Here is a 115,343-nt window from a genome sequence, read left to right as displayed (position 1 = left end):
GCAGTGTAAAAGATAAAGATGCAAAGGATACTGCCAAGATTGTAGGGCTTTCCGCGATCAAATACGGAGATCTTTCCAACCAGGCGACCAAGGATTACATCTTTGATGTTGACCGCTTTACATCCTTTGAGGGAAATACAGGTCCGTATATCCTTTATACTATCGTTCGTATTAAGTCGATCCTGAACCGTTATGTGCAGGAAGGAGGAGATTTAAGTGCAGGTAAGATCCTTCCGGCAGTCAATGCCAGTGAGAAGAACCTGATGCTTCAGCTTTCCGGCTTTGCAGCAATGGTTGAGAACGCTTTTGAAGAAAAAGCACCACATAAGATCTGTGCATATATCTATGAGGTATCCAATGCATTTAACAGCTTTTACCATGAGACTAAGATCTTAAGCGAAGAGAATCAGGCACAGAAGGAATCCTTCCTTCAGTTGCTCCAGCTTACAAGAAGAGTACTTGAGACAAGCATCGATCTTCTTGGATTCTCTGCACCGGATCGTATGTAAGGTATAGTTTTGCAGATACAAACACTATAAATAATGACAGACCGCCGGATAAAGAGACATTTTTTGTCTGCTATATTCGGCGGACTTTTTATATAGAAAGTTCTTTGCAAAAGGAACAGGATGTGCTATAATAGAGCTCATCTTAAATGAGGGCAGATCACGAATTTCTGCCTGACTATAAGTTGTCTGATTTTTTTCAAACCGGAATTCACCGGATTATCCCAAATCAATAAGAAATGTAATCATAAATATTGTCTGACAGAAATGAGAGGAAGGTGGTCTGTCTGATCGGAAATGTTCTGAAAGAACGTTATTGTATTGTGGAACAACTTGGACATGGCGGAGGTGGAAGCCTTTATCTGGCAAAAGATATGGAGCTTGGTATCTGTCGTGCAGTGAAAGAGATACCGATCGCAAAGAAAAAAGAAGCCAGACTCATGCAGTATCTGGAATATCCTGCAATACCGAAGATTATCGATTATGTGGAAACAGGGGAGAACTGTTATCTGATCATGGAATATATCAAGGGTCAGTCGCTGGGAGAACTTCTCCGTTCAGGGAAACGGTTTTCTTTACGGGAAATCCTTGCTCTGGGAAAGGAGATTGCCAGAGTATTGGAATATCTTCACAGTCGGAAGCCACCGGTCTGTTACGGGGATCTGAAACCGGATAATCTTATGTTTTCTGAAACCGGGCATCTGTATCTGATAGATCTTGGAAGTGCCATGTTCGATCATGGAAAAATAAAACAGATTTGTGAAGGAACGAAAGGCTATGCGGCGCCGGAGCAGTATCAGGGCTACTTAAGACCGGGAAGTGATATTTATGCTCTGGGGAAGACCCTGGAAAAACTTTGCAGAAAAAAGAAATGGCAGTGGATTTTATATCCGGATTTTTTCTGGTTTCTGTTCCGATGTACCAGAAAACAGGAAAAATACCGATATTCAGATATGTCAGTGGTTCAGAAGAAAATCCAAAAGCTGGAAAACAGATATCGGACGATCACCTGGAGAAAACGATTTTTGGAAGCGGTAGCTGCGGGGATTCTGATAGGAACACTGCTTTTGATAGCAGGAACACTGAAACCGGAAGAGTTTTCTATTGTGATCTCAGAAGTAACAGATTTATATTACGAAGCCAGACAGTATCCGGAAGACTCAAAAGGTCGGAAAAAGTGCTGTATTGAAGCAGAAAAGAAACTGCAGAAGTTAAACAGAAATTATGGAGAAAAGGAGCAGCAGCGTCGTATTGAACTGCTGCTGGCATGTAATGCGGAGCTTTTGGATGAACCGGAAAAAGCAGCTTTGTATTATGAAAATCTTCTTCTGTATGATGCAGAATATCCTGTGGCCTACGGAGAATATGGGATGTTTCTTATTCGGACCGGTCAGAAAGAGGCCAGCAGAAAGTTGTGGGAAGATTATAAAAAGAAAGAAAAAGCAAAATTATTGGATGATAGTGAGAGCAGAAATCTGAAGCTTTGGGAGGAGATCAATGAGAAAAAGAAGAGAAAGTGATCAACAAAAACCAAAAGAAACGGAAATCTCCAGTGAGAGAATCTGTTGTATTGTTTTGTTTCTGGTGGTCTTATGCAGCTGGATGATTCCTTCTAATGCTGTTTATGGATTTGATGTGTCAGGGATGGACAGTTTTGATACCGGCGGATTTGATATGAATGTGGGAGAAGGAACCGGACAGCTGCCGGAAGACTGGGAAGAAAGCTATGCAGGAGAAGGAAGTGATGACAGTAATTGGAACAGAGAAGAAGGAAATACTGAGGAGCATTCCGCTGCCTGGGCAGAATCAGAAAATGATCAGGAGGAGTCTGCACAATGGAATTTAGATTTTCAGACAGATGAGGCACGTTCTCAGGAAGAAAGCCTTATGGAAAATGGAAATATTCCGGAAGAAGCAGATATAGCTGATACGCCTGCGGAAAAACTGACGGAAACGCCGATACCAACAAAACTGCCAATACTGACTGAACAACCGATCCCTATACAGACAGTGGCAGCAAGTCCATCTGTAACGTTGACTCAAAAACCAGTTCGAAAGTCAGCAACAGATGCATCAAAGGGGGAGAAGAAGCAAAATCCGGCATTATCTTACTATCAGACAGAACCAACAGGAACGCCGGATAAGAAAAGAGAAAAAGAGCAAAAACCGGTGATCCGAATGAAAACAGACGGTAACAGGATCCGGATAGAGATCAGTCCGGATATTCCGTTCCAGATCCTTTCATTTCGGATCAATGGAAAAGAATGTGATTTTTACTGGCAAGGAAAAAAGCTTCTGGCGGAATTACCGAAAAAAAGCAGAAATTCCTGGAAAGCAGAACTCCTGGGTTTTGTGAAATCCGGTAAGCTGTACTATGAAAGCATGGACTTACCAGAAAAACAGTGATACAATAGGCATACTTGCTGATTATTTTATACAATAGGAGGAATTTATGTATAAGGCAATCTTTTTTGATCTTGACGGAACACTAACAGAATCCGGAGAGGGGATTACGAAATCCGTACAGTATGCACTGGAGAAGCTTGGAGTTTCAGCACCGGATCTGGAGCCACTGAAAGTTTTTGTGGGTCCGCCGCTTCTGGAACAGTTTATGAAATATGCGGGATTTGATAAAGAGACAGCGCAGAAGGGAATTGAATATTACAGAGAGAGATATTCAGAAAAAGGAATGTATGAGAACACTGTTTATCCGGGCGTGGAAAACACTCTGGCAGAACTGAAACGTCGTGGCTACAGACTGGCTGTGGCGTCTGCGAAACCGACCTTTTATGTGACACAGATCATGGACCATTTTAATCTGAGTCGGTATTTTGAGGTGATTGCCGGGACGGATCTAAATGGACCGAAAGTAACCAAATCCCAGGTGATCGAGGAAGCTCTGGAAAGAATGAGTCTTTCTGATCACCGTGACCAGGTGATCATGGTGGGTGACAGAGAACATGACATTCTTGGAGCCAGACGATGCGGGATCCAGTGTGTGGCTGTATCTTACGGATATGGAAGCAGAGAAGAACTGGAAAAGGCACAGCCTCTTCAGATCGTAGCTTCCGCAGATGAACTTCTGAATTTTTTCGTCTGACCCCTCTGCACAGACAGAATATTTTTCAAATAGTGTGGAGGGAGCTTTATCCGGCAGGAATCCATTATCTTATCGGACAGATCCTCGGAAGTGCCGTGCTTCTCTGGCTGGCAGGGCATGTCGGCAACGTACAGGAAAGGTATTATAGTTATACGCTGGTGATCACCGGACTTACCGGAGTGCTGGTCATGTTTCCGGCAGTATATTTTTATCGAAAGGATCGTATAGGAAGGCTGATCGGCGGTTTGACTTCCGTTGAGGAACAACGGCTATCTATTCCTGAAATGCTGCTTCTTCTTGCAGCTGGAGCCGGATTTGCCCAGTATGCCAATGTGCTGGTGGCGATCCTGCAGAATTGGATCTCATCCAGCTATGGAGAAACGATGACGAAGATTACCTCAGGAAAGAGTTTATTTATGATGATCTTCTGGATGGGGATCATAGCACCTGTTGCAGAAGAAATGATCTTTCGCTGGCTGATCTATCTGCGACTTCGGGATCACTTTTCAGTGCTGGTTTCCGCTGTGATCTCTGCGGCGTTTTTCGGAATTTATCACGGAAATGTCCTGCAGGCTGTGTATGCGTTTGTTCTGGGAGGAATTTTTGCGTGGTTTCTGGAGATGGGCGGTAATAAGTGGACCAGCGTGCTGATGCACATCGGAGCCAATACCTGGATACTTATTTTCAGTGAATACGCCCAGACTCTGGTGGAAAAATCCGGAGCAGGAAACCTTCTGATGATCTATGGTGTTTTTGCGGCAGCGATGGTCGGAGGATATCAGTATTTTGCACGCCGGGGAGAAAAACGTGGCTACCGGGCTGTCTGATCCGATGTGAATCACGAATGTCTGCCTGCTACTGGCTCAGGCAGAGTGATAGATAAATATTTGCTTTACAGAGAATCTGTAGTGGGATCATAGTATAGGGATGCCATTACAGATTTTTTTATAAAAATATGTCGGAATCTTTTTTTGCCGGTAAATTTATACAGATTTTATATTTATTTAAGAGACCATTTCTTGCGTATCTTTGTATCACGTGCTATTATAAGTGTATTAAAAGAATTAATACACTTAATACGCAGATTACAGAGAAAGGAGCATCGTATGTTATTCTTGGACTATCAGGACAGACGTCCCATTTACGAGCAGATCGTAGAGAAATTCCGGATGCTGATCCTGTCAGGAGCTGTGGAGCCATCTTCCAAGATGCCGTCTGTGCGGCAGCTGGCCGTGGAATTATCCATCAACCCCAATACCATCCAGCGGGCATATATGGAACTGGAGCAGCAGGGGCTGATCTGTCCGGTGAAGGGAAAAGGCAGTTTTGTCACAGACAGCAGCAGGATCAGGCAGATCGGTATGGAAGAAACCTTAAGTGAGCTGAAAAAGATCACAGAAAAGGGAATGGCTCTGGGAGTAGGGGAGGAAGAAATGATCGGTGTGATCCGCTTATGCTATAAGGAGGGAAACAATGATTGAGATAAAAAACTGCAGCAAAGCTTTTGGTAAGATACAGGCAGTAAATAAGGTCACCATGGATATCGGGGAACGGGAGGTTTTTGGACTGATCGGTTCCAACGGTGCGGGAAAAAGTACTCTGCTTCGTATCATGGCCGGGATCATCCGTCAGGACAGAGGAGAGGTGCTGATGGATGAAGAATTGGTTTTTGAAAATGAAAGGATCAAAGAGCATTTTTTCTACATCCCGGACGATGCATATATTCCGACAAATTACAATGCTCTGGACATGGCAGAATTTTACCGTTGTATTTATCCGGGATTTCAACAGGCACGTTTTGAGACAATGATGAAGCAGTTTCATCTGGATGGAAAACGAAAAATCAGCACTTTTTCCAAGGGAATGAAGAAACAGCTTCTGGTGATCCTGGGAATCAGTACAGGAACGAAATATCTGTTTTGTGATGAAACCTTTGATGGCCTGGACCCGGTAATGCGCCAGGCAGTAAAAAGTATTTTTGCATCGGAGATCATGAGTCGTGAATTTACGCCGGTGATTGCTTCCCATAATCTCCGTGAGCTGGAAGATATCTGTGATCACATCGGGCTTCTTCATCAGGGAGGAATTCTCCTTTCCAGAGATCTGGAGGATATGAAATTCCACATCCATAAGATCCAGTGTGTACTTGCTGACAAAAAGAAAGAAGAAGAATTAAAGAAAGAGCTGGATGTTTTGAAAACAGAGCATCAGGGCTCCCTGCTGCTTATTACTGCAAGGGGAACAAGAAGAGAGATCATGGAGAAGATACAGGCAAAAAATCCTCTTTTCTGCGAAGTGCTCCCACTGACTCTGGAAGAAATATTTATCAGCGAAACGGAGGTGGCAGGCTATGAAGTCAAAAATTTATTCCAGTGAGTATATGAAATCCTCTTCTAAAGGACAAAGATGGATCCCAGCATTTGCCATGGTCGCATTTCTCCTTGCATTTCCGGTAGCGGAACTTATTTTGATGGGAAAATGGAATGAGCGCAGTTATACTCAGAGTCAGCTTTCCTATCTGTATTCCAGCCTGTGGAGCAGTGACTTTCTCACAATGGGAGCAGCTGTGGCTGCGGTAACCGCATTTTTTGCAGCAGTAAGCGGCTTCTGGTATCTGTATTCCCCGAGAAAAGTGGATTTCTATCACAGCCTTCCGGTAAAGCGAAGTGCACTGTTTCTGCACAGAGTATTGTTGGCTGTTCTTTATTATCTGGTGCCATATGTGATCATGGAATTTGCTGCGGTATGCATCGGGGCAGCCAGAGGATATTACAGCCTTTCCATTATGAAAAAGGCACTGATCCTGTTGGTTCTCCATCTCCTGATGTATCTTCTGGTGTATTTTTCCACAGTGCTGGTGATCGCCTGCACCGGTACCATGTTGATGGGAGCACTTGCATGGGCAGGGCTGTTTACCTACAGTATCGTTCTGGCAGTGATGCTGCAGTTAAGCGGACATTTATTTTTTGATACCTGGTACGAGGGCAATTACGGAATTCTGGCAGCAGTGCGGAATCTGGGATCTCCTCTTATGGCGATCGTAAGCTTTATAGATAGATACAGCAGCGGAAGCTTTGGAAAGCAGTTGTTGATACTGATCCTTACGCTGTTTATCATGGCAGCACTTTCCTGGATGGCATTTTGCAGACGAAGGTCAGAGAATACCGGAAAAGCTCTGGTATATACCTGGATGGAGCCGGTCTTAAGTGCCCTGATCACAATACCATCCGGACTGGGGATCGGTCTGATCTTTTATATGATTCCGGAAGATTCATCCAAAACAGCATGGTGGATCTTCGGAATGATATTGGGAACGATCCTGGTCCATGGAATTCTGGAAGTGATCTACGAAATGGATTTTCGCAGATTTTTCTGCAGAAAAGTGCAACTTATGATCTTTGGAGGTGTTGTGGCAATCTGTGCGCTGACCATGAAAATGGATCTTCTGGGATATGACAGTTATTTTCCGGCTTATGACAATCTTCAGGGAGTTGTGATAAATGTAAGCAATCTTTCATATACAGAGCAGCTTTGCAATGTGGAAAAAAAAGAAGACGGAATCTATAAGATCCGGTATACTGCCACCTCAGACAATAGTTCTGGTCTGGTGGATCAGCCGGTGATGAAAAGTAAAGCATTATATAACAGTCTGGAGGATATCAGGCTTCAGAATGAAAAAGGAAAAAAATCAGGAAAGCGCGTGTATGTGCGCTACATAAATAAACAGGGATTCAGTGTATGCAGAGGTTATAATGTATCCTCTGCACAGGCACAGAATCTTATGGAAGCCCTGTATGATGAGCAGACATGGAAAGAAGACAGATATTCATTTTTCCAGCTGGACAAACAGTATCTGAAAGAGGTCACCGGTACTTTCTGTGACGGAGATATTCAAACATTATTTGAGAAAAATGCAGAGAAGCGTCAGGCGCTGGCAGAGGCGCTGAGAAAGGACATTTTGGAAAACGGCGGTCAGACAGTAAAAGACCAGCCATGCGCAATGCTGATGTTCGATTATGCGGGAATTCCGTCAGAAGGATACATAGATGAATGGGGAATGAATGTACCGGCTGTTCAGGAAGGAGAGAGGGTGTCTACATCTGTTCTGGTGTATCCGGCATATAAGAGAACACTTGCAATTTTGGAAGAAACAGGATATCCTCTTTCCATGGATGAGCTGTCTGTTGAGTATATTAATGTTTATTACTTCAGCTCCGAAGCTGCCGGCGAAGATGATGAGGTTTTTTCCGACATTGAGCCTGTTTCGGATCTTGAAGAAACAGAGAACGGTTATAAAGTCCGTTACGATAAAAAGGAACAGCTGGAAACCCTGAAAAAGTGTATTCGCCCATCACAGCTGGTAAACGGATGGACTATCTGGAATGCAGATGTCACAATGGAAGTGGTTTTGGAAGGACAGGAGAGCACCGACGGGGATTCCGGACTTTATATGATATTTGCCGGTGAGATCCCGGATTTCATCAGAGCAGATGCAAAGGCAGCCCATGTAACAGAATGGGAGGTAAATGATTAATGGAAAAACCAGTCCGGCTGGATAAATTTCTGGCAGATGCCGGCGCAGGTACACGAAGCGAGGTAAAAAAATACATACAGAAGGGTCAGGTGCAGGTTAACGGGAAATCTGTGAAGAAACCGGAACTGAAAGTAGCAAAAGAAGATCAGGTGGTTATGAACGGGCAGGAAATTCATGCTGCACCGGAATATGTATACTATCTTTTTAACAAGCCGGCGGGCTGTGTCAGCGCAACGGAGGACTCCAGAGATAAAACGGTTCTCGACTATATTGAAGAGAAAGACAGAAGAAAGGGTCTTTTTCCGGTGGGACGCTTGGATAAAGATACAGAAGGCTTTCTTCTGATCACAGATGACGGTCCTCTGGCACACGAGCTTCTTTCTCCGAAAAAGCATGTGGATAAGACCTACTATGCAAAAGTATCCGGGAAAGTGACAGAAGAAGATGTCGTGAAGCTGGCAGAAGGCGTGGATATCGGGGAAAAAGATCTCACACGACCGGCAAGGCTGGAGATCCTTTCTACCTGGGAGTCCGGTACAGAATCTGCAGAAGCCGGTAAGAACTGGGAATCTGAGATCCGACTTACCATCCACGAGGGAAAATTCCATCAGGTAAAACGGATGATGGAGGCACTGGGAAAAAAAGTAACTTATTTGAAAAGACTATCCATGGGGCCGCTGGCGCTTCCTTCAGATCTTCCGACAGGAAAATATCGTTCGCTCACCGAAAAAGAGCTGGAGCTTCTGAAGTCTGCCGGAAACCGCTGAAAAACAGAAAAAAATTGGAAAAATCCCCTTTACATAAGGGGATTTTCTATGCTATAATTCAGAAGTTGCAAAAATAAGCACGCACGGCGATTCTATAAGGATGGTGCCCTACGGTGTGAGGATGGGTCCAGAGAGAAGGCGACCTGTGCGGAAGAATTTAACCAAAAAGGAGAAAAGACATGAGCGTTATTTCAATGAAGCAGCTTTTAGAGGCAGGTGTTCATTTCGGACATCAGACAAGAAGATGGAACCCTAAAATGGCTCCGTACATCTACACAGAGAGAAATGGTATCTATATCATCGATCTTCAGCAGTCTGTAGGAATGGTTGACGATGCTTACAATGCAGTAGCAGATATCGTTGCCAACGGTGGACACATCCTTTTCGTAGGAACTAAGAAACAGGCTCAGGATGCTATCCGTACAGAGGCAGAGCGTTGTGGAGAGTTCTTCGTAAATGAGAGATGGCTTGGTGGTATGCTTACAAACTTCAAGACAATCCAGAGCCGTATCGCAAGACTGAAAGAGATCGAGACAATGGAAGCTGACGGAACATTCGACGTACTTCCTAAGAAAGAAGTTATCGAGCTTCGCAAAGAGCTTGTTAAGCTTCAGAAGAACCTTGGCGGAATCAAAGAGATGAAGAGAATCCCGGATGCTATCTTTATCGTAGATCCTAAGAAAGAGAGAATCTGCGTACAGGAGGCTCATACACTTGGAATCCCGCTTATCGGTATCTGCGATACTAACTGTGATCCGGAAGAGCTTGACTATGTGATCCCGGGAAATGACGATGCTATCCGTGCAGTAAAACTCATCGTTTCCAAGATGGCTGACGCTGTTATCGAGGCTAAGCAGGGAACTGCTGAGGCAGATGGCGAGATCGAGGCTGAGTCTGAGGAGTTTGCAGCTACAGAGGAATAATTCGTATAAACAGAATATTTCAGGAGGAAACGAACAATGGCTATTACAGCAGCACAGGTAAAAGAGTTAAGAGAGATGACCGGCGCCGGAATGATGGATTGTAAGAAAGCTCTTACAGCTACAGAAGGCGATATGGATAAAGCAGTTGAGTTCCTGCGTGAGAAGGGTCTTGCTACAGCACAGAAGAAAGCAAGCCGTATCGCAGCAGAGGGTCTTTGCAAAACTCTGGTAACAGAGGATGGAAAGAAAGCAGTCGTTGTTGAGGTTAATGCTGAGACAGACTTCGTTGCAAAGAATGAGAAATTCCAGAGCTATGTTGCAGATGTTGCAGCACAGGCACTTAACACAACAGCAGCTGATATCGATGCTTTCCTTGCTGAGGCATGGGCACTTGATACAACTAAGACTGTAAAAGAGGCTCTTGCAGCTCAGATCGCAGTAATCGGCGAGAACATGAACATCCGTAGATTTGCTCAGGTTGAGGAGCAGAACGGATTCATCGCTTCCTACACTCATATGGGTGGAAAGATCGGCGTTCTTGTAGACGTTGAGACAGATGTTGTTAACGATGCTGTTAAAGAGATGGCTAAGAACGTAGCTATGCAGATCGCAGCTCTGAAACCGCAGTACACAAGCGACAAGGAAGTAAGCGCTGAGTACATTGAGCATGAGAAAGAGATCCTTATGGCTCAGATCCAGAATGATCCGAAGGAGTCCCAGAAACCGGCTAAGGTTATCGAGGGAATGATCACAGGACGTATCAAGAAAGAGCTTAAAGAGATCTGCCTTCTTGACCAGACATACGTAAAAGCAGAGGACGGAAAACAGTCCGTTGCTAAATACGTAGAGCAGGTAGCAAAAGAGAACGGCGCTAAGATCCAGATCAAAGGCTTCGTTCGCTACGAGACAGGCGATGGTCTTGAGAAGAAAGAAGAGAACTTCGCTGAGGAAGTTGCAAAACAGATGGGCAAATAATCTGTTATCTGCATATCTTTAATAAGATCCATAAAACCCTTGAAAATCAGTATTTTCAAGGGTTTTTTTATATTATTCACTTCATATACTGCATTATAAAATATGGATAGATTATAGCAACAAGAAGTTGCTTTTCAGAACATGGATCTATCTTTATGATATGATAATGGAGGTGACGGCTATGTAAACCAAGTAAAATAAAAATTCCGCTTTACAAATTACAGATAAAGTATTAAAATAAACAAGAAGATATCTTCAGGGCAGGGTGAGATTCCCTACCGGCGGTAAAGCCCGCGAGCCGAGAGGTATGATCCGGTGAGATTCCGGGGCCGACAGTACAGTCTGGATGGAAGAAGATGATAGTACAGTTGATTTTTTGTATGAATGAATGTAGTATCAGAGCTCTGAGATGGTGATCCATTTCAGAGCTTTTTATATAGAAAATCAGACATTCATTTATCGATCAGATGTAACCGATCAATTCCACCCTGCAGATATTTCTGCAGGCTTTTTTTGTATCTGGTACATCGTTTTCGAAATAAATATACCACTTACTTGTCTGTGAATACGATTGCACAGGTCTAAAAGTTTCGGCGTACCAGAGCGTGTTTGAAAAATCATTCCTGCAATCTGCACGCCCCACTTTGCGGTATATTTTGCCCGAATTCAGTTGCCGTAGCCCGCTACGGCGCCCTCATCCGGACAAAATCTCCCACAAATTGTGACGCACATCTTGCAGAAAGCCTTTTTCAAACACGCTCTAGACAAAGAACAGGAATAAGAAAGAAGGAATAAAAATGACGGATCAGGAATATATGCTTCGGGCGATCCAGCTGGCAAAAAAAGGAGAAGGCTGGACGAATCCCAATCCGATGGTAGGGGCAGTGATCGTAAAAGACGGAAGGATCATCGGGGAAGGCTATCATAAAAAGTATGGAGAACTTCATGCGGAACGTAATGCAATTGCTTCTCTCACAGAATCAGCAGAAGGTGCGGTGATTTATGTTACGCTGGAGCCTTGCTGTCATCATGGAAAAACACCTCCATGTACGGAAGCGATCATTGAACAGAAGATCAGAAAAGTGGTGATCGGTTCCCGGGATCCGAATCCGAAAGTGGCAGGAAAAGGCGTGCAGATGTTAAGGGAAGCCGGTGTAACAGTAGTTGAAGATTTTATGAGAGAAGAATGTGATCAGCTGAATCCAGTGTTTTTCCATTATATTACTACGAAGACTCCTTATGTGGTGATGAAGTATGCCATGACACTGGATGGGAAGATCGCAACGAAGACAGGAGCATCAAAATGGATTACCGGAGAAGCGGCAAGAAAAGAAGTACAGCATATGCGGCATCAGTACATGGGGATCATGGCAGGTATTGGAACTGTGCTTGCAGATGATCCGATGTTAAACGTCCGGGTAGAAGGCTGGAAAAGTCCTGTCAGGATTGTGTGCGACAGTAAGCTCAGAATCCCGCCGGACAGTCAGATCGTAAAAAGTGCGGAAAAGTACCGGACGATCGTGGCTTATGCAGATCAGAAAAATACAGAAGAAAAAATAAAAATATTACATACCATGGGAGTTGAGACCATTTACTGTCCCGATGAAAAGAATCAGATAGACCTTAAGAAGCTGATGGCAGATCTTGGAAACAGAGGTATTGACAGCATCCTCCTGGAGGGAGGCGGTACGTTAAATGACAGTGCCCTGCGAGCCGGAATTGTAAAGGAAGTACAGGCTTTTGTGGCACCAAAGCTGTTTGGCGGGGTGGCCGGGAAGACACCGGTAGAAGGTATCGGAGTTGAATTCCCGTCTGATGCAGTGGAACTGAAATATACAGATATCTGCCAGATCGGTGAGGATATTCGGATAAGATGTCAGGTGTGTGAGAAAAAACAGGAGGAATCATGTTTACAGGAATCGTAGAGGAGAAAGGAAAAGTCCGTTATATACAGCTGACAGGAGAATCAGGAATCCTGGCAGTGAAAGCCAGGAAGGTCCTGGAAGGGACAAGGATCGGTGACAGCATTGCCGTAAATGGTGTGTGTCTGACAGTCACGTCGATCCAGCCGGATGGATTTACTGCCGATGTGATGGCAGAGACGATCAGAAGAAGCAGTCTTGGCAGCTGTAAAGCCGGAAGCCAGGTAAACCTGGAACGTGCAATGGCTGCAGATGGCAGGTTCGGGGGACACATAGTAAGCGGCCATATTGATGGGACTGGCGTGATACGTTCCATGCTCCGGGAAGAAAATGCCATCTGGGTATCAATTGGGACGTCGCCGCAGATCTTGCATCTGATCGTGGAAAAAGGATCTGTCTGTATTGATGGGATCAGCCTGACAGTTGCAAGGGTTGATGAAGCTGGTTTTCAGGTGTCGGTCATTCCACATACAGGAGAAGAAACCACCCTTTTGGAAAAGATGCCGGGGGATCTGGTTAATCTGGAAAATGATGTGATCGGAAAATATGTAGAAAAACTGCTTGGCATCAGAAAAAATGAAGAAGAGAAAAAAGAATCCGGAATTACGATGAAGTTTCTTGAAGAATTCGGGTTTTAGAACAGGAGGATATACACTATGTCACAAAATTATCAGTACAACACAATTGAAGAGGCACTTAGGGATCTTAAGGAAGGAAAAATAGTTCTGGTCACAGATGATCCGGACAGAGAAAATGAGGGAGACCTGATATGTGCGGCAGAGTTTGCAACCCGGGAAAATATTAATTTCATGGCGACTTATGCAAAGGGGCTTATCTGTACACCGATGAGTGCGGAAATTGCGGCGAGATTGAACTTTCCGCCGATGGTTGCTGAGAACACGGACAATCACAGTACAGCATTTACCGTGGCAGTGGATCACGCAGATACAACCACCGGTATCTCTGCGGCAGAGCGCTCCTATACCATTATGAAGTGCGTGGATGATCAGTCAAAACCGGAGGATTTCAGAAGACCGGGACATGTATTTCCACTTATTTCCAGAAAAGGCGGGGTTCTGGTACGGAATGGCCATACGGAGGCAACAACAGATCTTATGAGACTTGCCGGACTGAAGGAATGCGGCGTGTGCTGTGAAGTTATGAAAGAAGATGGAACTATGATGCGTACATCACAGCTATGGGAAATGGCAAAAGAGCATAACCTTACATTTATTACGATCCGTGATCTGCAGGATTATATAAGAATACATGAAAAGCATGTAAAGGAGGAAGCAGCTGCAAACCTCCCAACGCAGTACGGTGATTTTAAAATGTATGGTTATATCAATGACATTACAGGAGAGCATCATCTGGCACTGGTAAAAGGTGATCTGGGAGATGGTGAAGATGTGCTTTGCCGGGTACATTCGGAGTGCCTGACAGGAGATGCATTCGGATCACTCAGATGTGACTGCGGCCTGCAGCTGCAGACAGCGATGCGCCAGGTAGAGGCGGAAGGCAGAGGGATCATTCTGTATATGAGACAGGAAGGCAGAGGAATCGGGCTGATCAATAAGATCAAAGCCTATGCGCTTCAGGAACAGGGATACGATACCGTGGAGGCTAATGTGAAGTTAGGGTTTGCACCGGATCTCAGAGAGTACTGGGTTGGGGCACAGATACTGTCAGACCTTGGTGTGAAATCATTAAGATTACTGACAAATAATCCGGATAAAGTTTATGGACTTGGTGAATTTGGTCTGAAGATCAATGAGAGAGTACCTCTGGAGATTCCGGTACAAAAGTATGACCGGAAGTATATGAAAACGAAGCAGGAAAAGATGGGTCATATTTTTAAAGAAATAAATTTATAAAAAAACAGCAAATATCAGGAGGAAGAAAAAATGAGACAGATCAATTTAGTAGAAGGAAAAGTAGTAGCACCGGAGGGAATGAAGGTTGGTATCGTGGCAGCGAGATTTAATGAGATCATTGTGAATAAATTATTGGGAGGGGCAGTCGACGGACTGGTAAGACATGGAGTAGAAGAGGAGAATATTACTGCAGCATGGGTGCCGGGAGCATTTGAGATCCCGCTTACAGCACAGAAAATGGCACAGTCAGGAAAATATGATGCAGTTATCTGCGTGGGAGCTGTCATCCGTGGAGATACTTCACATTATGATCTGGTGTGCAATGAATCTGCCAAGGGGATCGCACAGGTTGAACTTGCAACAGGGATCCCGGTCTTATTCGGAGTGATCACGACTGAGAATATCGAGCAGGCTATTGCGCGTGCAGGAAGCAAAGCAGGAAATAAAGGCTATGACTGTGCATTATCTGCGATCGAAATGGTCAATCTGATGAAGCAGCTCTAAAAGACAGGAAAATAAATGATGACAAAAACGATCATATTCGACTATGATGGAACGATCCATCATACCCTTGGAATCTATGAACCGGCATTTCGTGAAACCTATCAGTGGCTGACAGAACAGAAGGCTGCAGAAGAACGGGAGATAGGCTCGGCGGAAATTGCCGGCTGGCTGGGATTTAACAGTAAGGAGATGTGGAATACATTTTTGCCGGAGCTGGATCAGAGCTATAAAGAGCAGGCAAGCAGGATGGTAGGAGAACTGATGGTCAGACAGATCAGGAAGCATAAGGCAGTGTGGTATCCGGGAGCAGAGGAGATGCTTACAGCTTTGAAGAACCGGGGATATCATCTTGTGATCTTAAGTAACTGTAAGGCTTCATATCGTGAGGCGCACTGGAAGGAATTTGGGATGGAACGATGGTTCGATCATTTTTATGACTGTGAATCATATGGATTCCGTCCAAAGACAGAAATTGTGCAGGAAATTATCCGGGAATATACAGGCCCTTATCTGGTGGTCGGAGACAGGAGGCAGGATCTGGAATGTGCCAGAGCCTGCAAAAGCCCATTTATAGGATGTCTGTATGGATATGGTGAGAAAGGGGAGCTGAACGGAGCAGATCATCTTGCAGAGCATATAGAGGAAATACCACAGTTGGTGATACGAGGATGAGTTCAGCTTTATCTGAAAACAGAAGCTGTACACTGACAGAAGGCATAGGACTGACGGGAACGGCATAAATATTATAAAAATCCGAAGGATCCTGAAATATGATTTCCCTCAGTCTATGTATGATCGTAAAAAATGAAGAAGCAGTTCTTGAGAGGATTTTAAAGCCGGTTTCTCAGGTGATGGATGCGATTCTGATCGCAGATACCGGTTCTTCAGACAGAACAAAAGAGATCGCGGAGCAGTATACGTCGCAGGTGTTTGATTTTCCCTGGTGTGACGATTTTTCTGCTCCGCGTAATTTCCTTCTGGAAAAAGTCAGCACCGATTATTGGATGTGGCTGGATGCGGATGATGTCCTGGATGAAGAAAATCTGGAAAGACTGAGGAGTCTTAAAGAAACCCTGGATCCTGGAACAGATGTTGTAATGATGGAATATGCGGCAGGCTTTGACCAGAGTGGGAGAACAACATTTTCTTATTTTCGGGAGCGGATAATGAAAACATCCAGAAATTTCAGATGGAATGGGGCAGTTCATGAAACCGTGATTCCGGAGGGAAATATCATCTATTCAGATGTGGTGATCCAGCATCGGAAATGTGGAAAAAGTGATCCGGACCGTAATCTTCGTATTTATGAAAAAATGCTGGCAGGAGGAGAAACGCTGGAACCCAGACATCAGCTTTATTATGGGAGAGAACTGTATTATCATCAGCGGTATCCGGAGACAGAGGCTGTGCTGGTGGAGTTCCTGAAAAATCCGTCCGGATGGCTGGAAAATAAGATCGATGCCTGTTTTGTACTTGGACAGTGCTACCGGAAAATGGGAGAGAAAAAGTCCGCACTGGAAGCTTTTCTGTACAGTCTGACTATGGATGTGCCGAGGGCGGAAATCTGCTGTGAGGTCGGAAAGATTTTTTTGGAAAGAGAGCTGCCCAGACAGGCTGCCTACTGGTACGGGCAGGCACTTACTGTGCCGTCAGATAAGAAAAAAGGTGGATTTTTTATGGCTGAGTGTCATGGATTTGTGCCATATATGCAGCTTTGCGTTTGTTATGATAAGATGGAATGTCCGGAGCAGGCATTCTTTTTTCATAAGAAAGCGATGGAACAGAAGCCGGAAGATCCGGGAGTATTGTACGACCAGAAATATTTCCGGGAAAAATATGGTCTGACATAAAAGGAAAGAAAAGATATCTTTATTATATTTTCCTGGCAGGGTACAGGCTTGCGGGGATCCTATGCACAGGTAAAAGCTGTTGTCATATACTGTAGGGAAAGTTATTTTCCTATGAGGTGATCGAGGAATGCTGTTCAGGCATCGAAAACGTAAGGAAATGGAAATGCAGCAGGACAGTCATGAGGATTTGTCTTGTATGTCCTGTTATGGAAATCATAGTTCCTGTGGATGTGACAGGTGTGGAACAAGAGGCTGCCCGGGCCCTGTGGGACCTACAGGACCAACCGGTCCAAGAGGCTGTCCGGGAGTTCCGGGTCCTATGGGCCCTCAGGGACCGCAGGGAGAACCGGGAATACAGGGATATACGGGAGCCACCGGTCCGGCAGGTGCAACAGGTCCGGCAGGAGTAATGGGCCCAGCGGGAGCCACTGGTCCGACGGGAGCAACAGGAGCTACCGGTCCGGCGGGAGCTACCGGTCCGGCGGGAGCAACAGGTCCGACGGGAGCAACAGGTCCGACGGGAGCAACAGGAGCTACCGGTCCGGCGGGAGTCATCGGTCCGGCAGGTGCAACAGGTCCGACGGGAGCAACAGGAGCCACCGGTCCAGCGGGAATAGCGGGTGCAACAGGTCCGGCAGGTGCAATCGGAGCCACCGGTCCAACAGGAGCAGCCGGAGCCACCGGCCCAACAGGAGCAGCCGGAGCCACCGGCCCTGCCGGAACAGTAACCCCGGCAGCTGCTGTTGGAAATGCAACAACAGTAGATGATATCGTGGAGGATTTTAATGCACTTCTTGCAAACCTTCGTGATGCAGGACTCTTGGAAAGATAGTGAAATGATAAACACATGTTACTGTGCGGCTGCGTATTTTATGCAGCCGCTGCATATTCTTCATAAAAATATTTCATTGTAGCTTTCCGACGAAAGGTGCTATAATATTTTTATGTAAGTATGAACATGGGGGATGAAATCGTGAAAAAAAACAAGTATGAGATCGATATGTGTAATGGGTCGATCATGGACAAGTTGATTTCGTTTTCACTGCCGCTGATGCTGTCCGGTATCCTGCAGCTGATGTTCAATGCAGTGGATATCGTGGTAGTGGGACGTTTCAGCGGAAGTGAGGCACTGGCGGCAGTAGGCTCCACTACCGCACTGATCAATGTGTTTACCAACCTTTTTATCGGAATTTCTCTTGGTGCCAATGTGCTGGCAGCCAGATTTTATGCTGCCGGTAAGGATGACGAAATGTCAGAAACAGTACATACATCGATCCTGCTGGCTTTGATCAGCGGGATCATCATGGCATTTCTGGGAGTGATCTTTGCCAGAATCTGCCTGGAGCTGATGGATACGCCGGAGGATGTGATCGATCTTTCTACTCTTTATATGCGTATCTATTTTCTGGGAATGCCGTTTTTTATGCTATATAACTATGGCGCAGCAATTCTGCGTGCAGTGGGAGATACCAAGCGACCACTGGTCTTTCTGATCATTTCCGGCTGTGCCAATGCGCTTCTGAATCTGTTTTTTGTGATCGTTTGTCATTTAAGTGTGGCAGGTGTTGGAATCGGAACTGTGATTTCTCAGTTGATCTCCTGTATCCTTGTTCTCCGATGTCTGTGTCAGACAGAGGGAAGCTATCAGCTGCGTTTTTCGAAGCTGTCCATAAAGCCGGAATATCTGAAACAGATATTCCAGGTAGGACTTCCGGCAGGAATCCAGAGTACGGTGATCAATTTTTCCAATGTGCTGCTCCAGTCCTCCGTAAACTCTTTTGGCTCCATTGCAATGGCAGGATATACGGCAGCAAACAATATCTTCGGATTTCTGTATGTGTCTGTAAATTCAGTTACCCAGGCTTGCATGAGCTTTACCAGTCAGAATTATGGTGTGCGAAAACCGAAACGTATGGACCGGGTGCTTGTTGACTGTATGATCCTGTCCTTTGCCGTATCCTTTGCCATGGGCTGTGGTGCATACTTTTTCGGTCCGCAGCTCCTGAAGATCTATACGGAAGACCCTAAGGTTATCCAATGCGGAATGGAGATTCTTGCCTATACCACAGTTACCTATTTCCTCTGCGGCCAGATGGATCTGTTTCCGGGAGCACTGCGCGGAATGGGCCGCTCCGGTGTCCCCATGATCCTGTCGATCATTGGAACCGTCGGGCTCCGGATCGTATGGATATTCGGAATTTTCCCGGCACACAGATCATTGAAGGTACTGTTTATTTCCTACCCGGCATCCTGGATCTTTACGATCGTTATGCAGGTGATCTGTTTTTGGTTTGTAAGACGGAAGGTGCATAGCCAGCTTTCACGAGAAACTGCATAATAAAATTAATACGTAGAATATCAGAGAAAGCGGACATAGTTCCGCTTTTCTGCATTTACGGGGAAAATAAAATAAGCTGGCTCGGCGTTTGCTCCTGGACAGCAGACAATGCTTACAGTCTGGAAATTGAGTTTATAACGTTAATGTTTACCGGTAATGTCCCGCGAGGTGTTTTTTGTGAGCGAAGGTCATAGAAAACCCGAGACATACCGCACGAATTTATGCGATCAGTATAAATTCTGTGCATCGCGAAGGGTGTTACTGAGAATGGAGTGAATAGTAATTTCATAACCTGAGATTATATTAAGTATCAAAAATATACATTTTAATTATACGATGTTTTGTGTTAGAATATAGGACGAATAGGGCAGCAGAGGAATGACTGCCTTGAAATGGATAACGATCAGAAAGGAACTTGTTTTATGGATAAGGGAACAATTTTTAAATTTCATAATGACCTTGATACCGATCAGATCATTGCATCCCAGTATCTGCTTCTGCCGAATCTGGATGAAATGAAGGGCCACACATTTGAATCACTGGATCCAGATTTTTCCAAAAAGGTTAAACCGGGAGATTTTGTAGTTGGGGGAGAGAACTTCGGATGCGGATCCTCCAGAGAGCAGGCACCGGGTGTTCTTAAAGCACTTGGAGTAAAGGCAGTTATTGCGAAATCTTTTGCCCGTATTTTTTTCCGCAATGCCATTAATATCGGACTTCCGGCAATTGTCTGTAAGGATCTCCCGGATGCCGTGAAGACAGGAGATACCATGGAACTTCATATGTCCGAGGGAACTGCTGTTGCCAATGGCAAGACTTATTCCTGCACAAAACTGCCGGAATACATGCAGAATATACTGAATCAGGGCGGCCTTATCGCTTCTCTGAACCGTGAGGAGGAATAAGAGATGGGAATGACGATCGCAGAAAAAATCATCGCGGCAGCGGCTGGAGTGGACAATGTAAAACCCGGAGATATCTATACAGTTTCACTGGATCATCTGATGAGTAATGACGGAACCACACATCTGACTGTTGATATGTACAACAATAAATTAAAAAATCCTCATATTGCAGACACAAAGAAGCTGGTATTTATCGTAGACCATAACGTACCGTCTGACAGCCCGAAAACAGCGGCATCCCAGAAAAAGATGAGAGATTTTGCAAGAGATAATAATATTGATTTCTGGGAGGGAAAGGGTGTCTGCCACCAGATCATGATCGAGAATTATGTCCGTCCGGGACAGCTGATCTTCGGTGCTGACAGCCATACCTGTTCCTACGGAGCACTTGGTGCTTTCGGTACCGGTGTAGGATGCACAGATTTCCTTTACGGAATGGTAACCGGAACCTCCTGGGTCATGGTTCCGGAAACCGTAAAATTTAACCTGACAGGGAAGCTTCCTGAGGGTGTTTACGCAAGAGATCTGATTCTTACCATTATCGGTGAGATCGGGGCAAACGGCTGCAACTATCAGGCAATGGAGTTTACAGGTGAAGGCGCCAGAACATTAAGCATCAGCGACCGTATGGCGCTTTGCAACATGGCTGTCGAGGCTGGTGCGAAGACAGGAATCTTTGAGGCTGATGATAAAGCTCTGGAATATCTGAAAGAGCATGGACGTGAGCCAAAAGCGGTATATCACAGCGATCCGGATGCCGTTTACGCAAGAGAGTATACCTTTGATCTTTCAAAAGTACGTCCGGTTGTAGCGAAACCAGACTTTGTTGACAATGTGGTTCCGGCTGAGGAAACCTGCGGCATCAAGATTAACGAAGCGTTCCTTGGCTCCTGCAATAATGGCCGTATTGAAGACCTCCGTGTAGGCGCAGAGGTGATCAAAGGCAAAAAAGTTGCAGAGGGAGTTCGTTTCCTGGTTGTTCCTGCAAGCCAGACCATCTATCGTCAGGCATTAAAGGAGGGGCTTATCGATATTTTCATGGAAGCAGGAGCTATTGTTATGAACCCGAATTGCAGTGTATGCTGGGGAAGCTGCCAGGGTGTTATCGGCGAGAATGAGGTCCTGATCAGCACAGGAACCCGTAATTTCAAGGGACGTGCAGGACATCCGAGCTCCAAGGTTTACCTGGGATCTGCGGCGACTGTTACTGCATCTGCCGTTGCAGGCGAGATCGCGACTGCTGACAGAGTATAAGAGTTTCAGAAAAGATTTAAACAATATATTCAGAAATTATCAGAGGATAATCCGTTTCGGCGTGGGTTCTTATAACAGGGCAGACAGAAAACATTTGCCTGATGATACGGAACGGAATAAACAGGAGATATACATATGGAAGCATTTACAGGAAAAGTGTGGGTACTTGGTGATGATATTGATACGGATATCATTATCCCGACGGAGTACCTTGCACTGAAAACCATTGATGATATGAAACAGTACGGATTCAGCCCCCTTCGTCCGGAGTTGGCCGGACAGATTCAAAAGGGAGACATTATTGTAGCAGGAAAAAACTTCGGCTGCGGATCCTCCAGAGAGCAGGCACCGGAGATCATCAAGGCACTGGGCGTGCAGTGTGTCATTGCGAAATCTTTTGCCCGGATCTTTTTCCGCAACTCCATTAACAACGGCCTTCTTCTTATTGAGCAGCCGGATCTTCATGACAATGTAAAAGAAGGAGATCAGGTTACAGTAGTAATGAATGAGCATGTAGATCACAATGGAAAACAGTACCCGATCGCTTCTCTTCCGGAGAATCTGATGGATATCATCCAGGCTGGCGGACTGGTAAAGGCCATGCGTAAGCTAAACGGCCTGGACTAAAAAACGGAGAGGAGAGAAATAATGGGCGAGACGATCATTGAAAAAATTATCAGACATAATACAGGCAAGGCAGTAAAGCCTGGCGATATCGTGACGGTCAATGTGGACCGGGTGATGATCCATGATATCTTTATTCCGTTTGTAGCGGAAAAATTTGAGGAGATGGGCTTTCAGAAGCTGTGGGATCCGGACAAGGTTGTTCTGATCTATGACCATCTTGTACCGGCAAGTCAGCAGGATGATACCAGACATTTCCATGTGGGAGATGCTTTTGCAGCTAAATACGGCATGAAAAACGTACACAGAAGTGACGGTATCTGTCATCAGCTTATGACTGAGGCAGGTTATGTTAAACCTGGCAATATTGTATTTGGTACAGATAGCCATACAACGACTTATGGATGTGTCGGTGCGTTTTCTTCTGGTATCGGTTACACAGAGATGGCCAGCATCCTGGGAACAGGAACCATGTGGATCAAGGTTCCGGAAACCATAAAGGTTGTGATCGACGGAGAACTTCCGGAGAATGTCATGTCCAAGGATATCATCCTCCGCCTGATCGGTGACCTTCGTGCAGATGGAGCTACTTACCGTGCCCTGGAATTTTCCGGAAGCACCATTGAAAATATGTCTGTGGCAAGCCGTATGACTATGGCGAATATGGCAATTGAGGCCGGTGCGAAATGTGCACTTTTCACGCCGGATGAGAAGACAGCTGCTTACTGCAACGTAGAGCTTGATGATTATCAGAAGAGTCTTGTGGGAGATGCGGATGCTGTATACATGAAGACCATAACTTATAAGGCAGAGGATTTTGTGCCGGTAATGGCATGTCCGTCTCAGGTGGACAAGATTCGTGATGTCAGTGAGCTTCAGGGCGAGACCATCGACCAGGTATTCATCGGTTCCTGTACCAACGGACGTCTGGAGGATCTTATGGCGGCAGCAGAGGTGCTGAAGGGCAAAAAGGTTGCAGACTTTGTAAAGCTGATCGTGACTCCTGCCAGCCGCAAAATTTACCGTCAGGCTATTGAGCTTGGCATTCTGGATACTCTTGCGGAAGCAGGGGCTATCATTACGCATCCGGGCTGCGGACTTTGCTGCGGAAGAACCGGCGGAATCCTGACAGACGGTGAGAAGGTTGTGGCAACCAACAATCGTAACTTCCTGGGACGTATGGGAACTTCCAAGGTTCAGATCTATCTGGCATCTCCGAAAACAGCAGCAGCCTGTGCCGTTGCAGGCAAGATCGTAATGCCGGAATAAGAAGCAGAAGATCCCGAGAGAAATACTGCTGCCAGAAAAAGATAAAGAAACGTATGAAAAAGACAGATTTTCGCAGAGGCGTCAGTCTGTCTTTTTTTACCGGATCAGAAGGGTCCTGGATAAGTTATTTTTACAGAAAATGGGATTTATTGTATTATAATAACACTATTGTGACGACACAACATATACTACATAAGACTCGAGGGATAAGGGTATGGAGAAAAGATCAATCATCAGTAAAAAGACACTGAAGATCATACTTGGGATCTGCATTGCCGCAGCGATTCTTGCAGTGGCAGGGTTATTTGTCTATACATACTTGGCAGATCACAATACGCTGGGACGGAAGATTTCCATATGGGGAGTGGATGTTTCCGGACTGGATGCAAAGCAGGCAGAAGAAAAGATCACTGCGGAATTTGCAGATCGTCCGGTATCCTTTCAGGAAAACGATCAGGAAGTTTACAGTACTACTTTGAAAGAGCTGGGCTACAGTCTCAATGAAGAAGCCCTTCTGAGTAAGCTTACAGAAATTCAGAAACAGCGGGAAGAGCGCAGGAAGCTTTTTCCAAAGGAAGAAAATATAGAACCGGAATGTCAGATCGAGGAAGATGAGGAGCAGGAAAAGCAGGCTCTTGATCTTTCAAATTTCGGTATGGAAGATAGAAAAGCTTCTGTTGATGCAGCTATTCAGTACGATAAGGAGAAAAAAGAATTCACCCTTGTGAAGCAGGTACAGGGGACGGAGATCGATCCGGATAAGCTGGAGACTACTGTGGATATAAATCTGAACGCAGCATTTGATACGGCTCTTCTTGGAGATATCATTACAGTACCGATCAACAAGCATGTGTATGTAAGTCCGGCTGTCACTGCAACAGAGGATATGAAAAATAAGGTTACAGACCTGAACAGCCAGCTGAAGAAATACCGCAGCAGTACAGTAACTTATACATTCGGAAGTGAAACGGCTGTTCTGGATTCCGATACGATCACATCCTGGCTGAAGGCTGAAGGGGAGACGTTGACTTTGGATGAAGAAGCCATTAAAGCCTACATCAGTGAGCTTGCCAACAAATACAATACCATTTATGTTCCCCGCACCTTTCATACATCTGCGGGAACTGATGTGACCATTGAGGGAAATGAGTACGGCTACCGGATCGATCAGGACGGAGAATATGCTCAGCTTCTGGAAGACCTGAAAAGCGGTACTGCTGTAACGAGAGAGCCTGTTTACAGCAAAAAAGGATATCAGAGAAACGGAACAGACGATCTGGCAGGCAGTTACATAGAGGTCAGTCTGGATGCACAGCATTTGTGGCTGTATAAGGACGGAAGCCTTGTGACGGAAACAGACATTGTCAGCGGTAAGCCGGTGAAGGGACGTGAAACATATCGTGGTGCATGGCCGATCGCCTACAAGGCGAGTCCCTTTAACCTTACCAGCAATGAATATGGTTACGATGTAAAGGTTAATTACTGGATGCCTTTTGTCTACGGGCAGGGACTTCATGATGCGTCCTGGCAGTCATCCTTTGGCGGGAGCCGTTATAAAACCAACGGAAGCCACGGCTGCATCAATTTGCCTAAGGATCAGGCAGCACTGATCTATAACATCATTGATGCAGGTTATCCGATCATTATTTACTGATATGAGCAAAAAAGCTTCGGAGAGATCCGGAGTTTTTTTTATGCCTGAAAATGAAAATTATCATGGAAGCAGGATAGTAAATGATAAGATTTTTCAAAAGTACGTTAAAAAAAACACAAAAAATATCGAAAAAGTCTTGTCGAAACAGAAATAACGTGATATGATGATTCCGGAAATCGAGCTAATACACTTCTTGATTGCGGAGGAAGAGTGTTTTTCTCTTTTATTTGGGTGCAAATTGATAAAAAAACTCAAATAAGTGTTAGTTGGGATTTCATTTTTTTGTTCATATATTGTTAAAAAAAAGACAATATATGAACAAGAATATCTACTATAAACGTCAGATTTTAGACTAAGAAAGGATAATGAAAGGTATGAAGTACAGTTATTATCCGGGTTGCACCCTGAGAACAAAGGCCAGAGATCTGGATGAGTATGCCAGAGCCAGTGCCACAGCCCTTGGGTTTGAGCTTGAGGAAATCGAGGATTGGCAGTGCTGTGGTGGTGTTTATCCGCTTGGCACAGATGAGATCGCCACAAAGCTTTCTTCCGTCCGTGCGCTGAACCAGGCAAAAGAAAAAGGCCAGGATCTGGTGACAATCTGTTCTGCCTGTCATCATGTGATCAAGCGTGTCAATGATGATATGAAAAACGTGGAAGATATCCGGACCAGAGCCAACAATTATATGCAGCTGGAAGCTCCCTATGAAGGAGAGACAACCGTTCTCCATTATCTGGAGGTTCTCCGGGACAGAGTCGGTTTTGATAAACTGAAAGAAAAAGTAGTAAATCCTCTTACCGGAAAGAAGATCGGAGCCTATTACGGATGTCTGCTTCTGAGACCTGGAAAGATCATGGCATTTGATGATCCGGAAAATCCAAGGATCATGGAAGATTTTATCCGTGCCCTTGGCGCTGAGCCTGTGATCTATCCTTACAGAAATGAATGCTGTGGAGGATATATATCCCTGAAAGAAAAAGAAATGTCACAGAATATGTGTGAAAAGATTGAAGAAAGCGCAGCAGGCTTTGGCGCAGATATGCTGATCACTGCCTGTCCGCTCTGCAAATACAATCTGAATAAAAATTCCGGAAATAAAATGCCGGTTTACTATTTTACAGAGCTTCTGGCAGAAGCCCTTGGCGTCAAAGAGGAGGTGGCAAAATGAGAGATAACCATTCTGCTGCGGAAAAAATAAAGGAGATCAGCGGAACCAATCCTCTGAAATGTATGAAGTGTGGCAAATGCTCTGCTACCTGCCCATCCTTTGACGAGATGGATATCAAGCCTCATCAGTTTGTGTCCTACGTGATCAATGAAAATATCGAAGCACTTGTAAATTCAGCATCTTTGTGGAAATGTCTTTCCTGCTTTGCCTGTGTGGAGCGGTGTCCGAGAGACGTAAAACCCGGAAAGATCATTGACGGGGCAAGACAGCTGGTTGTTCGGGAAAAAGGCGGCGACTATCTTTCACCAAATGAAATTCCGGAGCTTCTTGATCCGGAGCTTCCTCAGCAGCTGCTTGTAAGTGCGTTCAGAAGATACAGGAGGTGAGAAAGTGCAGAGAATCGGTGTATTTGTCTGTCATTGCGGAAGTAATATTGCCGCTACGGTAGACGTGAAAAAAGTTGTGGAGATCATTGCAAAAGAGCCTGGAGTTGTCCACGCAGAAGATTATCAGTATATGTGTTCCGAAGCAGGACAGTCCAGGATCCAGGAAGCCATCCGTGAAAAAAATCTCACAGGAGTGGTTGTCTGTTCCTGTTCTCCGCGTATGCATGAGGCAACTTTCCGTAAAGCAGCGGAAAAGGCCGGCCTGAATCCATATATGGTGGAGATCGCAAATATCCGTGAGCATTGTTCCTGGATCCACAAGGATATGCAGGAGGCTACGGAAAAGGCCGTGATCCTTGCAAGAGCAGCAGTAGCAAAAGTCAATTTAAATGCTCCTCTTCAGCCGGGGGAAAGTCGGGTTACAAAGAGAGCCCTGATCATCGGAGGCGGTATCGCCGGAATCCAGACGGCTCTTGATATTGCCGATGCAGGCTATGAAGTTGATATTGTGGAAAAAACACCAAGTATCGGCGGAAGAATGTCACAGCTTGACAAAACCTTCCCTACTCTGGATTGTTCCGCATGTATCCTTACTCCAAAAATGGTGGAGGCTGCAGCTCACGAAAAGATCAATATCTATACATACAGTGAAGTAGAAAAAGTTGCAGGTTTTGTAGGAGATTTTACTGTTGATATCCGCAAAAAAGCGCGAAGTGTCAACATGGACAAATGTACAGGCTGTGGAGTCTGCCAGGAAAAATGTCCTTCCAAAAAGATTCCCAATGAGTTCAACAGAGGGCTGAACAACCGGTCAGCTATTTATACTCCGTTTGCACAGGCGATTCCAAATGTTCCTGTGATCGACAGAGAGCATTGCCTGAAATTTAAGACAGGCAAATGTGGTGTCTGCTCCAAAGTATGTCAGGCGGGAGCCATTGATTACGATCAGCAGGATGAGATCGTAACACAGAAATACGGAGCTATCGTGGTTGCAACCGGATTTGATACCATCAAGCTTGACAAATATGATGAATACGCATACAGCCAGAGCAAGGATGTGATCACATCTCTGGAGCTGGAGCGTATCATGAATGCTGCAGGACCTACAAAAGGACATCTTGAACGCCTTTCCGATGGAAAAGCACCGAAGGAGATCGTATTTATCCAGTGTGTTGGAAGCCGTTGCTCCGATGACCGTGGAAAGCCATACTGTTCCAAGATCTGCTGTATGTACACAGCTAAGCATGCCATGCTGATCCGTGATAAATATCCGGATACCAATGTGACGGTATTTTATATTGATGTCCGTACACCTGGTAAAAACTTCGATGAGTTTTACAGAAGAGCAGTTGAGCAGTATAACGTAAACTACATCAAAGGTCAGGTAGGAAAAGTGATCCCGCAGCCGGATGGAACACTTCTTGTTCAGGGCTCGGATCTTCTTGACAATAAGCAGATCTTCAAGAAAGCAGATATGGTAGTTCTTGCAACAGCCATTGAGCCGAATCCGGATGTACGTAAGATCGCTACCATGCTTACTGCAAGTATTGACACCAACAATTTCCTTACAGAAGCCCATGCAAAGCTTCGTCCTGTAGAATCACCGACAGCAGGAATTTTCCTTTCCGGTGTATGCCAGGGACCAAAGGATATCCCGGAGACAGTTGCCCAGGCAGGAGCTGCGGCTGTAAAGGCTATAGGACTTCTTGCAAAGGACAAGCTGACCACCAATCCATGTACGGCAAAATCCGACGAGCTTCTCTGTAACGGATGCTCTACCTGTGCTAATGTATGTCCTTACGGAGCGATTTCCTATGAGGAGAAACAGGTCAACGATCACGGTATCCGTGAGACAAGAAGAGTTGCGGTTGTCAATACAGCACTTTGCCAGGGCTGCGGTGCCTGCACAGTAGCCTGCCCGTCAGGAGCCATGGACCTTCAGGGCTTCTCCAACAGACAGATTATCGCGGAGGTGGATGCAATATGTCGATAGAAACAAAGGAAGAATTCAGACCAAAGATCGTGGCATTCTGCTGTAACTGGTGCAGTTACGCCGGAGCAGACCTTGCAGGAAGCAGCCGTTTGAGCTATCCGGCGGATGTAAAGATCATCCGTGTTCCATGTTCCTGCCGTGTCAATCCCATGTTCATCCTCCGTGCCTTTGAAAAAGGAGCTGATGGTGTGATCATGTGCGGATGCCATCCGGGAGACTGCCATTACAGTACCGGAAACTATTATGCAAGAAGACGTATGACACTTCTGTTTTCAATGCTGGATTATATTGGGGTGGAAAACGGAAGAACACGTGTGGAATGGGTATCTGCCGCAGAAGGCGTGAAATTTTCACAGACTATGAGTGAGTTTGTTGAGAAGATCCATTCACTTGGTAAAAACGTTAGATTGGAGGATATAAGATGCAGGAGCTGATAAAACGTGCAAAAGAACTGCTTGCAGATGGCACGGTAGTCCGGGTTCTTGGGTGGAAAGCCGGAGATCTTGCCTTTAATCCGGAACCAGCCTATTTTGAAACACCGGAATCTCTGGAGGATTTTGTCTATGATGGATTCTGCGGTGCCAATTTAAGCAAATATATGATCGAAGCTTCCAAGCTGGAAGGAAAAACCATGGTCTGTCTGAAGCCCTGCGATACATATAGCTTTAATCAGCTTTTGAAAGAGCATCGTGTAGATAGAGAAAAAGCCTATATCGTAGGCGTTGGCTGTAAAGGAAAGTTGGATATTGAAAAGATCCGCAAAATGGGGATCAAGGGTATCCGGGGAATTTCCGGAGCAGAGATTACCGGAGATGCAGAGACATTGACTGTGGATACTGTTTACGGAGAAAAAACCTGTGCATACAAAGATGCCATGCTGGAACGCTGCCATGTATGTAAAGGAAAAGAGCATAAAATTTACGATGAACTGATCGGTGAGTCAAAGGAGACAAAGGACGCTGACCGTTTCGCAGAAGTTGAGCGGATCGAGGCAATGAGTCCGGAAGAAAAATTTGCATTTTGGCAGAGCGAGCTGAGTAAATGTATCCGCTGTAATGCCTGCCGTAATGTATGTCCGGCCTGCAGCTGCCGCAAATGCGTTTTTGACAGCAACAAATTCGACAGCGCCCAGAAGGCAAATGTGGATTCCTTTGAGGAAAAGATGTTCCATGTGATTCGTGCCTTCCATGTAGCCGGAAGATGTACGGACTGTGGCGAGTGCAGCAGAGTCTGCCCGCAGGGAATTCCCCTTCATCTGTTTAACCGTAAGTTTATCAAGGATATTGATGCGTTTTACGGTGAGTATCAGGCAGGCGAGGATGCGGAGTCAAAGGGTCCGCTTACCAGCTTTACCTTTGAGGATGTAGAGCCAGGGATCGTGGCAGAAAGGGGATAATGTATGTATAAGATCGCAGCAGAAAATCTGCCGGCATTATTCCGGAAAATTGCCGCAGACCAGGAATTATATTTACCGGTAAAGGTAAGTGAACAGGTGAACTTCAAGGCATGGAGTGAGGATGCAGAAGTTTCCCTTGAAACACTGAAAACCGTGAAATCACCGAAGGATGCTTTCTTTCCGCAGAGTGAAAATCTCTATACCTGTAAAAAAGACGGAAAAAATATCAGCATTGAGCCTCAGGCACTGAAAGACCAGAATTTTGTTGTATTCGGAATGAGAGCCTGTGATGTACAGGGTGTGAAGGTTCTCGACAAGGTATTCCTTGGGGATCCGGTGGATACTTTTTACCAGGCAAGAAGAGAACATGGAACTATCGTAGCTCTTGCCTGTCATGAACCGGAGGAAAGCTGCTTCTGTAAAGTATTTGGCATTGATGCCGCAGATCCGGAAGCAGATGTTGCAGCCTGGATCATCGAGGGAGAGCTTTTCTGGAAGCCTCTCACAGAAAAGGGAAATGCTCTGACAGAAACTGTGAAAGAGCTTTTGACAGATTCTGATGAGACAAGGGTAGAAGAGGAAAAGAAGGCGATCAGTGATATTATCGAGCTTCTTCCATATACACATCTTTCACTGGAAGGATGGGCACAGGAGGAATACATGGATCGTTTCAATTCTCCTGTATGGGAGAAGCTGTACAAGCCTTGTCTTGCCTGCGGAACCTGTACCTTCGTATGTCCGACCTGTCAGTGCTATGATATCAAGGATTACGACACAGGACACGGTGTTCACCGTTACCGCTGCTGGGATTCCTGCATGTATTCTGATTTTACCATGATGGCTCACGGAAACAACCGTACCAGCCAGATGCAGAGATTCCGTCAGAGATTTATGCATAAGCTTGTTTATTATCCGTTAAATAATGACGGCATGTTCTCCTGTGTTGGCTGCGGCCGCTGCGTGGAGAAATGTCCGGAATCTTTAAATATCGTAAAAGTCATCAAGGCCTTTGAAAAACAGGGAGGTGAAAAGAATGAGTGAATGTACCTGTCATAAAAATTATACACTGGATACGTTGATCCCCAAGGTTGGCGTGATCACAGATATCCGTCAGGAGACACCGGATGTAAAAACTTTCCGTGTGGAAGCTCCGGAGGGTGGAAAGCTTTTCGAGCATATGCCAGGACAGTGTGCCATGGTCTGTGCACCAGGCGTCAGTGAAGGTATGTTTTCCATTACTTCTTCTCCGACTGTAAAAGATTATCAGGAATTCAGTATCAAAAAATGCGGATCCCTTACCGATTATCTTCATAGCCTTCAGGTTGGAGATGAGATCGCAGTCCGCGGACCATACGGAAATCATTTTCCGGTGGAAGATAAATTAAAGGGAAAAAATCTCCTGTTTATCGCAGGTGGAATCGGTCTGGCACCTCTTCGTTCCGTGATCAATTATGTGCTGGATAACCGTGAGGATTACGGAACAGTAGATATTCTCTATGGTTCCCGTTCTGCAGATGATCTGGTGCAGCTTAAGGAAATCCAGGAAGTATGGATGAAAACAGAAGGTGTAAATGTATATCTTACCATTGACCGCGAGCAGGAAGGCTGGGACGGTCATGTGGGATTTGTTCCGAATTATCTGAAGGAGATTGGCTTTGATACCAATAAGACCGCTCTGGTCTGCGGCCCGCCGATCATGATCAAATTCGTTCTGGCAGGACTGGAAGAGCTGGGCTTCTCCAGAGATCAGGTATATACCACACTGGAACTTCGTATGAAATGCGGTGTCGGAAAATGCGGCCGCTGCAACATCGGAGACAAATACGTCTGCAAAGACGGCCCGGTATTTAGATGTGATGAGGTTGATGAATTACCTAATGAGTATTGATAAGCAATGAGCAGTGCACAGACGTTGATAAAAACAGATGCGTCATGCTTGCATGTAAGCAGCTGTTTTTATCGGCGGCTGTATAGGGCGAATGCCCTCGAGCGAGATGAAGCGAAGCAGAATCGAGCCTGGCACTGCGGGGTACAGTACACAGCCATGGGAACCATCTCGCTAAGCTGCCAATTTTAGGAGCGTTGCGACGGGCACGTGTGAGATGGCTGTTCCACATGGCGTACGATTTGGATAAAAGAAAGGACACCAACATGGAAAATAATATGGTAAACGTATATTTTTTCGGTAAAAAATACAGCGTTCCCGGTGATCTGACCATTATGACAGCTATGGAATATGCCGGTTATACATTAAAAAGAGGATGCGGCTGCAGACACGGGTTCTGCGGCGCCTGCGCGACCATCTACAGGATCAAGGGACAGAATGAACTGAAAACCTGTCTCGCCTGTCAGACACAGGTGCAGGAGGGAATGTATGTGGCAAGCATCCCGTTCTTCCCTACAGACAAGAGACTTTATAATATAGAAGACCTTAAGCCGAACCAGCAGGTAATGATGGAACTCTATCCGGAGATCTACAGCTGCATCGGATGCAACGCCTGCACAAAGGCCTGCACACAGGACTTAAATGTCATGCAGTATATTGCATATGCACAGAGAGGCGAGCTTGAGAAATGTGCAGAAGAATCCTTTGACTGTGTAAGCTGCGGCTGCTGTTCCGTAAGATGTCCGGCAGGAATTTCCCATCCGATGGTAGGCCTTCTGGCAAGACGTCTCACCGGTAAATATATCGCACCGAAAAGTGAACATCTGGAGAAACGTGTGGAAGAGATCCACGAGGGCAAATTTGATGATATGATCGAGAAGATCATGCAGAAGCCGATCACAGAGATGCAGGAACTTTACAACAGCAGAGAAATTGAGAAGTAGGAGGGCGTAAAACATGTATGCACCATATCCAGAAAATATGATGGAATCCATCAAAAAGGTAGAGGCTACAAGAGCGGAGCGTATGGCAACAGAGCCAAGACGTCTGAGTGCAGATGAGAAAGATGCTCTTCTCAAAAAATTCCATCCGGATTATAACCCGGATGCATTTGCAGAGATCAAGGTAGGACCGAACAAGGGACAGAAAGCACCACTGGAACTGACAAAAATGCTCCATTCAGAAAGCCGTCTGCTCAACGAAAAAATCGATCTTACAAAAATCGATTATGATGTAGATGTACTCATCATCGGTGGTGGCGGAGCAGGATCTTCCTGTGCCATCGAGGCTCATAACGCAGGTGCCAACGTTATGATCGTCACAAAGCTCCGTATCGGTGATGCCAACACCATGATGGCAGAAGGTGGGATCCAGGCAGCAGATAAAGAAAATGATTCCCCGGTACAGCATTATCTGGACTGCTTTGGAGGCGGACATTTTGCCGCAAAACCGGAGCTTGTAAAAAGACTGGTAATGGAAGCCCCGGATGCGATCAAATGGCTCAACGACCTTGGTGTTGAGTTTGATAAAGCAGAAGACGGAACCATGGTCACTACACATGGCGGCGGTACCTCCAGAAAGAGAATGCATGCTGCAAAGGATTATTCCGGATCAGAGATCATGCGTACTATCCGTGATGAGGTCTTAAACCTTAAGATCCCGGTAGTGGAATTTACCTCCGCCGTAGAGCTTCTGAAGGATGAAAAAGGACAGGTTTCCGGTGCAGTCCTTCTTAACATGGAAACCGGAGACTATTCCGTTGCAAGAGCAAAAACAGTTGTAATTGCAACCGGTGGTGCAGGAAGAATGCATTACCAGGGATTCCCGACATCCAACCACTACGGAGCAACTGCTGACGGACTTGTACTTGGATACAGAGCAGGCGCTTCTCTTCTTTATCAGGATTCTATCCAGTATCATCCAACAGGTGCGATCTATCCGTCACAGATCCTTGGTGCCCTGGTAACAGAGAAGGTTCGTTCCGTTGGTGCACAGCTTGTAAACGCAAACGGAGAAGCTTATATTCATCCGCTGGAAACCCGTGACGTAAATGCTTCCGGTGTTATCCGAGAGTGTGAGGAAGGCCGTGGCGTTGAAGTTCCAGGCGGACGAAAGGGTGTATGGCTGGATACTCCGATGATCGAGATCCTGGGAGGTGAGGGAACTATCGAAAAGAGGATCCCTGCCATGTTCCGTATGTATATGAACTACGGCATTGATATGAGAAAAGTCCCGATCGTGATCTATCCGACCCTTCATTATCAGAACGGTGGTCTTGAGATCAACGGAGACGGATTTACAAAAGAAATCCCGAACCTTCTGGTTGCAGGAGAGGCAGCAGGAGGAATCCACGGAAGAAACAGACTGATGGGCAACTCTCTTCTTGATGTAATTGTATTCGGACGAAATGCAGGTAAAAAAGCAGCTGCCAAATGCAAAGAGGTAGAGCTTGGCACCATGAACCTGGATCATATCAAAAAATATGAAGAGGAATTGAAAAACGCAGGAATCGACACAGGAGAAGTATCTCCTATGCTTTTGCCTGAATATGCTCGTCACGAACGCTGAAAATGTGCTATTATAGTAGAAAACATATGAGATAAGCGAAAGGGGTCTATTATGAGAGAAATCGAAGTAAGCAGACTTACAGATGTCATCGAAAAACTCTGTATCGAAGCCAATGAACATCTCCCGGAAGATGTGAAGGATGCTATCAAAACCTGCCGCGCCTGCGAGGACGGCGAGATCGCAAAAGGTGTCCTTGATAACATTATCGAGAATTTTGATATTGCGGACAGTGAGAATGTTCCGATCTGTCAGGATACCGGAATGGCATGCGTATTCCTTGAAATTGGCCAGGATGTCCACTTTACAGGCGGAGATTTAAATGATGCCGTCAATGAAGGTGTACGCCGCGGATACGACAAAGGTTACCTGAGAAAATCTGTTGTCAAGGATCCGGTACGCCGTGGAAACACAGGTGACAATACACCGGCTATGATCTATACAGAGATCGTTCCCGGAGATCAGGTGAAAGTAACAGTAGGACCAAAAGGCTTCGGAAGCGAGAACATGAGCCAGATCCGTATGTTCAAACCATCTGCAGGCCTTCAGGGAATCAAGGATTTCATTCTTGAAGTTGTAGAAACGGCAGGGCCGAACCCATGTCCGCCTATGGTAGTTGGTGTTGGTATCGGAGGAACTTTTGACAAATGTGCACTTCTTGCAAAGAAAGCGCTGATGCGTCCTCTGAATACAGAGAACCCGGATCCTTACTATGCAGATCTTGAGAAAGAAATGTTGGAGAAGATCAACAAGCTTGGCATCGGTCCCCAGGGCTTTGGCGGAAAGACAACAGCCATCGGTCTGAACATTGAGACTATGCCTACTCATATCGCAGGTATGCCATGTGCAGTTAACATCAACTGCCATGTGACACGTCATAAAACGGAGGTGCTTTAATATGGAAAGAAGAAAGATCACACTGCCTCTGACAAGAGAGCTGGCAAGAACTCTCCATGCAGGCGACCAGGTTTTACTGACAGGAACCATTTATACATCCCGTGACGCAGGTCATAAGAGAATGTGCGAGGCCCTTGCAAAAGGAGAAAAGATTCCTTTTGACCCTACAGACGCTACCATTTACTATGTAGGTCCGACTCCTGCAAAACCAGGCGAAGTCATCGGTTCCGCAGGCCCTACGACCAGCGGCCGCATGGATGCCTATGCACCGACCATGATGTCCGTAGGCGCCAGAGGAATGATCGGAAAAGGTGCCCGCCTTCCGGAAGTCGTGGATGCAATGAAAAAATATGACGGCGTATATTTCGGAGCCATCGGCGGTGCAGGAGCACTTCTTGCAAAATGCATCAAAAAAGCAGAGCTTATTGCTTATGAAGACCTCGGAGCAGAAGCACTCCGCAAGCTTTATGTGGAAGACATGCCGCTTGTAGTCATCATTGACAGTGAGGGAAATAACCTCTACGAAGAAGGACGCGCAGAGTACCTGAAAGATCACGCAGAATAATCTTTTGCTCTGCAATATGATATTGTGATATATTTCAAAAAGGAATAAAAAGGATAAAAGTCCGACAGTAAATGCTGAAGATCCGTGCAGAAGCATTTATTGTTGGGCTTTTTTAATTTTAACATTTTGATTTTAATTTGATCAATCTTGATAAAATGATTAAATTGAAGTTGACAATGATAAAATTGATTTATATACTTGAAGTAAATAAAATCGAAAAAAGAGTGACAAAGAAGGTGATGGAAAATATATGAGACGGTTTGATTATCAGGAAAAGTGGAAAAATTTGTTGACTCCTGAAATTGTATCTTATCTGACACAGATACATGAATTTAAAGGAGAACAAACTCTTTTTATTGAGGCCAAAGCAGATACTCTTACACAATTAGTTGAAATCGCTAAAATTCAAAGTACGGAAAGTTCCAACAAAATAGAAGGTATTTATACATCAGACATCAGATTGAGGGAATTGGTAAAAGACAAAACAAGGCCAAGGACAAGAAATGAACAGGAAATTGCCGGATACAGAGATGTATTGAATACAATTCATGAAAGCCATGACCATATCCCGCCAAAGTCTGCGATTATTTTACAGCTTCACAGAGATTTGTATAAATTTGAAAGCTACAATATTGGAGGGAAATATAAAACTGCAGATAATGTCATTGAGGAAGAAGATTCTCAGGGAATAAAAAAAATACGGTTTAAACCAGTACCGGCATGGGAAACACCGGAAGCAATAGAAGAACTGTGCAGAGCATTTGAAGAGGCAATGGCAACAGGAAAAATAGATCCACTTCTTTTGATTCCAATGTTTATTCTGGATTTCCTATGCATACATCCGTTTAATGACGGCAATGGAAGAATGAGCCGTTTACTTACACTGTTACTTTTGTACAGATCCGGCTATATTGTGGGAAAATATATCAGTATCGAGAGAATGATAGAAAATTCAAAGGAATTATACTATGAATGTTTAAGGGAAAGTTCTGAAAACTGGTATGAGAATAAGAATGATTATATACCATTTGTAAAATATATGCTTGGCGTTATCGTAGGAGCATACAGAGAGTTTTCTTCAAGAATAAAATTGCTGATGACACAGAATATATCAAAACCGGAACGAATAGAAGAGATTATAAAAAATACTCTGGGAACAATTACAAAAAAGGAAATCGCAGAAAAATGTCCGGATATCAGTGTGGTAACGATACAGAGAACACTGGCAGAATTACTGACAGCAGAAAAAATTTTAAAAATCGGCGGCGGCAGGTATACGAAATATACCTGGAATAATGAACGATAGATGGGAGATAAAAAATGATCACTGGTGAATTAAAAAATAAAATAGATGGTTTATGGGATATATTTGCGGCAGGAGGACTTGTCAATCCACTGGAAGTAATCGAGCAGATTACATACCTGATGTTTATTCATGATCTGGATGATTCCGATAATATGCGTGCAAGAGAAAGTGCAATGCTTGGCTTGCCATTTCAGAGTATTTTTGTCGGAGAAGTAAAAATAGGTGAGAGAACAATTGACGGAAGTCAGCTGAAATGGTCCGTATTCCATGATTTTCCGGCAGACAGAATGTATATGATCATGCAGGAATGGGTATTTCCGTTTATAAAAAATCTTCATAATGATAAAAACAGTGCATATTCCAAGTATATGGACGATGCGATATTTAAGCTTCCGACACCACTCCTTTTATCCAAAGTGGTGGATTCTCTGGATGAAATTTACAAACTTATGAATGAAATCCAGACAGCAGATGTCAGAGGAGATGTATATGAATATCTTCTTTCAAAAATAGCTCAGTCCGGACGGAATGGACAGTTCCGTACACCAAGACATATTATCCGGATGATGGTTGAGATGATGGAGCCGTCCAGTGATGAGATTATCTGTGATCCGGCATGTGGAACCTCGGGTTTTCTGGTTGCAGCAGGAGAATATCTGAAAGAAAAAAGAAAAGAAGAAATTTTTTATGATAAGCAGAAAAAAGATCATTACATGAATCATATGTTCCATGGGTACGATATGGACCGTACCATGCTTCGTATTGGAGCCATGAATATGATGACTCACGGAATAGAAAATCCTTATATTGAGTATCGGGACAGCTTATCTGATCAGAATGCAGATAAAGATCAGTATTCCCTTGTGCTGGCAAATCCTCCTTTTAAAGGAAGCCTGGATGCAGAATCTGTTTCCGGAGATCTTCTTAAAGTTTGCAAGACAAAGAAAACAGAACTTTTATTTCTTGCTTTGTTCCTGAGGATTATGAAAATTGGAGGAAGATGCGCTTGTATTGTACCAGATGGTGTACTTTTCGGATCATCACGGGCACATAAATCCATTCGAAAAGAAATCGTTGAGAATCAAAGACTGGAAGCTGTAATATCCATGCCTTCCGGTGTATTTAAACCCTATGCAGGAGTATCCACAGCAATCCTCATTTTCACAAAAACAGAACACGGCGGAACTGATCAGGTATGGTTCTACGATATGAAAGCAGACGGATTCAGTCTGGACGATAAACGTACTCCTGTTACAGAAAATGATATTCCGGATATTATAGAACGTTTCAAAAACCTTGATAAAGAAGCAGAACGGAAACGAACAGACCAGTCATTTATGGTACCGAAAAAAGATATTGTGGAAAATGATTATGATCTCAGTATCAATAAATACAAAGAAATTGAATACACTCCGGTGGAATATCCGCCAACATCAGAAATCATGGCCAATATTCGGGAGCTGGAGCTGGAGATCGGAAAAGAAATGGATGAGTTGGAGCGGTTGTTGGGATTATAGAAGAAAGGATGGCAGATTCGAAAATTCGGGTTTGTAGGGATGTGCATATGGATATGATATATATAGAAGATTGCTGTGAAATACTTGATTCAATGAGAGTGCCAATTACAGCATCTGATAGAGAAGAGGGGGAATATCCTTATTATGGCGCAAATGGCATTCAAGACCATGTTGCAAATTATATTTTTGATGATGATTTAGTGTTGCTGGCTGAGGATGGAGGAAATTTTGGTTCAAGGGAAAGGCCTATTGCTTATAGAGTTTCTGGGAAATGTTGGGTAAATAATCATGCCCATGTTTTAAAGCCCAAAAAAGGATTAGATGTAGATTACTTGTGTTATTCGCTTATGTTCTATAAGATTGACGGGATGGTTAATGGTGCAACAAGAAAGAAACTTACTCAAGCAGCTATGAGAAAAATGAAAATTCCGATGAGAAGTATAAATGAGCAGTTACATATTGTTGCTGAGTTGAATCACATTCTTAAGATAAAGGAGCAACAACAGTATGAATTAACCTTATTCAATAAACTTATTAAAGCCCGATTTGTCGAGTTGTTTGGTGATCCGGTTATGAATGAAAAAGGGTGGATAACGAAATCTTTATTAGATATGGGGCGGTGTAAGAATGGAATGAATTTTCATTATGACGATGAGGGCGTTGAAATTAATTGTTTAGGTGTGGGAGATTTTAAAGAGCTTTCTATAATTGACAATACAGATGAACTTCCGACAGTTTCATTAAAAGAAATGCCTTCAGAAGAATATCTGTTAAAAGATGATGATATAGTTTTTGTTCGTTCTAATGGTAACAAAGCCCTGGTTGGACGTAGTATAGCGGTGTATCCGGGAAATGTTCCAACAACTTTTAGTGGATTCTGTATTAGATATAGAAAATATGACAATGAGATTATTGTTCCGTATTTGTTAAGGGCACTAAAGGTAGATTCAATGAGGATGAAAGTGACTGGTAGAGGAGCAAATATTCAGAATTTGAATCAACAGATACTGGGCACGCTTGTCATTCCTGTTCCGCCAATTGAACTTCAAAATCAATTTGCAGATTTTGTCAAACAAGTCGACAAATCAAAAGTTAAAGTGCAAAAAGCACTGGATGAAACACAAAAGTTATTCGATAGTCTGATGCAACAATACTTTGGCTAGAAAGGGGAGAAGCTGAATGGCGATAATGACGGTGTACCATGGTGGATATCAGGCTGTAGAGAAACCGGAAATCAGAAAAGGTCGTAATACAAAAGATTTTGGAACTGGTTTTTACTGTACGATTATAAAAGAACAGGCTCAAAGATGGGCCAGGAGATATGATACGAAGGTTGTATCTGTCTATGATGTGCGTTTAAAATCGAATCTGAAAATAAAAGAATTCAAAGATATGACAGAAGAATGGTTGGATTTTATAATTGCATGTCGGAGTGGAAAAGACCATGAATATGATATTGTAATCGGTGCAATGGCAGACGATCAGATTTATAATTTTGTTTCTGATTACATGGACGATACGATTACCAGAGAACAGTTCTGGGTTCTGGCAAAGTTCAAGTATCCAACTCATCAGATAGCATTTTGTTCCAAAGAATCATTGAAATGCCTGAAGTATAGAGATTGTGAGGTGCTATAAATGGCAGGAGAAGGACGTGAAAGCAAAAAAGATAATGATTTATTTTACACATGCAGCCTGATTGATTACATTGCACGGAAAACAAAGAATACACGGGCAGATGTTGTAAATAAGCTTGGAAGGCAGAGGATTGATAAAATTTATGACCTCGCAGATGTCTACCATTGTGATAACATTGACAGAGTCAGTGATGATTTTATCGAAGAAGCAGGAATACAAGAGGGAAAATTTGACAATGTGGGTGATTGTAAATACAGCATTCCATCACATTGGGATATTGGAAAGGTATATAAGCGGCTGATAAAAATGGTTGCTGCAGATGAGGGTATTGGAATTATAGAAGCTTTAATAAAAGTATACAATTCTTTTATCAGTGCAAAGATTGATGACTACAACAGCAGTGTATATTACGAAAATCCGTCATATATATTTGAATCGTATCGGGAAAACAGAATGCTATAAACGAAATAGTTGAAAGACATAGGTATATTTTGAAAGGATAATCTCATGAAAAAAGAATTGGTAATATTTGAGACGATAGATAAAGAGATATCATTATCTGTAGAGATTCTTGAAAATACGGTATGGCTTACACAGAATCAAATGGCAGAATTATTTAAAACGACAAAGCAGAATATTAGTTTGCATGCTAATAATTGTTTTAAAGAGGGTGAACTTGATAAAAAATCAGTTGTCAAGGAATCCTTGACAACTGCGGCAGATGGAAAAAATTACAAAACAAAGCTCTATAATTTGGATGTGATAATTTCGGTTGGATATAGGGTAAAATCTAAAAGAGGTGTTGAATTCCGGCAGTGGGCTAATGAAATCCTTAAACAATATATACTAAAAGGTTATGTAGTAAACAAAAAACGCCTACAAGCTCTTGAAAAAACAGTTGATATTCAGACAAAAATGTTGGCGAATGCATTGGATGTAGAAGAGTCCGATATACTTAAAGCAGTAAATGAATATACGGATGCATTGCTTCTTTTAGATCAATATGATCATCAAACTTTAAAGAAGCCTTCGGGAAAAATGCCAACATATCGCATTACATATGATGAGTGTGTTACGATGGTTAATAATATGAGAGATTCGTTTAATACAGATGTTTTTGGAGTAGAAAAAGAAGCTGGTAAGGTTAAAGGGATAATTGCAGCTATATACCAGAGCGCATTTGGATATGATGCATATCCTTCATTGGAAGAAAAAGCAGCATATCTGTTGTACTTTATGATTAAAGACCATCCATATGCAGATGGTTGTAAACGAATAGCAGCTTCGTTATTTTTGGAATTTCTTGATAGAAATAATGTATTATTTGTTAATGGAGAAAAGAAGATCAGCGATGGTGCATTAGTAGCAATTACTTTAATGATTGCTGAATCAAGACCTGAAGAGAAGGATGTGATGGTTACACTTGTGATGAATTTATTGAAATAATTGTTTTAGATAGATATAAAAAATGAAGGGGAAACAAAAGGAATGATATAAAGGGGGCTGATTTGTGGATACGAAAATATACACAGATGAACAGAAATTATCAATTATGTATGAAGGGGATAAAGCTAGAGATGCTACAGACAAGATTAGAGGATTTTTATTTCAAGATTTTGTTACAATTATGTGTCTCCTTCAAAAAAATGTAAAATATGTTTGTTCAGAATACATTGAGGATGTGGATGTGTTTTTCGAGGACAATACATTTGAATTTATTCAAGTGAAGTATTATCCCAAAACAAGGCCAAATATGAAAGAAATTTTAACGGATCTTTATTATCAATATCTTAGACTTGAGATGCTTCAAAGTACTTTAAAGGTAAGTCCGAAACTTTATATTCATGGAAAATCAAAAGTTAAGAAACTAGAGATTACGGATATGAAAACTTATATCGGACTTGAAAATAATCTTCATAAATCAGCGAGTTACCTAAATGTTGCAGAATCAGTTAAATTGTTAAGAACAGATATTTATTCAACAAATAAGAAGTCTGAACAAAAAGAAAAGCTTTTTGGAAAGATGGCTTCAGAAAAATCTCTGGAAGGTTTTGTCTCAAAGTTTAATATTGTTCAACAAGAGGATATTAATTGTTATAAGCAGAAATTGATGGAAAAATTAGCTGAAGAATATAAAAATCCAGATGAGTATGAGGACGAGGAAAAATGGCAATTAATTTTGCTTGGACTTGCAATTTCGTACATACAACGACGCTATGTGTTAGAAAATCCGAATTTTGAACAGCTACGAGTGGACAAAAAAGAATTTGATCAGTATATGAAAGAGTCGGCTACTCTGAATACAGAACAAACGATTGCAAATTATTTACAGGGGCTTGTTTGCGAAAAATATGGAGAAATCATAAATAACAATGAAATGTCAGTTTTGCAGATGCGTATGTTGGATTTGATATATCAGAATACCTTGCAATGGATAGGTGAAATTGGCAAAACTATAGAGGGACAATATCAGTTGCTAAATACATTAAGTACGCGTGAAGCAAGTAAAATTTCAGGATATAGAAAAAAATCTATAAATAGTAGATTAAGGAATATAGCAGAGTGTAATTTGACGTTTTTAAAATTTTTAAGTTATTTCTGGAAGATTATGCTGAATATTTGTCAGGAAAAAGTACACAACGAAAATGATATTTCTACTTATAAGGAGTTATTTGACCCATTATGTTACATAGATTCTTCAGTGAAACACTATATTTGTCTGAATTTTCCTGAAGATAAATATGTAGATCGGTGTGTGATTCTTCCTCCAGCGGCAGGAGAATTTAAAAGTACAAAGCGAAATATTGTAAATCGTATGGTAAATGTATCACCAAGGCCTGAAAAATGGTTTTTTCAAAATAGTAATATTATGCAGGGAAAAAATTATTACGACTATAGCACAGCAGACGTAAGTGAGAATCCTACGATAGCTGATTTGGGTGAAGATAGCTTTTATATTGAATGTATGGAGTGCATTGGGATTGATGAAGATGAATGGGGTAAAAAGGAAGAGTGTGGTAAATGTATTTTTTTGGAAAACTGTATTAAAGAGGAAAGATAGTTATGATTTTACAGGAAGAGTTTAGGAAAAACGGCTATACAGATATTCTTAAGGGAGATGTAGCTTCTGAATATGGAATTAATCTGGAAGATATTTTTGATTTAGATGAGAAACCGGAAGAGTTATTAGGTATTTTTATTAGTGAACAGAAAGATGATTTGTTTTTTCTTCTGGATGGAGATTCGATGGAAATTAATTCATTATGTGATGGTTGGGATAATCGAATTCGTGTGTTTGCAATTATTAATAAAAAAGCAAGTGTAATTCAGAAGCTGAGGTATAATATTGTACAGTTGATTGTTTATTCTGGAGATACACCTGATAAAAACAGAGAAGGAAATTTATCAATATCAAGAAAAATTATTATTAAAGGCGATATGACAGATAGGAATCAAATTATAATTGGTGATGATGAGGTGATTGAATTACCATTTCATATGATTTCGTCAGCTTCATTTGCACCGGATGAAAAAAAGATGGAGCGATTAGAACAATTACTTCCGGAGAATGAGAAACTTTTGACATTAATGAAAAGAAAGAATATAAAAGTACAAAAAAAAGAAAGAGAAGGAATATGGAACAAGTCTTTTGAAGTACAAGATTATGAGCTGATTAAGGAGTGGCTGAAAAATGATAATACACAAGATTAAAATGATAAATTTTAGATGTTTTCAAAATAAAACAATTGATTTTGAGAATAAATCGGTTGTGCTTCTTTCAGCTGCAAATGGAATTGGAAAAACAACAACTATTGATGCAATTGAATGGTGTTTGACAGGTAACATTGGAAGACTAAAAACTACTTTTGATACCAGAAGTACTAATGAAGCTGATCGTAGGATGAATACAGATGGCATTTTGAAGAATAGAAATGCTAAATCAAAGGAAAATATTATAGTATCTCTTTGGTTATATGATGGAGAAAAAGAAAGAATTCTTTGTAGAAGGCAGAAAAAGGATGAATTAAATTCAGAATTTTCTAAAGTTACGCTTGATGAAAATGAGGAAATGGCGAAAATATTTATACGTGAATATGTGGGAAATAGTTTTTATAATTTTCATTTTTGTGATGTCCAAAAGTCATTCAATGTACAAAATAAAAAGAGAAAGGAACTGAAAGACTTTTTTGGTGAATTTATTACAAATTATGATGAACAGAAACAAATTGCAGAGAATTTGGATATTTTTGCTGAGGATGTAGAACGTTATATTGAAGATAAAACAAAACAGAAAGTGTCACAAGACTTAATTAAGAATCAAGAAGAGGAGTTCGCGAAAACTTGTGAAGAAGCAAAAAAGATTCCATATCCTGCGACGATATTTTATCCGAATGAAAAAATAGAAATTGTTGAATTGAATAAAGCTGAATTGACGGAACAAAAAAAAGAGGTGGAAAATTGTGGATATTTGATAGTAGAAGAAAGACTGTTTAAACTTATAAAAAATGAGGCTTTAAAGAATCAGCAAAGAGTTATCAAAGAAATTGTTTCTTACTGGGAGACGAAGAGTGTGTCTATTCAACGTGCGGTAAAAGCGGGGCTATGGAAGAGTATAGAGACGATTACAAATTTAGAAGAAAAACTTAAAAAATTGAAGACTTTGTCTCTTTCTAAAGACTCGATTCTTCAGGACGGAGAATATATACTTGCATTAGAAAGTGCTGGTTTTACGAAGGTTGATTTTGACGCGGATAAACAGAAAATTAATGAAAAACAGAAAAAAGTGAAAGCTCTTTCTGATGAGATTGATTTACTTTCTAAGAATAATAAGATGTTAAAATTGTTATCTTCTCTTTTAGCGAATAAACAAGTGGTAATAGAGCATAGAAATAATATTTTTAAGGAAAAAGGTTCTGTTCGATGTCCTATTTGTGGTTCTGAGTTATTTGCGACTATGGATGAGGAGATGATTCTTAAGGAAGCGGATACTTATATTGAAGAAAATGGAAAAACTGTAAGTATAAAAGAAGCAGATAAGATTACGTTACAGAATGAAATTGAAATTCTTTATCAGAATGTCATTAATCGGGCAAAACTTGTAGTGGAGAATGAGGAGAAAACATTAGAACTTAAAAGTAGTAATCTGAAAATTCTGAAAGATGAAATTCAGCCATATTTTTCTGAAGTCAAAGAATTGCAAAAAACTCGAAAAGAGATCAACGCAGAAAATTTGACTGCTGAAATGGCGAAAGAATTATTGGCTGGTGTAGAAGAGCAACTTTTAGGGGAATGTAAAGAGCAGGAAATTAAAGAGGGATATCAACAGATTTTAACAGTTCTAGGTTATAAATTTGAAAATGAGACGGTGCAGCAGACATATGAAAAGGTGAAAAATATTATAAAAAAATCATATGTAGTTTCAAGTTTTTCTTACGATATATTTGTGTCAAAACTTAATGCCATAGATAGTATTCTTGCAAATAAAACATTATCTGATCTGAGGAAGAAAATAGAAGAAAATACAGAGAAAAACAAGATTCTTGATACAGAGATAGAAGAGCTTCAGGAACTAAAAGATATTGCATCTCAAAGAGCGAAAGATATCCGAGATGCTGTGGAGAAACTTTCGCAAGATGAATACAAAAGGGTAGGACCTGCTCTTGGTAAATTTTATAATAAGTTAGCGAGATTTAATTCTAATGAGGGAATTAATATTATTCCGGAAAAAGAAGGAATTTCGTTAGTTGATAATAACGGTAAAAATATCGTTAATATTTTGAGTAATGGTCAAATTAGTGTATTCATGTTGGCCCATTTTTTTGCTAGTATCAATGTAAGAAATGATCGCGAAAAGATGAAAATATATTTTATTGATGATTTAACTGCATGTATGGACGATGTAAATATGTTAGCATTTATGGATTTGCTTAAATATCAAATGTCATCGAAAGCGACTATGGAACAGTTGTTTTTTGCTACCTGCGATAATCGTATTAGCAATTTGTTGAAATATAAATTAGATGGACGAGGCATTGAATTTTGTGAACTTTTAGAATCGGATTTTGAGTAATGGTAAGTAAAAGAGGGAGGTTTTACAATGGTAACAAACTTTGATTACTTAAAAAATGAATCAAAATTCTCTGCATTTGCGAATGTTGCCATCTCTGCAGAGAAAATTATATTAGCAGATCCGGATGCGAGTATTCTTAACAGCCGGCGGGCTATGGAATTTGCTGTGAAATGGTTGTATTCTGTGGAAAACAGTTTGCAGATTCCGTACCAGGATAATCTTCATACTCTGATGAATATAGAAGAATTCAGACAGTTAGTGGGACCGGATCTTTGGAAACGGATGGATTATATCCGCAGATGTGGAAACAGTGTGGCACATAGCAATAAAAAACCTGGCAGAGATGCAGCGATGCTCTGCCTTGAAAATCTGTCAATTTTTTTAGATTACGTTGCATATTGTTATGGAGAACAGTATCAGGAGCATCCATTTGACAAGTCGATTATTGATGACAGAATTGAGAAGGCAAAGGCATCCAGGGAAACAGCCAGAACAACAAAGGAAACACTTCTGAAAGAACAGGAAAAAACTGCCCAGCAGGAACTGGATCTACAAAAACTAATGGCAGAAAATACTTTCCTCAGGGAAGAACTGTCCGCACGTCATGAGAAACAGCAGCAGACATATGTTCCGAAACCTCTGGATCTGTCTGAATATGAAACCAGAAAACTTTACATAGATTCTATGCTCATTGATGCAGGATGGACACAGGGAAAAGACTGGTTAAATGAGATGACCGTGACAGGAATGCCGAATAAATCAGGAATTGGACGTATTGATTATGTTCTCTATGATGATACAGGGAAACCTCTGGCAATTATTGAAGCAAAACGTACCTGTAAAGACGTTGCCGAGGGCAGGCAGCAGGCGAAACTTTACGCAGATCTGCTGGAAAAGAAATATGAACGACGCCCGGTAATTTTCCTTACCAATGGTTTTGAAACCCGGATCATAGACGGACAATATCCGGAAAGAAAATGTTCGGTTATTTATTCCAAACGGGATCTGGAGAAATGGTTTAATCTTTTGAATATGCGGACAAGCCTGCAGGATATTTCTGTAGATAAAAAAATTGCAGGACGCTATTATCAGGAAGCCGCGATAAAAGCAGTATGCCAGAGTTTTGATGAAAAGAATCGGAGAAAAGCACTGCTGGTTATGGCCACAGGTTCCGGAAAAACCAGAACAGTAATGGCTTTGTGCAAGGTACTGGTTGATGCGGGCTGGGTAAAGAATATCCTTTTTCTGGCGGACAGAAATTCACTGGTAACACAGGCGAAAAGAAGTTTTGTAAACTGGATGCAGGATTTTTCCTGTACAAATCTGGTTGAAGAAAAGAATAATTATATGTCGCGATGTGTTTTCTCCACATATCAGACCATGATAAACTGTATTGATACGATAAATGACAAAGAAGGAAAAGTTTTTACCAGTGGTCATTTTGATCTGATCATTTGTGATGAAGCGCACAGATCCATTTATAATAAATATAAAGATATTTTTACATATTTTGATGCACTGCTTGTAGGACTTACCGCAACACCGAAAGATGAGATTGACAAAAATACATATGAAGTATTTGAACTGGCAAACGGAGATCCCACTTATGGATATGATCTGGCGCAGGCGGTTAAGGATGGATATCTGGTTGATTATCTTTCGGTGGAATCCAGGGTGAAATTTATTGATCAGGGAATTGTATATGATGAACTTTCAGAAGCAGATAAAGAAATCTATGAAAATACTTTTGAAGACGAAAATGGAAAGCTTCCGGAAGCGATAAATTCGGCTGCATTGAATACCTGGATTTTTAACGAAGATACAATTAAAAAAGTTCTTCATGTCCTGATGAGAGATGGAATTAAAATTGAATATGGACAGAAGATTGGAAAAACAATTATTTTTGCGAAAAATCATGATCATGCGGAAAAAATCCTTGAGATTTTTAATAAGGAATATCCGCATTTAAAGAATTATGCCATGGTGATCGATAACAGAATGAAATATGCACAGAGTGCAATTGATGAGTTTTCAGATCCGAAAAAACTACCGCAGATCGCAATTTCTGTAGATATGTTAGATACTGGAATTGATGTACCTGAAGTTCTTAATCTTGTATTCTTTAAGAAAGTCATGAGTAAAGCAAAATTCTGGCAGATGATCGGACGAGGAACAAGACTATGCCCGGGATTGCTGGATGGGGAAGATAAGAAAAAGTTTTACATTTTTGATTTCTGTGGGAATTTTGAGTTTTTCCGAATGAATAAGGGAAAAGCAAGCGCAAATCTGATGGCGTTGCAAAGTGCGGTTTTTAATCTTCAGTTTGAGATTTCGTACAAGCTTCAGGATATTAAATATCAGACAGATAAATTAACTGCGTACAGGACTGCACTTGTAAAGCACATGACTGAAAAAGTAAAAGAGCTCCCAAGAGATAGTTTTACAGTTCGCCAACATTTGAAATATGTAGAATTATATTCAGAAGAGTCGAACTATCAGATGCTTACTTATGAAGATACTTTACTTGTACGGGAAGAAGTTGCACCCTTGATTTTGCCTGAAAGTGATGAAGTAACAGCAGTACGTTTTGATGCACTTATGTATGGGATAGAACTTGCATCTCTGGCTGGAAAGAAATATACAAGTGCACGAAAAGATCTTTTAAAAAAGGTTTCCGGAATTGCCGGAGTGGCAAATATACCGGAGATTCAGGCACAAACAGAGCTGATCGATCAGATTTTGCATACAGATTATATGGAAAATGCAGGAATCAATGAATTTGAAAATATCAGGGAAAATCTTAGAGATCTTATGAAGTATATTCCGGATAAGAGCAGGAATAAATATATGACCAATTTTACAGACGAAATTCTTTCAACGGAATGGAAAGAAGCAGAATTGGAAAACGATGATCTGAAAAACTATAAGGCGCGGGTAGAATATTATGTCCGGCAGCATCAGGATGACCATGTGATATCAAAGTTGAAAAAGAATCAGCCACTTACAGAAAAAGATGTAGATGAACTGGAAAAAATTCTCTGGAGCGAGCTTGGTACAAAAGAGGATTATGAAGCAGAATTTGGCAGAAAGCCATTGGGAGAATTTATCAGAGAAATGGTAGGTCTTGATATGAATGCAGCCAAGGAAGCTTTTTCAAAGTATCTTGAGGATGTAAGTCTGGACAGCAGGCAGATTTATTTTGTAAATCAGATCATTGAGTATATTGTTCATAATGGGATGATGAAGGATCTTTCTGTTTTATTGGAATCTCCGTTTACAGATCGTGGGAGCATTTCAGAAATCTTTACAGATATGAGTGTTTGGCTTGGAATAAAAAAAGTCATTGATACGATCAACGGAAATGCAGCAGCATAAACTCCACCTCTGTAAAGTAGAAAAATTTTACCCGGATTTACAATAAATTTAACCATAAATCCGGTTGACAAAACCCGGCCGGGAACGTTATAATGGCCGGGTTGATAGAATATTTTAAGAAAAAAGGCAGGTGAACAGAATGGACAGTTGTGATTCTCATGGGCGAAGTTGTAGCTCTCAGAGTGAAAGATGGAAAGAACAGAGAAGGATGAGACTGTTCCATTCTGTTTTAAGTATACAGAATATCTGTGAGAATAGTATATCTGTATATCGGAAGGATATGTATGACAGGGCGGAACAGCGTCATCAGGACCTGTACGGTATTATTCCATTGTAATTGCAGCAGGATTATAATAGATATTTTTTTCATTCTTCTCATTCTGAGAATCTTACAGTAAAGCGATCATGTATAAATTCATTTCGCTTTATACTCAAATCCCAAGGAAACACAATCAAAAATCAGACAGCACATAGACATGCTTTAACATGTCTGTTTTTGGTGTGCGTATTTTGTGCGATACTATGTGAGGAGGATGAGAAAATGACAAAAAGAAATCAGGATTTTTCAAAAGATATTCTGAGTCTGATCCGAAGCAGTGTTTCTCCGGCAGTTTTAAGTGAAAGGCTGCAGGATTTCCACGAAAACGATCTGGCGGAAGTATTGAGAGAATTAAGCACTGCGGAGCGCAGCAGACTATACCGTATCCTGGAAAGCAGTATGCTGGCAGATGTTTTTGAGTATCTGGAGGAAGAAGAAACTGTAAAATACCTAGAAGAGATGGATGTAAAAAAAGCGGCAGCCATTCTTTCCAAAATGGAAACCGATGCCCTGGCAGATGTTTTAAAGCAGATCGATAAAGAAAAACGCAAGCTTCTGATCCAGCTTCTGGATGAACAGGTGCGGAAAGATATCGAAATGATCCGCTCCTTTGATGAGGATGAGATCGGAAGCAGAATGACAACGAACTGCATTGTGATCCGTGAAAACCTGACCGTAAAGCAGGCCATGAGTGAGCTGGTTTCTCAGGCGGCAGATAATGATAATATTTCTACGATTTTTGCAGTGACGGACAGAGGGGAGTTTTATGGAGCCCTGGATCTGAAGGATCTGATCACAGCAAGACAGGACCACCCTATGGAAGAGCTGATCGTAACTTCCTATCCATATGTGTATGGTACTGAGCAGATCGATGACTGTATGGAACGACTGAAGGATTATTCCGAAGATTCCATTCCTGTATTGGACGATGACAATCGTTTCCTTGGAGTGATCACATCCGCAGGGATCATCGATCTGGTAGATGATGAGATGGGAGAGGATTATGCAAAGCTGGCCGGTCTGACTGCAGAGGAAGATCTGAAAGAACCTCTTTTTGAAAGCATGAAAAAAAGAATGCCCTGGCTGATCGTTCTTCTGGGCCTTGGTATGCTGGTATCTTCTGTTGTGGGAATGTTTGAAAAAGTAGTTACCTGTCTGCCGATCATCATGTGCTTCCAGTCTCTGATCCTGGATATGGCAGGAAATGTTGGAACCCAGTCCCTGGCTGTAACCATCCGTGTACTGATGGATGAGACGCTGACGGGAAGACAGAAAGCAGAGCTTGTGCTGAAGGAAATGCGGATCGGTCTCTGCAACGGTGGTCTGCTCGGTATTCTGTCTTTTGTACTGATCGGATTGTATATTTTCTTATTCAAAGGAAAAACACTCGTATTTGCCTATGCGGTATCCGGCTGTATCGGATTATCCCTGCTGGTGGCCATGCTGGTATCCAGTGCAGTGGGAACCTGCATACCGCTGTTTTTCAAAAAGGTTGGTGTGGACCCGGCAGTAGCCTCAGGTCCTCTGATCACTACGGTAAATGACCTTGTAGCCGTGATAACATACTATGGAATGAGCTGGATATTCCTGATTGAGATGTTCCACCTGGCTGGCTGAGAGTAAAATGCAGCTATGCTCATAAAAAGAGACAGATATCAGAAATCTGTCGAATAACAGAAAAGTTACCAATATAAAAAAATTCCGGATCGAAAGATTCGGGATTTTTCTTTACATACGAACAGAAAGCTACTATAATAAAAGATACACTTTGCCCGTTTAAAACGTTGCAGAAATAAATACAAATAACGGGCAGAAAAAGAGAACAAAACGATCACATGGGGTGATTGGGGAAAGGAAACAGTAACATGATAGTAACAATGATCGAAAAGGTCTATTCATTTCTGTGGGGAGATCTGATAAGGATCCCGCTTCCGGGAGGAAGTACGCTGGGAATCTCACTTCTGATCCTGCTTCTGATTCCGACTGGTATTTATTTTACCATCCGGACAAAGCTTCTGCCGATCCGTCTTTTTCCGGATATGGTGCGAGCCCTGTCAGAAAAGAAAAGTGACAAAAAAAATCTTTCAGCATTTCAGACGCTGATCGTATCTACAGCTACCCGTGTGGGAATGGGAAACCTGGTCGGTGTGGTAGCTGCAATCTCAGCAGGAGGTGCAGGAGCGGTATTCTGGATGTGGATCACGGCGCTGATCGGTTCCTCCACTGCTTTTATCGAAGCGACCCTGGCACAGCTCTATAAAGAAAAGGATCCTCTTTATGGTGGCTACAGGGGCGGTCCTGCCTACTATATCCACCGCTATTGGGAAGAAAAACAGGGCAGAAAACGAAAAAAGGTTCTGCTTTCCGTTCTGTTTGCCATTTCCGGCCTGATCTGCTGGTGTGGGATCAGTCAGGTTATCAGCAATTCCGTCACGGCGTCTTTCAAAAATGCTTTTGATATTCCGCCGCTGTATACTACCATCGTGCTGGTAGTGATCGCAGCTGTGATCGTGCTTCGGAAGAATGCAACGGTTAAAGTTCTGGATATTCTGGTGCCGGTGATGGCAGTGCTTTATTTTGTGATCACACTGTTTATTATATTTACAAATCTCGGAAGTATGCCAGGAGTATTTAAACGGATTTTTGAAGAAGCTTTCGGATTTCGTCAGGCTGCTGCCGGCGGATTTGGCGTCGTGCTGATGAACGGAGTAAAAAGAGGTCTTTTTTCCAATGAAGCGGGAAGCGGCTCCGCTCCCTGTGCAGCAGCGGCAGCAGAATGTGACAGTCCGGTAAAAGCCGGATTTGTCCAGGCCCTGGGTGTATTTGTGGATACGATCGTGATCTGTAGCTGTACAGCCATGATCATGCTTCTGGTACCGGAGGATCTGGTACAGGGACTTTCCGGAATGGAACTTCTTCAGACTGCCATGCATTATCATATGGGACAGTTTGGAGTGATCTTTATTGCTGCAACACTGTTTATGTTCAGCTTTTCCACATTCCTGGGAATCCTGTTTTATGCAAGAGGCAATGTGTCCTATCTTTTTGGGGATAACTGGGGTTCACAGACAGGATATAAGGTGCTGGCACTGGTGATGCTGTTTATCGGTGGGATCGCAGCTTACACATTTGTATGGGATCTGGGAGATGTAGGAATTGGCCTGATGACGATCTTTAATATTTTCATGCTGTATCCTCTTGGGGAAAAAGCACTGAAAGAGCTGAAAATCTATGAATCGGAAAAGAAGAAAAAATAAAACGGTTTACAGACCTTGAGAGCATATGATAATATCAGGGTAAAGCGCTAAAAGAATAAAGAGTTCTGACAGCCGGAAGGAGTCAGACTCTGTGCAATATCAACGGTAAGTTGGATCAAGAGGAGGATATGAAAGATGTATATTACATGTCTGGACGTAGAAGGTGTACTGGTACCGGAAATCTGGATCGCATTTGCAGAGGCAAGCGGAATCCCAGAGCTTAAGAGAACAACCCGTGATGAGCCGGATTATGATAAGCTGATGAACTGGAGACTTGGAATTTTGAAGGAGCATGGTCTGGGACTGAAAGAGATCCAGGAGACTATTGCAAAGATCGATCCCCTTCCGGGAGCAAAAGAATTTCTGGATGAGCTGAGATCTTTTTCCCAGGTGATACTGATCAGTGATACCTTTACACAGTTTGCAACTCCACTGATGGAGAAGCTTGGACGACCGACACTTTTCTGTAATTCCCTGGAAGTAGCAGAGAATGGAGAGATCACAGGCTTTAAGATGCGCTGTGAGAAATCCAAGCTGACAACTGTGAAGGCACTGCAGTCCATGGGATTTGAGACTATCGCAAGCGGGGATTCCTACAATGATCTCGGAATGATCCAGGCAAGCAAAGCAGGCTTCCTTTTCCGCAGTACAGAGCAGATCCGTGCAGATCATCCGGAAATTCCTGCTTACGAAGAATACGATGAACTTCTTGCAGCGATCAGAGAAGCGATGAAATGAAGAGGGGAAAACTGGAATGATCAACGAAAGAATTATGATCGAAGAGAAAACAAAGGATTATAATGAGGCATGGATAGAAACTTATTTCTGGCAGGAATCGGAAGAACTCTATCCGGGACAGAAGCGTCCGGTCATAGTGATCTGTCCGGGCGGAGCTTATTGCATGACTTCAGACAGAGAAGCAGAAGCCATTGCTGTCCGGTTTATGGGAATGGGCTATCACGCAGTGGTACTTCGTTACAGTGTGGCACCTGCCAGATATCCGGTGGCTCTCCGTCAGCTGGCAAAAACAGTAGCTCTTCTCAGAGAGAACAGCGATAAGTGGCATATTGAAAAGAATAAGATCATTGTATCCGGCTTTTCGGCAGGAGGCCATCTGGCAGCTTCTCTGGGAGTGTTCTGGAATACTGAGGAGCTTGCCGGGATCACGGGAATGGAAAACGAGCGGATCCGTCCCAATGGCATGATCCTGAATTATCCGGTGATCACTTCAGGGAAAGCTGGCCATGAAGAAAGCTTTCGAAATCTTCTGGGAGATCGTTATGAGGAGCTGAAAGATCAGATGTCTCTGGAATTTCAGGTTACGGAAGATACACCCAGAACCTTTATCTGGCATACCTTTGAGGATCAGACGGTGCTGCTGGATAATACACTTCTCTTTGTTCAGGCACTCTATAAAAAGGGCATTCCAGTGGAGTATCACGTTTTTCCGCAGGGTCCCCATGGAATCGGCTTGGCAAATGAGCTGACTGCCAACGAAAACGGCAGAGGGATCGCAAGAGCCTGTGAACCATGGAGTGAGCTTGCAGGAAAATGGCTGAACCGTGAATTCCCATGGTGGAATGGAGCAAAGATTGAAAGATAATACGAGACTGCTATGTCGGATAAAATATCCTTTTTACCGGGAAACCGGTAGAGAGGGTATTTTTTATAATTGTGATGACTGCTGTATTTGTCGGCTGTTTTGTCTGGCCTGTCTGATGAAAAAAGCTTTGCTATAGATCAGTATTCACATTTCAGAAAGAAAGGAATTTTGATAATTATGGATAAAAATCAGATTTTTATTACCAATGGCACGGAATATAAAAGAATGACAAAGGAGCTTCTGGAAAAAGCGGATCTTCAGTCCCATATCGGGGACAGAAAGAAAAAGATCGGAATCAAGCCGAATCTGGTTTCTCCTTCAGAGGCTTCCTGGGGTGCAACGACTCATCCGGAAGTGGTTGCAGGAATTATCGAGTATCTGAAGGAGCATGGCTTCCGGGATATGGTGATGCTGGAGGGATCCTGGGTAGGAGATAAGACAAGGGAGGCCTTTGAGACCTGTGGCTTTGACAGACTTGAGGAAGAGTATCAGGTGCCGTTCTGGGATATGCAGAAGGATAAAGGTGTTTCTGTGGACTGTGGCGGCATGGAGCTGAATGTCTGTGAGCGGGTAAAGGAGCTTGATTTTCTGATCAATGTGCCGGTTCTGAAAGGCCATTGTCAGACAAAGATCACTTGTGCCCTTAAGAATATGAAGGGGTTGATCCCAAATAAGGAAAAGAGACGTTTTCATTCTCTGGGGCTTCATAAACCCATTGCTCATCTGAATATGGGGATACAGCAGGACTTTATTGTTGTGGATAATATCTGCGGGGATCTGGATTTTGAAGATGGCGGAAATCCTGTCGTGATGAACCGTGTAATGGCTGCCTGTGATCCGGTTCTCGTGGACGCGTATGTGTGTCAGATGATGCATTATGAGGTAGCTGAGGTTCCCTATGTGAAGCTGGCAGGTGAGCTTGGGGTGGGCTGCTCAGATATTTCAAAGGCAGATGTCAGATTTCTGGAGGATGGTGCGGATCAGAGGATGCCGGTATCCAGAAAGGTTGTGGAACTTGCGGATGCCGTGGAGGAAGTGGAATCCTGCAGTGCCTGCTACGGGTATCTGATCCCGGCATTGGAGATGCTGAAGGAAGAGGGGCTTTTTGAGAAGCTGGATGAAAAAATCTGCATCGGGCAGGGGTATCGTGGTAAGACGGGCGTGCTTGGTGTGGGACACTGTACCTGTAAGTTTCAGAATTATGTGGAAGGGTGTCCGCCGCTGGAGAGGGATATATATGAGTTTTTGAAAGGGTATATTGGCGAACGGACGCCGGGGAAGTGACAGTCCTCCGGCTGACGTTTCAGCCGGAGAGGTGGAAGCGGACGCATGGTGTCCTGTCCTTACGTTTTGATGAGTTGAGCGTCCGCAGTTGGAGGTGTGGGAAGAATACGTCTTCTTGTTGAAAGGTGTTATGCCGATGAGATCGGCGCAGCCTGTCGTTTTAAACAAACGCAGAATCCATCACCCTGTCAACAACGTAACATAACCAAAACGTACGGTTCATAGCGGGGCCAGAGGGAAGGGGTGCAGGGGAGGGAAAACGGCCTTTCGCAACTACGAGTGCTTCCCCTCCCCTGCGGTTTCACTTACGCTTCCAAAGCGTAAAAACATTTTTCAGAAAAAAATTTCAGAAAAAAAGAATCCTAAAGACATCTCTTTACAATCTCAACAATCTGCTCCATAGAAAACCGGCTGCTGTCAATACAGAGATCATACTGTGTCATATCCAGCCATTTGCTGTCTGTAAAGTATTCATAGTAAGCTTTTCTCTCTTTATCCATTTTTTTGACCAGCTTCCGTGCGCTGGCTTCTTCTCTGCCGGTACGGCGTATCACATTCTGGACTCTTTCCTCAAAAGGAGCATGGATAAAAATTTTAAGTGATTTATCCTTCAGGATATTGGTCGCACAGCGGCCGACAATTACGCAGTCCTCTCTCTGCGGAAGGGAAAGAATGATCTTTCTCTGAAGATCATAGAGAACATCATTCATTGGTACAAAGGAGAAATTATCTGTAAACTGCAGCTCGCTGTCAACAGGAAATACCCACTGACTGGCCTTTTTCTCGTCTACCTTTGCCAGGGTGTCGAAGGGGATATTGTTTTTCTTGGCAGCCATGTCGATCAGTTCTTTATCATAAAAACCGATGTCCAGGTTTTCAGCCAGAGTCTTGCCGATAAGGCGTCCATTGCTTCCAAACATACGATTGATGGTGATAATACGTTTTGCCATAAAGATACCTCCTTTATCTCGGACCGGAAGCAGGAATATCTGATTTCCGGTAGTTTTTCTTACTTCTTTTATAACATATTTCGGTAAAAAATGCTAGAAAATAATGTATAATACTTAAAATAACATTTAATATATACAAAAATGACGGTAACAGACAGAAAATATGATTAATTATCCGTATTTACATATGAAAAATATCATACCTTTTTCACCGTGTTTTCACAGAAGAGAGATCGGTATCCGAAAGGCGATCGGCGCAGGAAGCCTATTGATGCGCTTCGGTATTCCGGTTGATAAGATATTATAAAAATGTGATTTGTGAGAAGGATTTTTCCTGGCTGAACAAATCGCGTTTTTTTATCTGGAAATCCGCACATTGATAAGGTATAATTTATAGCAGTTAAAGGCATGTCCCTTCCGGATGGACAGAACTGATGACCGGGACACTGCCGAGAAAGGGATGACAGTAAATTTGAACATCGTGGAGAAATGTGTTTCATGCCTGAATATAAAAGAATCTTATGATCTGGCCAGGCGCATGGAACAGGAAAAAACAAATCCGGTTCTGGGATACCGTACAGCAGGCTCCCTGGCAGAGCGAAAAACCGGAGATATGCTTTTGGAAGAAATGAAAAAAGCCGGTCTCACACAGGTAGAAAAAGATAAGATCCGTGTGGATGCATGGGAATTTAAGAAAGCGGTGATGCGCTGCCATGACAGAGAGGGAACCTGCCGGGAGATCCAGCTTGGTGCATATCAGACAGATTTTAAGACCAATGGCTTTCAGAAGTTTGATCTTGTATATCTTGGAAAGGGTACAGCCGACGAATATAAGAATATCGATGTGAAAGGAAAGCTGGTTCTTATTGAGATCAATCAGAGAGAAGAATGGTGGATCAACTACCCGGTGTATCAGGCACACCTGAAGGGTGCAGCGGCTTTGATCGCCGTACAGAGCAGGGGATATGCACAGATCGATGATACGGCTCTGAATGCACAGGATATAGCAGGACCTTCCTGTGCGCCTGCATTTTCCATGTCACGGGCAGATTTTCTTATGATCCGCCGGTTAATGGAAGAGAAAAATGAGAATGGGAATCGTGTTCCGGAGCTTTCCGTGGAATTTGATGCGGACACAGAGGTGATCAAAGACCAGTATACCTACAATATCGTTGGCAAAATCCCGGGAACTGATTCGGATTCCATGATCCTGTTAAGCGCTCACTATGATTCCTATTTTGAGGGATTTCAGGACGATAATGCGGCAGTGGCCATGATCATTGGAATTGCCAGGGCGCTGATCCGTGGTGGCTACAAACCTCGCCATACTATTGTGGTATGTGCTCTTGCAGCAGAAGAATGGGGGATTTCCGACACAAAATATGACTGGTCCACAGGTGCTTACCGCCAGGTGTTTGAGGCAAGACCGGAGTGGCAGGGTCGCGTGATCGCAGATTTGAATTTTGAGCTTCCGGCTCATGCACACAGTACCAGAGATGCAGTACGGTGTACCTATGAGTATGCGGATTTTGTGCGCAGCTTCGTGGATACTGTGCAGATGCCGGAGGGGATTTATCCGGAGGGCATGACCACGTTGTATCCCATTGAAACCTGGTCTGATGATTTTACCATGGCTATTTCCGGGATCCCGTCCATGGTCAATGATTTCAGCGGTGGCCCGTTTATGGAAAATTATTATCATTCTCAGTACGATAACCAGGATGTTTATGAGGAAGAGGTATACAGATTCCATCATGAATTTTATCTGAAACTTCTTCTGGCTATTGATAGCCTTGCTCTGCCGCCAATGGATTTCGGGCGGGTACTGGACCAAAGTATTAAGACCCTGGATCTGGATCTGTGTATGCAGACCGGCGTCGACAGTACACTCCTTCTGAAAAAAACAGAAGAGGCAAAAAAAGCGGCTGCCATCCTTGCAGAGCAGGTACGGCGCTTCAACAGCCTTCCGGAAGAAAAACGTGACTGGAAAAAAGCCGATGTCATTACCGAAAAGCTTCTCGGTGTATTCCGAAAATCTCAGGATTATCTGGTACGTCTGGACTGGGATGATAATGTGATCTTTCCGCAGCAGGCAGTGCAGAACAATCTTTATGCACTGAAGAAAGCTATGGGATATCTGGAAAAGGGAGAGATCGTACCTGCGCTGGAGGCTTTTTACAGTATTGACAACAACTGTTATGCCTTTCAGTTTGAGAGGGAAGTCTTTTATCATTTTACAGAATATATCCTGAAGCAGTCCCCGGATCGCCTGATGTGGGGAAAGGGCAGGATCATCCACCATGAGAACCTTTATGATCTTGTGGAAAGGCTGAAGGAAAAGAAGCCGGGTGACAGCCTGGAAGCGGAAAAGCAGACCCTGAGGGAAGCCTGGGAAAGACAGAAGCATTATTATGCGGATGATATTGAATATCTGATCCGTGCAATGGAAAAACTCAGGAATCTGATCTGTGAGGTCAGTGATATGTTTGAAAAAAGAACAGAATAAAACCACACCTGGAGGAAAGAATGGAAAGCCAGAATTTATACCGAGTGAAAGAAGAAGATCTGGACAAGCTGATCCGGATATTGACTGTATGTTTTTCGGAGGATCCTCTGTATCATGCACTGATCCCGGACAGGGATACCAGAGAACGGCTGATGCCGGAGCTTTTTACCTGTGATCTTACGGAGTTTTTTGAGACCTGCGAGATTTATGCAGACAGCAGTGAGCTGAACAGTATCTTGGTAGTATCCGACGGAACGGAGCATGAAGCAGCCTTACATAATCTGATGGTGGATTTTTTTGCCCTTCTGAAAACAGATGGCTATCTGATCAAAGAGGATCCAAGTCTTGCGACCCTGTGGAAATTCATCCAGGGAAAAGACTATCTGAATTCCAGCTGGACTTCCCAGCTTCATACAGCAGAAAGGCTTCATGTGATCTATCTGGCAGTGGCGCCGAAGATGCAGCATCACGGTCTTGCTGAAAAGCTGATGGATGAGGTGATCGATTATGCGGACAGGCATAAGCTGATGATCTCTCTGGAAACCCATAATCCGGCAAATGTTTCCATGTATGAGAAATTCGGATTTAAATTATATGGCATTGTACAGAAAAAAGGATTTGATCTGAAGCAGTACTGCATGATCAAACAGGCATAGGAGGAATTAGGATGCAACGAAAATGGTGGCATGACAAGGTGGTATATCAGATATACCCCAAGAGCTTTTATGATTCTAACGGAGACGGGATCGGAGACATCCCGGGAATCATCAGCAAGCTTGATTATCTGAAGGAACTGGGAGCAGATATCCTCTGGCTTTCCCCGATCTATAAATCTCCGCTTGCAGACCAGGGATATGACATCGCAGATTATTATTCTATTGATCCTAGGTTTGGGACCATGGAGGATATGGATCGTCTGATCGCAGAAGCAAAAAAAAGAGAAATGTACATCCTTATGGATCTGGTGGTGAATCACTGCTCCGATGAGCATGAGTGGTTTCAGGAGGCCATTAAGGATCCGGACGGAAAGTATGGAAATTTCTTTTATATCCGGGACAAAAAGGATGACAAGGCTCCCTGCAACTGGAGAAGCTATTTCGGTGGCCCGGTATGGGAAGAGCTTCCGGGACATCCGGATAAACAGTATCTCCATGTATTCCACAAGAAGCAGCCGGATCTCAACTGGGAGAATCCTGAAGTAAGAGAGGAAGTCTACAAAAACATCCGCTGGTGGATGGAAAAGGGGCTTGGAGGATTCCGTATTGATGCCATTATCAATATCAAGAAGAAGCTTCCATTTTCTGATTATCCTGCCGATCGTGCAGACGGGCTCTGCAGCATCGAGAGGATGCTGGAGGAGGCAGAGGGGATTGGAGAATTCCTGGGAGAGATGGCTGAGAAGTGCTTTCATCCCTATGACGCTTTTACTGTAGGAGAGGTATTCAATGAAAAGGAAGATGAGATCAAAGATTTTATCGGAGAAAACGGATACTTTTCATCCATGTTTGATTTTGAGGAAACCTGTTACGGAAAGAGCGAGGATGGCTGGTATGCATCCAAACCGTACCTGACTCCGGAAGAGTACAAGAAGTGTATTTTCCATACTCAGAAAAGGATCGGGGATACTGGTATGATCTCCAACATTATTGAGAATCATGATGAGCCAAGAGGTGTCTGTCACTATATTTCTCCGGAAGACCGCTGTCCGGATTCAAGGAAGCTCCTGGCAGGTGTTTATTTCCTGCTGAAGGGAATTCCGTTTATTTATCAGGGGCAGGAGATCGGTATGGAAAATATGGAGTTTACTTCTATGGACCAGATCGATGACATCAGTACCATCGATGAATACCAGGTAGCGCTCCGTGCCGGATGCAGTGAAAAAGAAGCGCTTGATGCTGCTTCCGCATTTTCCAGAGACAATGCCAGAACTCCGGTACAGTGGAGCGCAGAGAAAAATGCGGGATTTTCAAAAGGAGAGCCGTGGCTTGGGGTTAATCCGAATTATAAGGAGATCAATATAGAGTCCCAATTAACGGACAGTGACTCCCTCCTTTCTTTCTACAAAAAGCTGACTGCACTGAGAAAAGCTCCGGAATATAAAGAAACGCTTGTATATGGAACATTCGCTCCATATCAGGAAGAACAGAAGAATCTGATCGCATATACAAGAAACGGTGAGAAAAATCTTCTGATCCTGGGAAATATGCAGGCACAGTCACAGAAGGTATCTTTGCCGGGAGAAGTGAAAAAGGTGCTTCTGAATAATCAGAAAGCTGTGGAGATCACAGAAAAAGAGATTGTTTTGAAACCGTATCAGTTTATCGTTCTGGAGACAGCTGACTAATGCGGCGTCAGAACAGCAGAGAAAAAACAATAGCTATTTAGCTGACAGTCTGTTAAAATAAATGTTCGGCTGAAAAAACAGCCGTAAAGAAAGAGAATGAGAATTCAGAAGGGAATAAAGTATGCTGAAGATAAAGAATTACGTAAAGGCAGAAAGCCTTGAACAGGCATATGAACTGAACCAGAAAAGAACAGCCTGTGTGCTGGGCGGTATGGTCTGGCTGAAAATGGGAAACCGGAACATCATGACAGCCATTGACCTGTCAGGTCTTGGGCTGGATATTATTACAGAAACAGAAGAAGCATTTGTGATCGGCTGCATGACACCACTTCATGCGCTGGAAACTCATAAAGAGTTGAATGCCTATACAAACGGTGCTGTCCGTGAAAGTGTACGGCACATTGTGGGTGTGCAGTTTCGAAATTGTGCCACAGTGGGCGGAAGTATTTTCGGAAGATTCGGATTTTCCGATGTACTGACCATGTTTCTGGCACTGGATACCTGGGTGGAGCTGTATAATGGCGGAACCATTCCGCTGGCACAGTTTGCATCCATGGAAAAGGATAACGATATCCTGGTAAATATCATTGTAAAAAAACAGCCGCTGAACAGTGTGTACTTAAGCCAGCGGAACAATTCCACAGATTTTCCTGTGCTCACCTGTGCGGCCGCTCTTATTGACGGAAAAGCAAGAACTGTCATTGGAGCCAGACCCGGAAAAGCAATGATCCTGGAAGATGAAGAGGGAATCTTAAAAGATTTTGTACAGATGAATGTACAGCAGAAAAAGGATGCAGCAGCTTCTTTTGCTGCATATGCAGCGGAACATGTTTCTACAGACAAGAACATGCGTGCTTCAAAAGAATACAGGAGTCTTCTTGTGAAAGTCCTCACCAGAAGAGCCTGGGAAGAGATCGGAGGGAGAGCAGAATGAATATCACTTTCTGGCTGAATGGTGTAAAACGGCAGGCAGAGGTACGTCCGGATGAACTGCTTCTGGATTTTCTGCGGAAAAACAGCTGTTACAGCGTAAAACGTGGCTGTGAGACTGCAAACTGTGGTCTCTGTACTGTGCTGATGGATGAACGTCCGGTACTGTCCTGCTCCATGCTGGCTGCCCGCGCAGACGGGAAACGGATCGTGACTCTGGAGGGAATGCAGGAGGAAGCAAAGGAATTCGGAGCTTTTATGGCAAATGAGGGAGCAGAGCAGTGCGGTTTCTGCAATCCGGGATTTATCATGAATGTATTTGCCATGTTAAAGGAACTGGAAGATCCTACGGAAGAGGATATCCTGGAGTATCTTTCCGGAAATCTGTGCCGTTGCTCGGGATTTGTGGGACAGACCAGAAGTATCCTGAAATTTCTTGACTATAAAAAAGGACAGGAGGAAGGAAAATGAAATACGTAAACAAGCCGGTGCCAAAAACAGATGCAATGTCGCTGGTAACCGGAAAACCGGTCTATACCGATGATCTTGCACCTTCTGACTGCCTGATCGTCAAGATCTTAAGAAGTCCTCATGCAAATGCCTGGGTGGAAGAGATCAAGACAGATGCGGCAAAGAAGATCGAGGGGATTGCCTGTGTTCTGACCTATGAGGATGTTTCTCACAAAAGATTTACTCTGGCCGGACAGACAGCGCCTGAGATCAGTCCATGGGATCGTTATATCATAGATAAGCATGTGCGTTTTGTAGGTGATCCGGTTGCCATCGTAGCTGGTGAGACAGAAGAGGCAGTAGATAAAGCCCTGAAACGCATTAAGGTAAAATATCGTGTGGAGGAAGCAGTTCTGGATATCCACACAGCCAAGGATAATCCCATTCTGGTGCACCCGGAGGATGACTGGTATATGCCGATCCCGGCCGGCGGAGATAATAAGCGTAATCTCTGTTCCTCCAATGTAGAAGAAGTGGGTGATGTGGATGCCATGCTGGAGAAATGTGCGTATACAGTAGACCAGGTTTACCACACAAAGGCAAATCAGCAGACCATGATGGAGACCTTCCGCACCTACTGTTATATGGACCATTTTCAGAGACTGACGGTGGTTTCTTCCACCCAGATCCCGTTTCATATCCGAAGGATCGTAGGAAACGCGCTGAACATTCCGTCTTCCAAAGTTCGTGTGATCAAGCCGCGTATCGGCGGGGGCTTTGGTGCAAAACAGTCTTCTGTCAGTGAGGTTTTCCCGGCATTGGTAACATGGGTTACCGGGCGTCCGTCCAAGATCGTTTTTTCCAGAAAGGAATCCATGATCGCGTCTTCTCCGCGTCATGAGATGGAAGTCCATATCCGCATGGGTGCAGACGAAAACGGTATTGTAAAGGCAATCGATCTTTATACTCTTTCCAACACCGGTGCCTATGGAGAGCATGGGCCTACAACCGTAGGACTTTCAGGCCATAAATCCATTGCGCTGTATCGTCATACGGAAGCCTACCGTTTTGCTTATGATGTTGTTTACACCAATATGCAGGCAGCTGGCGCTTATCGTGGCTATGGGGCCACACAGGGTATTTTTGCTGTGGAGTCCGCAGCAGATGAGCTGGCTCATAAGATGGGGATGGATCCGGTAAAATTCCGTGAGCTGAACATGCCTATGGAGGGAGAGGCACTTCCGGGATATCCGGATGTACCGATCAACGGCAGCTGTACCATGGATAAATGTCTTGCCCGTGCAAAGGAAATGATCGGATGGGACGAGAAATATCCGTTCCGTGATATGGGTAACGGCAAAGTACGGGGTGTCGGCATCGCTATGGCCATGCAGGGCTCATCTATTGCAGGGATCGATGTCGGCGGAGCAGACATTAAATTAAATGAGGATGGTTCCTATACCCTAGCACTTGGATGTTCTGATATGGGAACCGGCTGTGATACCATTCTTGCTCAGATGGCAGCAGACTGTCTGGATACAGATATGAAAAATATCGTGGTATTCAGTGTGGATACAGATATTTCTCCCTATGATTCCGGTTCTTATGCATCTTCCACAACCTACGCTACCGGAAATGCCGTGATCCAGGCCTGCGGAGAACTCAGAAAGAGAATCCATGCTTTTGGCGCACAGATGCTTGGAGTATCAGCTGAGGATTCTGATTTTGACGGAGAAAAAGTACGCACAGAAGACGGAAAAGAGGTAACGCTGCAGCAGATCGCAGGAAAAGCGACCTGTGGAGTCTGCAGTGAGCTTCAGGTTGTAAAAGAATATTCTTCTCCGATCTCTCCGCCACCGTTTATGGTAGGTGCCGCTGAAGTGGAGGTCGATAAAGAGACCGGACAGATCGATGTCATTGATTATGTGGGCGTGATCGACTGTGGAACCCCGATCAATCCAAATCTTGCCAGAGTGCAGGCAGAAGGCGGTATTGGTCAGGGAATCGGAATGGTTCTGTATGAGGATGTGCAGTATACAGATAAGGGAAAGATCCGTAATAATTCTTTTATGCAGTATAAGATCCCCAATCGTATGGATATTCCGAAGGTGCGGATCGAGTTTGAGAGCAGCTACGAGAAGACAGGTCCTTTCGGTGCAAAATCCATTGGTGAGCTTGTGATCGATACACCATGTCCGGCTATTGCCAATGCAGTTTATAATGCAACAGGTGTACGTGTCCGAGAACTTCCGATCACTCCGGAGAAGGTTGCAATGGGAATCCTTGCCAGAGAAACCGGAGAGAAGGTGTGAAATGCAGGAGCTGATACTGGCAATTGCCGGACTGATCCTGGAGCTGCTGGTATTTTTCTGTGCAGGAAGTCTGCTGACACGGATACTGAAAATTAAGGCGGAAATAACCATGGAACTGGTCCTGGGATATCTTCTGTATTTTGCGGTTTTTGAGATACTTGCAGTTCCTATGACACTGAAATGGGTAAAACTGAGTGCCTTTTCGTATCTGTGGATGGCGATCATGGCAGCTTGTGTACTGGCTGCATGTCTGTTCGCGCATAAACTTTGGAAGGGACAGCTGGACCGGATAGGAGAAACATTTCGGAAACATTCACTGCTGCTGCTTTTGGTAGCTGCGGCAGTGATCCTGCAGTGTTTTCTGGTGGCTGCATATCAGGACGTTACTGCAGATGCAACACATTATATTGGTGCAGTAAGCACTTCTGTGTATACAGACACTCTTGCCCGATACAGTCCGCTTACCGGTGTGATCCAGAGAAATTTTAATCTCCGCTATGATCTTTCTGCATATCCGATGAACAATGCGGTGTGGTGTGTCCTTCTGGGCATCCACCCGATCGTTCAGTCCAAGGTCGTGATGTCTGTGATCAACATGCTGATGATCAATCTTCTGATCTACCAGATCGGAAAAAGCTTTTTTCGTGGAGATGAAAAAAAAGCAGACCTGATGGTTCTTTTTGTGTGCCTGATGCAATTGTTTTCTTTTTCTATCTATACAACAGGAACCTTTGCGTTTATGCGGGTTTATGAAGGGAAGGCCCTGCTGGCAAATATTTCCATTCCGACAGCGCTTCTGGTAAGTACACGTCTCTGGCTCAACAAAGATGGAAGAAATAAAGAAAGCTGGGTGCTGCTTTTCATTGCGGCCGTCAGTGCGCTGACGTTTTCAGGATCCTCCCTTATTTATCCGGCAGTAGTCAGTACGGCGATCCTTCCGGTGATGGTGCTGAAGAAAAAGCTTTCCTACGCAATTCCCTATGCGCTTTGTATGCTGCCGGGATTTTTGTATGCCCTGGTTTATTTTTCGGCAAAGCTTGGATGGATCGCATTTCCGGCATCATAGGAAACTGGGAAGATACCATGGATAGGAGAAGAAAATGGCGGGAGTAACAATTGAAGAACTGGGATTGCGTTTTGTGCAGATCTGTATGGAGAATTACTGGAGCGGCTGTCTGCTGCCTGTATTTTTTCTGGCAGGTGTACTCTGGGATATTTTTTATCGCAGGAGAAAAGAATCCAGAGTGTTCCTGTATTATCTGGTCTTTCTGGCACTTACGGTATATAATCCGGTTCTTGTAAAATATGTGATACCAAAGGTGCATTTTGAAAGTGAATATTATCGTTTTATCTGGATCCTTCCGGTGATCCCGGGTGCTGCCTATTATGTTGTACGGATCGTGGAAGCGGTAAGGTTTCGATGGCTGAAAGTTGTAACAGCGCTGATCCTTGCGGCAGTGATCGTCACTACGGGGACACCTGTGCCCGGCATTGCAAAAGATTATGTGATGGCGGAAAATATCTATAAAGTCCCGAATGAGCTGCGTTCAGTATGCGATGTGATCCATCAGGACTGCGATAAAGAACAACCCAAGGTTGTTTTTGACAATGAGCTGAATCTGGTGGCAAGACAGTATGATCCTTCACTGATCCTTGTTCTGGATCGTAATTTTACCCTGTATCGTGCAGGAAGTACTGTGGTAGGAAACTACGAAAACAGCAAGGCCTACCAGATCCAGAAAGTGATCATGGATGTGATAAGTTATCAGATGGATGTAGGAATCGATAAGTTCCGGCAGGTATTGAAAAGAACGGAAACCGATTATCTCGTTCTTCCGGTAAATCTTACAAATCATGACTATATCCGTCAGGCAGGATGTACCCCTGTTGCGCAGACAGAAAAATATGTGGTATACAGGTTTGAAGGGTGAATGTGTTCACCCTTCTGGCCTGGGAAAATGACTAAAGTGCGTAAAATGATACTGAGAACGGAGTGAACAGCAACCATAAAATGTGTGATGAATATGTACTGTTTAAAAAAATCTTTACAATTTCATGGATTTGTGTTAAAATCATAAACAGTGTAAACCTACTTTGATAATTTCATACCTGAATTTAGAAGTTATGTTTTTCATTATGCACCTGTAGCTCAGTGGATAGAGCAGTGGTTTCCGGTACCATGTGCGGGGGTTCGATTCCCTTCAGGTGTGTTACCCGGAACAGTGGGAATTGTTCCGGCGTGTTGTTATGATAAGGAGGACAAGAACTTGGATGATTTCAGAGAATGGTTATCAGATAACCTTCGCTATTTTATGTTAGGCGGAGCCATTCTGGTGATCGTGCTTGTTCTGATCTTTGGCGTCCGCGCCTGTGTTGGAGGTAAGAAGGGGAATTCCAATGAAGATCAGACAACAGCCCAAAGTAACCAGGAAAATGATCCTTCTTCTCCGGCAAATGATGGGGAGACAGACGAGAAGAAAGACGCCAGTCCCGCGGCAGATACGGATGCGGAGACAACCATGGAAAAAGCCAGCACGGAAGTAACCGAGCTGATTCAGAGCTATTATAAAGCTTTTGGGGAAAAAGACATTGCAACACTTAAGACGATCGAGGACGGATTTACGCCGGCTGACGAGTCGCAGGTTAATTCAAGGGATTATATTGATGGGTATGAGGTACAGAATGTTTACGCTAAGAAGGGACTGACGGACGATTCGTATGTCGTTTATGTAGTCTTTAATTATATCTGTACTGGAATTGAGACTCCGGTTCCGGCACTGAGCCAGTTTTATGTGGAGACGGGCAGTGACGGCAATCTGAAGATCAAAGGTGGTGCTGATGACGATGCAGATATCAGTGCCTATGTGAAAAAACTGGAATCTGAGAAGGATGTGCAGGAGCTTATCACAAAGGTGAAGGCAGACTATGAAGCTGCGCAGGAGAGTGATTCCTCTCTGGCAGAATTCCTTCAGGGCCTTGGTGAAGATGCCAGTGCTTCCGCAGATGCAGGGACAATGCTTACAGTTACAGAGGACTGTAATGTTCGTGCTTCCGCAGATTCAGAGGGTGAGGTTATCGGTGGTTTTTCTGCAGGAACGGAAGTTGAAAAGAAGGGGCAGGAAGGCGACTGGATACAGGTTGATTATGATGGACAGACCGGTTATGTCTATAGTGGTCTGTTAGAATAATAAGGGTTAACAAAAATGCAGGTTCCGGAAGAACCTGCATTTTTGTTGTTCTGATATAACGAAAGATCATTTTCTGAGCGAACCGTCTGCTGCCAATATGTATTTTTTTCCATTTACGGTGATGGTTCCGGTCTGCATGATTCCGTCTTCGTCCAGATAATAACGTTTTTTACCCAGGGTGATCCAGCCGGTCTGCATGATCCCATCCTTGTTGAAATAATATCGATGAGCATCTGTGTCGGTAAGCCATCCGGTATAGGCGGTTCCGTCAACCATAAATTTCCAGTTGGTGCCATCTGGTGTCCAGACTCCGTTTTCCGCCTCCGGCGAAACCTTTTCTGTTTCGGGAATCTCTGTGGGAACAGGAGACGGTGTGGCGGAAGGCGAGGGAGCGCCGGAAGATATAGATGCATCTGTATGGTGATCGCGATCTGAACCTGGTTCAATAGCCGAAATATCGCTTGTATTTACGGAAATTACGGAAGTACTGCTGTTTTCAAAAGGACCGGCCGATGACTGGGTAAAGAGAATACCGCAGATCAGACACAGGAAAACAGTGACAAAGATCAGCAGCCGTTTTATGCGTGGAGTACGTTCTGACATGTTTTTCCTCCTGATATTTAAGTACATTTCTGTTTATCATACAATAATGAGCAGGAAAATACAAGAAAAATAACCGGTTGCGAACACCTGAGAAAAAATATATAATAGAACAATGGACGAAAAAATCAGAATCAATAAATATTTAAGCGATATAGGAGTCTGCTCAAGAAGAGAGGCAGACCGACTGACAGAAGCGGGGAGAGTTACTGCCAATGGAGAACTGGTTTCCACAGGAATGAAGATCCTCCCGGATGCGGAGATCTGTATTGACGGAAAGCCTGTAAAAAAACAGGAAAAAAAGATCCTGCTTCTTTTTCATAAGCCAAAAGGGATTGTCTGTAGCACCAGACAACAGCGGAATGAGATGACAGTAACAGAATATCTGGATTATCCGGTGCGGGTTTATCCCATAGGACGGCTGGATAAAGATTCCGAAGGCCTGCTTCTCCTTACCAATGAAGGAGATCTGGTGAACCGCATCATGAAGGCGGGAAACTATCATGAAAAGGAATATCAGGTAACCGTGAATAAACCGGTGACAGAAGAATTTATCCGTGGCATGAGTGGCGGGGTGCCGATTCTTGATACGGTCACACGTCCCTGCAAGGTTACAAAAACAGGTAAGAACAGTTTTTGTATCATCCTTACCCAGGGGCTGAACCGCCAGATCCGTCGTATGTGTGAATATTTCGGATATAAAGTCGTAACACTGAAACGTGTTCGGATCATGAATCTGCACCTTGATGGCCTGGAAGAGGGGAAATATCGTGAGATCCGGCCGGAAGAACGAAAAGAACTGGAGGAGATGCTTTCCTCCGAAAAATCAGAAAAAAGGACGGGAGGAAGCCATGAACGAATCATCCATAAAAAAAATGAAAGAGCTGGGAGAAAAGCTCCGGGAAGCGTCCAGGGCCTATTATCAGGAAGACAGGGAGATCATGTCCAACGTGGAGTACGACGCCCTGTACGACACTCTGAGCGCACTGGAGAAAGAAACAGGGATCGTTCTGGCAGACAGTCCAACCGTTAATGTAGGATATGAGGCAGTGGAACAGCTCCCCAAGGAGGAACATGAGAGTCCGATGCTGTCCCTGGACAAGACTAAAGAGAGAGAAGCCTTGAGAGAGTTTATGGGGGAACATCCTACACTTTTATCCTGGAAGCTGGATGGCTTGACGATCGTGCTTACCTATGAAAACGGAGAGCTTATAAAGGCAGTTACCAGGGGAAATGGTATTGTGGGAGAGGTTATTACCAATAATGCCAGAGTATTTAAGAACATACCCCTGAAAATTTCTTTTAAAGGGAGACTGGTCCTTCGCGGAGAAGCCATCATTACCTATTCGGATTTTGAAAAGATCAACGAAACCATCGGAGATGCAGATGCCAAATACAAAAATCCCAGAAATCTCTGCAGTGGTTCTGTCCGTCAGCTGAATAATGAAATTACAGCGAAGAGAAACGTACGGTTTTATGCTTTTTCTTTAGTGAGCGCGGAAGGTGTGGATTTCCGAAATTCCAGGGAGGTGCAGTTCCGGTGGCTGAATAAACAGGGCTTTGAGGTTGTGGAATATCGAAAAGTCACAGCAGAAACTCTGGATGAAGCGATGGATTACTTTGCGGAAGCAGTTACGACCAATGATTTTCCGTCAGATGGGCTTGTGGCATTGTATGATGATATTGCTTACGGAGAATCGCTGGGAACTACGGCCAAGTTTCCAAGGAACGCCATGGCATTTAAATGGGCCGATGAGATGCGTGATACGAGACTTCTGGAGATTGAGTGGAGCCCGTCCAGGACCGGACTGATCAATCCGGTAGCAATTTTTGAGCCGGTGGAACTGGAAGGCACCACAGTGAGCAGAGCCAGTGTGCATAACATCAGTATCATGAAGGAACTGAAACTGGGGATCGGAGATACCATTCGTGTATACAAAGCAAATATGATCATTCCTCAGATCGCGGAAAATCTGACCGGAAGCGGTAATGCACCGATCCCGCATAACTGCCCGGCCTGCGGACAGGAAACGATAGTGAAGAAAGAAAACGATGTGGAATGTCTTTTCTGCGTCAATCCGGGGTGCCCGGCCAAGAAGATCAAGTCCTTTGGGCTTTTTACAAGCAGGGATGCCATGAATATCGACGGACTTTCCGAGGCAACACTGGAGAAATTTATTGCCAGGGGATTTATCCATGACTTTGGCGATATTTTTGAGATCAGCCGGTATAAAGATGAGATTGTGGAAATGGAAGGCTTTGGGCAGAAATCCTATGATAATCTTATGGAAAGTCTGGAACGGGCGAAAGAGACCACACTTCCAAGGGTGATCTACAGTCTTGGGATCGCAAATATCGGTCTGGCTAATGCAAAAGTGATCTGCCGCCATTTTGACAATGATCTGGACAGGATACGTCATGCCAGTCTGGAAGAGGTCAGTGATATTGATACCATCGGGCCGGTCATTGCCGGAAATCTGGTAGCTTATTTTAAGGATGAGGATAACAATCGCCGCCTGGATCATCTGATGAGCTTTCTTCATATTCAGGAGGACAGTCCCAAACAGGAACAGATCTTTGAAGGAATGAATTTTGTGATCACAGGAAGTCTGGTGCACTTTGGAAATCGAAGTGAGGCCAAAGAGCTGATCGAATCCCTGGGAGGCAAGGTTACCGGTTCAGTTACCAAAAAGACCAATTATCTGATCAATAACGATATCCAGTCCAATTCATCCAAAAACAAAAAGGCAAGAGAACTGGGAATTCCGATCCTTTCAGAAGAAGATTTTCGGAAACTTGCCGGAGTGCAGTAAAGGCCGTACAGACTGGAGATACTTTTTATCTGAAGAAAAAAGCCGAGCGGCTCCTTTGTAAGAGACGCTTCATATATAAGGAGGGCAAACAATGCCGATCAAAACACAGGGGGATCTTCCGGTAAAGGAGATCCTCGAGAGAGAAAATATATTTGTAATGGACGAAAAACGTGCCATGCACCAGGATATCCGTCCGATCCAGATTCTGATCCTGAATCTGATGCCGCTGAAAGAAGAAACAGAGCTGCAGCTTCTGCGTTCCCTTTCCAATACACCGCTGCAGGTGGATGTAACATTTATGGCTGTGGAGAGCCATGAAGCGAAGAATACATCACTCAGCCATCTGAACAAGTTTTATGAAACGTTCACTGATATAAAGAAACGTAAATTTGATGGAATGATCATTACAGGAGCACCGGTGGAGCAGATGCCTTTTGAGGAAGTGGATTACTGGAATGAGCTGACTGAGATCATGGATTGGACTGAGAAGCATGTGACTTCCACAATCTTTCTCTGCTGGGCAGCGCAGGCCAGTCTCTATCATTTTTATGGTCTGGAGAAAAAACCTCTGGATAAGAAAATGTTCGGACTTTTCCAGCACAGGGTACTGAACCGTAAGATCCCGCTGGTCCGGGGCTTTGATGATGTATTTCTTGCGCCGCATTCCAGGCACACAGAAGTTCCCATTGCAGATATCCATGCATGCAAAGATCTTACGGTCCTGGCGGAAAGCGAAGAGGCTGGTCTGTTCCTTGCAATGGCAGAGGGAGGCCGTAAAATCTTTGTTATGGGACATCCGGAATACGACCGCGTGACTTTGGATGGCGAATATAAGAGAGATCTTGCCAAGGGCTTGCCTATTGAAATCCCGAAGAACTATTACAAAGATGACGATCCAAACAACAAACCACTCCTTACCTGGAGAGCCCATGCCAACAATCTGTATACGAACTGGCTGAATTATTACGTATACCAGAGTACTCCGTATGACCTGTACGGGACACCGGATTTTAGGGAACTGTAAGGAATATGAAATAAGTATTGGCATAAGCCCATAAATCGTAGATAAAGCTATGATTTATGGGTTTATTTTAGATTGTCGCTCACGAATATCTTCCCTGAAAAATTTTCCTACAAAATGTAGGAATAAATGCAATGTTTATGGTATGAAATGCGGCTGGCTTTTTGCATTTATTTTGATACAATTATTACATAAAAGACATGGAACTGAAATAAGAATTTTTGGTTACTGTTCATTGGTAATATTCCGCGAGGTGATTTTTGTGAGCAAAGGTCACAGAAAACCCGGGAAATACCGCGTGAATTTATGAGATTAGCATAAATTTTGTATATCGCGAAGCGTGTTGCTGAGAACGGAGAGAACAGTAACAGTTCTTGATGCAGGCCAGAATATGTTAACGGGAGGATAAATAATATGATAATCATAGGTGAAAAGATCAATGGATCCATCCCCTCTGTGGCGGAGGCGATCGCAAACAGAGATGCAGAATTCATCAAGCAGCGGGCACTTGCTCAGGCAAACTCAGGAGCAAGCTATATCGATTGCTGCGCATCTGTTCCGGAAGCAGAAGAAGTAGAAACCTTGAAATGGATGATCGACTGTATTCAGGAAGTGACAGATCTTCCGATTTCCGTAGACAGTCCCAGCGCAGATGTTCTTACAGAAGCTTACAAATTCTGCAGAAAACCGGGTATTTTTAACTCTGTATCCGGTGAGGGAGATAAGATCGATAAGATTTTTCCTCTTATGGCACAGCCTGAAAATAAAGGGTGGCAGGTTATCGCACTTCTAAGCGATGATACAGGTATCCCCAAAAGTGCGGAAGACAGGCTGAAGGTATTTGACAAGATCATGGCAAAAGCAAAAGAGTACGGAATTTCACCGGATCGTATCCATATTGATCCATTGGTTGAGATGCTCTGTACATCTGAAGATGGTATTGCGATGAACGTGGAAGTAATTTCAAGTGTCCGTAAACAGTATCCGATGATCCACATCACAGCGGCGATCAGCAACATTTCCTTCAATCTGCCGGTACGTAAGCTTATCAATTTCGGATTTGTGGTACTTGCAATGAATGCTGGCCTTGACAGCGCGATCATGGATCCTACAAACAGAGATATGCTTGGACTTGTATATGCAACAGAGGCATTGCTTGGTCTGGATGATTACTGTATGGAATACATCGGAGCATACAGAGAAGGTCTGATCGGACCTGTAAAAAAATAAATAAAACGCATATGCGGAATGCGGATAAAAAATAAAAAGCGGAGGTGTTTGATTATGTCAAAAATCACAGAAGTAGCAGAATTGGTAGAAAAAGGAAAAGCAAAACTTGTAGGTGCAGCTGTACAGTCAGCTCTTGATGAAGGCTGTGAGGCAACAGAGATTCTTAACAGCATGATCGATGCAATGGCTGTTGTAGGTGAAAGATTTAAAAACGGAGAAATCTTTGTTCCGGAAATGCTGGTAGCAGCCCGTGCAATGAAAAAGGGTGTTGAGGTTCTGAAACCGCATCTTGCATCCGGCGCTACAGGAAGTATGGGAAAACTTATCATCGCTACTGTAGCAGGAGATCTTCATGATATCGGGAAGAATCTTGTTGCGATGATGATCGAAAGTGCCGGCTTTGAAGTTATTGATCTCGGTGTTGATGTACCTGCATCGAAGGTTATTGAATGTTACAAAGAAAATCCGGATGTTAAGGTAATTGCACTTTCAGCGCTGCTCACAACTACAATGCCGGCTCTGAAGGATACAGTTGCAGCACTTAATGCGGAAGATTTCAGAAGCAATGTTAAGATTATGGTTGGAGGAGCACCGATCACGAAGGAATTTGCAGATGAGATCGGCGCAGATGGATATTCAGAAGATGCAGCAAGCGCAGCAGTTCTTGCAAAAGCTTTGGCAGCATAAGGGAAAATAAAACGGGCCGCTCTGTATTGTCTGTGCATGGCATAGACGGCAGAGCGGCTTTTGCTTTACAGTGACCATCGGAGGGATAAAAATGTACCGAATAAAATTTATCAGGGAGGAAAAGGAGATTCTGGTGGAACCGGGTACCAGGATCCTTGAGGCGGAAAGAAAAGCAAAGCTGGTTCCTGATGCACCTTGCGGAGGCCGGGGAAAGTGCGGGAAATGTCGTGTTAAAATAGAGGATCACATGGTGCTTGCATGTCAGACGGAAATCCACAGTGACCTTGAAGTAGATACATTGTCCGGATGCCAGGAAGAGGAAATCCTTACAGAAGGAATGCAGAGACCGGTTGCGTTCAGGCCTGATCTGAAACAGAAAAAAGTGATTCTTGAGAAACCGGAGACAGGAGACAACCGCTCTGAATGGGAGCGGCTGACAGAACAGCTGGATGTGGAAAAACCTGTTCTGCCTGATACTGAAATTGCATCGAAGCTTTACGGCTGCAGAAAAGAAGCAGAAGAATGGTATGTGATCTGTGCAGGAAATGAGCTCCTGGATATCAGCAGAGAAGAGAAAAAAATCTGTTTTGCGGCTTTTGATATAGGTACAACGACGGTGGTCGGCTATCTTATGGATGCGTTGACCGGGAAGCAGCTGGCTCTCAAGAGCAGAATGAACCCACAGACTCAGTATGGCGCAGATGTGATCATGCGGGCGGATCATGCTCTGGAGCATGGCGTAGAGCTGCTGACCGGCTGCATACGGAATGCGGTTGATGAAATGCTCCAGGAACTGGCAGAGGAAGCAGGAAGAAGCACATCAGATATCTGTCAGGTATCTGTGGTAGGAAATACCTGCATGCATCATCTTTTTCTTGGGATTTCTCCGGCATCGCTGGTCCATGCACCGTATAATCCGGCGATCAGTCAGGGGCTTACACTGAATGCAAAGCAATATGGGCTCCATATCCACAGAAAGGGGCAGCTGCTTATGCTGCCTGATATAGCCGGGTATGTAGGGGCAGATACCTGTGGCTGCATTTTGACGCTCAGACAGGATCACCAGAACGAGATCAGCCTTATGATCGATATTGGAACGAACGGGGAGATGGTCCTTGGAAATAAAACGAGATTAGCCTGCTGTTCAACAGCTGCCGGTCCGGCATTTGAAGGTGCAAAGATCGAGTGCGGGATGCGCGGAGGAGCAGGAGCAGTAGATCATGTAGTATACAAAGATGGAAAATGGGAATACACGACTATAGGAAATAAGGCTCCGGCAGGCTTATGCGGTTCAGGTCTGATCGATCTTGTGGCACAGCTGTACCTGGCTGGCTTTATTGATGAAAGTGGTCATCTGGAAAGCGGCCAGGAAAAGGCGGGAGTGTTTGTGCTGGTACCTCCGGAAAAGTCGGGAAATGACAGGGGCGTTTATCTGACACAGAAGGATATCGGAGAGGTGCAGCTGGCAAAAGCGGCTATCGCAGCGGGAATCTTTCTTCTTATGAAAAGACTGGAGATCACGGAAAAGGATATTAAACAGGTCTATCTTGCCGGTGCATTCGGCAATTACATGAATCCGGAAAGTGCGGCGGCGATCGGGATGTTCCCGGCTGAGCTGCTGCCCAAGATACAGCCGGTGGGAAATGCAGCCGGAGAAGGTGCCAGGATCGCGCTTCTGAATGAAGAGGAAAGAAAAGAAATGGATCGGATTGTCAAAAATATGGATTTTGTGGAGCTGGCAGCCTCGCCGGAGTTCCAGGACTGTTTTGTGGATGGCTTATGCTTTCCGTAATGCGAGGAGAATGGATATGCTTAATATAAAAGAACTGGAAGAAATGGGAAAAAAGGCAGGATTTTCTCATGTAGCGCTTCTGAAGAGCGATTCGATCGAGCTTATGCCGGAGGTAAGGGAAATGTGCAAAAATAATATCTGCCATATGTATGCAAAACGCTGGAGCTGTCCTCCCGGATGCGGAGATCTTGAAGTATGCAGAAAAAAGATAGAAAAGTACAGGGAAGGCATTATTGTCCAGACAGTGGGGAAACTGGAGGATCCTCTGGACGGAGAGACGATGATGGAGACAGAAGCGGTTCATAAACAGAATTTTTATGAATTTGAAAAAGTGCTCAGAGAAAGATGGCCGGGTATGCTCCCCATAGGGGCCGGGTGCTGTACAAAATGTAAAACGTGTACATATCCGGATGCTCCATGCCGTTTCCCCGAACAGGCATTTTCTTCGATGGAAGCCTATGGAATGCTGGTAACACAGGTATGCCAGGCAAATGGTCTGGAATACTATTATGGTCCCTGTACGATCGCCTATACCAGCTGCTATCTTCTTGAATAGAACAGGAGTGAAAAAATGAATGACAGAGAACGGGAGGCATATCTGAGCAGGATCGGATATGAGGGTGAATTGAGAACAGATAAAAAATGTCTGGAAAAGATAATGGAACTTCATCTTTGCAGTATTCCCTTTGAAAATCTGGAAGTTTTTGACGAGGGAAGGATTCCTTCTCTGAGGTCGGAAGATATTTATGAGAAGATCATTGCCAGAAAACGAGGCGGATATTGCTTTGAGCTGAATAAATTGTTTTATGAGTTTCTGAAAGCTTTGGATTTCCGTGTGATCCCTGTGGCGGTAAGGATATTGTGGAACCGGGAAGAGCTTCCGCCGGTCCTGCACCGGGCAACCCTTGTTATTTTTGAGGAAGGAAGCTATTACTGTGATGTAGGATACGGAGGTCCCGGACCCAAGAAGCCGGTTCTTATGAAGGATGGTATCCACAGAGAAAAAAACGGATGGTACCGTGTTAACATGAAACCGGGAAATACAAACGGAGAGATTCTTGTTGAACGAAAGAAAGAAGAAAAATATCTGCCAATACTCAGATTTTCACAGATTCCTGCAGTAGAAGCAGATTTTGAACTGCTGAATTTCTATTGTGCAAAATCTCCGGATGTATTGTTTACCAGAAAAAGAGTGGTGAGCATCTGCAGGCCGGAAGGAAGTGTTGCGCTGACCGGGGATGTTCTTACGATCCAGAAGGAAGATGGATCCATTGAAACGAAAATAAGCGATTCGGAAGAAACCATCAGGCTATGGATGGAACATTATTTCGGATTGGAGTTTTTACAGATATAAACAGAAAAAAGGACCAGGTTGTCAGGTGACAGTCTGGTCCTTTTCCTGCAGAAGAAAGCAGAGCTGCAGAAGAAGCCGGTCTTTCGGATTATCCAGATCAACCTTTGTGAGCTTCTGGATGCGCTCCAGACGGTAGGTCAGGGAACTTCTATGTATAAAAAGCTCACGGGCTGTCTGAAGAGAATTGCGTTCATGCTCCAGATAGACCTTGAGTGTGTGATACAGTTCAGTATTGTTTTTTCGGTCATAATTCTGCAGTGCATCCAGCCGTGAAGAGACCAGAAGCTCGGGACTGATCTGATGGCTGATCTGGGAAAGCATATATTCCAGAAGATAAGCATCAAAATGATAGCACCAGGCCATGCTCTGACTTTTTTTGCCCAGGCGCAAGGCGGAAACAGCCTGAATATATCCCTGAGGGATCAGGAGAAAATCACGAAATTCAGAGCTTACTCCCATTTTAAAAAGCCCTTCGCGCAGGATGATCGCAAGTGAACTGATAACATCGGAAGATACAGAGTGCTTAAAGGACAGATTAACGATCACAACGATTCCCTGCTGATAGGTAAAAGCCAGACCTTCCGGGATCTGGGCTTCAATGTGTCCCAGTGTGGCGATGGAAGAGTGCATACGGTCATCCTGCTGCTGGGTTTCCAGACGAAGTACAAGATACCGGTCATGGCGATTCCAGTTCAGATACTGGATCTGATCGGTAACTGCCTGTAGTTCTGTGAGCTTTCCGGAAAGATACTCCGTGAAAAACTGCCGGGAGTCATTTCCCATTGAAATTTGGAACAGATTATGCCGACGGATGCACAGCTCGATAAAGGAGCCAAGATATTCAAGAGCAGAAAAATGTCCGGGCTGTATCTCCGTCTGGAGCTCATCCACACAAAGCCGGCCCTGATAATTGCCGCTGACCCAGAGATTCATGTAGAGGATACGGTAACCGCGGAGCTCTTCGGAATAAATATTGGCGCCGTGGGTGATAAGTGTGCGCTGGTATTCGGCGTCAAGCTTGAAATCCTGAATCAGGCTTAAAGGTGCGATGAGTCTTCCTGTACGCTGGTCATGGACCCATTCGGACATACCGGTTACGTGCCGGGGAGAAGAAAGGATATAGAAGTTGGTGTCGTGGGCAAAAACCGGATTATGAAATATATCCAGACTGGCTTCCAGCATTTCATTCAACGGATCGATACTTCCAAGTGCAAGCTGGAGTTTACTGTCCCAGTCAGAATATCTGTCAAAGGTCTGCTGTATCTGGTTGAAGATCTCAGAAAAAGAAAGGGTTCCCTTAATGTGAAGGATCCTGCAGCTTTCGGAAAAGCAGGAAAGATCACCGGAGCCCACCACTACAAATGCGATGTTCTGGTATCGCAGAAAGCTTTCGGAAAGAGAATTGCCGAAGACAAGATAAAGGTAGCATGGCTTCAGCAGGGCTCCTGCCTGATATATGCGAAGACCATCCAGCGTCAGGGGGTCTTCACGGCAGAGGATGGAAACATCCTCTTTTTTCTCCGCAAAATCGTCAGCAATGATCTGGAGATTAAGATGGAAGCCGGTATGCGGGCTATTCACGAAATGCTCTCTTTTATTCAAAATATTTCCTCCAATTCATAAAAGCCTTGTATTTATAGGAAATTATAACATATTAGACGGAAAATAAAAAGAAAACGGAGAGAAAATTATTTGTGCATATTTACAATAATAACTGTACAAAAAGTATGAAGTATTGGAGAAAGAATGAAGAAGTGTGCGGATTTACGAACAGGAAAAAAACAACTATACTATAACCATCAAAGGTAACGTGAAGTTGTGGAAATGGCCGGCCCCACAAAAAACAGCGAAGGGGGAAAGAAAATGAGTAAAAATGAAATACCGAAACAAGATCCGAAACAGAAAAAGGGTCTTACAAATGCCCTGAAATATTTCTTTGGTGTTGGTGATGCCGGATTTGTTCTTATGAGTAACATCGAGACATTTTACTTTATGACATTTCTGACGGATCTGGCAGGCTTTGCAGCTGGTGTAGCTGGTGTGATCAATTCCGTATTTACCATTGTTGATGCCTGTCTGTCCTGGCTTTACGGAGGAATCATCAATGGCACAAAAGCAAAGAAATGGGGGCGTTATCGTTCCTGGCTGATCATGGTTCCGTGGATGGTGCCGTTTCTGTATGCATTCATGTTCATACGTGTCAGCGATAATGAATGGGTTTCGGCAGTGGTGATCATTGTCGCATCCATCGCATCTCATGTGGCATGGAATTTCAGCTATGTTGCCAACGCAACCCTGATCAGTGTTGTTGGTAAAACACCGGAAGACAAAGCAACGCTTGCATCCTCCAGGGCAACCTGGAATAACATAGGCGGTCTGTTGTTTTCCTATATGGGTCTTCCGTTTGCAACACTTCTTGCCGGATATGTCGGTGAGAAAAATAAATTTGCAGCAGCAGCTTTCTGCCTGGGTATTCTGATGGTCGTAACCTATTTTGCCCATTTCAAGATGACGGAAGGCTATGAAGAGATTGAAACGGAAACAGCAGGAAAGAAAAATGACAAAACAAAGATCACGATCAGAGAGATGTTTGCTTCCCTGTTTCAGAATCCGCCTCTTATGGTCCTGATGCTGGCAGACCTTGCAAAATGGTGTGTGAAATTTGTAACAGCAGCATCTGCTATTTACTATTTCAGGGATGCAATGGGAAATCCGGGACTGATGACCACTTATCTTCTCTGGGTTGCTATCGGTGCCATCATCGGTGCTTTTTCCATGAGATACATTGCAAAAGCAATATCATCCCGTACAACTATGATCATCGCTTATGCAGGAATGGCAGTATCACTGTTCCTTGTATACATTTTCTACGGAAATGCAATGACAGTGATCGCTCTTATGACACTTGCCCAGTTCTTTTATGGCATGGCTTTTGCAGCTTCACCTGCACTTTATGCGGACACTGTAGTGTATGCAACATGGAAGAGCGGAAAAGATGCATCCGGATGGATCATGGGATTACAGAATCTTCCGCTGAAGATTGCCGTGTTCTTAAGAGGAACGATTCTCAGCGCCTGTCTTGTGGCGGTAGGCTGGAAATCCGGAGTTGTTCTTGAGGGGACGGCTCGTCAGGGAATGACGATTTCCTTTGCGCTTGTTCCGGCTATTTTCTGTCTGGCAGGTCTTCTGCTTCTGGTGTTTGGATTTAAGATCACAAAGGAAAAGGTTCTTCAGTATCAGGCTGAGATTGATGCAAGATCATAAAGATAAGTGATCGGGTATTTTGAAAGATCACAGGATAATAAAGGAGGAAGCATTATGTTGAAAGCATCGGAGATTTTACTTGAAACGATAAAAAAGGACGGCAGGCCGGAACGACTTCTGAGACAGTATGAGGGTGCGACCTTTTACCCGCCGAACCCGGCAAATAATTATGTGCGTGGAAACCGTCACCGTGGTATGGAGCCTATGAAGGATCTTTTCGGAACTGAGATCCTCTGGCCCCAGGAACAGCTGGCTGCAATGCCACATGTAACAGAGGACAACAAAGTCATTGATGATATCACAGAATGGAAAGAGCAGCTGGTGATCCCTGATATTGTCGGTCAGTGCTCGGATCCGGCTTTATGGGAACCATTTAAACAGAAGGCACAGGAGATAAAGGATTCAGGAAGCCTTTTCATGGCATTTATGCCTACAGGTGTTTTTGAGAGGCTTCACTTCCTGATGGGATTTGAGGATATGCTGGTGAACTTCCTTCTTGAGCCGGAGGATATGATGGATCTCTGCAATGCCATTGGGGAGTACCGTTTTCAGCTTACAAAGCTGATCGTTGATAATCTCCACCCGGATATCATCCTTTCCCACGATGACTGGGGTTCCAAGCAGTCCCTGTTCATCAGTCCGGACACATGGAGAGAATTTATCAAACCACAGTATGAAAGATCCTATAAATATATGAAAGACCATGGAGTGATCATCATGCATCACGCAGATTCCTTCATGGAACCGATCATAGAGGATATGGTTGATCTTGGGATTGACATCTGGCAGGGAACACTTCCGCAGAATGATATTCCGAAGCTCCAGAAACAGCTGAACGGAAGAATGACACTTATGGGTGGAATCGATGCTTCTATTGTAGACCGTGTGGATTCCACAGAAGAAGAGATCCGCAAGGAGGTCAGAAGAGCATGTGAGGAGTATGCACCACACGGACATTTCATCCCATGTATTACCTATGGAGGTCCCGGTTGTCTGTTCCCTCATGTAGATTCAATTATTGATGACGAGATTGAAAAATATAATAAGGAGCATTCCTGTAATTCATTAAAAGCGCCAATTGAATAAAAAAGAACCTCAAGGTATGATTGAGTTGCATCTTGGCGGATGTAAACAAAACAATCAAGCACTGGAGGTTCCAAATGAATTATACACAGAATGAAAAGATTGAGCAAGTAACAGATTCAACAATGGTTGTCGGAGTTGATATCGGAAGCCAGATACATTATGCAAGAGCTTTTGATAACAGAGGACGCGAACTTACAAAACGTATTTTTTCTTTTCATAACAATCTGGAAGGGTTCAATTCTTTCAACCTTTGGGCAGAGACACTTAAGACTGAGAATAAAAAGACTGCAGTTCTGATAAGAGACCTGGTATACAGCCGTGACAGGATCATAAAGCAGCACAACATATCTGCAAACAGGATCCAGAGATGGCTTGCAATACATTTCCCGGAATATCTGGGATTATACACACGATTTGATGCAATAAGCGGCCTGGCAGTGCTTGAAAAAGCACCATTGCCAAAAGATATGATCGCGCTTGGAGTAAATGGGATCCGAAAGATCTGGCATGATAAAAAGATGCGTGGCAGAGGAGTTACTGAAGATAGGGCAAAGACCCTGGTTGAAGCTGCGCACAACAGTGTTGGACTTGACGGAGAGATTGGAACAAAAAGTGAATTATATATGCTGCTTGGTTTCCAGCACGGTTTATCTTTACGGAGAACCGAAGACAAGTACCGTCTGGGCATCTATTGATCTGAAGCAGCGGCAGCTTTTGGATATGGATTAAAATTCACATAATCTTTATTTGATTATTTGAAAAAACAGTGCTATAGTAAAGTTGGTTCCGGAAAACGGATGATTTATGGATACCAGAAGAGGACCGGGCGGAACCAATTACTGTTGACCGGTCAGAATCTGGATCAGGAAAGAAGGAAGAGGGAAAAAATTGCGTAAAAAATCACATATACTGTTAGGCAGATACCTGGCTGACCAGATGTCTGAGGTGTACAGTCTTCAGCAGCACAGAAAAGCGTTTTGCCTGGGCAATATCATGCCTGATCTGAAACCATCATTTCTCACCACCAGACATGAGTTTTTCGGGACATTTGATCATCTCCAGAATAAGATGAGGGCGCTTGTCGAGAAGAACCCGGAGGAAGAGAATGCCAGAGTATACTGGAGAAGATTCGGTGAGGTCATGCATTATATGGCTGATTATTTTACTTTTCCTCATAACAAAACATACGAAGGAAATCTTGCAGCACATAATTCTTATGAAGCTGAGCTGAAGAACCGCCTGAGAGAGTGTATCCTCAGCGGCGCAGCAGACAGCCAGCTGGAAGAAGCAAAGCAGTTTGAAAGCTTTGAGGAACTTGTGGAATATATCCGTGAGCGTCATGCATATTATCTGGAAAGCCCGCGGTGCATTGCCGATGACATTCGTTTTATCCTTCGGGTGTGCTATCAGGTTGTACAGGGGATTTTTCAGCTCTGTGTCAGAAAACAGTTTCATATGGGCGGACAACCGGCAGTGACTGTCTGACAGTATACAAAAAGCCGCAGTGTGTGAGAACGCTGTGGCTTTTTTATGTTATGGTAAACCAAAAAGAATCTTACAAAAATATGAATAAAAAGTGAAAAAAAGATGAATTGGAAGAGATATCCTACCAGAACGGTTGATTTCACAATTTTCGTATGCTAAAATAAATTGAATTAAACTTTAAGTTATCAAATGGTTTAAGGCAGACCTTTATTATAGGGGAAGTAAAGGGATGTTCAAGGAAAGAAGGGAGCATCTTAATAAATATGAAGAACAAGTACCTGAATAAGTTTTTTTGCATCACGATGTTATCAGCTATGGTACTGGCAGTTCCAACCGGAGTAAAAGCCGCCGAGGAAGCAGATAATATTGTTGCTGAGGAAGGTGTTTCGGGAGACGGGAGTGAGGTAAGTGAATCGGAAGTTCTGGCAGATCCGGTGCCGACAGCTGCGCCGGAGCCGGAAATAACTGCTGCACCTGAACCGGAACCAACTACAGCACCGGGACCAACGGATACACCGGCGCCTGCGCCGACGGAAACACCGGAGCCAACCGCAACACCTGCACCGACGGAAACACCGGAGCCAACCGCGACACCTGCACCAACGGCGACACCGGAACCGACAGCGACACCTGCACCAACGACAACGCCGGAACCAACCGCAACACCCGCACCGACGGAAACACCGGCTAGGGATGATTCTGCAAAGGTACAGGCGGTGATCCGGAAGATCAAAGCACTGGCAGGCAGAACGATCACAGCAGCAGATAAAGCTGAGATAGAGAGCGCACGTGCAGCTTATGAGGCGCTGTCTAATAAAGAAAAGGCCAAAGTTACGAATTATAAGATTCTGACGGAGGCAGAAGCCAAGCTTGCAGCTGTCGACAAGAACGACAGTGATAACAAAAATACAGAGATCACAGATGGAAATAACGCAACAGCAACACAGATCGGAGATCCTGTTTATGTGACAAATATGGTTTCCAATCTTCATGCAGGCAAGGATTTTTATCTGGATAGTCTTAAGAACAATTATCATCTGTCCTTCTCCGATGATTTTGCTTCTGTAATGGAAGAGATTGAAAGAGAATATAAAGAGAAGAACAAGCTTACCGATACGGAGAATACACTTCTGGTAAGAAACTGGCAGGATATCCTTGCTGTTTATATTTATGAAAAGAGCAAAGCAGGAGTAACGTCATTTACATTGGATGCATCCTGTAAGGATGATCTGGCAAGGATCTTTGCGGAGATGAACCCGATCGTCAGGGACAAACAGGATATTACCAAGATATCCTACGGAAATCGCAAGATCAACTACTACATCAAGAAGAACAATATTGCGAAGGAAGACAGAAGCGTCCTTAAGAAATATGTGGAAACAGACTGTAAGCTTCTCTGTGCGGTAGTTACCGCATCCAAAGGCTTTGTCCGTGAAAGTGTGGGAGACGATGTTTCTGAGGATCGTGTAGATGTTATCACTGCAGCGTATTCACTGGTTGGTAAGGTTGGGTATTTCTGGGGCGGTAAATCTACGGTGATCGGAGAAGACCCAAGCTGGGGTTCCGTTGAGAAGGTATCTGCAGACGGCAGCAGAAGCTCCGGTACGCTCCGTGCATATGGTCTGGACTGTAGCGGTTTTGTTACCTGGGCGGTGATCAATGGATATAAGAATCAGGGAATGCAGGCAGCAGTTGGAGACGGAACCTCTGACCAGTGGGAGAAGGCCGGTGTTGTCAGCGAAGCAGATGCACAGCCAGGAGATCTGGTATTCCAGAGAGGACCGGAAGCAGGAAGCAACAACCACGTTGGTATCCTGTGCGGAAAGACGGATTCCGGCGACTGGATCGCAGTACATTGTTCTTCCAGCAAGAATGGTGTAACGGTTGGTGAGGCATACAGTGCAAGCTTCCGTTATATCAGAAAACCATCCTTCTATCAGGATACAACAGCGGAGGAAACAGTTGATAAGACCACAGCTATAGAGAATGATGTTCTGACAGAGGAGAGTGCAGAAAAGCTCCTTACGGATGTGGTTAGATCCGATGCACTGAAGGATGCACTGGCATCCAGTGATACTGTTTCCAGTAACCTTCTTGCAGATTTTAAGAATACGGCTCTGCAGGAGGACGAGGAAGAAGATGAAGTTGAGACGCTGACTCTGGATCAGGAGACCATGGACGATGCAGTGGATACATTTGATGATGATGTAGAAACACTGGAAATGGAAAACTAAGGGACAGCGATTGAAGATAAGGGCAGTCTCCCACGGGAGGCTGCCCTTTCTTACAATCGCTGCTTCAGACAGAGGACATGATATTATGAAAAAAAGAAATTTCTGCCCCATGGCAGCCGCAGTACTTGCAGCCGCAGTGATCCTTCAGCCCTTTAGCGCTTCGGCAGGGGCACTGGATCAGATCCGATCCATAGCAAAGAGCGTTATTTCAGGGGAGCCAAAGGAAGTAGAGGAACTGCGTCAGATGGAGGTTGCCCAGAGCGAAGAAGGACATCAGGAATATTATTTCAAACAGCTTACGGAAGAAGAGCAGAGAGTATATCGGGAGCTGCTGAAAGGAATCCGTGCCCGGGAAAAGGAGTTTTATCTGACAATCTCCGATGATGACAGTATTGACAGAAGCTATCATGCAGTATTGAAAGACCACCCGGAGATATTCTGGGTCCACAATCGTGAAAAAATCTACAAAACTACGTATTCAGACAGTGATTACTGCGTTTTTACTCCGGGTTATACTTATACAGACAGCGAGATCGATGAGATACAAACGGCAATGGAGCAGAGCTTTCAGGAGGTCAGAGCCCTGATTCCGGAGGATGCCGGTGACTACGAGAAGATACGCATTGTTTATACGTATGTTATTGACCATACCCAGTATCAGACCGGGGAGGATGATCAGAGCATAGCAGGTGTTTTCTGGAAAAAATCCGCAGTCTGTGCCGGATATGCAGGAGCTGTCCAGTATCTTCTGGAAAGGCTGGATATTCCCTGTATTTATGTGGACGGAAGCACAAAAGGAAGTACAGAGGGTCATGCATGGGATATTGTAAAAATTGGCCAGGAGTATTATTATGTAGATGCTACCAATGGGGATCAGCCGGATTTTCTAAATGGAGATGCCGCGCAGCTGGAAGAACATAAGACGATCATTTACGATTATCTCTGCCCTTTCCCGGAAGAATACGAAAAAACCTATACACCATCGGAAGAACTGACAGTTCCGGCATGTACTGCGAGGGATCTGGATTTTTATGTGCTGAACCAGGGGTACTTTGAAGATTACAGCTGGCAGGATATATATGATTATTGTAAGATGAGACTGGATAATGGTGCGGCTGTTGTGCGTTTCAAGTTTGGCGGTCAGGAAGCTTTTTCCGAAGCCTGTCAGGAACTGCTGGATGATGGCGTGGTACAGAATGTGGCACAGTATTATATGAAACTTCACGGACTTGGTCAGGTGGAGTATCATTATGGAGTGATGGATAATTTTTATACCATATATTTTATTTTCTGAAATATCTTTGGGAAGATTTCCGGAGGTTTTGGAAAGAGAGGAGTAAATTATGAATATGGATATGTTGTCAAGAGGATTTGACATACTGCAGAGAGCAGGAGGTATGGAACAGATCAGCCAGCTGATGGTGATCGTATACGGAGTGCTCTGTGTTTTCGGGCTTTTGAACTGTATCCTGGGATATCGTATCCTCCGGTTCTGGATGATGATCTTTGGATTTATCATTGGAGCAGGTGCCGGCTTTGGTGTGACCTATATGTCCGGTGTTCAGGATAAAATGGTGATCGTAGGTGCCATGGCGGGACTTGGAATCGTACTGGCTGTTGTTTCGTTTCTGATCTACAGGGCAGGAATCTTTGTACTGGGATTTGGTATCGGAATAACATTGAGTATTTATCTGATTCATCCGACCAGTTCCTTTTCCTTTTTCCTGTGCATCCTTATCGGCGTGGGACTGGGAGTACTTGCCATGCGTTATGCAAAAGGCGTGATCATTGTCGGAACCAGTATACTGGGTGGCGTTCTGGCAGGATTATCCATTGCAAAGATCGCAGGGCTGGCGCAGTTTCCATATGGCGTCGGTATGGCAGCGGGAATTGTGATCCTTGGTATGCTGATCCAGTTCGCTATCAACAAAGACCGATACGATGAGGAAGATGACGATGACGAAGAAGAGGATGACGACGATGGAGCTCTGCCGGAGGAGATCAGGAAGCCGGCAGGAAGGGACCGTAGAGGAAACGGCCGTGAATACACCTCTGACCGTAGCAGGGACGATCGCAGATATATATCCGAAAACCGGGCAAACGATGACCGGGAAAGCCGGGGTGAAAGACGTTCCCGCAGACCATCTGACAGAGAAGAACGCAACTCTGACAGAAGAGAAAGAAATTATGCAGACAGCAGGAAAAAATCCGGAAGCGAAAGAAACAGCAAGAGTAGTTCCGCTGAAAGAAGAAGCACTTCCGGAACCTCCGGCAGAAACAGAACCACCGGCAGAAATTATGCTTCGGATGACAGAAGAGGCAGCAGATACAGCCAGAGCAGCAGCACCAGGGAACGAAGGAATGCAGGAACGGGAAGCAGATCCCGCTATGCAGATCCGGAGGATCATGAAGAATATGATCGCTTTGATGAGCCGGAAAACAGGGACAGCTATGAAGATTTTGAAAAACTGCAGCAGAAAAGACGCCGGATGGATATTGAAAATATGGCGGATTTTGATGAGCAGGAAGAATATGGAAATTACAGGAATGACCCGGATCTGATGAATGATGAGGATCTGGATGAGCTTGATGAGTGGAAAGACAACTGAGAAAAATCCGAGGAGTGACAGAAATGGGAAAAGAAGCCAAAACAAACGCGATGAGAATGCTGGATCGAAAAAAAGTAAAATATGAAGCGATCACATATGACTGTGGAGAGTTCATAGATGGGATCCACTGTGCAGACATCACAGGAGCCCCTCATGATCAATCCTTTAAGACCCTGGTCATGGAAGGGAAAAGAGGCGGCTACTATGTGTTTGTAGTTCCGATCGAAAAAGAGGTGGACCGTAAGGCAGCAGCAAAGTCTGTAGGTGAAAAAACAGTAGATATGATCCATGTAAAGGATCTTACAAAGATCACGGGCTATATCCGCGGAGGCTGCAGCCCTCTTGGAATGAAAAAAAATTATCCGGTGGTGTTTGACCAGTCTGCCGAAAACTTTGATGAGATCTATGTAAGCGGTGGAAGAGTGGGCCTTACCCTGAAGGTACCGCTTAAAGATCTTCTGGATGTAACACAGGGCAAGCTTGCTCCGATCACCATGGAGTAAGCGTATATAAAACAGACAAAAAAACTCCCCTGACTGCCTGTAAAGGCGGAAGCAGGGGAGTTTTTTTGTTACAGAAGCATGGGATTTAGTTATCCTGTGCGTCCTCTTCGTTAACCTGGAATACGTGACGCTTCTTGGCCATTTCGTCACTGGCAAGATACTCGTCGTAAGTGGTGATCTTGTCTACCAGCTTGCCGTTAGGAAGGATCTCCATGATACGGTTTGCAGTTGTCTGTACAAACTGGTGATCGTGTGAGGTGAAAAGGATCACTCCAGGGAACTTGATCAGTCCGTTGTTCAGTGCTGTAATAGACTCCATATCCAGATGGTTGGTCGGCTCATCCAGGATCAGGATATTGGCACCTGAGATCATCATCTTGGAAAGAAGACAGCGGACCTTCTCACCACCGGAAAGAACACGGACACGTTTTACACCATCCTCACCAGGGAAAAGCATACGGCCAAGGAATCCACGGACGTAGGTTGCGTCCTTGATCTCGGAGTACTGTGTCAGCCAGTCGGTGATAGTAAGGTCGTTATCGAATTCCTGTGTGTTATCCTTTGGGAAATATGCCTGGGAAGTGGTAACACCCCATTTGTAATTTCCTTCATCCGGCTCCATTTCACCTGTAAGGATCTTGAAGAAGGTTGTGATGGCCTGCTCGTTGGCACCCACAAAGGCAACCTTATCTTCACGACCCAGAGTGAAGGAAATGTTGTCCAGAACCTTTACTCCATCAATGGTTTTAGACAGATTTTCCACCATGAGGACTTCGTTTCCGATCTCACGGTTCGGGCGGAAGTCGATGTATGGATATTTACGGCTGGAAGGACGCATGTCATCCAGCTGGATCTTTTCCAGGGCACGCTTTCTGGAAGTCGCCTGCTTGGATTTGGAAGCATTGGCGCTGAAACGGGAGATGAACTCCTGGAGCTCTTTGATCTTCTCCTCTTTCTTTTTGTTGGCCTCTTTCATCTGCTTGATCAGAAGCTGGCTGGATTCAAACCAGAAGTCGTAGTTTCCGGCATAAAGCTGGATCTTGCCATAATCGATATCAGCAGTATGTGTGCAGACCTTGTTCAGGAAATAACGGTCATGGGATACTACGATAACCGTATTGTCAAAATTGATCAGGAACTCCTCCAGCCATTCGATAGCAGGAAGATCCAGGTGGTTGGTCGGCTCATCAAGAAGAAGGATATCAGGATTTCCAAAAAGAGCCTGTGCAAGAAGAACCTTGACCTTCATACTACCGGTAAGGTCTGCCATCTGTGTATAGTGGAACTCGGTGTCGACGCCGAGACCGTTGAGAAGAGTAGCAGCATCGGACTCTGCTTCCCATCCGTTCATCTCTGCAAACTCACCCTCAAGCTCGCTGGCACGGATGCCATCCTCGTCTGTGAAATCTTCCTTTGCGTAAATGGCTTCTTTCTCTTTCATGATCTGATAGAGTCTTTCATTACCCATGATGACAGTATCCAGAACCGGATAAGCATCATATTTGAAATGATCCTGCTGCAGGAAAGAAAGTCTCTGACCGGGGGTGATCACAATGTCACCCTTGGTAGGCTCGAGCTGACCGGAAAGGATTTTGAGGAATGTAGATTTTCCTGCGCCGTTGGCGCCGATCAATCCATAACAGTTACCCTCTGTAAATTTGATGTTAACGTCTTCAAACAGCGCTTTTTTTCCAACGCGCAGTGTGATGTTATTTGCTGAAATCATATCATACCTCTTTTTTCATTAAATAAATATCGTTTCAATTACATACGAAAGCATTACAATCGTTTCCTATTGTACCGTAAACTGAAAAATTTGCAAGCTGTATTTTCCTTTTTTCGGCTAAATAAAGGAAAAACAGGGGATTACTTTGGATCACAGGAAAATAATAACCTTTTATTATATAAAAAAATGGGTTATACTGTCGTATGTGGTAATGAAGCATTCCGGGGATATGGATATCCGGCTCTCTGGTACGTCAGAAACACCCGGGAACGTGGCAGATCGGATGGAATGCGGAAACTATCATAAATCAGCAGCTTAGTTGAACAGAAGAGAGGTTAAAAATGTTTATCACCAGAGAAAGCGATTATGCGATGCGGGTTATCCGCGCATTGATGTGGGAGCCGCGTTTGAGCGTCAGCGAGATCTGTGAGAGGGAATCGATCACAGCACCCTTTGCATACAAGATACTGAAGAAGCTTCAGAATGCAGGGCTCGTGGAAGGATACCGCGGAGTTCATGGCGGTTACGCGCTGAAGAGAGATCCGGAAGAACTGTCATTATATGAGATATACAGTGCGATCGATCCGGATATGTCCATCATTGAGTGCCTGAACGGCACATATCAGTGTCCAAGGAACGGACAGGACGGAGTTCCCTGCCATGCACATGATGAGCTTAAGGAGATCCAGGATCAGCTGTGGACAATGCTCCGGCGGAAATCCATGAAGGATCTTTTCGGAAAAGAGGAGAAGTGATTCCCGGATGTGAGTTGGGATAAGCGTATGAGATGATAAGGAGAGCGGTTTGGAGAGAAAAATTTCCGAACAGCTCTTTTTTATTTGTGAAAAAGATAACGGCGTTTGTACAAGATATTGTACAAAAAACAATGAAAGAAAATGGACATAACTGGGAATCTATGATATAATAACCAATGGAATTTTAGGCCTTCATAAGCCTAAATAATATATTTTTTAACAAACCTTTAAGGAGGAAAAAACAATGGCAAGAAAGATGAAAACCATGGATGGTAACCATGCAGCCGCTCATGCATCATACGCTTTTTCTGATGTAGCTGCTATTTACCCGATTACCCCTTCATCTGTAATGGCTGAGGCTACAGATGAGTGGGCAACTCAGGGAAGAAAGAACATCTTTGGACAGGAAGTACAGGTTACAGAGATGCAGTCTGAGGCAGGTGCAGCAGGTGCCGTTCACGGTTCTCTGGCAGCAGGTGCCCTGACTACAACCTATACAGCTTCCCAGGGTCTTCTGCTTATGATCCCGAACCTTTACAAGATCGCTGGTGAGCAGCTTCCGGGAGTTATCAATGTATCTGCCCGTGCACTTGCTTCTCACGCACTTTGTATCTTCGGAGATCATTCCGACGTTATGGCCTGTCGTCAGACCGGATGCGCAATGCTTTGTGAGTCTTCTGTACAGGAGGTTATGGACCTTACACCGGTTGCTCATCTTGCAGCGATCAAAGGAAAAGTTCCATTCATCAACTTCTTCGACGGATTCCGTACATCTCATGAGATCCAGAAGATCGAGACATGGGACTATGAAGATCTGAAAGATATGGCAGATATGGACGCAATCGCAGAGTTCCGTAACCGTGCTCTGAACCCGAACCATCCATGTCAGAGAGGTTCCGCTCAGAACCCGGATATCTTCTTCCAGGCAAGAGAGGCATGTAATCCATATTATGACGCTCTTCCGGCAGTTGTTCAGGAGTACATGGACAAAGTTAACGAGAAGATCGGAACAGACTACAAACTGTTCAACTACTACGGAGCTGCTGACGCTGAGCACATCATCGTAGCTATGGGTTCCGTAAACGATACCATCGAGGAGACCATCGATTACCTTATGGCAGCTGGCAAGAAAGTCGGTGTTGTTAAAGTTCGTCTTTACAGACCATTCTGTGCACAGGCTCTTATCGATGCAATCCCGGATACAGTTAAGCAGATCTCTGTTCTTGACAGAACAAAAGAGCCAGGAGCTCTTGGCGAGCCTCTGTATCTTGATGTTGTTGCAGCTCTTCGCGACAGCAAGTTCAGCGATGTTAAGATCTTTACAGGACGTTACGGACTTGGTTCCAAAGATACAACACCTGCACAGATCGTAGCAGTATATGAGAACACTGAGAAAGAGAAATTCACAATCGGTATCGTTGATGATGTTACAAACCTTTCTCTTGAGACAGGCGCACCACTTGTTACAACACCAGAGGGAACAACAAACTGCAAGTTCTGGGGACTTGGAGCTGATGGTACTGTAGGTGCTAACAAGAACTCCATCAAGATCATCGGTGACAATACAGACATGTACGCTCAGGCTTACTTCGATTATGACTCCAAGAAGTCCGGCGGTGTTACAATGTCTCACCTTCGTTTCGGTAAGAAACCGATCAAATCCACATACCTGATCCACAAAGCAAACTTTGTTGCATGTCATAATCCGTCCTATGTTAACAAATATAACATGGTACAGGAGCTTGTTGACGGAGGTACATTCCTTCTGAACTGTGCTTGGGATATGGAAGGACTTGAGAAACATCTTCCGGGACAGGTTAAAGCTTTCATCGCTAACCACAATATCAAATTCTACACCATCGACGGTGTTAAGATCGGTATTGAGACCGGCATGGGACCAACACGTATCAACACAATCCTTCAGTCCGCATTCTTCAAGCTTACAGGAATCATTCCTGAGGAGCAGGCTATCGAGCTTATGAAGGCTGCTGCTAAGGCTACTTACGGACGTAAGGGTGATGACGTTGTTAAGAAGAACTGGGCAGCTATCGATGCCGGTGCTAAACAGGTCGTAGAGGTTCAGGTTCCGGAGAGCTGGAAGAACGCTGAGGACGAGGGACTCTTCATGTCTCACGCATCCCACGGTGCTCAGGAAGCTCAGGACTTCGTAAACAACATCCAGTGCAAGATCAACGCTCAGGAAGGTAACAGCCTCCCGGTATCTGCATTCAAGGATTATGTAGATGGTACAACACCATCCGGAACAGCTGCATATGAGAAACGTGGTATCGCAGTTAACGTTCCTGTATGGGTTCCGGACAACTGTATCCAGTGTAACCGCTGTGCATATGTCTGCCCGCATGCTGCAATCCGTCCGGTTGCTATGACAGCAGATGAGACAGCTAACGCTCCAGAGGGTATCAAGACACTTCCGCTTACAGGAATGAAAGACTATACATTCACAATGACTGTATCTGCTCTTGACTGTACAGGATGTGGTTCCTGTGCAAATGTCTGCCCAGGAAAGAAAGGCAACAAAGCTCTTGAGATGGCTCCGCTTGAAGCTAACACAGAAGAGCAGAAATTCTTCGATTACGGTGTAACACTTCCACAGAAGGAAGACGTTATCGCTAAATATAAAGAGACAACTGTAAAAGGCAGCCAGTTCAAACAGCCGCTCCTTGAGTTCTCCGGCGCTTGTGCAGGTTGTGGTGAGACACCATACGCTAAGCTGATCACACAGCTCTTTGGTGACAGAATGTACATTGCAAATGCTACAGGATGTTCCTCTATCTGGGGTAACTCTTCACCATCTACACCATACACAACAAACGCTAAGGGACAGGGACCTGCATGGTCAAACTCTCTGTTCGAGGATAACGCAGAGTTCGGTTATGGTATGCTTCTTGCACAGCGTGCGATCCGTGGCGGTCTGAAAGAGAAGATCGAAGACCTTGTAGCTAACGGAACAAACGAGGATGTTAAGGCAGCTGGTCAGGAATGGCTGGATACTTACGCTGTAGGCGCAACAAACGGTGCAGCTACAGAGAAACTCGTTGCAGCTCTTGAGGCTTGCGGATGTGACAAGGCTAACGAGATCCTTGCACAGAAAGACTTCCTCTCCAAGAAATCCCAGTGGATCTTCGGTGGTGACGGATGGGCTTACGATATCGGATTCGGTGGTGTTGACCATGTTCTCGCAAGCGGACGTGACATCAACGTTATGGTATTCGATACAGAGGTTTACTCCAACACAGGCGGACAGTCTTCCAAATCTACACCGACAGGTGCGATCGCTCAGTTCGCAGCAGGCGGAAAAGAGACTAAGAAGAAAGATATGGCATCTATCGCAATGAGCTATGGCTATGTATATGTAGCACAGATCTCCATGGGTGCTGACTTCAACCAGACTGTAAAAGCAATCGCAGAGGCAGAAGCATATCCGGGACCATCCCTGATCATTGCTTATGCTCCATGTATCAACCATGGTATCAAGAAAGGTATGAGCAAAGCTCAGACAGAGGAAGAGCTGGCAGTTAAGTGCGGATACTGGCACAACTTCAGATTCAACCCGGCTGCTGAGAACAAGTTCAGCCTTGATTCCAAGACACCGGATATGGAGAACTATATGGACTTCCTGAACGGTGAGGTTCGTTACAATTCTCTGCAGCGTCAGAATCCTGAGAAAGCTGCAAGACTGTTTGCTAAGAACGAGTCTGAGGCTCAGGCTAGATATGAGTATCTGCAGAAACTTATCACTCTTTACGGAGCAGATAAGAAAGAAGACTAATTATTGATCAATAGTTGCTGTTTATACAGTGTGCTTGCTGATTAAGCATTAGGTGACAGGCCTGCGGTGTTTAGCGCACCGCAGGCCTTTTTCATATACAGGAGAGACATACATGAAAAGAGTTTTTTCGAAGGAGAAATCCCGGAAAGAAAAAAAAGCAGATTTTTATATTCTGTATACGATTGTTTTTGCAGCGATCTCGCTGTTTATTTACAGTTGTTTTTATTTCAATGGAAAATCCCTGATCTGGAGTCATGACGGTGTTCCGCAGCACATCAATGCACTTGCCTATTATGGAAAATATCTGCGGAATGTTCTGCAGACGCTGGTGACGGAGCATAATCTTTCTCTTCCTATGTGGGATATGCATATCGGATACGGTTCCGATATCCTTACGACACTTCATTATTATGTGATCGGCGATCCGCTGACCTTACTGTCCGTTTTTGTACCGGAAAAGGATACAGAGATTTTATATGAGCTCCTGATCTTTCTCCGTATTTATCTGTCGGGCATCACATTCAGTATTTACTGTTTTTACCGCAAAAATCCCAAACAGGCCACATTCCTTGGAAGCCTTGTTTATATTTTTGCAGGGTGGACCATTTATGCGTCCATGAAGCATCCATATTTTTCCAATCCCATGATCTATCTGCCGCTGGTCCTTATGGGAATTGAAAAGATTTACAAAAAAGAAAAGCCACACCTTTTTATCTGTGCGACGGCTGTAGCGGCAATGTCTAATTTTTATTTCTTTTATATGATCAGTATCTTTATGGTGCTGTATGCAGCTTTCCGGTATTTTGGAATATTCCGCAGGCGTTCAGTAAAAGATGTATTTCAGTGGTTCCTGAAATTTGCAGGCTTTTATCTGGTTGCACTTATGATCGCTGCACTGATCTTTTTACCTGTGGTCATGACTCTGTTTGGAACAGAGCGCTTTCAGGCGCAGAATTATGTGCCGCTGTTATATGACCGCATTTACTACGAAAAATATCTCGGCTGCCTGATCGGCGAAAATATGATCCAGTGGGGCGTTGCTGGATATTCCGCAGTCGCAATGGCAGGCGTGTTTGTGATCTTTTCCAAAAAGAAAAAATATACGGGACTGAAGCTGGGCTTTGTGCTTCTGAACCTGTTTTTGCTGATCCCCTTTGCAGGTCATGTACTGAACGGATTTTCATACGTGTCCAATCGATGGATCTGGGCATATGGAATGCTGATCGCATATATCCTGGTACAGGCATATCCTGAACTGTTTACTCTGGGTATCAGGGAAAAACGACGGATATTTGTGATGCTGCTGATATATGGCGGGTTGGCACTGTTTTCGGAATCTGCCCGCACGGAACGCAATATTATGGCACTGATGATGCTGGTCCTGGCTGTGTTTACAGTGGTTTCCTACGGAAACGTATTTACACAGGGAAAATATCTCTGTGGAATGATCGTCGCAGTGCTTGTGACCAGCATCTTTCTGAATGTTTCATATCAGTATTCTTACGAAAAAGATTACCTGTCAGAATTTGAGGAAAAGAATCAGGCGCTGGAAAAGCTTCAGGCCGGACCGGACAAAGCAATCCGGTCAATGGATGATTCAGCGGTTGCCAGATATGACCAGTACAAAACGGGCTCTTACGTAAACACTGCCATGTATATGGGAACCAATAGTACCTCCTATTATTTCAGTGTGGCCAATGGAAATATCAGCCGTTTCTTTGATGAGATGTATCTGAATACCCCCTGGGATTATCATTACAGCAGCCTGGACGGACGGAGTATCCTGGATCGTCTTGCCTCCGTGAAATATTTTGCCATCAAAAAAAGCGGATATGGGTATCTGCCATACGGCTATGACAGTGAAGCAGCAGTCACAAAAAAATACAGGATCTACGAAGACGAGGATTCCCTTCCCCTTGGTTATACCTATGATTCCTGGATTCCCAGAGAAAAGTATGAAAAGCTTTCCGTGACCGAAAAGCAGCAGGCACTCCTGCAGGGGGCAGTTCTTGAGGACAGCAGTCTTTCTGAGGCAGATCTGACCTTTGATGATAAGAAAGCAGATTTTACACTGGAAGCAGGAAAAGGCTGTAAGATTAAAGACGGAAAGATCATTGTGACCAAAGAAGGAGCAACCGTACAGATCGGATATCAGGGAGAACCGGAGGCAGAGGTTTATCTTGTGGCAAAAAATCTGGATTTTAATGCCTATTCTCCACGTACAGTGGTCAGTGATAAAAAATGGGATTCCATGACAGAATATGAGAAGAATACAGTACGTTATGAAGATAATAACTGGCGCTACTGGAAAGAAAGCAAGGAATCAGCAGTGGATGTTTCGCTGGGATCCGTGGACAAGACTATCCGGATCTTTACAGATAAATACAACGGCTACAGCGGAAGACATAATTTTCTTCTGAATATGGGATATAAAAACTATTCTGCAGGAACTATGACACTGACATTCTCCATGCCGGGAGAATATACCTTTGATGATCTGTATGTGGTATGTCAGCCTATGTCTTCTGTCGAAGAACAGACAGAGGAGCTTGGAAAAGAAGCTCTTCAGAATATCAAAATGGAGACAAATTGCATTCATGGAGATATCACAACCACTTCCGATAAGATCCTGGTATTTTCCATTCCCTACAGCGCAGGCTTTACCGCCTATGTAGATGGAGAAAAAACAGAACTTGTGAAGGCAAACAGTATGTATATGGGACTGGAATTAAAAAAAGGCAGGCATACGGTCACGCTCAGATACTGTACACCGTATATTGTGCCCGGAATGATACTGACGGTGATCGGCCTTATCCTGTTTGCCGGGATCGTAATATCTTACCGGCACCGGGGAAAACAAAAAGAAAGGGGAAAACAGGAGAAATGAGCCGCTTATCGGTAGTTTTGCCTGCCTGTAACGAGGAACCGATGCTGGAGAAAACCTGCCGGACTCTCAGAGAGCTCCTGGGGCAGGCCGGGATCCTTTATGAACTGGTCCTGGTAGATGACGGTTCCTCTGACGGAACCTGGGCAGCGATAGAAAAAGTATCCGGAGAAGATAAAAATGTGACAGGTGTGCATTTTTCCAGAAATTTCGGGAAAGAAGCAGCAATTATGGCCGGCCTTGCACAGGCATGCGGAGATGCGGTGGCTGTGATGGACTGTGACCTGCAGCATCCGCCGGAGATCCTCCTGGAAATGTACCGGCTCTGGAAGCAGGGCTACGAGGTTGTGGAGGGTATCAAGAAAAAACGTGGAAAAGAAACTCTTTTTCACAGAAAAAGTGCCGGATTTTTCTATCGGATCATGTCCCGTGCCACCGGCTTTGATATGGAAAATGCTTCCGATTTCAAGCTGCTGGACAGGAAAGCGGTGGAGAGTGTTCTCGCCATGCCTGAACGGAGCATGTTTTTCCGGGCGGCATCGTCCTGGATAGGCTTCAAAAGCATCTCCGTACCTTTTGAGGTGCAGGAGCGTGAGGCAGGAGAATCCAAATGGTCTGCAGGAACGCTGATCAGCTATGCGTTTCGGAATATCGTGGCATTTACAACACTTCCGCTGCAGTTTGTAACAGCCGGTGCTGTGGGCTGCTTTGGGTGTTCCCTGCTCCTTCTGGTCTATTCTCTGATCCGGTATTTTTCCGGGCATGCGGTGGAAGGCTATACCACACTTCTGATCGTGATGCTCTTTATCGGAAGTGCCGTGATGATGAGCCTCGGGATCATCGGATATTATATCGCCAGGATCTATGAGGAAGTAAAACGCCGTCCAAGATATATCGTGTCAAAGATCATACGAGGAGGAGATACCAATGAAAAAGTGGATCCTTAAATTCTATGAAAATGATGTGATCCGTTATATTTTCTGGGGTGGTTGTACGACTCTTGTAAATCTGTTAAGCTTTTATATCATGAGGGCAGTGAAAATCCCGCTGATGAGTGCCAACATCATATCGATCATCCTGGCGATCCTGTTTGCCTATGTTGTGAATTCCAGATTTGTATTTCATGACCGCTGTGAAACATGGAGGGATCATATACAGCCCTTTCTGAAATTTATAAGTGCCCGTCTGGTGACCATGGTCATTGAGGTAGGCGGTGTATGGCTTCTGGCGGAGATCCTGGGATTGCAGGATATGTTTGCAAAATTCTGCACACAATTTATCGTGCTGGCGTTGAATTATATTTTTAGTAAATTTATTATTTTTACCACAGGTAAAAGGATTGGAGGTAGCAAATGATGACTTTGGATGAGGCAGTGAAGAAAGTCCGCCCTCTGGATGAAAAGGCTATGGAGGGGGCGAGAAAGAGATGGGACAGTATTGCAAAGCCACTGCATTCTCTGGGAGAACTGGAGAATATGCTGACACAGATCGCCGGCATCACAGGTACGCCGGAGATACGTGTGGAGAAAAAAGCGGTGGTTGTCATGTGCGCGGATAACGGAGTTGTAGAAGAGGGCGTGACCCAGACCGGACAGGAAGTGACGGCTGTCGTGGCTGAGAATTTTCTGGAAGGGACTACTACCTGCTGTGTGATGTGCCGTCAGTGTGGAGCAGAGCTTTTTCCTGTAGATGTGGGAATGGTCACAGATACAAAGGTCCGTACAGATCTTAAGGTTGCCTATGGGACCAGAAATATGACCAGGGAGCCGGCAATGACAAGAGATCAGGCGATTCGTGGCATCGAAGCCGGAATTGCCATGGCAGAGGAGCTGAAGGATAAAGGATATCAGGTCCTTGCAACCGGTGAAATGGGCATTGGAAATACCACCACCAGCAGTGCAGTAGCAGCTGTGCTTCTCGGAAAACCGGTGGAAGATATGACCGGACGTGGTGCCGGATTAACCAGTGAAGGGCTTGTCCGGAAGATCAATGCGATCAAAAAGGCGATTGCGCTGAATAATCCGGATCGTTCAGATGCCATTGATGTCCTGGCAAAGGTAGGCGGACTGGATATTGCAGGAATGGCAGGAGTATTCATTGGAGGAGCAGCACTTGGAATGCCGGTTGTCATGGACGGATTTATTTCCTGCGTATCTGCACTGATCGCAATAAAGATCTGCCCGCAGGTAAGTGATCATATCATTGCGTCTCATGTATCCAAAGAGCCTGCAGCACATCTGATCCTGAAGGAGCTTGGCAAGGAAGCGATCATCCACGCAGGCATGTGCCTGGGCGAGGGAACCGGAGCTGTGGCACTGTTTCCTATGATGGATCTGTCCTGTGCAGTATATAATTCCATGAGTACCTTTGGTGATATCAATGTAGAACAGTACGAGGAGCTGAAATAATATGCTGGTTGTTGTAACAGGAGGCAGCGGAAGCGGAAAATCTGCTTTTGCGGAAGAAACCATACTTTCCCTTGGCGAAGCCAGAAGGATCTATATTGCTACCATGCAGGCTTTTGACGAAGAAAGCCACAGGCGTATCCGCAGACACCGGCACATGCGTGCAGGAAAAGGCTTCGAGACAATAGAAAGATATACAGAACTTGATGAGCTGCTCATCCCGAAGGACTGTGTGGTTCTTCTGGAGTGCATGTCCAATCTGGTTGCAAATGAGATGTTCCGGGAAGACGGCTTCCACCCGGAGGTGGCAGAAAAGATCACAGAAGGAGTGAAAAATCTTCTTTCCCAGGCAAAGCATGTGGTGATCGTCACCAACGAGATCTTTTCAGACGGGATCCTCTACGAGAAAGAATCAGAACAGTACAAAAAAGAGCTGGGACAGATCAACCAGAAACTGGCAAAGATGGCGGAAGAGGTTGTGGAAGTCGTGTACGGGATCCCTGTATGGCATAAAGGAGGAAAGGAAGCATGAAAAGCTTGTGGAACAGTTTTAAGGCAGCCTTTGCCATGTTTTCAAAGATCCCCATGCCCATGGTGGACTGGAAGAAGGAAAACATAAAATATATGATGTGCTTTTTTCCTTTTGTGGGGACTGTCATCGGTATTCTGACATGGCTTGCAGGAGGAATCCTCGGAATGCATGCAGCTCTGGAACCATTTTTTCTCGCTGTGATCCTTACTGTGATCCCGGTATTTATTACCGGCGGCATTCATGTAGACGGGCTTCTGGACACATCGGATGCATTAAGCTCCTGGCAGGAACGCACAAGGAGGCTGGAGATTCTGAAGGATTCCCATGCAGGTGCATTTGCCATTATCACAGCCTGCGTATATTTTATCCTCTGGCTGGGAGCATGGGATCAGCTCCTTGGAAATTATAATGGGATCTGTATCATGAGCCTGGGCTTTATGATGTCCAGATGTCTTTCCGGGATCGGTGTGATCACATTTCCCAAGGCAAGGACAGACGGGACTGTGGCAGAATTTTCCAGAAATGCGTCGGAGATCGCAGTGCGAAATGTTCTTATCACGATGTTTGTGATCCTTGCAGCGCTGATGATATGGGTGGATCCGATCCTGGGTGTTCTGGCAGCTGTCAGCGCGCTTCTGGTATTCTGGTGGTATCACCATATGGCTTTGAAATATTTTGGAGGGACCACAGGCGATCTTTCCGGATTTTTCCTCTGCATCTGCGAGGTCGTGATGGCACTGGTGCTTGCTTTTTGTGGCGCATTTCACTTGTAATAAAGATTTGGATGAGGTAAAAAAGATATGGAAATGATAATCGGAGGTGCATATCAGGGAAAAGCTGCCTATGCAAAAGCGCAGTTCCCGGATGTGGACTGGAAATTCGGAGGAGAGATCACAGAAGAGGAACTTCTGAAGGCAGAGGGCGTTCTGGGATTTCAGGAATACATAAGAAAAGCTCTGAAAGCAGGAGAAGATCTCACCGGCCTGGCAGAAAAGCTGGCACAGCAGGATACGGATGTGATCCTTGTCAGTGAGGAGGTAGGCTACGGGATCGTTCCGGCGGATGCTTTTGAGCGGCAGTACCGTGAAGCTGTTGGCCGGGTGTGCACTGCACTGGCTGCAAAAAGTAGAAGGGTCACAAGAGTGGTATGCGGGATCGGGACGGTGCTGAAGGATGATTAGATTATATCTGATAAGACATGGACAGACACCCGGAAATAAGCTTCAGCGTTATATCGGAACAACGGATGAACCACTGAGCACGGAAGGAAAGGAATTTCTGGAAAAGCTGACCTATCCCATGCCGGAGGCCCTTTACGTAAGTCCGCTCTGCCGTTGTGTGGAAACTGCGGGGATTCTTTTTCCGGGAAAAAGCTTTCATATTATCGAAGAGCTTTCCGAGTGTGATTTTGGAGAGTTTGAGAATAAAAATTATAAAGAGCTTTCCGGAAATCAGGATTATCAGAGGTGGATCGACAGCAATGGAACGCTTCCTTTTCCGGGAGGAGAAAGTCGAGAAGCTTTTAAGCACCGAAGCCTTACAGGATTTCAGAAGGCCGTCACACAGTGTATCCGTAACAACATAAAGACAGCGGCTCTTGTGATACATGGCGGTACGATCATGAACATTATGGAAGAATATGCGGACAGACCCAGGGCTTTTTATGAATGGCATGTAAAAAACGGCGGTGGTTATCTGGCAGAGCTGGAGCCTGCGCTGTGGCAGAAGGGACGGAGAGAACTCTGTGTCCGTGAAGCATATATGGAGGGTTAAGTTATGAATGAACAGAAGATCAGCTGGAAACGTAGTGACTTGAAATGGCGTGGAAAACAGGCATTCAAAAAAAATTACTGGTCAGCAGTGCTGGTAAGTCTGGTGCTGGCTATTGTGATGGCAACCGGCGGAAGCGGTGCGGCCACAGGCAGTGCCGGAAATGTGGCAAGTCCGGATTACGGTGTTACAACGTATCGTTTGGGTACGGATATCAATGGCGTTACTTCTTATGTCAGCCATGTATTTCGCTCCCCACTGGCAGTGCTTTTTGCGCTTCTGAGTGCCAGTGCCGTGGTAGCTGTGGCTCTGATCGGAATCCTTTTCCATTTTTTTGTGGGAAATGTTCTGGAGGTAGGCGGAAGAGATTTTTACATTGAGAATCTTTATTCTGTACCCGGGCCCGGAAAGCTCCTCAGTGTATTTCGTTCAGGGAATTACGGTAATATCGTAAAAACCATGTTTTTACGGGACCTGTATCTTGTATTGTGGACGCTGCTTTTTATTATTCCCGGAGTGGTAAAATCCTACGAATATAAGATGATACCTTATCTTCTTGCGGAATATCCGGATATGAGCACAAAGGAAGTATTTGCAAAAAGCCGTGAGATGATGGACGGACAGAAGATGGATACCTTTATCCTGGATATTTCCTTTATTCCCTGGTCTGTCCTTTCGGCGATCACGGCAGGGATCGTGGGACTCTTTTATGTATCCCCGTATAAGGATGCAACCTATGCGGAACTTTATGATACTCTTGCGGCAGGAATGCCGGGAAACGGACAGCAGGTGTATGAAGATGAAAACAGCGGTATTTACTGATAAAATGATTCTTGTGCGCGGTGGCGGAGATCTGGCCACCGGAGTGATCCACAAGCTTCATCAGAGTGGTTATCAGATCCTGATCCTGGAATGTGACCGTCCAAGTGCCATCCGCCGTCATGTGGCTTTCTGTGAAGCCGTTTATGACGGAACTGCAGAGGTAGAAGGCGTTGTATGCAGGAGGGTCACGGAGGACGATATCCGGACCCAGTGCAGGAAATGCTGGGCACAGGGAGAGATCCCCCTTCTGACAGATACCGATGGAAAATATATCCGCGAACTGGAGCCGGAGGCAGTGATCGATGCCATCCTTGCAAAAAAGAATCTTGGGACCAGCAGGGACATGGCTCCACTGACTGTGGGACTTGGCCCGGGCTTTACCGCAGGGGAGGATGTGGATTATGTGATCGAGACCATGCGTGGACATAACCTGGGAAGGATCATAAAAAAAGGCAGTGCTCTGCCGAATACCGGAGTGCCGGGACTGATCGCGGGGATAGGGAAGGAACGTGTGATCCATTCACCGGCAGCCGGTAACATGAAAAACATCTGTCAGATCGCAGATCTTGTTGAAAAAGACCAGGTGATCGCCATGGTAGGTGATACGCCGGTGAAGGCTGCTATTTCCGGCGTGATCCGTGGGCTGATCCGGGACGGTTATCCTGTTTTTGCGGGAATGAAGATCGCGGACATTGACCCAAGGGCAGAACAGAAGAAAAACTGTTTTACGATCTCAGACAAGGCAAGGTGTATCGCAGGGGGAGTACTGGAGGTGCTGCTTTCCTGCGGAGTGCTTCCGGGAAAAGAGAAAGCCGTAAAGAATGAGGAACTGTGACCGATACAGAGCTTTTTTCCTCGGAAGAAGTACGAGAATAAATGGAGTGTGTCATGAAGAAAAATGAAAAAGCGCTTACTGTGGCATTCACAGGAGGAGGCGGAAAGACCAGTCTGATCCTTGGACTGGCAGAAAAATTTTCCGGACAGGGAAAACGGGTGATCGTGACCACAACCACACATATGGCATGGGAACCGGAACATCCCTTTGCAGAAGCAGAGGATGTTTCGGGATCATGCCGGCTTATAGAACAATACGGATACGTTATCGCGGCACATCATAAGGCCGGACAGCCCAAGATTTCCGGCCCTGAAAAGGAGATCCTGGAAAAGCTGCCCGGCTTTTGTGATCTTCTTCTTGTGGAAGCTGACGGATCCAGGCGCCGGCCGCTTAAAGTACCGGCTGTTCATGAGCCGGTGATCCCTTCTTTTGCAGATATTGTAGTAGGAGTGATCGGTCTTGACTGCATCGGCAAAAAGATCTGTGATACGTCACACCGTCCGGATGATGTGGCGGGATTTCTGGGAAAGCGTACAGATGAGCCTGTGACATGGATGGATGTGTGGAAGATCATCCGGTCTGAAGCCGGATTGCAAAAAGGCGTGGACGGGCGAAGATTTCTCGCGTATCTGAACAAGGCAGATACTCTGGAGGATCCCAGTATGGCGGAGAAGCTTATGGCGCAAGGTCAGGAGGCTGGGATCATGGTGATCTGCGGCAGCCTGCAGAGAAGTGTAAACAGCTGGAATCGAAAAGAAGAGGAGCGGTGATATGAAACTGGGACTGATCATGCTGGCAGCAGGAAACAGCCGGCGGTTTGGAAGCAATAAGCTGCTGTATAGTATAGACGGAATGCCGATGTACAGACATATTCTTCTGGAACTGAAAAAAGTGAAGGAGGCACTGGAGGCACAGGGACATAAATGTGAGATCACAGTTGTCACACAGTATGAGGAGATTGCACAGGAAGCAGAGAAGCTTGGCGAACGGTTTCTTTACAATCTGCATCCGGATGAGGGGATATCTTCCTCACTGAAGATCGGGCTGCGGGTCAACCGGGAGATGGATGCGTGTCTGTTTACGGTGGCAGATCAGCCGTGGTTACGCTGGGAGACGGTTTTTGGACTGGTGGATGTGTTTTTGAGAGATGGGAAGGGAATCGCCTGTGTGGAGCATGATGGGAAGACCGGGAATCCCTGTGTTTTTTCGAAGAAGTATTATGAGGAACTGATGAAGCTTTCCGGTGATGTCGGAGGGAAGAGAGTGGTTGTGGCACATCGGGAGGATGTGGCTGTGATGAAGGTGGAAGATGGAAGGGAGATGGTGGATGTGGATTTTTCGGACGGACGCCGGTGAGGTACCGTCTGGTTTGTGCTGGGGCTTCGTCGGGGGCTGGCTTCTAAGACGCCGGAAATCTGCTAAAACCGTTTGAAAAAAGCCAGAACTCGCGGCTGTGCCGCTCAAACAGCTGGCTTTTTCCAAACAACGCAGATTCCCGCCGCCTAAGAAGCGCACCCCTCCTGCAGAGCCAGCACAAACCAGACGGTACCTCGCCGGCTGACGTGCGAAGGAGTGGAAGGCTAGAGTGGAGGCGTAAGGTTGAAGAATATAGCGAAAAGAGCTGTTGACGTGTGGCATAGAGGGTGAACTGGAGTGAAATCACCGTGTCTGAGACAATTTTCACTCGTATAAAAGCCAGCAGGGAACCGCCCTGGCGTGGCGGGATGCTCTGCAGGAGTCCTGCTGATTCTTAGGTGGTGTGGTTTCTGCGTTATTCCAAAAAGTTCTGCTGTCTGAGCGTCTGGACGCGAGTTCAGAACTTTTTGGAATGGTTTTAGCAGAAGCCGCAGCACCTTAGAAGCCAGCGGACGACGAAGCCCTTCCCGCCACGCCAGGGCGGTTCCCTGCGTACGTTCGTTAAATATTAAATATACAAATAGATATATCCTACATAAAATGATTCTTAGCCGCTTCTTCCTCAGCCAGACGAACCGTCTCACCGGAAGGATTGGAGATCACTGCCGAAGCTACGATCTCACAAGGCGGGTTCCCCTTTACACTGTCAACCGCAGCCGTAACAGCAGAAACATCACCAGTCAGAAAAACAGTGGCATGACCACCACACTTCGTCTGCCAGGTAAGAAAAGAAACATCAGAAGTCTTCAGCATCTGGTCGATCACCAGGATCGCATTACTGCTGCCAACAACCTCAACTAAACCAAAAGCACCATAATTCATAAATCCGTCGCCCCCCTTATTTATTGATCGTCATCTTCAGTGCAATCTCAGTATCCTCAGAAGGAGAAGCGATCACAGTATGAGAAACAACCTTACCAAGAGGTTTGGCTGCCTCCAGCGCAACCTCCATAGCTGCATTAACGTCAGAAACAGAACCACGCATCTTGACACAGGCGCCACTCTTCAGACGGTTACGCTCAACACTTTGGATCCTGACATTGGCTGCTTTGGAAGCAGCATCAAGAGCAACAAAACAGGCAACCAGGTTATCCAGCTCAAAAACACCTACAGCCATGCCCTTATAATTATTATCCATAAAAATACCTCCATGCGGAACAGATTCCCGGTAATGTGGTTTTTTGACCGGTTTTACGTGGAATCATTACCGTTTTTATGGTTTTATTATAACTTTTTTAGACAAAAATAGCAAGGAATAAATACACGGATAATCAGATAGTTACTGTTCACGTTACTGGTCACTCTGTTCTCAGCAACACGCTTCTTGAATTTACTTTGCATATCAGATATAGTATTATTTACAATAGTAAAAAAGCAGGAAGGTGTAAAGAAATGCAGACACATCAGACAGACTTTTCAACAGGAAATGTCTATCGTAACATTATGGAGGTAGCTGTGCCGATGATCATTGCACAGGTCCTGAACCTCCTTTACAACATTGTAGACCGGATCTATATCGGAAGGATCCCCGATATCGGAGCCACCGCACTGACAGGAGTGGGACTATGTTTTCCCATTATCAGTCTGATCACTGCATTTACCTATCTTTTTGGAAATGGAGGAGCACCGCTTTGCTCCATGGAACGAGGAAGAGGAAACCAGGAAGAAGCAGAAATGCTCATGGGAAACACCTTTGTGATGCTGATCGGCACAGGAGTGATCCTGACAGCCATCGGCCTTATCTTTTACAGGCCGATCCTCTATGCGTTTGGTGCCAGTGATGTAACCTTTTCCTATGCGGCAGATTACATAAGGATCTATTTTCTGGGAACCCTGTTTGTGATGATCACGCTGGGAATGAACCCGTTTATAAACAGCCAGGGCTTTGGAAACACCGGAATGCTTACGATATTGATTGGTGCAGTACTGAACATCCTTCTGGATCCCCTGTTTATCTTTGGAATGCACATGGGAGTCCGTGGAGCAGCTTTGGCGACCATTATATCCCAGCTCAGCTCTGCCATCTGGGTCTTGCGCTTTCTCACAGGAAAAAAGGCGATCCTGAACCTGAAAAAAAGTGCCATGAAGATTTCCTGGAAAAGAGTGGGCAGTATCGTAAGCCTTGGTATGTCCGGATTTTTTATGGCATTTACAAACAGTCTTGTGCAGGTGGTATGTAATGCCACACTCCAGACCTGGGGCGGTGATATCTATGTTGGAATCATGACAGTTTTAAATTCTGTCCGTGATATTTTCACTATGCCGGTCCATGGGCTTACCACAGGGGCTTCTCCGGTTATGAGCTTTAATTACGGAGAAAAAGCTTACGACAGAGTCAAAAAAGCAATTAAATTTATTACAGCTGTCTGTGTGATCTATACCCTGGCTGGCTGGGGGATCCTGAAGCTGCTTCCGGAATTTTTTATCCGGATCTTTAACAGCGATTCCGGGCTTCTGGAAAAGGGAGTTCCCGCCCTTCATATTTACTTTTTCGGCTTCTGCTTTATGGCATTGCAGTTTACCGGGCAAAGCGTGTTCGTGGCACTGGGAAAGGCAAAAAAGGCCACCTTTTTTTCTCTGTTCCGAAAGGTAGTGATCGTAGTACCGCTGACGCTCCTGCTGCCTCATGTGAATGGCCTGGGAACAGACGGCGTGTTCTGGGCGGAACCGGTTTCCAACCTTGTAGGCGGCTGTGCATGCTTTTTTACCATGCTGGCGACAGTACTGCCGGAGCTGAACAAATCTAAGTCATAAAACAGGATGGAGCCGGCGCCTGTGAGATACAGGTCTTCCATGGGAAAGATTCCATATGAACAGTGACCTCAAACGGGCCGGATAAAGGTTTGCGGGAAATTTTGATATGTGTTAGAATGGACGGGATGATTTTTCTGCAAACTAACACGGCAAAGATATCTGACGCAGGATTTCACACTCTGCTGAGCTGTATTAAGATGCATTATTTTGAGGATTGCTATAAGCAGAAATATTAAGAAAGGCCGGCGTATGGCCGGACAGGAATGAGAGGAAAACACAATGGCTTTATTTCAGGCATTTCGGGCAGTAAGACCTGCTTCGGAAAAAGCAGAAAGGGTGGCTGCACTTCCCTATGACGTAGTCAGCAGAGAGGAAGCGAGAGAGATCGGGGAAAAAAATCCGGAATCTTTTTTACATATAGACCGTGCAGAGATGGATCTGGATCCGGAAACCGATCTTTATGATCCGATGGTTTATCAGAAGGCAAGGGAAAATCTGGATCGTTTCCAGAAAGAAGGGATCCTGATCCAGGATGAGAAACCGAACTATTATCTGTATGAACTGATTCGTAAGGGAAAATCCCAGACAGGAATCGTAGGTGTCAGCTCCATTGATGATTATATGAATGGTGTGATCAAAAAGCATGAGCTTACAAGAGAGGATAAAGAGCAGGACCGCATCCGTCATGTGGATGTCTGTGATGCCAACACAGGCCCTATTTTTCTGGCGTGCAGATATCCGGCAGAGCTTCTTACTCTTATGGAAGAATGGAAAGATACACATGTTCCGGTGTATGATTTTACTTCCGATGACGAGATCACACATCGTGTATGGATCGTAGATGAGGAAGAAACGATTCGGACCATAGACAGCCTTTTTGGCGGGATCTCATCTATCTATATTGCGGATGGCCACCACAGAGCAGCCTCCGCAGTAAAGGTGGGACAGAAGAAAAGAGCGGAGCATCCGGATTACACCGGAAAAGAAGAATTTAACTTTTTCCTGTCAGTGGTATTTCCGTATGACCAGCTGACTATTCTTCCGTATCACAGGATCGTAAAGGACATCAAAGGCATGGAACCCAAAGCCTTTATCGGAAGTATGAAGTTTAATTTTGAGCTGATGGCAATGCCGGGCTTTCCATGTAAACCGGTGGAGAAACACTGTTTTGGGCTGTATGTAGACGGAGAATGGTTCCATCTGAAGGCATATCCGGATATCTATGCGGCAAAAGACAGCGTAGGTCAGCTGGATGTGTCTATTCTTCAGGATAAGGTCCTGGGTCCGGTTCTGGGGATCAGTGATCCGCGTACCGATGAGAGGATCCGCTTTATGGGAGGAAATCACCGGCTTAAGGATCTGGCAGCAGCTGCAGATGAGACAGGAGGAGCTGCCTTTGCCATGTATCCTACATCTATGGAGGAGCTGATGACGATCGCAGACGAGGGTAAGCTTATGCCGCCAAAGAGCACCTGGTTTGAGCCGAAGCTCCGCAGTGGTCTTTTTATCCATAAGCTTTCAGACTGATGCCGGAGACTTTATAGAATTTTAATAAAATTGTCAGGGAAATCTTAGGAAATTAATACAGATCGCTCACATTTGTCAGGTAATATATAATATAGTTGAGCAAATGAGAAAGAGGGGGTTTCATGACAAACGAACAGTATTACGATTGCATCCGGCCATACCAGAATGCATGCCAGATCATGCGCGCCAAGCTTGAAGTGCTCAACGGAAGTCTGTATCAGAAGTCTTCCGTATCTCCGATCCACAATATCCAGGAACGGATCAAATCCAAGAGGAGCATCGAAAAGAAGCTGGAGAAGCTGGGGCATTCGGACAGTGTGCAGAACGCCAAGGATCATCTCCGGGATATCGCCGGGATCCGTGTGATCTGCTACTTTATTGATGATATATATAATCTTGTAAATGCGCTGAAACGGCAGAGTGAGCTGATCTTTATCAGAGAGAAGGATTACATACAGAATCCAAAGCCCAACGGATACCGCAGCTTTCATGTGATCATCGCAGTTCCGGTATACTATCTGGATACCATGGAGTATTTTCCGGTGGAGATCCAGCTGAGGACGATGACCATGGATCTCTGGGCAAGCATGGAGCACCGTGTCTGCTACAAGAAGCTTCCGGAACACAGGGATGAGCTGGCGGAGGCCTTCCGTCAGTATGCAGATATCCTCGGAAAGATAGAGGAGCAGTTTGAAGCCTACAATGAAACAGGAATGCTGGAGGAGATCGCATCGGCCCAGATTGCTGAGAATCCGTCGGAGGGATAAAATGGAGATTGAAGAGGAATTTATATCCGGTTTCTGCCGTACCATGAACGGGGGCGAAACCGTCTGCTGTGAGTATACACGGCAGGAGAACGGCAGCAGGAAGCTGACCTTTATGGACTGCGCGCATGAGAGATGTGTAAATACAGGCGCCTGTGAGATCTTCAAACAGGCTCATGAACTGGAGCAGAAATAAAAGATCAAAGAAAACAGCGAAAATGCAATAATGATATAAATTAATAATGATAAAAAACAATTATAAAAAAATCACAGAAAACAGGAGAAATACGTATGAAGCACACAGTAGATGCGATGGGAAAGCAGTGTCCGATCCCGGTGGTGATGACCAAGAAGATCCTTGACAAGGCAGAGCAGGGAGACGAGATCTTAATCCTGGTAGACAACGAAACGGCAGTAAACAACTTAAGCAGACTTGCCGGAAGTGCCGGATGCAGCTTCGTATCCAGAAAAACAGAAGGTGGTTACGAGATCAATATGACAGTAAAATCTGATCCTGCTGCAAGAAGCCAGGCAGAGCCTGAGATCGTCTGCACACCGGCTGTTCCTGAGGGAGATTATACCGTTGCCATCACTTCTGATAAGATGGGCGACGGAGATCCGGAGCTTGGTGGGATCCTGATCAAGGGATTTGTGTATGCGCTGACACAGCTGGAGACACCGCCGTCAGTTATGCTGTTTTATAATGGCGGAGCCAGACTTACTGCACAGGATTCACCATGTATCGAAGACCTTAAGACCTTACAGGAGCAGGGAACAGAGATCCTGACCTGCGGAACCTGCGTGAACTTCTATGGACTGAAGGAACCGGCAGTGGGAACCGTAACAAATATGTATACCATAGCGGAAAAGCTCACAAAAGCAGGAAAAGTGATCCGCCCGTAAACATAGAAACATATAGAAACAACAAAAGTATATAGAAACTTACAGAAGCAGACAGAAACAAATAGAAATACACAGAAATGCCGCAGAGCCATTTTGAAGCCTGCGGCATTTCTGACATCCAGTTGGTATCTGGTTGATATCCACTTAATGTCTTCTATGTGAAAAAATTTTAATGAAAAACTGTACATCCTACGCAGATAACATGATAATTTTATGAAAAGCGAAAGGAAATCATTATGAAAATCGAATACACAAAAGTGGGAGACTATTATTTACCGAATCTTTAAAAAGATAATGATATGGCAGTAGCAAGATATATACTTGCGGTAAATAGAAGATATAAACGTGACGGAGAACAGGAAGCAGATTTTATCTCCTGTGTCACATTTGGAAAGAGTGCGGAATTTGTATAGAAATAGATTGCACCACGAGATTTATATGTCTGATGCAAAAAAGGTTGCTCCAGATAAATGGAAAACTGTAATTAGACATCCGATTAAGAAAGCGTAAAATCGGGATTTACTTCTACTTAGACATACAAACTGTTGACAGTAAAACTCCTATATAGTATTATTTGATAAAATACTATATAGGAGTTTTTGCATGAAAATGAATGGCGGATTTCTTGTTACCAAAATAAAACAACTTGGAGATCGAATCTTTGAGAAGATTCTCAGCGAAAAGAATATTGATGCGTTTAACGGAGCTCAGGGGCGTATTCTTTATGTACTGTGGCAGGAAGATGGAATCTCAATCAGGTCACTCTCGATTAAATGTGGATTAGCGATAACTTCTCTTACTACGATGCTGGAAAGAATGGAAAATCAAGGGCTGATAAGACGTGTTCAGTCTGAAACGGACAAAAGGAAAACACTCCTGTTTCTGACTGAAAAAGCACATGCCTTAAAGGACAAATACGATTCTGTATCTGATAAAATGGGCAGTATTTACTACAAAGGTTTTTCGGAGGAAGAAATTACCCAGTTTGAGGAATGCCTCGACCGTATCAGAAAGAATCTTGAGGAGTGGCAGAAATCATGAGTATTTGTATCAAAGATCAGATTCAAAACATGAATATCGTCATCGGATGTACAGTGGGGTGTGCATATTGCTATGCCCGCAATAATGTGAAACGCTGGCATATGATTGATGACTTTGCTGACCCTGAATTCTTTCCGGGTAAGCTCAAGATGATGGAAAAGAAACGTCCGCAGAACTTTCTTCTTACCGGCATGAGCGATCTTTCCGGCTGGAAGTCAGAATGGAGAGACGAGGTATTTGAAAAAATCCGTGAAAATCCACAGCATCAGTTCCTGTTCCTTACAAAGCGACCAGATCTGCTGGATTTTGATACAGATTTGGAAAACGCATGGTTTGGTGCTACGGTGACGAGAAAAGCAGAACTGTGGCGTATCGACGCACTACGGGAAAATGTCAGAGCAAAACACTATCATGTTACCTTTGAGCCGCTATTCGACAATCCAGGTTCAGTTGATCTTTCCGGGATCAACTGGATCGTTGTCGGTACCATGACTGGAGTTCAGAGCAGGAAGGTTCATACGGAGCCGGAGTGGGCATGGTCTCTGACAGATCAGGCGCATATGCTTGACATTCCGGTATTTATGAAGGAAGATCTTGTCCCTATCATAGGGAATGAAAATATGATTCAGGAAATGCCGGATGAATTCAATAAAGTGTTGGAGGTACAGAGATCATGGCAGAAGTAATAAATGGAATCCTCATTAATGAGGCGGAAACAAAGAACATCATGACCAAGTCCAGTCTGCCTGTAGGCGGTTACTCGGTCAATCCATATGTAGGCTGTACACACGCCTGCAAGTATTGCTATGCTTCTTTTATGAAACGCTTTACCGGACACAAGGAGGAATGGGGCACTTTCCTTGATGTGAAGCATTGGCCGGAAATTAAGAATCCGAAGAAATATGCCGGACAGCGGGTGGTCATCGGTTCTGTGACAGATGGCTACAATCCACAGGAGGAGCAATTCGGGAATACCAGAAAACTTCTGGAGCAGCTGATCGGCAGTGACGCAGATATTCTGATCTGCACAAAGTCGGATCTTGTGGTACGAGATATTGATCTGCTGAAGAAGCTTGGACGAGTAACCGTTTCATGGTCGATCAACACACTAGATGAAAATTTCAAGAACGATATGGACTCTGCTTCTAGCATTGAGCGCCGTATCGCTGCTATGAAGCAGGTATATGAAGCAGGTATCCGTACAGTCTGTTTCGTATCTCCGGTATTCCCCGGTATCACGGATTTTGAAGCAATCTTTGAGCGGGTAAAGGATCAGTGCGATCTGTTCTGGCTCGAAAATCTCAATCTTCGAGGCGGTTTCAAAAAGACAATTATGGATTATATCGCCGGAAAATATCCTGATCTTGTACCACTTTACGACGAGATCTATAACAAGCATAACCGCAGCTACTTTGAAGCACTTGAAGTAAAAGCTGAGGAAATGGCTAAGAAGTATGATTGCCCATTTGTGGATAATGAAATGCCTTATGGCAGAGTCCCGCAGGGACATCCGGTGATCGTAGATTATTTCTATCATGAGGAAATCCGAGGGACAGAGAATACAGGAAAAAGAAATCGTTAATCTAAACAAAAATTAAACTGATGATGGTGGAGAGATTTATTTATCGCCATTTGAAATCGAGAAGTTCTTGTTTGAAAAATAGAGAAATTGTAAAACTGAAGAAAAAAGAAATGCACAGTTCTTAGCTTATCGGGAACTGTGCATTTTTGTAAATAAATACTTTTAATTAGCCGATTACGGCGTCCTCTGCTGTAAAATGTTCCAGAGAATTTTCTTTTACCTGAATGCAGATATAAGTAATTCCGGAAATATCGG

102 protein-coding genes, 1 tRNA gene, 6 pseudogenes and 1 riboswitch (1 of these 110 running past the window's edge) are annotated in these 115,343 nt (G+C 44.4%); of the genes and pseudogenes, 101 read left to right on the top strand and 8 right to left on the bottom strand.

The genetic code is table 11. The features are described 5' to 3' along the window. The 11 genes from argS to tsf all read left to right on the top strand — a co-directional run. Positions 1-509, top strand: partial view of an arginine--tRNA ligase gene (argS, locus tag MUB50_RS11620; protein ID WP_118623711.1) — the 3' end only. Its footprint begins 1,258 nt before the window's first position; the window shows 509 of its 1,767 coding nt (coding positions 1,259-1,767); its start codon lies beyond the left edge, outside the window; it ends in the stop codon at positions 507-509. 251 nt (positions 510-760) lie between these two features. Then, positions 761-2,026 carry a serine/threonine protein kinase gene (locus tag MUB50_RS11615; RefSeq protein ID WP_244802542.1) on the top strand — a complete coding sequence of 422 codons (1,266 nt, stop codon included), beginning with the start codon at positions 761-763 and terminating at the stop codon, positions 2,024-2,026. After that, positions 2,004-2,912 (top strand): hypothetical protein, encoded by a 909-nt coding sequence (locus tag MUB50_RS11610; protein ID WP_118623715.1) that lies wholly within the window; start codon positions 2,004-2,006, stop codon positions 2,910-2,912. Before MUB50_RS11615 ends, MUB50_RS11610 begins: the two co-directional genes overlap by 23 nt. A gap of 46 nt (positions 2,913-2,958) precedes the next feature. Next, complete coding sequence (locus MUB50_RS11605) at positions 2,959-3,606, top strand: HAD family hydrolase (RefSeq protein ID WP_118063528.1); 648 nt, start codon at positions 2,959-2,961, stop codon at positions 3,604-3,606. Positions 3,607-3,638: 32 nt separating this feature from the next. Then, entirely contained in the window at positions 3,639-4,433 is a 795-nt protein-coding gene (locus tag MUB50_RS11600) for a CPBP family intramembrane glutamic endopeptidase (protein WP_244791154.1), read from the top strand. Between the two features lie 279 nt (positions 4,434-4,712). After that, a complete protein-coding gene (locus MUB50_RS11595) occupies positions 4,713-5,087 on the top strand; it encodes a GntR family transcriptional regulator (protein ID WP_015524662.1) in 375 nt (124 codons plus the stop codon). Continuing rightward, positions 5,080-5,982: an ABC transporter ATP-binding protein gene (locus tag MUB50_RS11590; protein ID WP_118623717.1), complete on the top strand. Its 903-nt coding sequence runs from the start codon at positions 5,080-5,082 to the stop codon at positions 5,980-5,982. Before MUB50_RS11595 ends, MUB50_RS11590 begins: the two co-directional genes overlap by 8 nt. Next, the gene (locus MUB50_RS11585) at positions 5,957-8,140 is read left to right on the top strand and encodes a DUF6449 domain-containing protein (protein WP_118623719.1); all 2,184 of its coding nucleotides are present in this window, start codon (positions 5,957-5,959) and stop codon (positions 8,138-8,140) included. The genes MUB50_RS11590 and MUB50_RS11585 overlap by 26 nt, the downstream gene beginning before the upstream one ends. Next, positions 8,140-8,907: a pseudouridine synthase gene (locus MUB50_RS11580; RefSeq protein WP_118623721.1), complete on the top strand. Its 768-nt coding sequence runs from the start codon at positions 8,140-8,142 to the stop codon at positions 8,905-8,907. The genes MUB50_RS11585 and MUB50_RS11580 overlap by 1 nt, the downstream gene beginning before the upstream one ends. A 179-nt stretch (positions 8,908-9,086) precedes the next feature. Continuing rightward, the gene (gene rpsB, locus MUB50_RS11575; RefSeq protein WP_044960678.1) at positions 9,087-9,830 is read left to right on the top strand and encodes a 30S ribosomal protein S2; all 744 of its coding nucleotides are present in this window, start codon (positions 9,087-9,089) and stop codon (positions 9,828-9,830) included. 36 nt (positions 9,831-9,866) lie between these two features. Then, the gene (gene tsf / locus MUB50_RS11570) at positions 9,867-10,805 is read left to right on the top strand and encodes a translation elongation factor Ts (RefSeq protein WP_118623723.1); all 939 of its coding nucleotides are present in this window, start codon (positions 9,867-9,869) and stop codon (positions 10,803-10,805) included. 247 nt (positions 10,806-11,052) lie between these two features. Continuing rightward, positions 11,053-11,167: riboswitch (FMN riboswitch) on the top strand. 115 nt (positions 11,168-11,282) lie between these two features. On the opposite strand, the pseudogene MUB50_RS17225 reads toward tsf, so the two are convergent. Continuing rightward, positions 11,283-11,525 (bottom strand): annotated as a pseudogene (locus MUB50_RS17225) (DUF6783 domain-containing protein). On the opposite strand from MUB50_RS17225, the pseudogene MUB50_RS17220 reads away from it, so the two are divergent. The 40 genes and pseudogenes from MUB50_RS17220 to MUB50_RS11375 all read left to right on the top strand — a co-directional run. Beyond that, positions 11,475-11,600: pseudogene (locus MUB50_RS17220) on the top strand (DUF6783 domain-containing protein); the annotation flags it as partial. The pseudogenes MUB50_RS17225 and MUB50_RS17220 overlap by 51 nt on opposite strands. A gap of 2 nt (positions 11,601-11,602) precedes the next feature. Next, on the top strand, positions 11,603-12,730 hold the full coding sequence (ribD, locus tag MUB50_RS11565) for a bifunctional diaminohydroxyphosphoribosylaminopyrimidine deaminase/5-amino-6-(5-phosphoribosylamino)uracil reductase RibD (RefSeq protein WP_118515665.1): 1,128 nt from the start codon (positions 11,603-11,605) through the stop codon (positions 12,728-12,730). Further along, positions 12,712-13,365, top strand: a complete 654-nt coding sequence (gene ribE, locus MUB50_RS11560; RefSeq protein WP_118623725.1) for a riboflavin synthase — start codon at positions 12,712-12,714, stop codon at positions 13,363-13,365. Before ribD ends, ribE begins: the two co-directional genes overlap by 19 nt. 18 nt (positions 13,366-13,383) lie before the next feature. Next, positions 13,384-14,601 carry a bifunctional 3,4-dihydroxy-2-butanone-4-phosphate synthase/GTP cyclohydrolase II gene (locus tag MUB50_RS11555; protein WP_118515669.1) on the top strand — a complete coding sequence of 406 codons (1,218 nt, stop codon included), beginning with the start codon at positions 13,384-13,386 and terminating at the stop codon, positions 14,599-14,601. 30 nt (positions 14,602-14,631) lie between these two features. Continuing rightward, positions 14,632-15,105 (top strand): 6,7-dimethyl-8-ribityllumazine synthase, encoded by a 474-nt coding sequence (gene ribH / locus MUB50_RS11550; protein ID WP_006427673.1) that lies wholly within the window; start codon positions 14,632-14,634, stop codon positions 15,103-15,105. A gap of 15 nt (positions 15,106-15,120) precedes the next feature. Then, the gene (locus MUB50_RS11545) at positions 15,121-15,777 is read left to right on the top strand and encodes an HAD family hydrolase (protein WP_118623727.1); all 657 of its coding nucleotides are present in this window, start codon (positions 15,121-15,123) and stop codon (positions 15,775-15,777) included. Between the two features lie 98 nt (positions 15,778-15,875). Beyond that, on the top strand, positions 15,876-16,955 hold the full coding sequence (locus tag MUB50_RS11540) for a tetratricopeptide repeat-containing glycosyltransferase family 2 protein (protein ID WP_118623729.1): 1,080 nt from the start codon (positions 15,876-15,878) through the stop codon (positions 16,953-16,955). Between the two features lie 127 nt (positions 16,956-17,082). Next, positions 17,083-17,787 carry a collagen-like protein gene (locus MUB50_RS16975; RefSeq protein WP_207664983.1) on the top strand — a complete coding sequence of 235 codons (705 nt, stop codon included), beginning with the start codon at positions 17,083-17,085 and terminating at the stop codon, positions 17,785-17,787. Positions 17,788-17,913: 126 nt separating this feature from the next. Beyond that, on the top strand, positions 17,914-19,293 hold the full coding sequence (locus MUB50_RS11530; RefSeq protein ID WP_334297932.1) for an MATE family efflux transporter: 1,380 nt from the start codon (positions 17,914-17,916) through the stop codon (positions 19,291-19,293). A 422-nt stretch (positions 19,294-19,715) separates the two neighbouring features. Continuing rightward, entirely contained in the window at positions 19,716-20,198 is a 483-nt protein-coding gene (locus MUB50_RS11525) for a LeuD/DmdB family oxidoreductase small subunit (RefSeq protein ID WP_118515706.1), read from the top strand. A 3-nt stretch (positions 20,199-20,201) separates the two neighbouring features. Beyond that, positions 20,202-21,452 (top strand): 3-isopropylmalate dehydratase large subunit, encoded by a 1,251-nt coding sequence (locus MUB50_RS11520; protein ID WP_118623733.1) that lies wholly within the window; start codon positions 20,202-20,204, stop codon positions 21,450-21,452. A 135-nt stretch (positions 21,453-21,587) separates the two neighbouring features. Continuing rightward, on the top strand, positions 21,588-22,079 hold the full coding sequence (locus tag MUB50_RS11515; RefSeq protein ID WP_118515681.1) for a LeuD/DmdB family oxidoreductase small subunit: 492 nt from the start codon (positions 21,588-21,590) through the stop codon (positions 22,077-22,079). A 21-nt stretch (positions 22,080-22,100) separates the two neighbouring features. Next, the gene (locus tag MUB50_RS11510) at positions 22,101-23,345 is read left to right on the top strand and encodes a 3-isopropylmalate dehydratase large subunit (RefSeq protein WP_118515683.1); all 1,245 of its coding nucleotides are present in this window, start codon (positions 22,101-22,103) and stop codon (positions 23,343-23,345) included. A 214-nt stretch (positions 23,346-23,559) separates the two neighbouring features. Then, positions 23,560-24,999, top strand: coding sequence for a L,D-transpeptidase family protein (locus MUB50_RS11505; RefSeq protein WP_118623735.1), 1,440 nt, complete (start codon positions 23,560-23,562; stop codon positions 24,997-24,999). 374 nt (positions 25,000-25,373) lie between these two features. Further along, the gene (locus tag MUB50_RS11500) at positions 25,374-26,168 is read left to right on the top strand and encodes a CoB--CoM heterodisulfide reductase iron-sulfur subunit B family protein (protein ID WP_118623982.1); all 795 of its coding nucleotides are present in this window, start codon (positions 25,374-25,376) and stop codon (positions 26,166-26,168) included. Beyond that, positions 26,165-26,554, top strand: coding sequence for a 4Fe-4S dicluster domain-containing protein (locus MUB50_RS11495; RefSeq protein ID WP_015524685.1), 390 nt, complete (start codon positions 26,165-26,167; stop codon positions 26,552-26,554). Before MUB50_RS11500 ends, MUB50_RS11495 begins: the two co-directional genes overlap by 4 nt. A 4-nt stretch (positions 26,555-26,558) precedes the next feature. Further along, complete coding sequence (locus MUB50_RS11490; RefSeq protein ID WP_118623737.1) at positions 26,559-28,547, top strand: CoB--CoM heterodisulfide reductase iron-sulfur subunit A family protein; 1,989 nt, start codon at positions 26,559-26,561, stop codon at positions 28,545-28,547. Further along, positions 28,538-28,981 (top strand): hydrogenase iron-sulfur subunit, encoded by a 444-nt coding sequence (locus tag MUB50_RS11485; protein WP_118623739.1) that lies wholly within the window; start codon positions 28,538-28,540, stop codon positions 28,979-28,981. Before MUB50_RS11490 ends, MUB50_RS11485 begins: the two co-directional genes overlap by 10 nt. Next, on the top strand, positions 28,969-29,943 hold the full coding sequence (locus tag MUB50_RS11480) for a 4Fe-4S dicluster domain-containing protein (protein ID WP_015524687.1): 975 nt from the start codon (positions 28,969-28,971) through the stop codon (positions 29,941-29,943). The genes MUB50_RS11485 and MUB50_RS11480 overlap by 13 nt, the downstream gene beginning before the upstream one ends. Before the next feature lie 3 nt (positions 29,944-29,946). Beyond that, positions 29,947-30,984 carry a 4Fe-4S dicluster domain-containing protein gene (locus tag MUB50_RS11475; protein WP_118623741.1) on the top strand — a complete coding sequence of 346 codons (1,038 nt, stop codon included), beginning with the start codon at positions 29,947-29,949 and terminating at the stop codon, positions 30,982-30,984. Continuing rightward, entirely contained in the window at positions 30,977-31,831 is an 855-nt protein-coding gene (locus tag MUB50_RS11470) for an FAD/NAD(P)-binding protein (protein ID WP_015524689.1), read from the top strand. Before MUB50_RS11475 ends, MUB50_RS11470 begins: the two co-directional genes overlap by 8 nt. Positions 31,832-32,058: 227 nt before the next feature. Then, positions 32,059-32,772 carry a 2Fe-2S iron-sulfur cluster-binding protein gene (locus MUB50_RS11465; protein ID WP_330383239.1) on the top strand — a complete coding sequence of 238 codons (714 nt, stop codon included), beginning with the start codon at positions 32,059-32,061 and terminating at the stop codon, positions 32,770-32,772. 13 nt (positions 32,773-32,785) lie between these two features. Then, a complete protein-coding gene (locus MUB50_RS11460; protein ID WP_118515692.1) occupies positions 32,786-34,396 on the top strand; it encodes an FAD-dependent oxidoreductase in 1,611 nt (536 codons plus the stop codon). A 51-nt stretch (positions 34,397-34,447) separates the two neighbouring features. Next, positions 34,448-35,290: a fumarate hydratase gene (locus MUB50_RS11455; RefSeq protein WP_173775343.1), complete on the top strand. Its 843-nt coding sequence runs from the start codon at positions 34,448-34,450 to the stop codon at positions 35,288-35,290. A 1-nt stretch (position 35,291) separates the two neighbouring features. Beyond that, positions 35,292-35,855 carry a Fe-S-containing hydro-lyase gene (locus MUB50_RS11450; protein ID WP_022426051.1) on the top strand — a complete coding sequence of 188 codons (564 nt, stop codon included), beginning with the start codon at positions 35,292-35,294 and terminating at the stop codon, positions 35,853-35,855. Between the two features lie 250 nt (positions 35,856-36,105). Then, the gene (locus MUB50_RS11445; RefSeq protein WP_244791152.1) at positions 36,106-37,161 is read left to right on the top strand and encodes a Fic family protein; all 1,056 of its coding nucleotides are present in this window, start codon (positions 36,106-36,108) and stop codon (positions 37,159-37,161) included. A gap of 14 nt (positions 37,162-37,175) precedes the next feature. Next, positions 37,176-38,678, top strand: coding sequence for a class I SAM-dependent DNA methyltransferase (locus MUB50_RS11440; RefSeq protein WP_244791150.1), 1,503 nt, complete (start codon positions 37,176-37,178; stop codon positions 38,676-38,678). Positions 38,679-38,686: 8 nt separating this feature from the next. After that, positions 38,687-39,841 carry a restriction endonuclease subunit S gene (locus MUB50_RS11435; RefSeq protein WP_244791148.1) on the top strand — a complete coding sequence of 385 codons (1,155 nt, stop codon included), beginning with the start codon at positions 38,687-38,689 and terminating at the stop codon, positions 39,839-39,841. Between the two features lie 16 nt (positions 39,842-39,857). Then, positions 39,858-40,316 carry a DUF3990 domain-containing protein gene (locus tag MUB50_RS11430; protein WP_244791146.1) on the top strand — a complete coding sequence of 153 codons (459 nt, stop codon included), beginning with the start codon at positions 39,858-39,860 and terminating at the stop codon, positions 40,314-40,316. Beyond that, positions 40,317-40,778 carry a hypothetical protein gene (locus MUB50_RS11425; protein WP_244791144.1) on the top strand — a complete coding sequence of 154 codons (462 nt, stop codon included), beginning with the start codon at positions 40,317-40,319 and terminating at the stop codon, positions 40,776-40,778. A gap of 45 nt (positions 40,779-40,823) precedes the next feature. Then, entirely contained in the window at positions 40,824-41,762 is a 939-nt protein-coding gene (rhuM, locus tag MUB50_RS11420) for a RhuM family protein (protein WP_244791142.1), read from the top strand. A gap of 64 nt (positions 41,763-41,826) precedes the next feature. Then, positions 41,827-43,377 (top strand): hypothetical protein, encoded by a 1,551-nt coding sequence (locus MUB50_RS11415; protein WP_244791140.1) that lies wholly within the window; start codon positions 41,827-41,829, stop codon positions 43,375-43,377. Between the two features lie 2 nt (positions 43,378-43,379). Then, entirely contained in the window at positions 43,380-44,027 is a 648-nt protein-coding gene (locus tag MUB50_RS11410) for a hypothetical protein (RefSeq protein WP_114002630.1), read from the top strand. After that, positions 44,008-46,386: an AAA family ATPase gene (locus MUB50_RS11405; protein WP_118368377.1), complete on the top strand. Its 2,379-nt coding sequence runs from the start codon at positions 44,008-44,010 to the stop codon at positions 46,384-46,386. Before MUB50_RS11410 ends, MUB50_RS11405 begins: the two co-directional genes overlap by 20 nt. Before the next feature lie 27 nt (positions 46,387-46,413). After that, the gene (locus MUB50_RS11400) at positions 46,414-49,761 is read left to right on the top strand and encodes a DEAD/DEAH box helicase family protein (protein ID WP_244791138.1); all 3,348 of its coding nucleotides are present in this window, start codon (positions 46,414-46,416) and stop codon (positions 49,759-49,761) included. A gap of 541 nt (positions 49,762-50,302) precedes the next feature. Further along, positions 50,303-51,697: a magnesium transporter gene (mgtE, locus tag MUB50_RS11395; RefSeq protein WP_138277395.1), complete on the top strand. Its 1,395-nt coding sequence runs from the start codon at positions 50,303-50,305 to the stop codon at positions 51,695-51,697. A 248-nt stretch (positions 51,698-51,945) separates the two neighbouring features. After that, the gene (locus MUB50_RS11390) at positions 51,946-53,337 is read left to right on the top strand and encodes an alanine/glycine:cation symporter family protein (RefSeq protein WP_138277396.1); all 1,392 of its coding nucleotides are present in this window, start codon (positions 51,946-51,948) and stop codon (positions 53,335-53,337) included. Between the two features lie 135 nt (positions 53,338-53,472). Beyond that, positions 53,473-54,075, top strand: a complete 603-nt coding sequence (gene thrH / locus MUB50_RS11385) for a bifunctional phosphoserine phosphatase/homoserine phosphotransferase ThrH (RefSeq protein ID WP_015524708.1) — start codon at positions 53,473-53,475, stop codon at positions 54,073-54,075. Positions 54,076-54,091: 16 nt separating this feature from the next. Next, positions 54,092-54,940, top strand: a complete 849-nt coding sequence (locus MUB50_RS11380; protein ID WP_118515870.1) for an alpha/beta hydrolase — start codon at positions 54,092-54,094, stop codon at positions 54,938-54,940. Positions 54,941-55,117: 177 nt separating this feature from the next. Next, on the top strand, positions 55,118-56,224 hold the full coding sequence (locus MUB50_RS11375) for a DUF362 domain-containing protein (protein WP_118623764.1): 1,107 nt from the start codon (positions 55,118-55,120) through the stop codon (positions 56,222-56,224). 362 nt (positions 56,225-56,586) lie between these two features. Here MUB50_RS11375 and MUB50_RS11370 read toward each other — a convergent pair whose 3' ends face one another. Beyond that, positions 56,587-57,174 (bottom strand): cytidylate kinase-like family protein, encoded by a 588-nt coding sequence (locus MUB50_RS11370; RefSeq protein ID WP_173754268.1) that lies wholly within the window; start codon positions 57,172-57,174, stop codon positions 56,587-56,589. 460 nt (positions 57,175-57,634) lie between these two features. Between MUB50_RS11370 and MUB50_RS11365 the strand changes: the two genes are divergently transcribed. The 10 genes from MUB50_RS11365 (at position 57,635) to MUB50_RS11320 (ending at position 68,904) form a co-directional block, all read left to right on the top strand. After that, entirely contained in the window at positions 57,635-59,680 is a 2,046-nt protein-coding gene (locus MUB50_RS11365) for a M28 family peptidase (protein WP_244791136.1), read from the top strand. Between the two features lie 20 nt (positions 59,681-59,700). Further along, positions 59,701-60,336, top strand: a complete 636-nt coding sequence (locus tag MUB50_RS11360; RefSeq protein WP_244791134.1) for a GNAT family N-acetyltransferase — start codon at positions 59,701-59,703, stop codon at positions 60,334-60,336. 11 nt (positions 60,337-60,347) lie between these two features. Continuing rightward, positions 60,348-62,024: an alpha-glucosidase gene (locus MUB50_RS11355; protein ID WP_244791132.1), complete on the top strand. Its 1,677-nt coding sequence runs from the start codon at positions 60,348-60,350 to the stop codon at positions 62,022-62,024. 121 nt (positions 62,025-62,145) lie between these two features. Continuing rightward, the gene (locus MUB50_RS11350) at positions 62,146-62,958 is read left to right on the top strand and encodes an FAD binding domain-containing protein (RefSeq protein WP_244791130.1); all 813 of its coding nucleotides are present in this window, start codon (positions 62,146-62,148) and stop codon (positions 62,956-62,958) included. Further along, positions 62,955-63,425 (top strand): (2Fe-2S)-binding protein, encoded by a 471-nt coding sequence (locus MUB50_RS11345; protein WP_015524717.1) that lies wholly within the window; start codon positions 62,955-62,957, stop codon positions 63,423-63,425. The genes MUB50_RS11350 and MUB50_RS11345 overlap by 4 nt, the downstream gene beginning before the upstream one ends. After that, the gene (locus MUB50_RS11340) at positions 63,422-65,716 is read left to right on the top strand and encodes a xanthine dehydrogenase family protein molybdopterin-binding subunit (RefSeq protein WP_244791128.1); all 2,295 of its coding nucleotides are present in this window, start codon (positions 63,422-63,424) and stop codon (positions 65,714-65,716) included. The genes MUB50_RS11345 and MUB50_RS11340 overlap by 4 nt, the downstream gene beginning before the upstream one ends. 1 nt (position 65,717) lies before the next feature. After that, complete coding sequence (locus MUB50_RS11335) at positions 65,718-66,782, top strand: DUF6077 domain-containing protein (RefSeq protein ID WP_244791126.1); 1,065 nt, start codon at positions 65,718-65,720, stop codon at positions 66,780-66,782. Between the two features lie 34 nt (positions 66,783-66,816). Then, the gene (locus tag MUB50_RS11330; protein ID WP_244791123.1) at positions 66,817-67,647 is read left to right on the top strand and encodes a hypothetical protein; all 831 of its coding nucleotides are present in this window, start codon (positions 66,817-66,819) and stop codon (positions 67,645-67,647) included. 207 nt (positions 67,648-67,854) lie between these two features. Beyond that, positions 67,855-67,926 (top strand) — tRNA-Arg (locus tag MUB50_RS11325). 57 nt (positions 67,927-67,983) lie between these two features. Next, the gene (locus tag MUB50_RS11320) at positions 67,984-68,904 is read left to right on the top strand and encodes an SH3 domain-containing protein (protein ID WP_227752215.1); all 921 of its coding nucleotides are present in this window, start codon (positions 67,984-67,986) and stop codon (positions 68,902-68,904) included. A gap of 66 nt (positions 68,905-68,970) precedes the next feature. On the opposite strand, the gene MUB50_RS11315 is transcribed toward MUB50_RS11320, so the two are convergent. Further along, the gene (locus tag MUB50_RS11315) at positions 68,971-69,507 is read right to left on the bottom strand and encodes an N-acetylmuramoyl-L-alanine amidase family protein (protein WP_244791121.1); all 537 of its coding nucleotides are present in this window, start codon (positions 69,505-69,507) and stop codon (positions 68,971-68,973) included. Between the two features lie 112 nt (positions 69,508-69,619). Between MUB50_RS11315 and MUB50_RS11310 the strand changes: the two are divergent. The 8 genes and pseudogenes from MUB50_RS11310 to MUB50_RS11275 form a co-directional block, all read left to right on the top strand. Continuing rightward, positions 69,620-70,270, top strand: a pseudogene (locus MUB50_RS11310) (pseudouridine synthase); the annotation flags it as partial. A gap of 85 nt (positions 70,271-70,355) precedes the next feature. Then, positions 70,356-72,317: an NAD-dependent DNA ligase LigA gene (ligA, locus tag MUB50_RS11305; protein WP_118623776.1), complete on the top strand. Its 1,962-nt coding sequence runs from the start codon at positions 70,356-70,358 to the stop codon at positions 72,315-72,317. Between the two features lie 91 nt (positions 72,318-72,408). Next, on the top strand, positions 72,409-73,341 hold the full coding sequence (metA, locus tag MUB50_RS11300; RefSeq protein WP_118515882.1) for a homoserine O-acetyltransferase MetA: 933 nt from the start codon (positions 72,409-72,411) through the stop codon (positions 73,339-73,341). Between the two features lie 411 nt (positions 73,342-73,752). After that, positions 73,753-74,568: a methyltetrahydrofolate cobalamin methyltransferase gene (locus MUB50_RS11295; protein ID WP_021650848.1), complete on the top strand. Its 816-nt coding sequence runs from the start codon at positions 73,753-73,755 to the stop codon at positions 74,566-74,568. A gap of 54 nt (positions 74,569-74,622) precedes the next feature. Next, positions 74,623-75,255 carry a corrinoid protein gene (locus MUB50_RS11290; protein ID WP_015524728.1) on the top strand — a complete coding sequence of 211 codons (633 nt, stop codon included), beginning with the start codon at positions 74,623-74,625 and terminating at the stop codon, positions 75,253-75,255. A 91-nt stretch (positions 75,256-75,346) separates the two neighbouring features. After that, positions 75,347-77,047 (top strand): ASKHA domain-containing protein, encoded by a 1,701-nt coding sequence (locus MUB50_RS11285; protein WP_244791119.1) that lies wholly within the window; start codon positions 75,347-75,349, stop codon positions 77,045-77,047. A gap of 16 nt (positions 77,048-77,063) precedes the next feature. After that, positions 77,064-77,603: a DUF2284 domain-containing protein gene (locus MUB50_RS11280; RefSeq protein WP_118623778.1), complete on the top strand. Its 540-nt coding sequence runs from the start codon at positions 77,064-77,066 to the stop codon at positions 77,601-77,603. A 15-nt stretch (positions 77,604-77,618) separates the two neighbouring features. Continuing rightward, positions 77,619-78,401: an arylamine N-acetyltransferase family protein gene (locus MUB50_RS11275; RefSeq protein ID WP_118623780.1), complete on the top strand. Its 783-nt coding sequence runs from the start codon at positions 77,619-77,621 to the stop codon at positions 78,399-78,401. Between the two features lie 21 nt (positions 78,402-78,422). On the opposite strand, the gene MUB50_RS11270 is transcribed toward MUB50_RS11275, so the two are convergent. Further along, on the bottom strand, positions 78,423-80,003 hold the full coding sequence (locus MUB50_RS11270) for a PucR family transcriptional regulator (RefSeq protein WP_118623782.1): 1,581 nt from the start codon (positions 80,001-80,003) through the stop codon (positions 78,423-78,425). A gap of 261 nt (positions 80,004-80,264) precedes the next feature. Here MUB50_RS11270 and MUB50_RS11265 point away from each other — a divergent pair, with 261 nt between their 5' ends. From MUB50_RS11265 to ybaK, 8 genes are all read left to right on the top strand, one after another. Further along, positions 80,265-81,665: an MFS transporter gene (locus MUB50_RS11265; protein ID WP_118623784.1), complete on the top strand. Its 1,401-nt coding sequence runs from the start codon at positions 80,265-80,267 to the stop codon at positions 81,663-81,665. A 54-nt stretch (positions 81,666-81,719) separates the two neighbouring features. After that, a complete protein-coding gene (locus MUB50_RS11260; protein WP_110102183.1) occupies positions 81,720-82,751 on the top strand; it encodes a uroporphyrinogen decarboxylase family protein in 1,032 nt (343 codons plus the stop codon). A 74-nt stretch (positions 82,752-82,825) separates the two neighbouring features. After that, the gene (locus MUB50_RS11255) at positions 82,826-83,446 is read left to right on the top strand and encodes a hypothetical protein (RefSeq protein WP_244791117.1); all 621 of its coding nucleotides are present in this window, start codon (positions 82,826-82,828) and stop codon (positions 83,444-83,446) included. 193 nt (positions 83,447-83,639) lie between these two features. Beyond that, complete coding sequence (locus tag MUB50_RS11250) at positions 83,640-84,236, top strand: zinc dependent phospholipase C family protein (RefSeq protein ID WP_118515887.1); 597 nt, start codon at positions 83,640-83,642, stop codon at positions 84,234-84,236. A 263-nt stretch (positions 84,237-84,499) separates the two neighbouring features. Next, positions 84,500-86,470, top strand: a complete 1,971-nt coding sequence (locus MUB50_RS11245) for an NlpC/P60 family protein (RefSeq protein ID WP_118623786.1) — start codon at positions 84,500-84,502, stop codon at positions 86,468-86,470. A gap of 85 nt (positions 86,471-86,555) precedes the next feature. Beyond that, positions 86,556-87,764, top strand: coding sequence for a transglutaminase domain-containing protein (locus MUB50_RS11240; protein WP_244791115.1), 1,209 nt, complete (start codon positions 86,556-86,558; stop codon positions 87,762-87,764). A gap of 49 nt (positions 87,765-87,813) precedes the next feature. Then, on the top strand, positions 87,814-89,079 hold the full coding sequence (locus MUB50_RS11235) for a DUF4203 domain-containing protein (protein WP_118623788.1): 1,266 nt from the start codon (positions 87,814-87,816) through the stop codon (positions 89,077-89,079). A gap of 23 nt (positions 89,080-89,102) precedes the next feature. Then, on the top strand, positions 89,103-89,582 hold the full coding sequence (gene ybaK / locus MUB50_RS11230) for a Cys-tRNA(Pro) deacylase (protein ID WP_118623790.1): 480 nt from the start codon (positions 89,103-89,105) through the stop codon (positions 89,580-89,582). Between the two features lie 85 nt (positions 89,583-89,667). Here the strand turns inward: ybaK and MUB50_RS11225 are convergent, their stop codons facing one another. Continuing rightward, positions 89,668-91,308 carry an ABC-F family ATP-binding cassette domain-containing protein gene (locus MUB50_RS11225; RefSeq protein WP_021650411.1) on the bottom strand — a complete coding sequence of 547 codons (1,641 nt, stop codon included), beginning with the start codon at positions 91,306-91,308 and terminating at the stop codon, positions 89,668-89,670. A gap of 341 nt (positions 91,309-91,649) precedes the next feature. On the opposite strand from MUB50_RS11225, the gene MUB50_RS11220 reads away from it, so the two are divergent. The 14 genes from MUB50_RS11220 (at position 91,650) to MUB50_RS11155 (ending at position 106,457) form a co-directional block, all read left to right on the top strand. Then, positions 91,650-92,063, top strand: a complete 414-nt coding sequence (locus tag MUB50_RS11220; protein WP_110102187.1) for an RrF2 family transcriptional regulator — start codon at positions 91,650-91,652, stop codon at positions 92,061-92,063. Positions 92,064-92,307: 244 nt separating this feature from the next. Next, positions 92,308-95,853 carry a pyruvate:ferredoxin (flavodoxin) oxidoreductase gene (gene nifJ / locus MUB50_RS11215; RefSeq protein WP_059085599.1) on the top strand — a complete coding sequence of 1,182 codons (3,546 nt, stop codon included), beginning with the start codon at positions 92,308-92,310 and terminating at the stop codon, positions 95,851-95,853. A 112-nt stretch (positions 95,854-95,965) separates the two neighbouring features. Further along, complete coding sequence (locus tag MUB50_RS11210; protein WP_118623792.1) at positions 95,966-98,740, top strand: YfhO family protein; 2,775 nt, start codon at positions 95,966-95,968, stop codon at positions 98,738-98,740. Then, a complete protein-coding gene (locus MUB50_RS11205) occupies positions 98,737-99,684 on the top strand; it encodes a glycosyltransferase (RefSeq protein WP_118623794.1) in 948 nt (315 codons plus the stop codon). Before MUB50_RS11210 ends, MUB50_RS11205 begins: the two co-directional genes overlap by 4 nt. After that, positions 99,665-100,093 carry a GtrA family protein gene (locus tag MUB50_RS11200; RefSeq protein WP_118515893.1) on the top strand — a complete coding sequence of 143 codons (429 nt, stop codon included), beginning with the start codon at positions 99,665-99,667 and terminating at the stop codon, positions 100,091-100,093. Before MUB50_RS11205 ends, MUB50_RS11200 begins: the two co-directional genes overlap by 20 nt. Beyond that, positions 100,093-101,145, top strand: coding sequence for a nicotinate-nucleotide--dimethylbenzimidazole phosphoribosyltransferase (gene cobT, locus MUB50_RS11195; protein WP_118515914.1), 1,053 nt, complete (start codon positions 100,093-100,095; stop codon positions 101,143-101,145). The genes MUB50_RS11200 and cobT overlap by 1 nt, the downstream gene beginning before the upstream one ends. 1 nt (position 101,146) lies before the next feature. After that, positions 101,147-101,674, top strand: a complete 528-nt coding sequence (locus MUB50_RS11190) for a bifunctional adenosylcobinamide kinase/adenosylcobinamide-phosphate guanylyltransferase (protein ID WP_118623796.1) — start codon at positions 101,147-101,149, stop codon at positions 101,672-101,674. Continuing rightward, on the top strand, positions 101,671-102,447 hold the full coding sequence (gene cobS / locus MUB50_RS11185; RefSeq protein ID WP_118623798.1) for an adenosylcobinamide-GDP ribazoletransferase: 777 nt from the start codon (positions 101,671-101,673) through the stop codon (positions 102,445-102,447). The genes MUB50_RS11190 and cobS overlap by 4 nt, the downstream gene beginning before the upstream one ends. Positions 102,448-102,474: 27 nt before the next feature. Beyond that, positions 102,475-102,855, top strand: coding sequence for a bifunctional adenosylcobinamide kinase/adenosylcobinamide-phosphate guanylyltransferase (locus tag MUB50_RS11180; protein ID WP_118623800.1), 381 nt, complete (start codon positions 102,475-102,477; stop codon positions 102,853-102,855). Beyond that, complete coding sequence (locus tag MUB50_RS11175; protein ID WP_118623802.1) at positions 102,848-103,447, top strand: histidine phosphatase family protein; 600 nt, start codon at positions 102,848-102,850, stop codon at positions 103,445-103,447. The genes MUB50_RS11180 and MUB50_RS11175 overlap by 8 nt, the downstream gene beginning before the upstream one ends. A gap of 3 nt (positions 103,448-103,450) precedes the next feature. Continuing rightward, on the top strand, positions 103,451-104,266 hold the full coding sequence (locus MUB50_RS11170) for a DUF975 family protein (RefSeq protein ID WP_118623804.1): 816 nt from the start codon (positions 103,451-103,453) through the stop codon (positions 104,264-104,266). Continuing rightward, on the top strand, positions 104,238-105,101 hold the full coding sequence (yqeB, locus tag MUB50_RS11165) for a selenium-dependent molybdenum cofactor biosynthesis protein YqeB (protein ID WP_330637517.1): 864 nt from the start codon (positions 104,238-104,240) through the stop codon (positions 105,099-105,101). The genes MUB50_RS11170 and yqeB overlap by 29 nt, the downstream gene beginning before the upstream one ends. A gap of 53 nt (positions 105,102-105,154) precedes the next feature. Then, positions 105,155-105,871: a selenium cofactor biosynthesis protein YqeC gene (gene yqeC / locus MUB50_RS11160; RefSeq protein WP_244791113.1), complete on the top strand. Its 717-nt coding sequence runs from the start codon at positions 105,155-105,157 to the stop codon at positions 105,869-105,871. Position 105,872: 1 nt separating this feature from the next. Continuing rightward, positions 105,873-106,457, top strand: a complete 585-nt coding sequence (locus MUB50_RS11155; RefSeq protein ID WP_118515901.1) for a nucleotidyltransferase family protein — start codon at positions 105,873-105,875, stop codon at positions 106,455-106,457. Positions 106,458-107,048: 591 nt separating this feature from the next. Here MUB50_RS11155 and MUB50_RS11150 read toward each other — a convergent pair. After that, on the bottom strand, positions 107,049-107,339 hold the full coding sequence (locus MUB50_RS11150) for a BMC domain-containing protein (protein ID WP_021651696.1): 291 nt from the start codon (positions 107,337-107,339) through the stop codon (positions 107,049-107,051). A gap of 16 nt (positions 107,340-107,355) precedes the next feature. Next, positions 107,356-107,655, bottom strand: a complete 300-nt coding sequence (locus MUB50_RS11145; protein ID WP_015524766.1) for a BMC domain-containing protein — start codon at positions 107,653-107,655, stop codon at positions 107,356-107,358. A gap of 254 nt (positions 107,656-107,909) precedes the next feature. Between MUB50_RS11145 and MUB50_RS11140 the strand changes: the two genes are divergently transcribed. The 10 genes and pseudogenes from MUB50_RS11140 (at position 107,910) to MUB50_RS11100 (ending at position 115,088) form a co-directional block, all read left to right on the top strand. Next, the gene (locus MUB50_RS11140; RefSeq protein ID WP_244791111.1) at positions 107,910-109,271 is read left to right on the top strand and encodes an MATE family efflux transporter; all 1,362 of its coding nucleotides are present in this window, start codon (positions 107,910-107,912) and stop codon (positions 109,269-109,271) included. Positions 109,272-109,550: 279 nt separating this feature from the next. Beyond that, entirely contained in the window at positions 109,551-110,798 is a 1,248-nt protein-coding gene (locus MUB50_RS11135; protein WP_244791109.1) for a DUF1015 domain-containing protein, read from the top strand. A 122-nt stretch (positions 110,799-110,920) separates the two neighbouring features. Continuing rightward, complete coding sequence (locus MUB50_RS11130) at positions 110,921-111,565, top strand: GTP pyrophosphokinase (RefSeq protein WP_138277433.1); 645 nt, start codon at positions 110,921-110,923, stop codon at positions 111,563-111,565. Position 111,566: 1 nt separating this feature from the next. Then, entirely contained in the window at positions 111,567-111,758 is a 192-nt protein-coding gene (locus tag MUB50_RS11125; RefSeq protein ID WP_244791107.1) for a hypothetical protein, read from the top strand. A gap of 95 nt (positions 111,759-111,853) precedes the next feature. Beyond that, positions 111,854-112,465, top strand: coding sequence for a sulfurtransferase-like selenium metabolism protein YedF (gene yedF, locus MUB50_RS11120; RefSeq protein ID WP_118623818.1), 612 nt, complete (start codon positions 111,854-111,856; stop codon positions 112,463-112,465). A gap of 290 nt (positions 112,466-112,755) precedes the next feature. Beyond that, a pseudogene (locus MUB50_RS11115) lies at positions 112,756-112,872 on the top strand (single-stranded DNA-binding protein); the annotation flags it as partial. Between the two features lie 7 nt (positions 112,873-112,879). Next, a pseudogene (locus MUB50_RS17370) lies at positions 112,880-112,975 on the top strand (GyrI-like domain-containing protein); the annotation flags it as partial. Positions 112,976-113,068: 93 nt separating this feature from the next. Continuing rightward, positions 113,069-113,506: a radical SAM mobile pair system MarR family transcriptional regulator gene (locus MUB50_RS11110; RefSeq protein ID WP_118041147.1), complete on the top strand. Its 438-nt coding sequence runs from the start codon at positions 113,069-113,071 to the stop codon at positions 113,504-113,506. Beyond that, on the top strand, positions 113,503-114,192 hold the full coding sequence (locus tag MUB50_RS11105) for a radical SAM mobile pair protein A (protein WP_244791105.1): 690 nt from the start codon (positions 113,503-113,505) through the stop codon (positions 114,190-114,192). Before MUB50_RS11110 ends, MUB50_RS11105 begins: the two co-directional genes overlap by 4 nt. Then, complete coding sequence (locus MUB50_RS11100; RefSeq protein ID WP_117920231.1) at positions 114,180-115,088, top strand: radical SAM mobile pair protein B; 909 nt, start codon at positions 114,180-114,182, stop codon at positions 115,086-115,088. Before MUB50_RS11105 ends, MUB50_RS11100 begins: the two co-directional genes overlap by 13 nt. Before the next feature lie 166 nt (positions 115,089-115,254). On the opposite strand, the pseudogene MUB50_RS17215 reads toward MUB50_RS11100, so the two are convergent. After that, a pseudogene (locus MUB50_RS17215) lies at positions 115,255-115,343 on the bottom strand (cupin domain-containing protein); the annotation flags it as partial.

This window comes from Blautia sp. NSJ-140 (assembly GCF_022868965.1).
In the GTDB taxonomy this organism is placed as follows: domain Bacteria; phylum Bacillota; class Clostridia; order Lachnospirales; family Lachnospiraceae; genus Blautia_A.
The sequence above is the reverse complement of the archived record's forward strand: the minus strand, read 5'-3'. Positions and strand labels throughout refer to the sequence as shown.

What these genes read in the sequence shown, in the direction of transcription:
- MUB50_RS11610 (WP_118623715.1), top strand. Translation starts at nt 2,004, where the DNA reads ATGAGAAAAAGAAGAGAAAGTGATCAACAAAAACCAAAAGAAACGGAA.
- MUB50_RS11605 (WP_118063528.1), top strand. Translation starts at nt 2,959, where the DNA reads ATGTATAAGGCAATCTTTTTTGATCTTGACGGAACACTAACAGAATCC.
- MUB50_RS11595 (WP_015524662.1), top strand. Translation starts at nt 4,713, where the DNA reads ATGTTATTCTTGGACTATCAGGACAGACGTCCCATTTACGAGCAGATC.
- MUB50_RS11590 (WP_118623717.1), top strand. Translation starts at nt 5,080, where the DNA reads ATGATTGAGATAAAAAACTGCAGCAAAGCTTTTGGTAAGATACAGGCA.
- MUB50_RS11585 (WP_118623719.1), top strand. Translation starts at nt 5,957, where the DNA reads ATGAAGTCAAAAATTTATTCCAGTGAGTATATGAAATCCTCTTCTAAA.
- MUB50_RS11580 (WP_118623721.1), top strand. Translation starts at nt 8,140, where the DNA reads ATGGAAAAACCAGTCCGGCTGGATAAATTTCTGGCAGATGCCGGCGCA.
- rpsB (WP_044960678.1), top strand. Translation starts at nt 9,087, where the DNA reads ATGAGCGTTATTTCAATGAAGCAGCTTTTAGAGGCAGGTGTTCATTTC.
- tsf (WP_118623723.1), top strand. Translation starts at nt 9,867, where the DNA reads ATGGCTATTACAGCAGCACAGGTAAAAGAGTTAAGAGAGATGACCGGC.
- ribD (WP_118515665.1), top strand. Translation starts at nt 11,603, where the DNA reads ATGACGGATCAGGAATATATGCTTCGGGCGATCCAGCTGGCAAAAAAA.
- ribE (WP_118623725.1), top strand. Translation starts at nt 12,712, where the DNA reads ATGTTTACAGGAATCGTAGAGGAGAAAGGAAAAGTCCGTTATATACAG.
- MUB50_RS11555 (WP_118515669.1), top strand. Translation starts at nt 13,384, where the DNA reads ATGTCACAAAATTATCAGTACAACACAATTGAAGAGGCACTTAGGGAT.
- ribH (WP_006427673.1), top strand. Translation starts at nt 14,632, where the DNA reads ATGAGACAGATCAATTTAGTAGAAGGAAAAGTAGTAGCACCGGAGGGA.
- MUB50_RS11545 (WP_118623727.1), top strand. Translation starts at nt 15,121, where the DNA reads ATGATGACAAAAACGATCATATTCGACTATGATGGAACGATCCATCAT.
- MUB50_RS11540 (WP_118623729.1), top strand. Translation starts at nt 15,876, where the DNA reads ATGATTTCCCTCAGTCTATGTATGATCGTAAAAAATGAAGAAGCAGTT.
- MUB50_RS16975 (WP_207664983.1), top strand. Translation starts at nt 17,083, where the DNA reads ATGCTGTTCAGGCATCGAAAACGTAAGGAAATGGAAATGCAGCAGGAC.
- MUB50_RS11530 (WP_334297932.1), top strand. Translation starts at nt 17,914, where the DNA reads ATGGGGGATGAAATCGTGAAAAAAAACAAGTATGAGATCGATATGTGT.
- MUB50_RS11525 (WP_118515706.1), top strand. Translation starts at nt 19,716, where the DNA reads ATGGATAAGGGAACAATTTTTAAATTTCATAATGACCTTGATACCGAT.
- MUB50_RS11520 (WP_118623733.1), top strand. Translation starts at nt 20,202, where the DNA reads ATGGGAATGACGATCGCAGAAAAAATCATCGCGGCAGCGGCTGGAGTG.
- MUB50_RS11515 (WP_118515681.1), top strand. Translation starts at nt 21,588, where the DNA reads ATGGAAGCATTTACAGGAAAAGTGTGGGTACTTGGTGATGATATTGAT.
- MUB50_RS11510 (WP_118515683.1), top strand. Translation starts at nt 22,101, where the DNA reads ATGGGCGAGACGATCATTGAAAAAATTATCAGACATAATACAGGCAAG.
- MUB50_RS11505 (WP_118623735.1), top strand. Translation starts at nt 23,560, where the DNA reads ATGGAGAAAAGATCAATCATCAGTAAAAAGACACTGAAGATCATACTT.
- MUB50_RS11500 (WP_118623982.1), top strand. Translation starts at nt 25,374, where the DNA reads ATGAAGTACAGTTATTATCCGGGTTGCACCCTGAGAACAAAGGCCAGA.
- MUB50_RS11495 (WP_015524685.1), top strand. Translation starts at nt 26,165, where the DNA reads ATGAGAGATAACCATTCTGCTGCGGAAAAAATAAAGGAGATCAGCGGA.
- MUB50_RS11485 (WP_118623739.1), top strand. Translation starts at nt 28,538, where the DNA reads ATGTCGATAGAAACAAAGGAAGAATTCAGACCAAAGATCGTGGCATTC.
- MUB50_RS11480 (WP_015524687.1), top strand. Translation starts at nt 28,969, where the DNA reads ATGCAGGAGCTGATAAAACGTGCAAAAGAACTGCTTGCAGATGGCACG.
- MUB50_RS11475 (WP_118623741.1), top strand. Translation starts at nt 29,947, where the DNA reads ATGTATAAGATCGCAGCAGAAAATCTGCCGGCATTATTCCGGAAAATT.
- MUB50_RS11470 (WP_015524689.1), top strand. Translation starts at nt 30,977, where the DNA reads ATGAGTGAATGTACCTGTCATAAAAATTATACACTGGATACGTTGATC.
- MUB50_RS11465 (WP_330383239.1), top strand. Translation starts at nt 32,059, where the DNA reads ATGGCGTACGATTTGGATAAAAGAAAGGACACCAACATGGAAAATAAT.
- MUB50_RS11460 (WP_118515692.1), top strand. Translation starts at nt 32,786, where the DNA reads ATGTATGCACCATATCCAGAAAATATGATGGAATCCATCAAAAAGGTA.
- MUB50_RS11455 (WP_173775343.1), top strand. Translation starts at nt 34,448, where the DNA reads ATGAGAGAAATCGAAGTAAGCAGACTTACAGATGTCATCGAAAAACTC.
- MUB50_RS11450 (WP_022426051.1), top strand. Translation starts at nt 35,292, where the DNA reads ATGGAAAGAAGAAAGATCACACTGCCTCTGACAAGAGAGCTGGCAAGA.
- MUB50_RS11445 (WP_244791152.1), top strand. Translation starts at nt 36,106, where the DNA reads ATGAGACGGTTTGATTATCAGGAAAAGTGGAAAAATTTGTTGACTCCT.
- MUB50_RS11440 (WP_244791150.1), top strand. Translation starts at nt 37,176, where the DNA reads ATGATCACTGGTGAATTAAAAAATAAAATAGATGGTTTATGGGATATA.
- MUB50_RS11435 (WP_244791148.1), top strand. Translation starts at nt 38,687, where the DNA reads ATGGCAGATTCGAAAATTCGGGTTTGTAGGGATGTGCATATGGATATG.
- MUB50_RS11430 (WP_244791146.1), top strand. Translation starts at nt 39,858, where the DNA reads ATGGCGATAATGACGGTGTACCATGGTGGATATCAGGCTGTAGAGAAA.
- MUB50_RS11425 (WP_244791144.1), top strand. Translation starts at nt 40,317, where the DNA reads ATGGCAGGAGAAGGACGTGAAAGCAAAAAAGATAATGATTTATTTTAC.
- rhuM (WP_244791142.1), top strand. Translation starts at nt 40,824, where the DNA reads ATGAAAAAAGAATTGGTAATATTTGAGACGATAGATAAAGAGATATCA.
- MUB50_RS11410 (WP_114002630.1), top strand. Translation starts at nt 43,380, where the DNA reads ATGATTTTACAGGAAGAGTTTAGGAAAAACGGCTATACAGATATTCTT.
- MUB50_RS11405 (WP_118368377.1), top strand. Translation starts at nt 44,008, where the DNA reads ATGATAATACACAAGATTAAAATGATAAATTTTAGATGTTTTCAAAAT.
- MUB50_RS11400 (WP_244791138.1), top strand. Translation starts at nt 46,414, where the DNA reads ATGGTAACAAACTTTGATTACTTAAAAAATGAATCAAAATTCTCTGCA.
- mgtE (WP_138277395.1), top strand. Translation starts at nt 50,303, where the DNA reads ATGACAAAAAGAAATCAGGATTTTTCAAAAGATATTCTGAGTCTGATC.
- MUB50_RS11390 (WP_138277396.1), top strand. Translation starts at nt 51,946, where the DNA reads ATGATAGTAACAATGATCGAAAAGGTCTATTCATTTCTGTGGGGAGAT.
- thrH (WP_015524708.1), top strand. Translation starts at nt 53,473, where the DNA reads ATGTATATTACATGTCTGGACGTAGAAGGTGTACTGGTACCGGAAATC.
- MUB50_RS11380 (WP_118515870.1), top strand. Translation starts at nt 54,092, where the DNA reads ATGATCAACGAAAGAATTATGATCGAAGAGAAAACAAAGGATTATAAT.
- MUB50_RS11375 (WP_118623764.1), top strand. Translation starts at nt 55,118, where the DNA reads ATGGATAAAAATCAGATTTTTATTACCAATGGCACGGAATATAAAAGA.
- MUB50_RS11370 (WP_173754268.1), bottom strand. Translation starts at nt 57,174, where the DNA reads ATGGCAAAACGTATTATCACCATCAATCGTATGTTTGGAAGCAATGGA.
- MUB50_RS11365 (WP_244791136.1), top strand. Translation starts at nt 57,635, where the DNA reads ATGACAGTAAATTTGAACATCGTGGAGAAATGTGTTTCATGCCTGAAT.
- MUB50_RS11360 (WP_244791134.1), top strand. Translation starts at nt 59,701, where the DNA reads ATGGAAAGCCAGAATTTATACCGAGTGAAAGAAGAAGATCTGGACAAG.
- MUB50_RS11355 (WP_244791132.1), top strand. Translation starts at nt 60,348, where the DNA reads ATGCAACGAAAATGGTGGCATGACAAGGTGGTATATCAGATATACCCC.
- MUB50_RS11350 (WP_244791130.1), top strand. Translation starts at nt 62,146, where the DNA reads ATGCTGAAGATAAAGAATTACGTAAAGGCAGAAAGCCTTGAACAGGCA.
- MUB50_RS11345 (WP_015524717.1), top strand. Translation starts at nt 62,955, where the DNA reads ATGAATATCACTTTCTGGCTGAATGGTGTAAAACGGCAGGCAGAGGTA.
- MUB50_RS11340 (WP_244791128.1), top strand. Translation starts at nt 63,422, where the DNA reads ATGAAATACGTAAACAAGCCGGTGCCAAAAACAGATGCAATGTCGCTG.
- MUB50_RS11335 (WP_244791126.1), top strand. Translation starts at nt 65,718, where the DNA reads ATGCAGGAGCTGATACTGGCAATTGCCGGACTGATCCTGGAGCTGCTG.
- MUB50_RS11330 (WP_244791123.1), top strand. Translation starts at nt 66,817, where the DNA reads ATGGCGGGAGTAACAATTGAAGAACTGGGATTGCGTTTTGTGCAGATC.
- MUB50_RS11315 (WP_244791121.1), bottom strand. Translation starts at nt 69,507, where the DNA reads ATGTCAGAACGTACTCCACGCATAAAACGGCTGCTGATCTTTGTCACT.
- ligA (WP_118623776.1), top strand. Translation starts at nt 70,356, where the DNA reads ATGAACGAATCATCCATAAAAAAAATGAAAGAGCTGGGAGAAAAGCTC.
- metA (WP_118515882.1), top strand. Translation starts at nt 72,409, where the DNA reads ATGCCGATCAAAACACAGGGGGATCTTCCGGTAAAGGAGATCCTCGAG.
- MUB50_RS11295 (WP_021650848.1), top strand. Translation starts at nt 73,753, where the DNA reads ATGATAATCATAGGTGAAAAGATCAATGGATCCATCCCCTCTGTGGCG.
- MUB50_RS11290 (WP_015524728.1), top strand. Translation starts at nt 74,623, where the DNA reads ATGTCAAAAATCACAGAAGTAGCAGAATTGGTAGAAAAAGGAAAAGCA.
- MUB50_RS11285 (WP_244791119.1), top strand. Translation starts at nt 75,347, where the DNA reads ATGTACCGAATAAAATTTATCAGGGAGGAAAAGGAGATTCTGGTGGAA.
- MUB50_RS11280 (WP_118623778.1), top strand. Translation starts at nt 77,064, where the DNA reads ATGCTTAATATAAAAGAACTGGAAGAAATGGGAAAAAAGGCAGGATTT.
- MUB50_RS11275 (WP_118623780.1), top strand. Translation starts at nt 77,619, where the DNA reads ATGAATGACAGAGAACGGGAGGCATATCTGAGCAGGATCGGATATGAG.
- MUB50_RS11265 (WP_118623784.1), top strand. Translation starts at nt 80,265, where the DNA reads ATGAGTAAAAATGAAATACCGAAACAAGATCCGAAACAGAAAAAGGGT.
- MUB50_RS11260 (WP_110102183.1), top strand. Translation starts at nt 81,720, where the DNA reads ATGTTGAAAGCATCGGAGATTTTACTTGAAACGATAAAAAAGGACGGC.
- MUB50_RS11255 (WP_244791117.1), top strand. Translation starts at nt 82,826, where the DNA reads ATGAATTATACACAGAATGAAAAGATTGAGCAAGTAACAGATTCAACA.
- MUB50_RS11245 (WP_118623786.1), top strand. Translation starts at nt 84,500, where the DNA reads ATGAAGAACAAGTACCTGAATAAGTTTTTTTGCATCACGATGTTATCA.
- MUB50_RS11240 (WP_244791115.1), top strand. Translation starts at nt 86,556, where the DNA reads ATGAAAAAAAGAAATTTCTGCCCCATGGCAGCCGCAGTACTTGCAGCC.
- MUB50_RS11235 (WP_118623788.1), top strand. Translation starts at nt 87,814, where the DNA reads ATGAATATGGATATGTTGTCAAGAGGATTTGACATACTGCAGAGAGCA.
- ybaK (WP_118623790.1), top strand. Translation starts at nt 89,103, where the DNA reads ATGGGAAAAGAAGCCAAAACAAACGCGATGAGAATGCTGGATCGAAAA.
- MUB50_RS11225 (WP_021650411.1), bottom strand. Translation starts at nt 91,308, where the DNA reads ATGATTTCAGCAAATAACATCACACTGCGCGTTGGAAAAAAAGCGCTG.
- MUB50_RS11220 (WP_110102187.1), top strand. Translation starts at nt 91,650, where the DNA reads ATGTTTATCACCAGAGAAAGCGATTATGCGATGCGGGTTATCCGCGCA.
- nifJ (WP_059085599.1), top strand. Translation starts at nt 92,308, where the DNA reads ATGGCAAGAAAGATGAAAACCATGGATGGTAACCATGCAGCCGCTCAT.
- MUB50_RS11210 (WP_118623792.1), top strand. Translation starts at nt 95,966, where the DNA reads ATGAAAAGAGTTTTTTCGAAGGAGAAATCCCGGAAAGAAAAAAAAGCA.
- MUB50_RS11205 (WP_118623794.1), top strand. Translation starts at nt 98,737, where the DNA reads ATGAGCCGCTTATCGGTAGTTTTGCCTGCCTGTAACGAGGAACCGATG.
- MUB50_RS11200 (WP_118515893.1), top strand. Translation starts at nt 99,665, where the DNA reads ATGAAAAAGTGGATCCTTAAATTCTATGAAAATGATGTGATCCGTTAT.
- cobT (WP_118515914.1), top strand. Translation starts at nt 100,093, where the DNA reads ATGACTTTGGATGAGGCAGTGAAGAAAGTCCGCCCTCTGGATGAAAAG.
- MUB50_RS11190 (WP_118623796.1), top strand. Translation starts at nt 101,147, where the DNA reads ATGCTGGTTGTTGTAACAGGAGGCAGCGGAAGCGGAAAATCTGCTTTT.
- cobS (WP_118623798.1), top strand. Translation starts at nt 101,671, where the DNA reads ATGAAAAGCTTGTGGAACAGTTTTAAGGCAGCCTTTGCCATGTTTTCA.
- MUB50_RS11180 (WP_118623800.1), top strand. Translation starts at nt 102,475, where the DNA reads ATGGAAATGATAATCGGAGGTGCATATCAGGGAAAAGCTGCCTATGCA.
- MUB50_RS11175 (WP_118623802.1), top strand. Translation starts at nt 102,848, where the DNA reads ATGATTAGATTATATCTGATAAGACATGGACAGACACCCGGAAATAAG.
- MUB50_RS11170 (WP_118623804.1), top strand. Translation starts at nt 103,451, where the DNA reads ATGAATGAACAGAAGATCAGCTGGAAACGTAGTGACTTGAAATGGCGT.
- yqeB (WP_330637517.1), top strand. Translation starts at nt 104,238, where the DNA reads ATGAAGATGAAAACAGCGGTATTTACTGATAAAATGATTCTTGTGCGC.
- yqeC (WP_244791113.1), top strand. Translation starts at nt 105,155, where the DNA reads ATGAAGAAAAATGAAAAAGCGCTTACTGTGGCATTCACAGGAGGAGGC.
- MUB50_RS11155 (WP_118515901.1), top strand. Translation starts at nt 105,873, where the DNA reads ATGAAACTGGGACTGATCATGCTGGCAGCAGGAAACAGCCGGCGGTTT.
- MUB50_RS11150 (WP_021651696.1), bottom strand. Translation starts at nt 107,339, where the DNA reads ATGAATTATGGTGCTTTTGGTTTAGTTGAGGTTGTTGGCAGCAGTAAT.
- MUB50_RS11145 (WP_015524766.1), bottom strand. Translation starts at nt 107,655, where the DNA reads ATGGATAATAATTATAAGGGCATGGCTGTAGGTGTTTTTGAGCTGGAT.
- MUB50_RS11140 (WP_244791111.1), top strand. Translation starts at nt 107,910, where the DNA reads ATGCAGACACATCAGACAGACTTTTCAACAGGAAATGTCTATCGTAAC.
- MUB50_RS11135 (WP_244791109.1), top strand. Translation starts at nt 109,551, where the DNA reads ATGGCTTTATTTCAGGCATTTCGGGCAGTAAGACCTGCTTCGGAAAAA.
- MUB50_RS11130 (WP_138277433.1), top strand. Translation starts at nt 110,921, where the DNA reads ATGACAAACGAACAGTATTACGATTGCATCCGGCCATACCAGAATGCA.
- MUB50_RS11125 (WP_244791107.1), top strand. Translation starts at nt 111,567, where the DNA reads ATGGAGATTGAAGAGGAATTTATATCCGGTTTCTGCCGTACCATGAAC.
- yedF (WP_118623818.1), top strand. Translation starts at nt 111,854, where the DNA reads ATGAAGCACACAGTAGATGCGATGGGAAAGCAGTGTCCGATCCCGGTG.
- MUB50_RS11110 (WP_118041147.1), top strand. Translation starts at nt 113,069, where the DNA reads ATGAAAATGAATGGCGGATTTCTTGTTACCAAAATAAAACAACTTGGA.
- MUB50_RS11105 (WP_244791105.1), top strand. Translation starts at nt 113,503, where the DNA reads ATGAGTATTTGTATCAAAGATCAGATTCAAAACATGAATATCGTCATC.
- MUB50_RS11100 (WP_117920231.1), top strand. Translation starts at nt 114,180, where the DNA reads ATGGCAGAAGTAATAAATGGAATCCTCATTAATGAGGCGGAAACAAAG.